The 114,331-nt window shown below is 75.5% G+C and carries 97 protein-coding genes and 1 pseudogene (2 of these 98 only partly in view); 40 read left to right on the forward strand and 58 right to left on the reverse strand.

From position 1 onward, the window contains the following. Positions 1–403, forward strand: partial view of a hypothetical protein gene (locus GWJ10_RS02905; RefSeq protein WP_061267896.1) — the final stretch only. 521 nt of this gene lie to the left of the window's left edge; the window shows 403 of its 924 coding nt (coding positions 522–924); its start codon lies off the left edge, out of view; the stop codon is at positions 401–403. Positions 404–574: 171 nt separating this feature from the next. Then, positions 575–1,219, forward strand: a complete 645-nt coding sequence (locus tag GWJ10_RS02910; RefSeq protein ID WP_205688591.1) for a zinc ribbon domain-containing protein — start codon at positions 575–577, stop codon at positions 1,217–1,219. Positions 1,220–1,233: 14 nt separating this feature from the next. Here the strand turns inward: GWJ10_RS02910 and GWJ10_RS02915 are convergent, their stop codons facing one another. From GWJ10_RS02915 to GWJ10_RS02955, 9 genes are all read right to left on the reverse strand, one after another. Beyond that, entirely contained in the window at positions 1,234–2,196 is a 963-nt protein-coding gene (locus tag GWJ10_RS02915; protein WP_163184992.1) for a hypothetical protein, read from the reverse strand. Positions 2,197–2,235: 39 nt separating this feature from the next. Next, positions 2,236–4,614, reverse strand: coding sequence for a S9 family peptidase (locus tag GWJ10_RS02920; RefSeq protein ID WP_163184995.1), 2,379 nt, complete (start codon positions 4,612–4,614; stop codon positions 2,236–2,238). A gap of 55 nt (positions 4,615–4,669) precedes the next feature. Then, positions 4,670–6,391, reverse strand: coding sequence for a PQQ-binding-like beta-propeller repeat protein (locus GWJ10_RS02925; protein WP_163184998.1), 1,722 nt, complete (start codon positions 6,389–6,391; stop codon positions 4,670–4,672). Between the two features lie 21 nt (positions 6,392–6,412). Then, positions 6,413–8,263 carry a PQQ-binding-like beta-propeller repeat protein gene (locus tag GWJ10_RS02930; RefSeq protein ID WP_163185001.1) on the reverse strand — a complete coding sequence of 617 codons (1,851 nt, stop codon included), beginning with the start codon at positions 8,261–8,263 and terminating at the stop codon, positions 6,413–6,415. Positions 8,264–8,366: 103 nt separating this feature from the next. Further along, a complete protein-coding gene (locus tag GWJ10_RS02935; RefSeq protein WP_074803624.1) occupies positions 8,367–9,086 on the reverse strand; it encodes an ABC transporter ATP-binding protein in 720 nt (239 codons plus the stop codon). Then, entirely contained in the window at positions 9,073–9,948 is an 876-nt protein-coding gene (locus GWJ10_RS02940; protein ID WP_228087591.1) for an ABC transporter ATP-binding protein, read from the reverse strand. The genes GWJ10_RS02935 and GWJ10_RS02940 overlap by 14 nt, the downstream gene beginning before the upstream one ends. A gap of 185 nt (positions 9,949–10,133) precedes the next feature. Then, positions 10,134–11,519, reverse strand: coding sequence for a branched-chain amino acid ABC transporter permease (locus tag GWJ10_RS02945; RefSeq protein WP_206158317.1), 1,386 nt, complete (start codon positions 11,517–11,519; stop codon positions 10,134–10,136). Further along, positions 11,516–12,574, reverse strand: coding sequence for a branched-chain amino acid ABC transporter permease (locus GWJ10_RS02950; RefSeq protein ID WP_043657230.1), 1,059 nt, complete (start codon positions 12,572–12,574; stop codon positions 11,516–11,518). Before GWJ10_RS02950 ends, GWJ10_RS02945 begins: the two co-directional genes overlap by 4 nt. Before the next feature lie 114 nt (positions 12,575–12,688). Continuing rightward, entirely contained in the window at positions 12,689–13,945 is a 1,257-nt protein-coding gene (locus GWJ10_RS02955; protein ID WP_031315662.1) for a branched-chain amino acid ABC transporter substrate-binding protein, read from the reverse strand. A gap of 652 nt (positions 13,946–14,597) precedes the next feature. Here GWJ10_RS02955 and GWJ10_RS02960 point away from each other — a divergent pair. After that, positions 14,598–14,801: a cold-shock protein gene (locus GWJ10_RS02960; protein WP_009861351.1), complete on the forward strand. Its 204-nt coding sequence runs from the start codon at positions 14,598–14,600 to the stop codon at positions 14,799–14,801. 212 nt (positions 14,802–15,013) lie between these two features. Here the strand turns inward: GWJ10_RS02960 and GWJ10_RS02965 are convergent, their stop codons facing one another. Next, a complete protein-coding gene (locus tag GWJ10_RS02965; protein WP_163185007.1) occupies positions 15,014–15,784 on the reverse strand; it encodes a hypothetical protein in 771 nt (256 codons plus the stop codon). A 194-nt stretch (positions 15,785–15,978) separates the two neighbouring features. After that, a complete protein-coding gene (locus GWJ10_RS02970; RefSeq protein ID WP_241005643.1) occupies positions 15,979–19,764 on the reverse strand; it encodes a TM0106 family RecB-like putative nuclease in 3,786 nt (1,261 codons plus the stop codon). Positions 19,765–20,143: 379 nt separating this feature from the next. On the opposite strand from GWJ10_RS02970, the gene GWJ10_RS02975 reads away from it, so the two are divergent. Beyond that, complete coding sequence (locus tag GWJ10_RS02975) at positions 20,144–21,166, forward strand: hypothetical protein (protein ID WP_163185010.1); 1,023 nt, start codon at positions 20,144–20,146, stop codon at positions 21,164–21,166. 82 nt (positions 21,167–21,248) lie between these two features. Beyond that, entirely contained in the window at positions 21,249–21,461 is a 213-nt protein-coding gene (locus GWJ10_RS02980; protein WP_143311064.1) for a hypothetical protein, read from the forward strand. Positions 21,462–21,558: 97 nt separating this feature from the next. On the opposite strand, the gene GWJ10_RS02985 is transcribed toward GWJ10_RS02980, so the two are convergent. The 8 genes from GWJ10_RS02985 to GWJ10_RS03020 all read right to left on the reverse strand — a co-directional run bounded on the left by GWJ10_RS02985 (position 21,559) and on the right by GWJ10_RS03020 (position 29,972). Next, positions 21,559–22,323 (reverse strand): amino acid ABC transporter ATP-binding protein, encoded by a 765-nt coding sequence (locus GWJ10_RS02985; protein WP_076404612.1) that lies wholly within the window; start codon positions 22,321–22,323, stop codon positions 21,559–21,561. Positions 22,324–22,397: 74 nt separating this feature from the next. Next, positions 22,398–23,405 carry an amino acid ABC transporter permease gene (locus GWJ10_RS02990; RefSeq protein WP_061267902.1) on the reverse strand — a complete coding sequence of 336 codons (1,008 nt, stop codon included), beginning with the start codon at positions 23,403–23,405 and terminating at the stop codon, positions 22,398–22,400. A gap of 144 nt (positions 23,406–23,549) precedes the next feature. Further along, complete coding sequence (locus GWJ10_RS02995; RefSeq protein WP_061267903.1) at positions 23,550–24,500, reverse strand: ABC transporter substrate-binding protein; 951 nt, start codon at positions 24,498–24,500, stop codon at positions 23,550–23,552. 236 nt (positions 24,501–24,736) lie between these two features. Further along, positions 24,737–24,904: a methionine/alanine import family NSS transporter small subunit gene (locus GWJ10_RS03000; protein ID WP_076404313.1), complete on the reverse strand. Its 168-nt coding sequence runs from the start codon at positions 24,902–24,904 to the stop codon at positions 24,737–24,739. Further along, a complete protein-coding gene (locus GWJ10_RS03005; protein WP_163185013.1) occupies positions 24,901–26,547 on the reverse strand; it encodes a sodium-dependent transporter in 1,647 nt (548 codons plus the stop codon). The genes GWJ10_RS03000 and GWJ10_RS03005 overlap by 4 nt, the downstream gene beginning before the upstream one ends. A gap of 128 nt (positions 26,548–26,675) precedes the next feature. After that, positions 26,676–27,968 (reverse strand): FAD-binding protein, encoded by a 1,293-nt coding sequence (locus GWJ10_RS03010; protein ID WP_163185016.1) that lies wholly within the window; start codon positions 27,966–27,968, stop codon positions 26,676–26,678. Between the two features lie 126 nt (positions 27,969–28,094). Beyond that, positions 28,095–29,246 (reverse strand): crosslink repair DNA glycosylase YcaQ family protein, encoded by a 1,152-nt coding sequence (locus tag GWJ10_RS03015; protein WP_163185019.1) that lies wholly within the window; start codon positions 29,244–29,246, stop codon positions 28,095–28,097. 36 nt (positions 29,247–29,282) lie between these two features. After that, on the reverse strand, positions 29,283–29,972 hold the full coding sequence (locus GWJ10_RS03020; RefSeq protein ID WP_076404310.1) for a DUF2993 domain-containing protein: 690 nt from the start codon (positions 29,970–29,972) through the stop codon (positions 29,283–29,285). Positions 29,973–30,089: 117 nt separating this feature from the next. Between GWJ10_RS03020 and GWJ10_RS03025 the strand changes: the two genes are divergently transcribed. Next, positions 30,090–30,875, forward strand: coding sequence for an LLM class F420-dependent oxidoreductase (locus tag GWJ10_RS03025; RefSeq protein ID WP_061267908.1), 786 nt, complete (start codon positions 30,090–30,092; stop codon positions 30,873–30,875). A gap of 99 nt (positions 30,876–30,974) precedes the next feature. Here the strand turns inward: GWJ10_RS03025 and GWJ10_RS03030 are convergent, their stop codons facing one another. Together GWJ10_RS03030 and GWJ10_RS03035 are read right to left on the reverse strand one after the other, a co-directional pair. After that, complete coding sequence (locus tag GWJ10_RS03030; RefSeq protein ID WP_157446567.1) at positions 30,975–31,115, reverse strand: hypothetical protein; 141 nt, start codon at positions 31,113–31,115, stop codon at positions 30,975–30,977. 51 nt (positions 31,116–31,166) lie between these two features. Beyond that, positions 31,167–31,940 (reverse strand): DUF1266 domain-containing protein, encoded by a 774-nt coding sequence (locus GWJ10_RS03035; protein WP_076404308.1) that lies wholly within the window; start codon positions 31,938–31,940, stop codon positions 31,167–31,169. 235 nt (positions 31,941–32,175) lie between these two features. On the opposite strand from GWJ10_RS03035, the gene GWJ10_RS19560 reads away from it, so the two are divergent. The 3 genes from GWJ10_RS19560 to GWJ10_RS03055 all read left to right on the forward strand — a co-directional run bounded on the left by GWJ10_RS19560 (position 32,176) and on the right by GWJ10_RS03055 (position 37,195). Beyond that, a complete protein-coding gene (locus tag GWJ10_RS19560) occupies positions 32,176–34,731 on the forward strand; it encodes a tetratricopeptide repeat protein (protein WP_206158318.1) in 2,556 nt (851 codons plus the stop codon). Positions 34,732–34,807: 76 nt separating this feature from the next. Beyond that, on the forward strand, positions 34,808–36,253 hold the full coding sequence (locus GWJ10_RS03050) for a multidrug effflux MFS transporter (protein ID WP_163185022.1): 1,446 nt from the start codon (positions 34,808–34,810) through the stop codon (positions 36,251–36,253). A 126-nt stretch (positions 36,254–36,379) separates the two neighbouring features. Further along, positions 36,380–37,195 carry a uracil-DNA glycosylase gene (locus GWJ10_RS03055; protein ID WP_076404306.1) on the forward strand — a complete coding sequence of 272 codons (816 nt, stop codon included), beginning with the start codon at positions 36,380–36,382 and terminating at the stop codon, positions 37,193–37,195. A gap of 212 nt (positions 37,196–37,407) precedes the next feature. On the opposite strand, the gene GWJ10_RS03060 is transcribed toward GWJ10_RS03055, so the two are convergent. Together GWJ10_RS03060 and GWJ10_RS03065 are read right to left on the reverse strand one after the other, a co-directional pair. After that, positions 37,408–37,572: a hypothetical protein gene (locus tag GWJ10_RS03060; protein ID WP_157446563.1), complete on the reverse strand. Its 165-nt coding sequence runs from the start codon at positions 37,570–37,572 to the stop codon at positions 37,408–37,410. Between the two features lie 268 nt (positions 37,573–37,840). After that, entirely contained in the window at positions 37,841–38,269 is a 429-nt protein-coding gene (locus tag GWJ10_RS03065; protein WP_061267918.1) for a VOC family protein, read from the reverse strand. An 83-nt stretch (positions 38,270–38,352) separates the two neighbouring features. Here GWJ10_RS03065 and GWJ10_RS03070 point away from each other — a divergent pair, with 83 nt between their 5' ends. Beyond that, positions 38,353–39,228, forward strand: coding sequence for a helix-turn-helix domain-containing protein (locus GWJ10_RS03070; RefSeq protein ID WP_163185025.1), 876 nt, complete (start codon positions 38,353–38,355; stop codon positions 39,226–39,228). An 18-nt stretch (positions 39,229–39,246) separates the two neighbouring features. Here GWJ10_RS03070 and GWJ10_RS03075 read toward each other — a convergent pair whose 3' ends face one another. From GWJ10_RS03075 to GWJ10_RS03105, 7 genes are all read right to left on the reverse strand, one after another. Continuing rightward, positions 39,247–42,378 carry an AAA family ATPase gene (locus tag GWJ10_RS03075; protein ID WP_163185028.1) on the reverse strand — a complete coding sequence of 1,044 codons (3,132 nt, stop codon included), beginning with the start codon at positions 42,376–42,378 and terminating at the stop codon, positions 39,247–39,249. Next, positions 42,378–43,664 (reverse strand): exonuclease SbcCD subunit D, encoded by a 1,287-nt coding sequence (locus GWJ10_RS03080; RefSeq protein WP_163185031.1) that lies wholly within the window; start codon positions 43,662–43,664, stop codon positions 42,378–42,380. Before GWJ10_RS03080 ends, GWJ10_RS03075 begins: the two co-directional genes overlap by 1 nt. Before the next feature lie 65 nt (positions 43,665–43,729). Beyond that, entirely contained in the window at positions 43,730–44,104 is a 375-nt protein-coding gene (locus tag GWJ10_RS03085) for an STAS domain-containing protein (RefSeq protein WP_021483854.1), read from the reverse strand. 335 nt (positions 44,105–44,439) lie between these two features. Next, the gene (locus tag GWJ10_RS03090) at positions 44,440–44,973 is read right to left on the reverse strand and encodes a YbaK/EbsC family protein (protein ID WP_061267922.1); all 534 of its coding nucleotides are present in this window, start codon (positions 44,971–44,973) and stop codon (positions 44,440–44,442) included. A gap of 60 nt (positions 44,974–45,033) precedes the next feature. Then, positions 45,034–45,567 carry a DUF2087 domain-containing protein gene (locus tag GWJ10_RS19705; protein WP_076404301.1) on the reverse strand — a complete coding sequence of 178 codons (534 nt, stop codon included), beginning with the start codon at positions 45,565–45,567 and terminating at the stop codon, positions 45,034–45,036. Between the two features lie 128 nt (positions 45,568–45,695). Then, positions 45,696–47,435, reverse strand: coding sequence for an ABC-F family ATP-binding cassette domain-containing protein (locus GWJ10_RS03100; protein WP_163185034.1), 1,740 nt, complete (start codon positions 47,433–47,435; stop codon positions 45,696–45,698). A gap of 220 nt (positions 47,436–47,655) precedes the next feature. Further along, the gene (locus GWJ10_RS03105; protein ID WP_163185037.1) at positions 47,656–49,701 is read right to left on the reverse strand and encodes a D-alanyl-D-alanine carboxypeptidase family protein; all 2,046 of its coding nucleotides are present in this window, start codon (positions 49,699–49,701) and stop codon (positions 47,656–47,658) included. Positions 49,702–49,898: 197 nt separating this feature from the next. On the opposite strand from GWJ10_RS03105, the gene GWJ10_RS03110 reads away from it, so the two are divergent. Then, complete coding sequence (locus GWJ10_RS03110) at positions 49,899–50,417, forward strand: DivIVA domain-containing protein (protein ID WP_163185040.1); 519 nt, start codon at positions 49,899–49,901, stop codon at positions 50,415–50,417. A 199-nt stretch (positions 50,418–50,616) separates the two neighbouring features. Continuing rightward, entirely contained in the window at positions 50,617–51,189 is a 573-nt protein-coding gene (locus GWJ10_RS03115; RefSeq protein WP_021482147.1) for a hypothetical protein, read from the forward strand. Between the two features lie 244 nt (positions 51,190–51,433). Here GWJ10_RS03115 and GWJ10_RS03120 read toward each other — a convergent pair whose 3' ends face one another. Then, positions 51,434–52,243, reverse strand: coding sequence for a tetratricopeptide repeat protein (locus tag GWJ10_RS03120; RefSeq protein ID WP_163185043.1), 810 nt, complete (start codon positions 52,241–52,243; stop codon positions 51,434–51,436). 198 nt (positions 52,244–52,441) lie between these two features. On the opposite strand from GWJ10_RS03120, the gene GWJ10_RS03125 reads away from it, so the two are divergent. Next, positions 52,442–53,617, forward strand: coding sequence for a GAF domain-containing sensor histidine kinase (locus GWJ10_RS03125; RefSeq protein ID WP_232322677.1), 1,176 nt, complete (start codon positions 52,442–52,444; stop codon positions 53,615–53,617). Positions 53,618–53,629: 12 nt separating this feature from the next. Here GWJ10_RS03125 and GWJ10_RS03130 read toward each other — a convergent pair whose 3' ends face one another. The 3 genes from GWJ10_RS03130 to GWJ10_RS03140 all read right to left on the reverse strand — a co-directional run bounded on the left by GWJ10_RS03130 (position 53,630) and on the right by GWJ10_RS03140 (position 55,518). Next, positions 53,630–54,142 (reverse strand): GNAT family N-acetyltransferase, encoded by a 513-nt coding sequence (locus GWJ10_RS03130; protein WP_163185046.1) that lies wholly within the window; start codon positions 54,140–54,142, stop codon positions 53,630–53,632. Positions 54,143–54,170: 28 nt separating this feature from the next. Next, positions 54,171–54,644 (reverse strand): pyridoxamine 5'-phosphate oxidase family protein, encoded by a 474-nt coding sequence (locus tag GWJ10_RS03135; protein WP_081599918.1) that lies wholly within the window; start codon positions 54,642–54,644, stop codon positions 54,171–54,173. Between the two features lie 145 nt (positions 54,645–54,789). Continuing rightward, positions 54,790–55,518: a response regulator transcription factor gene (locus GWJ10_RS03140; RefSeq protein ID WP_081599919.1), complete on the reverse strand. Its 729-nt coding sequence runs from the start codon at positions 55,516–55,518 to the stop codon at positions 54,790–54,792. Between the two features lie 213 nt (positions 55,519–55,731). Here GWJ10_RS03140 and GWJ10_RS03145 point away from each other — a divergent pair, with 213 nt between their 5' ends. Together GWJ10_RS03145 and GWJ10_RS03150 are read left to right on the forward strand one after the other, a co-directional pair. Next, positions 55,732–56,631, forward strand: a complete 900-nt coding sequence (locus GWJ10_RS03145) for a universal stress protein (protein WP_163185049.1) — start codon at positions 55,732–55,734, stop codon at positions 56,629–56,631. Positions 56,632–56,682: 51 nt separating this feature from the next. Beyond that, entirely contained in the window at positions 56,683–57,693 is a 1,011-nt protein-coding gene (locus GWJ10_RS03150; protein WP_163185052.1) for an arginase family protein, read from the forward strand. Positions 57,694–57,793: 100 nt separating this feature from the next. Here the strand turns inward: GWJ10_RS03150 and GWJ10_RS03155 are convergent, their stop codons facing one another. The 6 genes and pseudogenes from GWJ10_RS03155 to GWJ10_RS19710 form a co-directional block, all read right to left on the reverse strand. Continuing rightward, complete coding sequence (locus tag GWJ10_RS03155; protein ID WP_163185055.1) at positions 57,794–59,137, reverse strand: amidohydrolase family protein; 1,344 nt, start codon at positions 59,135–59,137, stop codon at positions 57,794–57,796. Continuing rightward, positions 59,134–60,840: a urocanate hydratase gene (locus tag GWJ10_RS03160; RefSeq protein ID WP_061267934.1), complete on the reverse strand. Its 1,707-nt coding sequence runs from the start codon at positions 60,838–60,840 to the stop codon at positions 59,134–59,136. Before GWJ10_RS03160 ends, GWJ10_RS03155 begins: the two co-directional genes overlap by 4 nt. 31 nt (positions 60,841–60,871) lie before the next feature. Beyond that, positions 60,872–62,485, reverse strand: a complete 1,614-nt coding sequence (hutH, locus tag GWJ10_RS03165) for a histidine ammonia-lyase (protein ID WP_163185058.1) — start codon at positions 62,483–62,485, stop codon at positions 60,872–60,874. A 283-nt stretch (positions 62,486–62,768) separates the two neighbouring features. Then, the gene (locus GWJ10_RS03170) at positions 62,769–65,153 is read right to left on the reverse strand and encodes an excinuclease ABC subunit UvrA (RefSeq protein WP_163185061.1); all 2,385 of its coding nucleotides are present in this window, start codon (positions 65,151–65,153) and stop codon (positions 62,769–62,771) included. Between the two features lie 238 nt (positions 65,154–65,391). Next, on the reverse strand, positions 65,392–65,802 hold the full coding sequence (locus GWJ10_RS03175) for a VOC family protein (RefSeq protein ID WP_031316030.1): 411 nt from the start codon (positions 65,800–65,802) through the stop codon (positions 65,392–65,394). A 214-nt stretch (positions 65,803–66,016) separates the two neighbouring features. Beyond that, positions 66,017–66,367 (reverse strand): annotated as a pseudogene (locus GWJ10_RS19710) (helix-turn-helix transcriptional regulator); the annotation flags it as partial. Between the two features lie 34 nt (positions 66,368–66,401). Between GWJ10_RS19710 and GWJ10_RS03185 the strand changes: the two are divergent. The 8 genes from GWJ10_RS03185 to GWJ10_RS03220 all read left to right on the forward strand — a co-directional run bounded on the left by GWJ10_RS03185 (position 66,402) and on the right by GWJ10_RS03220 (position 74,070). Further along, on the forward strand, positions 66,402–67,184 hold the full coding sequence (locus tag GWJ10_RS03185; RefSeq protein WP_163185067.1) for an IclR family transcriptional regulator: 783 nt from the start codon (positions 66,402–66,404) through the stop codon (positions 67,182–67,184). Positions 67,185–67,346: 162 nt separating this feature from the next. Next, positions 67,347–68,315, forward strand: a complete 969-nt coding sequence (locus tag GWJ10_RS03190; protein ID WP_163185070.1) for a metal ABC transporter substrate-binding protein — start codon at positions 67,347–67,349, stop codon at positions 68,313–68,315. After that, positions 68,312–69,076 carry a metal ABC transporter ATP-binding protein gene (locus tag GWJ10_RS03195; protein WP_021482568.1) on the forward strand — a complete coding sequence of 255 codons (765 nt, stop codon included), beginning with the start codon at positions 68,312–68,314 and terminating at the stop codon, positions 69,074–69,076. Before GWJ10_RS03190 ends, GWJ10_RS03195 begins: the two co-directional genes overlap by 4 nt. Further along, the gene (locus GWJ10_RS03200) at positions 69,073–69,945 is read left to right on the forward strand and encodes a metal ABC transporter permease (protein WP_163185073.1); all 873 of its coding nucleotides are present in this window, start codon (positions 69,073–69,075) and stop codon (positions 69,943–69,945) included. The genes GWJ10_RS03195 and GWJ10_RS03200 overlap by 4 nt, the downstream gene beginning before the upstream one ends. A gap of 134 nt (positions 69,946–70,079) precedes the next feature. Next, the gene (locus GWJ10_RS03205) at positions 70,080–70,580 is read left to right on the forward strand and encodes a hypothetical protein (RefSeq protein WP_043658772.1); all 501 of its coding nucleotides are present in this window, start codon (positions 70,080–70,082) and stop codon (positions 70,578–70,580) included. A 76-nt stretch (positions 70,581–70,656) separates the two neighbouring features. Next, positions 70,657–72,315, forward strand: a complete 1,659-nt coding sequence (locus tag GWJ10_RS03210) for a bifunctional phosphatase PAP2/diacylglycerol kinase family protein (RefSeq protein WP_163185076.1) — start codon at positions 70,657–70,659, stop codon at positions 72,313–72,315. Between the two features lie 170 nt (positions 72,316–72,485). Next, positions 72,486–72,785, forward strand: coding sequence for a hypothetical protein (locus GWJ10_RS19565; RefSeq protein ID WP_206158319.1), 300 nt, complete (start codon positions 72,486–72,488; stop codon positions 72,783–72,785). A 193-nt stretch (positions 72,786–72,978) separates the two neighbouring features. Then, on the forward strand, positions 72,979–74,070 hold the full coding sequence (locus GWJ10_RS03220; RefSeq protein WP_163185079.1) for an LLM class flavin-dependent oxidoreductase: 1,092 nt from the start codon (positions 72,979–72,981) through the stop codon (positions 74,068–74,070). Positions 74,071–74,223: 153 nt separating this feature from the next. Here GWJ10_RS03220 and GWJ10_RS03225 read toward each other — a convergent pair whose 3' ends face one another. The 3 genes from GWJ10_RS03225 to GWJ10_RS03235 form a co-directional block, all read right to left on the reverse strand. Further along, a complete protein-coding gene (locus GWJ10_RS03225) occupies positions 74,224–75,279 on the reverse strand; it encodes an NAD-dependent epimerase/dehydratase family protein (protein WP_163185082.1) in 1,056 nt (351 codons plus the stop codon). An 84-nt stretch (positions 75,280–75,363) separates the two neighbouring features. Further along, entirely contained in the window at positions 75,364–76,227 is an 864-nt protein-coding gene (locus GWJ10_RS03230; RefSeq protein WP_163185085.1) for a siderophore-interacting protein, read from the reverse strand. Between the two features lie 105 nt (positions 76,228–76,332). Then, on the reverse strand, positions 76,333–77,472 hold the full coding sequence (locus GWJ10_RS03235; protein ID WP_163185088.1) for an epoxide hydrolase: 1,140 nt from the start codon (positions 77,470–77,472) through the stop codon (positions 76,333–76,335). Positions 77,473–77,612: 140 nt separating this feature from the next. Here GWJ10_RS03235 and GWJ10_RS03240 point away from each other — a divergent pair, with 140 nt between their 5' ends. Both GWJ10_RS03240 and hrpA read left to right on the forward strand, forming a co-directional pair. Beyond that, positions 77,613–78,563 (forward strand): WYL domain-containing protein, encoded by a 951-nt coding sequence (locus tag GWJ10_RS03240; protein WP_163185091.1) that lies wholly within the window; start codon positions 77,613–77,615, stop codon positions 78,561–78,563. Between the two features lie 378 nt (positions 78,564–78,941). Then, entirely contained in the window at positions 78,942–83,576 is a 4,635-nt protein-coding gene (hrpA, locus tag GWJ10_RS03245; protein ID WP_163185557.1) for an ATP-dependent RNA helicase HrpA, read from the forward strand. Positions 83,577–83,634: 58 nt separating this feature from the next. Here hrpA and GWJ10_RS03250 read toward each other — a convergent pair whose 3' ends face one another. Beyond that, positions 83,635–84,540 (reverse strand): endo alpha-1,4 polygalactosaminidase, encoded by a 906-nt coding sequence (locus GWJ10_RS03250; RefSeq protein ID WP_241005644.1) that lies wholly within the window; start codon positions 84,538–84,540, stop codon positions 83,635–83,637. A 225-nt stretch (positions 84,541–84,765) separates the two neighbouring features. Between GWJ10_RS03250 and GWJ10_RS03255 the strand changes: the two genes are divergently transcribed. From GWJ10_RS03255 to GWJ10_RS03265, 3 genes are all read left to right on the forward strand, one after another. Further along, positions 84,766–85,971, forward strand: coding sequence for a beta-ketoacyl-[acyl-carrier-protein] synthase family protein (locus GWJ10_RS03255; RefSeq protein WP_163185094.1), 1,206 nt, complete (start codon positions 84,766–84,768; stop codon positions 85,969–85,971). Positions 85,972–86,071: 100 nt separating this feature from the next. Next, entirely contained in the window at positions 86,072–86,650 is a 579-nt protein-coding gene (locus GWJ10_RS03260; RefSeq protein WP_163185097.1) for an O-acetyl-ADP-ribose deacetylase, read from the forward strand. Between the two features lie 93 nt (positions 86,651–86,743). After that, positions 86,744–86,962, forward strand: coding sequence for a PspC domain-containing protein (locus GWJ10_RS03265; RefSeq protein ID WP_021482897.1), 219 nt, complete (start codon positions 86,744–86,746; stop codon positions 86,960–86,962). A gap of 74 nt (positions 86,963–87,036) precedes the next feature. Here GWJ10_RS03265 and GWJ10_RS03270 read toward each other — a convergent pair whose 3' ends face one another. Then, a complete protein-coding gene (locus GWJ10_RS03270) occupies positions 87,037–88,017 on the reverse strand; it encodes a hypothetical protein (RefSeq protein ID WP_163185100.1) in 981 nt (326 codons plus the stop codon). A 581-nt stretch (positions 88,018–88,598) separates the two neighbouring features. On the opposite strand from GWJ10_RS03270, the gene GWJ10_RS03275 reads away from it, so the two are divergent. Continuing rightward, the gene (locus GWJ10_RS03275) at positions 88,599–90,623 is read left to right on the forward strand and encodes a hypothetical protein (RefSeq protein WP_163185103.1); all 2,025 of its coding nucleotides are present in this window, start codon (positions 88,599–88,601) and stop codon (positions 90,621–90,623) included. Positions 90,624–90,815: 192 nt separating this feature from the next. Here the strand turns inward: GWJ10_RS03275 and GWJ10_RS03280 are convergent, their stop codons facing one another. After that, entirely contained in the window at positions 90,816–91,412 is a 597-nt protein-coding gene (locus GWJ10_RS03280; protein WP_163185106.1) for a GNAT family N-acetyltransferase, read from the reverse strand. 124 nt (positions 91,413–91,536) lie between these two features. Here GWJ10_RS03280 and GWJ10_RS03285 point away from each other — a divergent pair, with 124 nt between their 5' ends. Then, positions 91,537–92,334 carry a TetR/AcrR family transcriptional regulator gene (locus GWJ10_RS03285; protein ID WP_163185109.1) on the forward strand — a complete coding sequence of 266 codons (798 nt, stop codon included), beginning with the start codon at positions 91,537–91,539 and terminating at the stop codon, positions 92,332–92,334. Positions 92,335–92,352: 18 nt separating this feature from the next. Here GWJ10_RS03285 and GWJ10_RS03290 read toward each other — a convergent pair whose 3' ends face one another. Both GWJ10_RS03290 and GWJ10_RS03295 read right to left on the reverse strand, forming a co-directional pair. Continuing rightward, entirely contained in the window at positions 92,353–94,062 is a 1,710-nt protein-coding gene (locus GWJ10_RS03290) for a tetratricopeptide repeat protein (protein ID WP_163185112.1), read from the reverse strand. A 19-nt stretch (positions 94,063–94,081) separates the two neighbouring features. After that, entirely contained in the window at positions 94,082–95,530 is a 1,449-nt protein-coding gene (locus GWJ10_RS03295; protein ID WP_163185115.1) for an ATP-binding protein, read from the reverse strand. A 160-nt stretch (positions 95,531–95,690) separates the two neighbouring features. Here GWJ10_RS03295 and GWJ10_RS19715 point away from each other — a divergent pair, with 160 nt between their 5' ends. From GWJ10_RS19715 to GWJ10_RS03310, 4 genes are all read left to right on the forward strand, one after another. After that, the gene (locus tag GWJ10_RS19715; RefSeq protein ID WP_241005645.1) at positions 95,691–96,143 is read left to right on the forward strand and encodes a hypothetical protein; all 453 of its coding nucleotides are present in this window, start codon (positions 95,691–95,693) and stop codon (positions 96,141–96,143) included. Further along, a complete protein-coding gene (locus tag GWJ10_RS19720; RefSeq protein ID WP_241005646.1) occupies positions 96,140–96,496 on the forward strand; it encodes a transcriptional regulator in 357 nt (118 codons plus the stop codon). The genes GWJ10_RS19715 and GWJ10_RS19720 overlap by 4 nt, the downstream gene beginning before the upstream one ends. 86 nt (positions 96,497–96,582) lie before the next feature. Further along, positions 96,583–97,221, forward strand: coding sequence for a DNA-3-methyladenine glycosylase I (locus GWJ10_RS03305; protein ID WP_163185118.1), 639 nt, complete (start codon positions 96,583–96,585; stop codon positions 97,219–97,221). Positions 97,222–97,278: 57 nt separating this feature from the next. Continuing rightward, positions 97,279–98,721 (forward strand): L-serine ammonia-lyase, encoded by a 1,443-nt coding sequence (locus GWJ10_RS03310; RefSeq protein WP_163185121.1) that lies wholly within the window; start codon positions 97,279–97,281, stop codon positions 98,719–98,721. 126 nt (positions 98,722–98,847) lie between these two features. On the opposite strand, the gene GWJ10_RS03315 is transcribed toward GWJ10_RS03310, so the two are convergent. After that, on the reverse strand, positions 98,848–99,390 hold the full coding sequence (locus GWJ10_RS03315) for a DapH/DapD/GlmU-related protein (protein WP_163185124.1): 543 nt from the start codon (positions 99,388–99,390) through the stop codon (positions 98,848–98,850). Positions 99,391–99,410: 20 nt separating this feature from the next. Next, on the reverse strand, positions 99,411–100,715 hold the full coding sequence (locus tag GWJ10_RS03320; protein ID WP_163185127.1) for a glycosyltransferase: 1,305 nt from the start codon (positions 100,713–100,715) through the stop codon (positions 99,411–99,413). A gap of 152 nt (positions 100,716–100,867) precedes the next feature. On the opposite strand from GWJ10_RS03320, the gene GWJ10_RS03325 reads away from it, so the two are divergent. Genes GWJ10_RS03325 through GWJ10_RS03335 form a run of 3 tightly spaced genes read left to right on the forward strand, consistent with a single transcriptional unit; the run spans position 100,868 to position 103,010 of the window. Next, positions 100,868–101,518: a helix-turn-helix domain-containing protein gene (locus tag GWJ10_RS03325; RefSeq protein ID WP_241005647.1), complete on the forward strand. Its 651-nt coding sequence runs from the start codon at positions 100,868–100,870 to the stop codon at positions 101,516–101,518. 39 nt (positions 101,519–101,557) lie between these two features. After that, the gene (locus GWJ10_RS03330) at positions 101,558–102,157 is read left to right on the forward strand and encodes a sulfite oxidase-like oxidoreductase (protein WP_163185129.1); all 600 of its coding nucleotides are present in this window, start codon (positions 101,558–101,560) and stop codon (positions 102,155–102,157) included. Next, entirely contained in the window at positions 102,150–103,010 is an 861-nt protein-coding gene (locus GWJ10_RS03335; RefSeq protein WP_163185132.1) for a ferredoxin reductase, read from the forward strand. Before GWJ10_RS03330 ends, GWJ10_RS03335 begins: the two co-directional genes overlap by 8 nt. A 15-nt stretch (positions 103,011–103,025) precedes the next feature. Here the strand turns inward: GWJ10_RS03335 and GWJ10_RS03340 are convergent, their stop codons facing one another. Then, positions 103,026–103,193: a hypothetical protein gene (locus GWJ10_RS03340; protein ID WP_163185135.1), complete on the reverse strand. Its 168-nt coding sequence runs from the start codon at positions 103,191–103,193 to the stop codon at positions 103,026–103,028. Positions 103,194–103,579: 386 nt separating this feature from the next. Here GWJ10_RS03340 and GWJ10_RS03345 point away from each other — a divergent pair, with 386 nt between their 5' ends. After that, positions 103,580–106,963: a discoidin domain-containing protein gene (locus tag GWJ10_RS03345; RefSeq protein WP_163185138.1), complete on the forward strand. Its 3,384-nt coding sequence runs from the start codon at positions 103,580–103,582 to the stop codon at positions 106,961–106,963. Positions 106,964–106,987: 24 nt separating this feature from the next. On the opposite strand, the gene GWJ10_RS03350 is transcribed toward GWJ10_RS03345, so the two are convergent. Together GWJ10_RS03350 and GWJ10_RS03355 are read right to left on the reverse strand one after the other, a co-directional pair. Continuing rightward, a complete protein-coding gene (locus GWJ10_RS03350) occupies positions 106,988–107,587 on the reverse strand; it encodes a pyridoxamine 5'-phosphate oxidase family protein (RefSeq protein ID WP_076404265.1) in 600 nt (199 codons plus the stop codon). A gap of 94 nt (positions 107,588–107,681) precedes the next feature. After that, a complete protein-coding gene (locus tag GWJ10_RS03355) occupies positions 107,682–108,140 on the reverse strand; it encodes a hypothetical protein (RefSeq protein ID WP_163185141.1) in 459 nt (152 codons plus the stop codon). A 158-nt stretch (positions 108,141–108,298) separates the two neighbouring features. On the opposite strand from GWJ10_RS03355, the gene GWJ10_RS03360 reads away from it, so the two are divergent. Next, a complete protein-coding gene (locus tag GWJ10_RS03360; RefSeq protein ID WP_163185144.1) occupies positions 108,299–109,369 on the forward strand; it encodes a phosphatase domain-containing protein in 1,071 nt (356 codons plus the stop codon). An 88-nt stretch (positions 109,370–109,457) separates the two neighbouring features. On the opposite strand, the gene GWJ10_RS03365 is transcribed toward GWJ10_RS03360, so the two are convergent. Next, positions 109,458–110,663 carry a putative sulfate exporter family transporter gene (locus GWJ10_RS03365; protein ID WP_163185146.1) on the reverse strand — a complete coding sequence of 402 codons (1,206 nt, stop codon included), beginning with the start codon at positions 110,661–110,663 and terminating at the stop codon, positions 109,458–109,460. Next, positions 110,663–110,827: a hypothetical protein gene (locus GWJ10_RS03370; RefSeq protein ID WP_163185149.1), complete on the reverse strand. Its 165-nt coding sequence runs from the start codon at positions 110,825–110,827 to the stop codon at positions 110,663–110,665. Before GWJ10_RS03370 ends, GWJ10_RS03365 begins: the two co-directional genes overlap by 1 nt. Positions 110,828–111,120: 293 nt before the next feature. Between GWJ10_RS03370 and GWJ10_RS03375 the strand changes: the two genes are divergently transcribed. After that, entirely contained in the window at positions 111,121–111,978 is an 858-nt protein-coding gene (locus GWJ10_RS03375) for a hypothetical protein (RefSeq protein ID WP_163185152.1), read from the forward strand. Positions 111,979–111,991: 13 nt separating this feature from the next. On the opposite strand, the gene GWJ10_RS03380 is transcribed toward GWJ10_RS03375, so the two are convergent. From GWJ10_RS03380 to GWJ10_RS03390, 3 genes are all read right to left on the reverse strand, one after another. After that, positions 111,992–112,936, reverse strand: coding sequence for an aldo/keto reductase (locus tag GWJ10_RS03380; RefSeq protein WP_206158320.1), 945 nt, complete (start codon positions 112,934–112,936; stop codon positions 111,992–111,994). A 33-nt stretch (positions 112,937–112,969) separates the two neighbouring features. Next, positions 112,970–113,386, reverse strand: coding sequence for a MerR family transcriptional regulator (locus tag GWJ10_RS03385; RefSeq protein WP_163185164.1), 417 nt, complete (start codon positions 113,384–113,386; stop codon positions 112,970–112,972). 78 nt (positions 113,387–113,464) lie between these two features. Beyond that, positions 113,465–114,331, reverse strand: partial view of a hypothetical protein gene (locus tag GWJ10_RS03390; protein WP_206158321.1) — the 3' portion only. It continues 303 nt past the right edge of the window; the window shows 867 of its 1,170 coding nt (coding positions 304–1,170); its start codon lies off the right edge, out of view — the gene reads right to left on this strand; the stop codon is at positions 113,465–113,467.

Here is a 114,331-nt window from a genome sequence, read left to right on the forward strand (position 1 = left end):
CGAGGTGTTCGTCGGTCACCCCAGCCACCAGAGCGCGCGCTACACGCTGCGCTGCGGCGCAGGTGAGGAGCGGCAGTCGTCGTCGGGCGTGCTCGTCGCGACGGGCACGGGCGCGACCGGCTGGTGGGCGTCGCTCGCGCACGACCGCGGCGGACGGCGGGCCCCGGGGCGCACCGAGCACCGGCTCGGCTGGTTCGTCCGCGAGGCGTGGCCCTCGCCCGCGACGGGCGTCTCGCTCACCGAGGGCGTCGTCGAGGAGGGGGCCGACGTCGCGCTCACCGTCGCCTCGGACCGGCTCGTCGTGTTCGGCGACGGCGTGGAGGACGACCGCCTCGTCGCCTCGTGGGGCCAGACGGTGACGGTCCGCACCGCCGACGCCCCGCTCCGCCTCGTCCGGCCCTGATCCCCGGCCGCGGCACGCCCGCCGGTCCGCCCGATTTCACCCGGGTGATCCGCCGGGACGGCGAGGGTCGGTGGGTAGCATCGCAGCGGTCACGGGATCCCCATGACTCCCCCCTCCCGCGGGCCTGGCCTGCGTGGACGCCGACCCCACGAGCCCACCGAGGTCCCCGCCATGAGCACGCCCATCGCCTTCACCGACAACGTCCGCGACCTGTCGAACGCCGGGGGCTACCAGTTCGAGTTCCGGTGCGAGCGCTGCGGCAACGGCTACCGCTCCGCCTACCGGACGGACGTCGTCGCGAAGGGCAGCAGCCTCGTCCAGGCGGCGGGCCGGTTCTTCGGGGGCAAGGTCGCCGACCTCTCCTACGCGGCGGGGTCGTGGGCCGCGGACCGCCAGACCAACTCGTCGGCGAAGGACAAGGCGCTCGACGCCGCCGTCGGCGAGGTGCGCGACGCGTTCCGCCAGTGCCACGGGTGCGGCGACTGGATGTGCCACGAGGTCTGCTGGAACGAGGCGGTGGGGCAGTGCGTGCGTTGCTCGCCCAAGCAGGTGGAGGAGCTCGCCCAGCTCCAGGCCGAGGCCCGCCGGTACCAGGTCCAGGAGCAGCTCCGCACGACCGACCTCGTCGGCGGCGCGGACCTGCGGACGGCCGCCGTCACGCGGTGCCCGTCGTGCGGCGCGAAGGTCGACGGCGGCAAGTTCTGCCCCGAGTGCGGCGAGCGCCTGGCGCAGGTGGCCGCGTGCCGCGAGTGCGGCACGCAGAACGCCGCGGCCGCGCGCTACTGCGCGGAGTGCGGCAGCCCGCAGTCCGTCTGACCCCCCGCCGCCGGTCAGTCTCCCTGTGGGGGGTCGTTCTGGTGCTGCTCGCGCTCGCGGCGGGCGCGGAGCACCGCCTCGCGACGCTCGCCGATGGCGTCGCTCGTCAGGCTCGTGAGGCGGTCCTGCTCGGCGCGGGCCGCGGCGCGCTCCGCCTCCACGCGTGCGCGGTGCTCGGCCGACTGCGGGCGCGACCGGACGACGCGCGGGCCGTCGCGCATCACGTACCCGTCGGCGTGCCGCTCGAGCCACCGCTCGCGCCGCGCCGCGCGCACGCGCTCGCGGTGGAACCGCCAGTCCCACCGGCGCCGCAGGGCGACCACGGACCAGAGCGCGAAGGGGACCGCGGCCACGACGAGCACGACCCGCCAGCCGGGCGGCAGCGCCGTCGACGCCCCCGCGCTCGCGAGCACCCACGCGACGCCGGCCGGGACCGCGGCCCCGGCCTCGCGGCGGTCGGGGTGCCAGCCGCAGACGGCGAAGCGCACGAGGGTGTCCGTGAGCCGCGAGCGCCGCTGCGGCTGGAGGGGCACGGGGAGCGGCCCGGGCACGGGCGGCCCGAGCGTCGTGCCCGGCGCGACCCGGCTCGTGAACGACAGCCGGTCGTCCCGGGACGACGGCCGCAGCGCCCGCCCGGCGTGCACGAACGCCAGCGCGGCGAGCGGCCAGACGGCGCACGACAGGTACCACGCGACCGGGCCGGCGAGCGCCACGGCGACCGGCGCGACGACCGCGAGCCGCCCGAGCTCGGCGCCGGGCGACGCGACGAGCTCGGCCCAGGGCTCCTGGTCCGCCGGCGGCGCGAGCAGCCCGTACGCCGCGGGCGCGAGGTACAGGCCCAGGAGGGCGAGCCCGACGGCCGTCCCCACCAGCCCGACGGCGAGGTACCCGACCGGGCGCAGCAGCAGCACGGCCCTCCCGGGCGGCGTCGCGTCGCGCGCCGTCCGCGGGTCGGGCGTCACGGTCTCGTCGGTCATCGCTCCCCCTCCGTCTGCGGCCTCACGCCCGTGGGCACGTCACCGGTCGGCCAGCCCGAGCACGTCGAGCACCCACGCGTCCTCGTACGCGACCTCGCGCCAGCCCTCGTAGCGGCCCGAGACCCCGCCGTGCCCGGCGTGCATCTCGATCTTCAGCAGCGCGGGCGCCCCCGCGGCGCGCAGGCGCGCGACCCACTTCGCGGGCTCGACGTACAGCACGCGCGTGTCGTGGAACGACGTCACGGCGAGGATCCGCGGGTAGTGCGACGCGTCGTCGGGCACGTTCTCGTACGGGGTGTACGTGCGCATGTACCGGTAGACGTCGGGATCGTGCAGCGGGTCGCCCCACTCGTCCCACTCGACGACGGTGAGCGGGAGGGACGGGTCGAGGATCGAGGTGAGGGCGTCGACGAACGGCACCTGCGCGAGCACGCCCGCGAAGAGCTCGGGAGCGAGGTTCGTCACCGCGCCCATGAGCAGGCCGCCCGCCGAGCCGCCCTGCGCGACGAGCCGCTCCGGGCTCGTCCAGCCGGCGTCGACGAGGTGCCGCGCGACCGCGACGAAGTCCGTGAACGTGGTGCGCTTGGCGAGCGTCTTGCCCTCGTCGTACCAGCGGCGCCCCATCTCGCCCCCACCGCGCACGTGCGCGACGGCGAACACGACCCCGCGGTCGAGCAGCGACAGGCGCGAGATCGAGAACCCCGGGTCGATGCTGATCTCGTACGACCCGTAGCCGTACAGCAGGAGCGGCGCCGGCTCGGCACCCGTGCCTGTCGCGTCCAGCCCGACGGCGTCGCGCCGCCACACGAGCGACACCGGCACCTGCGTGCCGTCCTCGGCCGTGGCCCACTCGCGGCGCTGCACGTAGTCCGCGGCGTCGTAGCCGCCGAGCACGGGCTGCTGCTTGAGGAGCGTGAGCTCGTCGGTCTCGACCCGCAGGTCGTACACGGTCGACGGCGTGACGAAGCTCGTGTAGCTCAGCCGGACGTTCGGCTGGTCCCACTCGGGGTTCGCACCGAGCGCCGCGGTGTACAGCGGCTCGTCGAACGCGACCTCGTGCACGTGCCAGAGGTCGGTCGCGGGCGCCGGTGTGTCTCCTGTGCGGATCGGGGTCGGCAGGCCCGCGGGCCGCGGCGGCTCCGGGCTCGCGAGGTCGATCACGCCGACCCGCGAGAGCGCGTCGCGCCGGTAGGAGACGACGAGGTGCCCGGCGAACGCGTCCACGGCCTCGAGCCGGGTCGCGGGGTCGTGCGGCACGACGACGGTCGCGCCGCCCGGCCCGGCCGAGACGTCGGCGACACCGGTGACGACGAGCTCGAAGTTCTCCGCGCCGTCGTTGTGCAGGACGAGCAGCACGTCCCGCTGATCCACCGCCCCGCCGAGCACGGGGTCGGCGACCGGATTCTCGTCAGGACGGTCGCCGACCGCGTGCTCGGCGGTCGGGAACCACGTGCTCGGCAGGACGGCGTGCTCGACCGTGTACTCGACGCCCTCGCGGCGCGGCCAGACCACGCGCGCCTCGCCCGTCGGGTCGTCGGCGTCGATCAGCCACGTCTCGGACGTGATCTTCGAGCCCAGGTCGATCTGCACGAACCGCTGCGAGCGCGAGACGCCCACCCCGACCCAGAACCGCTCGTCGGGCTCCTCGAAGACGACGACGTCCTGCGTCGCGGGCGTGCCCACCTCGTGGCGCCACACGCGCCAGGGCCGCCACGCGTCGTCGACCGTCGGGTAGAACACGTACCGCCCGTCCGGGGAGAAGACGGCGCCCGGGAACGTCCCCGGGACCTCGTCCACGAGGTCGGTGCCGGACTCCAGGTCGCGGACCCGCAGCGTGTAGCGCTCGTCGCCCACGACGTCGACCGCGTATGCGAGCCGCGTCCCGTCGGCCGAGACGTCGAACGACCCGAGCGAGAAGAACTCGTGGCCCTCGGCCTCGACGTTGTCGTCGAGGAGCACCTGCTCGCCCGGCACGGGCACGCCCGGCTCCAGCACGGGCGGCACCCAGGCCGACGGCGCGTCGCTGCCGAGGCTCGCGTCGATCGGGGCGCGGGCCCGGATCGGGTACTGCGACCCCTCGACCGTGCGCGCGTAGTACCAGTGCGCGCCCTGGCGCACCGGGACGGACAGGTCCGTCTCGAGCGTGCGGGCCTTGATCTCCTCGAAGATCCGCTCGCGCTGCGGCTCGAGGTGCGCGAGGCGCGCCTCGGTGTACGCGTTCTCGGCCTCGAGGTGCGCGACGACCTCGGGCGACTCCTTGTCCCGCAGCCACTCGTAGTCGTCGTCGACCGTCTCGCCGTGGTGCGTGCGCGGCGCGGGACGACGGAGGGCGACGGGCGCCTGCGGAGTCTCGGGCGCCTCGGCCACCTCGGGCTCGGGAGAAGACGGCGTGGCGGGCTGCGTGAGGTCGTCGGGCATCTCGCCAGGGTAGTGCCGGGGCCCGACGACATCAGCGCGTGAGCGTCCGTGCACCTCAGCCCAGGAGGGCGACCGTCTGCCCGTCCCAGCGCAGGAGCCGGCCCTGTACCGCGAGGAGCCCGCCCCAGCCGCCGTCGAGGTCCTCCGACCAGACGACCGACCCCGACGACAGCTCGAGCGCCACGACGCGCGAGCTCGCCCCCGTCGCGGGGTCGACGAGCACGAGGAAGGCGCAGCGCCCGTCGGTGAACGCCTGCGTCACCACGGCGCCGTGGCCGCGCTCGCCCGCGAGGTCGTCGACGAACCGCGACCACGTCTGCTCGCCCGACAGCGCGTCCAGCCCCAGGACCGTGCTCGCCGTCCCGACGACGGCCGTGCCCTCCGCGACGACGTACACGGCCTCGGGCACGCGGGCGCCGTCGAACGTCCACAGGCGCGCGCCCTGCTCGTCGTAGGCACGCAGAGCGATGCCGTCGCGCACGAGGAGCACGCCCGGAGCGGGGTCGTCGGTCGCCTGCGGGTCCAGGACCTCGCCCGGCACGTCGAGGAGCGGCGTCCCGTCCGGGTCGAGCACGCGGTCGGCGCGCAGCGCGCCGTCTGACCCCTGCCGGTCCGCGTCGAGGAGGAACCGCCCGCCCGCGAGCGGGACCGCGCCGTCGGTCGGGACGTCCGGGTCGTCGAGGCGCTCGCCGTCCGGCAGGAACGACGCCGCGACGCCGCACCCGCCCACGTCGACCAGGGTCTCCGTCGCGACGAGCAGCAGCCGCTCCGGGTCGACCTCCTCCCCGCCGGTCTCGGCGTGCCACGACGTGCACGACCACGGGACGTCCTGGAACGGCAGCTCGCGCCGCCAGCGCACCGCGCCCGTGGCGGCGTCCTCGAGCGTCACGACGACGTCCCGCCCCGCGACGCCGTCGACGGACTCGCCCGCGCCGGGGTCGACGGCGACGGGGGCACCGCTCGGCGCGCCCGGCTCGCCCACGCGCTCGGCCCGCACGAGGCCGCCGTTCGGGCCGGGGACGAGCAGCGCCCCCGCGGTCTCCGCCTGCCGCTGCCCGACGACCCGCCCGCGGGCGTCGAGCACCGTCACGGTCGCCGTGCCCTCCCCCGGCCGGGACGGCGGGCTGACGTCGTACCAGGACGGCGCGACCCCCGACCCGGCGACGCACACCACCGTGCGCGACGGCACGGCCGACCGCTCCCACGGGCTCCACGACCCGCACACGGCCTCGTCGCCGCCGGCCGGCACGCGCCACGCCTCGGCCCCCGTGTCGAGGTCGAGCGCCACCGCCTCGTCGCCGTCCACGGTGACGAGCAGGCCCGGGAGGAAGGCCGTCCCGCGGTCCGCCGCGGCGGGGGCGCGCCACTGCTCCGTCGGGGCGGTGTCGAGCGCGCGGACCGCGCCGCGCGCCGTCTCCAGCCGCTCCTGCGCGTCCCGGCTCGTCGCGGCGTCGACGACGAGCATCCCGCCGACGACGAGCACGACCACCCCGGTCGCGACCGCGGCGGCCACGGCCCGACGGCGGCCGGGACCAGGCGGCGTCTTCGGCACCTCAGGGGGTGCCCCGGCCGACCGTGGTCCAGGACCGGGCGCACCAGGCGCACCGGGCGCTCCGGGAGGCAGTGGAAAGGTCGTGCCGCGCGGCACGGCGTGCGGTCCGCCGAGCAGCACCGGGTGCGGCGCGTCGAGGAGGTCGAGGTCGTCGTCGACCCCGGCCGTGTCGACGAGCTCGAACGTCCGGCGGCCGTCGCCGCCGTCTCCCCGTCGGAGCGGCACCCCCTCAGCGTAGGCCGGTCGTCAACCGAGCCGGGCGATCTCCGACTGCCCGATCCGCAGGAGCCGTCCCTGGAGGGGAACGGGCCAGGAGCCCTCCTCCGGCCCGACACCACCGGACCACGCGACGTGACCGTCGGCGAGGTCGATCGCGAGAAGGTCCGTCCGCCCGTCGTCCTGGTAGGCGAGCAGGATCGCGCGCCGCCCGTCCGTGTAGGCGGTGTCCATCCAGCTGACGCTCCCGCCGGCCGCGGCCTCGCCCGTCTCGCGGTCGAGGGACCAGCGCACCGTCCCCGTGGTCGCGTCGAGCCCGGTCATCCAGCCCGTGCTGGAACCCCCGGACACGACGACCGTGTCGTGCGTGGCGACGAGCACCGCCTCGGGCGCCACCACCTCCGACGAGCGCCACAGCTCGCTGCCGTCACCGTCGAACGCGACGAGCTCCCCCTCGGACCGGGCGAGGAGCGGCGCGTCCGAGCCGTCGCTCGAGCGCGGCACGAGGATCGGGCCGGGCGGCTCCCAGCGCACGGCGCCGTCCGCCGCAAGGACGGCGCGCGCCGCGTCGCGCGGTGCGGTCGCCGCCGAGCCCCAGGTGGAGGCATACCCCGACGGGTCGCGGTAGTACGTGCCGTCCGCGAGCGCGACGACTCCGTCCAGCGGGTTCTCCTGGTCGTCGAGGCGCTCGCCGCCCGGCGTGAACCACGCCGTGACGCCGCAGCCCTCGACACGAACGAGGTGCGTCTCGGTCGCCGCCCACAGGTTCTCGAGCTCCGCCCGGATCGTCTCCGTCCCGTCCGCCTCGGTCCAGCCGACGCACTGTCCTGACCCTTCGACGAACGGCACGTCGGCCTCCCAGCGCGTGTCGCCCGTGAGCGCGTCCTCGACGCGGACGACGGCGGGGCGCCCCAGGGGGAGGTCGGCGACCTCCCCGGTGGCCACGTCCTGCTCGACGACGGCGCCGTCGCCCGCGGGGACCTCGCCGACGCGCTGGGCCCGGAGGAGCGTGCCGTCGGTCCCGGGGATCGGCGCGCCGCCGGCGGACGTCGTGTCGCGGCGCCCGAGCACCTCGCCGTCCGCGGCGAGCACCGTGACCGCCCAGTCCGACGCGAGGACGCGGCCGGTCTCGGGGTCGAGCTGCAGGTCGGTCACGCCCCCGAGTCCGACGGCGTCCGACGACGGCGCCACGCACACGAGCGTCGAGGCGGGCTCACCGAAGGGCAGCGACCACAGCAGCTGGCCGCCGCACGACGCGTGGGCGCCGACGTCGACGCGCCAGCGCTCCGCCCCGTCGTCGAGCGAGCGGGCGACGGCGGTCCCGTCCTCGACCGTCACGACCGCCCCGGGCAGGAGCGCGAGCCCGCCCGAGACCTCGACGTCAGCCGTCCAGCGCTCGACGGGCGCGTCGGGCAGCGGCTCCAGGCCGCCGGGCGCGGCCCGCAGCCGCTCCACGTCGGCCCGGCCCTGCCACGCGTCGACCGTGAGCATGCCGCCCAGCACGAGCGCGACCCCCGCCGCGACCCCCGCGACGACCGCCGCAGGCCGTCCCCGCCGGGGCGGTCCGCCTTCGGCCGGGTCGCTCTCCGCCGGGTCGCTCTCTGCCGGGTCGTCCTCGGCCGGGTCGTCGTCGACCGACGCACGCCTGGGCGGGCCGTCGGGTCCCGCGGGACCGTCCGTCGCCCCGAGGGCGGCACGGACGCCCGCCGTCACGCCCGGCGTCCAGGTCGTGCCCCCCGTCGCGCCGGACGGCACGCCGCGCGGCCCGCCCGGCGAGACCGGGCCCGGACCGCCGAGGGCGTCGTCGTCCGCGTCGACGTCCTCGGACTCGACCAGCTCGAAGGTCAGTCGGTCCCGGGCGTCACGTCGTCGGAGCGGCACGCGGCCAGCCTAGGCCAGCGCGCCCGACGGCGGACCGCCCCCGGCCATGCCCGACCCGGCCGGACGCGCCCGGCGGCGCGTCCGGCCGAGGACGGCGTGCCCGTCACGCGACGCCGAGGTACGCCTCCTTGATGCTCGAGTCCGCGAGCAGCTCGCGCCCGCCGCCGCTGCGCACGACCTCGCCCGTCTCGAGCACGTACGCGCGGTGCGAGCGCGACAGCGCCTGCTGCGCGTTCTGCTCGACGAGCAGCACCGTCGTCCCCTGCGCGTTGATCTCCGACACGATGCGGAAGATCTGCTGGATGACCATGGGCGCGAGCCCCATCGACGGCTCGTCGAGGAGCAGCAGCCGCGGCCGGGCCATGAGCGCGCGCCCGATCGCGAGCATCTGCTGCTCGCCGCCCGACATGGTGCCGCCCACCTGCTCCTTGCGCTCCGCGAGCCGCGGGAACAGGTCGAAGACGCGCTCGACCGTCTCGTCGTGCTCGGCCTTCGACGCGAACGTGCGCGCGTAGGCGCCCATCTCCAGGTTCTCGACGACCGTCATGCCGGGGAAGATGCCGCGGCCCTCGGGCGCCTGCACGATGCCCTCGAGCACGCGCAGGTGCGCCTTCATCTTCGTGATGTCCTTGCCGTCGAACAGCACCTTGCCCCGCGCTACCGGGCGGATGCCCGAGATGGCGCGCATCGTCGTGGTCTTCCCGGCGCCGTTGGCCCCGATGAGGGTGACGAGCTCGCCCTCATCGACGGTGATCGAGATGCCGCGCACGGCCTCGATGCGCCCGTAGGCGACCGTCATGTCCTGCAGCTCAAGCAGGGGCATGGCCGCTGCCTCCTTCGGTGGTGGGGGCCGCGGGCCCGACGCCGTCCGGGCCGTCCAGCTCCTCGTCGGGCACGCCGAGGTAGGCCGCGACGACCTTGGGGTCGTTCGTGACCTCGTCGGGCGTGCCGTCCGCGATGACGCGCCCGAACTCGAGCACGACGATCCGGTCGGTCACCCCGCGCACGAGGCGCATGTCGTGCTCGATGAGCAGCACGGTGTAGCCGTCGTCGCGGATGTGGCGGATGAGGTCCATGAGGGACTCCTTCTCCGCCGGGTTGAAGCCCGCCGCCGGCTCGTCGAGGCACAGCAGCTTCGGCTCGGTCGCCAGGGCCCGCGCGATCTCGAGCCGGCGCTGGTCGCCGTACGAGAGGTTGCGCGCCTTCTCCGTCGCCCGCCCGCCGACGCCCACGAACTCGAGCAGCGCGAGCGCCCGGTCGATCGCGTCCCGCTCCTCGCGCCGGTGCCGCGGCGTGCGCAGCAGCGCCCCGGGGACCGACGTGCGGTGCCGCGCGTCCGACCCGACGACGACGTTCTCCAGCGCCGTCATCTCGTTGAACAGGCGGATGTTCTGGAACGTGCGGGCGATGCCGCGCTGCGTGATCCGGTAGCGCTTGAGCTTGCCCACCGGGGAGCCGTCGAAGACGACCTGCCCCTGGGTGGGCCGGTAGACGCCCGTCATCGCGTTGAACGCGGTCGTCTTGCCCGCACCGTTCGGGCCGATGAGCCCGAGGATCTCGCCGCGCCGGATGTCGAACGTCACGTCGTCGAGCGCGACGAGGCCGCCGAACTGGACCGTGACGTTCTGCATCTGGAGCAGCGGCTCGCCGACGCGCGCGTGGACCGTGCGGTCCGGTGCGACCATCGCGTCGACGAGCTCGGGGTTCGCGAGCTCGGGGCGCACGTCCGCGACGTCGACGACCGCCGGCTCCTCGAGGACGGCTCCGGGCATGTACAGGTCGGCATGCGAGGAGTCGGCGCGGCCCGACGACGCGAGGTGCTCGTCGCCGTGCTCGCCGCCCGCGCCGATGCCGCCGGGGTCGTGGGTGCTCATCGGGTCTCCTCCCCGGTCGTGGTGCCGTCTGCGCCGGTCCCGGTCGTCGTGCCCGTCGCGCGGGAGCCGCCCGACGCCGTGGCGACCGCCGGGGAGCCCGGGCGGGCGCCGTCGTCGGACCCGCCCCGCGTGACGGCCTGCGCCGCGCGGCGCGCGGCGACGTAGAGCTCGCGCCCGTAGGCGAGGAGCTTCTGCCGGACGGGGAGGAGCCCTTGCGGACGGAAGATCATGAGCACGACCAGCGCGATCCCGAAGAACAGGTACCGGTAGCTCGCGATCTCGTTGCCGTTGATCGGGATGCCGAACAGCTCCGTGCGGCCGAGGAAGAAGTTCGGCAGGTACACGATGATGAACGCACCGAGGATCACCCCGAGCTTGTTCCCCTGGCCGCCGAGCACGACGGCGCACAGGAAGAGCACGGAGTTGATGACGTTGAAGTTCGTCGGGATGACGAACTGGACCTGCCCGGCGTAGAGCGCGCCCGCGACACCACCGATCGACGCCCCGATGACGAACGCCCACAGCTTGAAGCGGAACGTGGGGACGCCCATGATCTCGGCCGCGTCCTCGTCCTCGCGGATCGCGACCCAGGCGCGCCCGACGCGCGAGCGCTCCAGGTTCCCCACGAGCAGCAGTGAGATGACGATGAACACGAGGCTCAGCCAGTACCACCACACGCCCGAGTTGAGCGTGCCCGCGGCGTTCCCCGCGGAGAAGACGCCGTTGGGCAGCTCCTCCGTGACGCCCACCCGGGGGTAGGCGACGCCGCGCAGGCCCTGGCCGCCGCCCGTCAGCTCGTCGAGGTTGTCCGCGAGGAGGCGGACGATCTCACCGAAGCCGAGCGTGACGATGGCGAGGTAGTCGCCGCGCAGGCGCAGCGTCGGCGAGCCGAGGATCAGCCCGGACAACGACGTGATCGCGACCGCGATCGGGAGCGCCGCGAGCCACGCCCAGTCCTTCGACAGCCACTCGTCGGTCTGGTTCCACGGGCTGTCGGGGCTCGTGAGGATCGCGACCGTGTACGCACCGATGGCGTAGAAGCCGACGTAGCCGAGATCGAGCAGGCCGGCCTGGCCCACCACGACGTTGAGGCCGATGGCGATGAGCGCGATCATGCCGAACTGCGCCATCACCCCGCCGAAGTTGGTGCCCACCGTGGTGAGCACCGGGATGTTGAGGATCGGCACGAGCGCCAGGAAGAGGAGGAACGGCACGCCGATCGCCCACTGCGTGGGCCGGGCCTGGGCGTCCCACCACAGGCGCAGCCGGTCGCCGACGCCGCTGTGCGGCCGGTCCTTCGTCGCGACGCGGCCGGCGGGCGGCATCGCGGTGGGGCGACCGCCGTCGGGCGCGGGGGCGGGTGCAGGTGTCGAGGTGCTCATGCGCGGGCCCTCCCCAGCGACTCCCCGAGGATGCCCGTCGGGCGGAACATCAGGACGATGATGAGGAGCGCGAACGCGACCACGTCGCGCCACTCCGTGCCGAACACGACCTGGCCGTAGTTCTCCATGACGCCGAGCAGCAGGCCACCGAGCAGCGCACCGCGCAGGTTGCCGATGCCGCCGAGCACCGCGGCGCAGAACGCCTTGATGCCGAGGATGAAGCCGCCGGAGTAGATGATCCCGTTGGGCACGCGCAGCGTGTAGAGCAGCGCGGCCGCACCGGCGAGGATGCCGCCGATGAGGAACGTCAGCATGATGACGCGCTCGCGCGAGACGCCCATGAGGGTCGCGGTCACCGGGTCCTGCGCGACGGCGCGGATGCCGCGGCCGAACTTCGTCCGGTTGATGAACATGTCGGTCGCGAGCGCGAGGACCAGCGCCGACAGGATGATGACGAGCGTGATGTTCGTGACCGGCGCGCCGCCGATCGTGAACTGCACCTCGGGCTGGACGAGCCGGATCGGCTGCTGCGCGTTGACGCCGCCGAGGGTGCCGCCCGTGAGCTTCGGCAGCACGAAGTGCACGAACTCCTGGATGATGAACGACATCCCGATCGCGGTGATGAGGAAGACGAGCGCCGGTGCGCCGCGCCGTCGCAGCGGCCGGTACGCCACGCGCTCCAGCCCGACGGCGGCACCGCCCGCGACGAGCATCCCGCCGAGCATCGCGATGCCGAGGTAGAGCACCGTCAGCGCGATGCCCTTGTCGTACGCGTTCCCGCTCGGGTAGAAGCCGAGCAGCATGAGCGTCGCGTACTGCCCGAACATGCCGAGCATGAAGACCTCGGAGTGGGCGAAGTTGATGAGCCGCAGCACGCCGTAGACGAGCGTGTAGCCGACGGCGACGAGCGCGTAGATCGCGCCGTAGGTGAGGCCTTCGATGGTGAGGCCCCAGAAGTTCCGGGCGAGGCCCGCGATGTTGAAGTCGATGAGGGACTGGTGGACGAGGGGGCCGGCGGTCGCGCTGTGCATCAGCGCGTCAGCAAGAGCGGGCATGACGCTCCCTGGTTCGTTCTCTGGGGTACGAGGTCGTGGTCCACGACGGGCGCCCCGCCGACCGGTCCCCGCGCGGGGCGGGGACGTCGGGGCGGGGCGCCCGTCGTCGTCGGACTACTGGACCTCGTAGATCCAGATGAGCGCGGAGGCGAGCTCGCCCGTGTCGTCCCACTCGTAGGCGCGGGCCAGGCCCTCGCCGGAGTAGTTCGCCACGTAGTCGATCAGGCCCGCACGGTCGGTCACGCCCGAGGCGATGCCCGTGAGCATGATCGTCGCGAGGTCGTAGCCCTCGACCGAGTACACGCCCGGCGCCTGGCCGTTCGTCTCCTCGTAGGTGGCCGCGAAGTCCTCCGGGGCCGGGCCGCACGGGCAGGAGAGGATCGCGCCCTTCGACGCGGCGCCCGCCTGCGAGACGAACTGCGGGTCGTTCGTGCCGTCCGCCGAGACGAACGGGATGTCGACGCCGCCGTCGCGCAGGCCCTGCACGAACGGCGCGGCCTCCGCGTAGTAGCCGGCGTAGAAGACGGCGTCCGCGTCGGCGCCGGAGATGATCTGGACGGCGGCCGAGAAGTCCTTGTCGCCGGTCTTCACCTCGGCGGCGCAGTCCTCGTTCGCGGCGTCGCCCAGGCCCTCGGTGATCTGCTGGGCGAGGCCGATGCCGTAGTCCGAGTTGTCGGAGACGACGCAGACGCTGCCGAAGTCCTTCGTGTTGACGAGGTACTTCGCGACCGACGGGCCCTGGACGGCGTCGTTGGCGAGACCGCGGAAGAAGTTCGTCCAGCCGTTCTTCGTGAGGTCGGGGTTGGTCGCCGACGCCGTGAGCGACAGCAGGCCCGCCTGGTTGAACACGTCGCCCGTGGCGGCCGTCTCGCCCGAGAACGCGGGGCCGAGCAGACCGAGCACGCTCGCGTCGCCGACGATCTGCGGCGCGACCTGGGTCGCCTTCTGCGGGTCGCCCTCGGTGTCGAACGGCTTGAGCGTGACCTGGCAGCCCGGGTTCGCCTCGTTGAACGCGTCCACCGCGACCTGGGCGCCGTACTGGATGTTGAGGCCGAGCGCGGCGTTCGGGCCCGTGAGAGCTCCGGCGACCGCGATCGAGGTGCCCTCGGCGCACTCGGCGCTGCCGTCACCGGCGGGGTCGACCGGGTTGCCGGCCGCGGTCGCCTCGACCTCGGCGCCGTCGATGTCGATCTGGACCGACGGGACGATGCTCAGGTCGGCCGAGCCGCCGCCGTCGTCGGTCTCGGTCGACGTCCCGGTCGTCTCGTCGTCGCCGCCGCCCTGGGACTGGGGACCGCAGGCGGTGAGGACGAGGGTGGCCGCGAGGAGCAGGGCGGCACCCCCGCTCGCCCGTCGTGCTGTGCGATGCATGCCAACCTCCGTGGTCCTGATCCCCGCGGAGGCAGCCAAGCCGCCTCTCTCCGCGGTCGATCGCTGAATTCAACACTGAATTGCGTGCTGAATAGTGACACAGGTCACCCGGGGACGAAACCTCCCCGCGGTCGCGCCGTCCGGAGCCCTCTGCGGCATCTCGGAGGGCTCCGGACCCACGAATCCGCGGGAGGGGGCGCCTCCGCGTTCCTGGGTGACGCGAACGTAGGCGGATCGGGTTTCGTGGGACGCAGGGAGTTGTTACCGACTCGTAACGCAAGGGTCTCGTTTCGTTCCGTGAACGGTACGAACGTCCCGTTCTGAGCCCCCGACGCGCTCCCCGGCGACGCTCTCCGGGCACCTCACGGGGAGTGCCCGGGGACCTCCCGGGCGCCTCCACGCGCGCTCCCTGCACCTGCCACCGCGGATGCCGCGGGGGTCGGCACAACAGCTCGCGGCAACCCATGGCCAAGAGGGGGCCTACCATGTACGGTTGTCTCCGAGATTGCAGTGCCTCGCTTGTCCTCGCGTCGACGTGACCGCCACCCGGCGGGTGCCCGGCGGACCTTGTTACCCAAGAGTTGACGACGAACACCGTGATGTACTCCCCTGCGCCCGCGGGGGGTGTTTCCACACTCTTGAAGGAGTAACAATGGCTACCGGAACCGTGAAGTGGTTCAACAGCGAGAAGGGCTACGGCTTCATCGCCCCCGAGGACGGCTCGGCCGACGTGTTCGCGCACTACTCCGCGATCCAGTCGCAGGGCTTCCGCACGCTGGAGGAGAACCAGCGCGTCGAGTTCGACGTGACGCAGGGCCCGAAGGGCCCGCAGGCGGAGAACATCCGCCCCGTCTGACCCGATCTCCTCGGTAGCGGCTCGCCGCACCGATCGATCGTTCCTCGAGTGCCCCCGACCCTCCGGTCGGGGGCACTCGTGCGTTCCGGGCGACGCGACGCGACGGGCCAGACGCTGAGTGCATGAAACAGTCGCGCCCGAACCGATTCGAGGGCGACTGTTTCATGCACTCAACGCGGGGCGAGGTCGGGCGACGCCGAGGGCGGGCAGCCTCAGAACTCGCCGAAGCCGCCGAAGTCGTCGAAGCCGCCGCCGTCGAAACCGCCGCCGAAGCCGCCGCCGTCGAAGCCGCCGTCGGCACCGCCCGCGGGGTCCCCGCCCGACGCCTCGACGGCGCCGCCGTCAGCGCCGCCCTCGGCGGCACCCGGGTCCTCGCCCGCGCCCGGGTCCTCGGCGGCCGCGTCCTCGGCCACGGGCTGGCTCGGGTCGGCGAACGCGGGCCCGAACAGCGCGTTCGCGACCGCGGACCCGATGACGACGCCCGCGATCGTGCCCAGCAGGCTCGACCCGACCATCGCGCCGAACCCGGGGCCCGCCTGGCCCCGGCCCGCGAAGGTGCGCTCCAGCGTCCCGGGCTGCCGCATCTCGGCCCGCGTCGCCAGGCGTGCGAGGTCCTGCGGGGCGTCCGACGTCGCCCGCTCGCCCGCCGGGACCTGCTCGCCGAGCTCGGCGAGCACCTGCCGGCGCTGCTCCGGCGTGAGCCGCGCGAAGGCCTCGGCGTGCGCCTGCTCGACGGCGTCCGGCGGGGCGGTGCGCAGCAGGTAGCGGTAGCGGTCGATCGCCACCTGGTCGGGCGTGCGCTGCCCGGCCGCGGGCCGGGCGTCCTGCGGGGCGCTGCCGTACGCGGGCTGCTGGGCCGGGTACTGCGTCGGGTAGGGGTTCGCGGGCTGCGTCGGGGGCTGGGCGCCGTAGGGGCCCGTGTGCTGCGGCGCGCCGCCGTGGTCTCGCGGCTCGCGGCCGAGGAGCCGGTCCAGGAATCCCATGGGTCGTCCTCCGGGGGTGGGGGCGCCGAGCGGTGCGCTCGCGCCAGGGTCGTGGCCGGGTACGGCTCACTCCCCGACCAACGACGCGCACCGGCGCGCGGTTCCGGCGGGTGCGTCCGGTCGGAGGTTCCGCCGAGCGGTTCAGGTGGCTCCCGCGGCCGGGCGTCGCCCGTCAGGCGGCCGGGCGTCGCCCATCAAGACGTGAGGGCGAGGAACGCGCCGAGCTCCTCCAGACCGCGGGCCGAGCGGGGAAGCGTGTCGGTGAGACCGGGCGAGCGCACGACGACCGCGCTCCACTGCGCGCGCGACACCGCGACGTTGAGGCGGTTCCGGGAGAGCAGGAACCCGAGCCCGCGCGACGCCTCGTGCCCGGACGACGCCGCGAGCGTGAGGATGACGACCGGAGCCTCCTTGCCCTGGAACCGGTCGACCGTCCCGACCTCGACGTCCGGGTAGCCCGCGTCGCGCAGGGCACCACGCACCGCCCACACCTGCGCGTTGTACGGGGCGACGACGAGCACGTCGCCCTGCCCGAGCGGACGCTCGTGCGCGACGCCGTCGACCGTCGTCGTCCAGGACCGGCCGAGGACGTCCGCGACCTGGCGCACGACCTCGGCCGCCTCCTCCGTCGAGCGCACGGTGCTGCCCGCGTGCTCCACGAGCACCTGCCGCACGCCGGGCGCGACGCCGTCGAGGCGGTGGGCCGCGGCGAGCGGGTGCGCCCGCAGCCGGTCCTCGTACGAGAGCGTCGAGACCGCCGCGGCGAGGTCCGGGTGCAGGCGCCACGTGGTGGCGAGGAAGTACCCGCGCTCGGGGGGCAGCACCCCGTGGCCGTCGGCGAGCCAGGCGAGCGCCGAGCGGTCGACGGGCTCCGGGTGACGGCCCTGGCTGACCTGTGGGAGCTGCTGCGGGTCGCCGAGCAGGAGCAGGCGGCGGGCCGCCCGTGCGACCGCGACCGTGCTCGCGAGCGAGAACTGCCCCGCCTCGTCGACGACGAGCAGGTCGAGCGTGCCCGCGGGCAGCCGTTCGGCGGCGAAGTCCCACGCGGTGCCGCCGACGACCCGCGGGCCTGGCTCGGTCGCGAACGCGGCGAGGTGGGCGCCGTCGAGCTCGGCGTACACGGCGCGCGGCGACGGCCCGTCCGCCGCGAGCTTCTTCGCGACGAGCTCGCGCGGCACGCCCGCGCCGAGCACGACCGCACGCAGCAGGTTCTCGACCACGGCGTGGGACTGCGCGACGACGCCGACGCGCCACCCCTGCGCGACGAGCCGCGCCACGACCCGCGCGCCGACGTACGTCTTGCCCGTCCCGGGAGGGCCCTGCACGGCGAGGTACGAGTCGTCGAGCCGCTCGACGGCCGCCGTGACCGCGTCGACGACATCGTCCGCGACGGGCGGCAGCACGCCGCCCGTCACGTTGCCCGCGCCGTCGGCTGCGGCGGCTCCGTCCGGAGCGACGTGGGGTGCGGCCGGACCGGCGGGCACGAGGCGCGGCGACCGGCGCAGCAGCAGGTCGGTCGCGGCGTCCCGCGGGAGCGAGCCCGTGGCCCGCCACGTGGCGAGGGCGCGGCGCGCGGCCTCCTCGGTGGCGGCCTCGAGCGGCTTCGTGCCCGGCCCGGGCGACGGGGTGAGCGCGACCGGGGTCGCGTCGAACGGTTCCGCGCTCGTCGGGAGCTGCTCGCGCACGACGAGCACGTCGCGCTCGCCCGCCGGCGTCGTGCGGCGCCCGGCGTCGAGGATCGCCCCGCCGGTGAGCCAGCCCCGCACGCCGTCGACGGCCGTGCGAGCGCACGGCGGCAGGGGCGGGTCGTAGAGCACGAACGGGGCGACGCCCACGCGCAGGTCGCTGCCCTCGGGCAGCCGTCCGACGAGCTCGAGGCGCCGGGACCACGTGCGCCGTCCCGGCTCGACCTCCCACCCCGAGACGACCTCGGCCTGCTCGACGAGGAACGCGTTCCGCCGCCCCAGCCACTCGTCGGGCGGGAGCGCGAGGCGGGAGTAGTGCTCGTGCCAGAACGGCTTGGCCTCGCGCCGGTGGTACCCGGCCGCCGCCCCGTACATCGCGAGCGCCTGCTCGTCCGCGGTGCGCCGTGCGCGGTCCTCACCGACGGCCTGCCGGATCTCCTCCTCCAGCAGCACCGCGGAGGACCGCTCGCGCTCCCCGGCCCCGGTCTCGTCGACCCCACCGGTCGTGGCAGCCGCGACGGTGGTGGCGCCGACGCTCGTGGCGGCCGTGCCGGTGGCCGTAGCCGTGGCCGCGGTATCCCCGGTGACGTCACGGTCCGCGACCCCCGCGGCCGCCTCGCGCAGCCACGCGGCGAGGCGCAGCGTCGACACGCAGTCGTACCGGTTGTAGTCCGCGATCCCCTGCAGGAGCTCGGCCGCCTCCTCGCTGCGGCCCGCGTCGCGCAGGGCGGTGTACTCGGCGTACGCGACGACGGACGCGGCGCCCGTGGTCACGTCGCCGGTGCGCAGCTCGTCGCCCATGTAGAGCGGCTCGAGCTTCTTGATGGACCGCGAGCGGTCGGACACGTGCAGCGCCTGCCGCACGACGGCGTACAGGTCGACGAGGACGCCGTCGCGCAGGAGGTCGTCGACCTCCTCCTCGTAGACGCCGTGCCGCGCGGCGATCGCGAGCAGGTGCGCGCGCTCGTAGTCGGCGTAGTGGTAGACGTGCAGGTCGGGGTGGACACGGCGGCGCGCGTTGACGTGGTCGACGAACGCGACGAGCGCGTCCCGCTCCGCCGCGAGGTCGTGCGCCCACAGGGCGTGGAACGGTGGCCGGCCCTCGGGCGTCGCCGGGCGCTCGACCCACCCGAACAGGTAGTCGATCCCCCAGCTCGTGCCGCCGGCGTCCGTCCACAGCGGGTCGCCCTCGAAGTCGAAGAAGAGGTCGCCCGGCCTGGGCTCCGGCAGGGCGAGCACGGGCGCCGGGTCGTCGATGCGCCACGACAGCTCGTGCGGCCCGGACGCGTCGGCCCACACGACCGTGCCGTCGGACGGGCCGGTGCCGAGCTGGAGCGCGGCCTGGCGTCGCACGCGCGCGAAGGTCGACCGGCTCATCCCGGCCGGGACCGGCGTCTCGTCGGTCGCGGCGGCGAGCTCGTCGATCGTCCGGATCCCCGCCGCGTGCAGGGCCGCGCGCTGCGACTCGTACACGCCACCGACGAGGAGCACGTCCCGGCGCGCCTCCACCTGGGCGCGGCAGTCGGCGCAGCGCCCGCACGCGCGGACCGCCGGGTCGTCCCACGGGGCGCGCCCCTCCCGCGCGACGTGCTCGGCCGTCAGGCGCACGAGCCGCTCGCGCCGGTCCCGGTAGACGGGCAGCAGGTCGGCCAGGCGGTGCGACGTGCGCTCACGCGTGCCGAGGACGAGCGAGACGTCCGGGTCCACGGGGACGCCCGCGGCGACGAGCTGGTCGCCGTAGGCCGCGAGCTGGAGCAGGGCGGGGACCTTGGCGCGGCGCGCGAGCTTGGCGTCCACGACGGCGTAGCGCGCCGCGCCCGCGTCGTCCGTGCCGGTGCGCACGAGGAAGTCGGCCCGGCCGTGGAACGCGCCGTCGAAGAAGGCGGCCTGGTGCACGACGTCCGCCCCCGCCTCGACCGCGGCGAGCGTGCGCGCCTGTGCGGCGACGAGCTCGTCCCACGAGGTGCCGCGCGGCGGCTCGACGTGCACGACGCCGCGGCCGGTCGCCGGGTCGAACGGCCCGTGCTCGGCCTCGTAGCCCGCGAGCACCGCGCGCTCGTGCCGGGCGCCGAGCTCGGCCGTGCGGGCCAGCATCGCGTCGTCGCCCTCGTCGCGGCGGGGCGCCCGCCCGAGCTGCTCGTCGAGCCGGCACAGGAGCCGGTACTCGCAGTCTGCGGCGACGACGAGGTCGCTCGCCGACAGCACGAGCGCCTGCTCGCGGGGTGGCGCCGCGCCGGCACCGGCCCGGTCGGCCACGGTCGCGGCCCGCAGCACCGGCTCGTCGACGAGGAACACGCACACCTCCGGTTCGGGACGGCCGCCGACGGCCGTCGCCGCCGACCGTCCGTCGGTCTGCGTCCGTTCTACCAGCGGCCACCCACGCGTCGGCGCCACCCACCCGCACCGGCCCCTCCGCCCGCCGCGCCCACCGACCACCCGCTGAGCACCCAGGACCGCCCGCCGTCCTCCGCGTCCCCATCACGCATCCCCGACCGACCCGTGCCCGGGATGAGGCGATTCGTGCCGACGGCCAGGGCTCCCCTACTGTTCCCGTCGGACGTCCCGCCCGGACGTCGTCGTCGGACGTCGCCGCGGCACGTCCGCGCCGGACCGGGAGCCCCGCGGCTCCCGGCGCCCCCGCCCCCGCGCGGCGGGCGCCACCGAAGGAGGACCCATGGCCGTGCGCTTCGTACCGCCGCCGGGGTGGCCCGTGCCCGCGGGCTTCACCCCGACGACCGAGTGGCACCCGGACCCGTCCTGGCCGCCGCCCCCGCCCGGGTGGGTGTTCTGGGCCGACGACGCCGCCCCCGCGCCCGGGCCCGTGCCGCCCCCAGAGGCGCCCGTCCTGCACAGCACCGAGCCGCTGCCCGTCGGGTCCGGCGCGCCGACCCGACGGTCGTTGCGCGCCCGCTCGTCGGGCGCGACCCCGGCGGTCGGCCCCGAGGCCGACCCGACGCGCGTCGCGGCCGCCGTCCCGGCCGCCCCGCCGACCCGGGGCGCCGTGGAGGACCACCCCGTGGCGAGCTCGACGATGATCCTCCCCGCGCTCGGCGGGATGCTCGACGACCCGGCCGCGCGCCCGTCGCCCGTCCCCGTCCCGGCCGCCCGCCCGGCGACGCCTGTCCCCACCGCCCGCCCGACGCCGTCCGCCACCCCGGGTGCAGCCCCGGCGGTCCCGGCCCGGGCCGGGCGCTCCGGCGTCGTCCCGGTGGGGCCGCTCGCCCTGCCCGCGGCCGACGACGACGGCGACCACGCGCCGGAGCGGGGGCGGCGCTGGCTCGTCCCGACGGCGGTCGGCCTCGCGGGCGTCGCGGCCGGCCTGCTCGTCGGCATCGGCCTCACGCTCTCGGCGCAGGGCGAGGCGCAGCGCGAGCGGGCCGAGGCGCAGCGCGTGCAGAGCGAGGTCACGGCGGAGCGCGAGCAGCTCGAGTCCGAGCGGGCCGACCTCGACGCCCAGCGTGCCGAGCTCGACGCCGCGACGGCCCAGCTCACGGAGCGCGAGGAGGCCGTCGCGCAGGCCGAGGAGGACGCGGCGAAGCGCTCGCAGGAGCTCGACGACCGCCAGAAGGAGCAGGACGACCGCGAGCAGGAGGAGCGTCCGGGGAACGGGCCCGGGAACGGCGGCGGGAACGGGAACGACGGCGGCGAGGGGGACGGCGGCGGGGGCGGCTGGGACTGGGGCGACTGGGGCTGGTGACCCGGCGGTCTCCACGAACGCCTCACGGACACGTCACCGCTTCCGGTCGCGGAACACACGTCCCTCACCGACAGTGGGAGGCGTGCTGACGCGATCTTCCTCTCCCACCCCCGACAGCGAGACCCCGATCTACGACGCCCTCGTGGTCGAGCACGAGAACATGCTGCCGCTCGTGCACCTCGGCAGGGCGCTCAGCGGGGAGATGGTCACGGTCGCCCGCCCTACGGGGCTCTCGCCTCGCCTCGCGCCCACGCACGGGGCGCCCGCGCTCCCGCGCCGCCGCCGCGCCGGCTGAGCGCGAGACCGACCCGCCTGCCCGCGGTCGACCCGTCGAGGGTCCGCCCAGGCGCCGGGCCGGTCTCGCGAGGCTCCCTCGCCGTGCCGAACGCCGTCTACAGCACGTGGGCGAGGAACGACCGCGTGCGCTCGTGCTGCGGGTCCTCGAGCACCTGCTCCGGGCTGCCCTGCTCGACGATGACGCCGTCGTCCATGAAGACCACGGTGTCGGCGACCTCGCGCGCGAACCCGATCTCGTGCGTCACGACCATCATCGTCATGCCGGACCGCGCGAGGTCGCGCATGACGGCCAGCACCTCGCCCACGAGCTCGGGGTCGAGGGCCGACGTCGGCTCGTCGAACAGCATGAGCTCGGGATCCATGGCGAGCGCCCGCGCGATGGCCACGCGCTGCTGCTGGCCGCCGGAGAGCTGCGCCGGGTAGTGGTCGGCGCGGTCCGCGAGGCCCACGCGGTCCAGGAGCTCGGACGCGCGCGCCCGCGCCTGCGCCTTGCTCAGCCCGCGCACCTGGACGGGCGCCTCCGCGACGTTCTCGAGCGCCGTCATGTGCGGGAACAGGTTGAAGCGCTGGAACACCATGCCGATGCGCGAGCGCTGCCGCGCCACGACCTTGGGGTGCAGGCGGTGCAGGCGAGTGCGGCCGTCCTTGGTGACCTCGCGGTAGCCCATGAGCTCGCCGTCGACCCGGACGCGGCCGCCCGTGATCTCCTCGAGCTCGTTGACGCAGCGCAGCAGCGTCGACTTGCCCGAGCCCGACGGGCCGAGCACGACGCACACCGAGCCGCGCGCGACCTCGAGGTCCACGCCCTTGAGCACGTGCAGGTCGCCGAACATCTTGTGCAGGCCCTCGACCTGCACCATCGGGGTGGCGTCGGTGGAGCGGCCCGCCTCCGGGGAGGTCCGGGGCGCCGCGGATGCCGTGTCGTGCGTCCCGCTCACGGGGTCACCTCCAGGAAGGGGTCGTCCTTCGTCGTGCCGGACGCGGCGATGAGGTCCTGCCGGTTCGGCTTGCGGCCGCGCCCGCCCGGGCCGCGCCCGCGGCGCCGCGTCGGCGCCTGCGTGCCGAACCCGCGGCCGTAGTACCGCTCCACGTAGTGCTGGCCGACCATGAGGACGCTCGTGATGAGCAGGTACCAGATGGCGGCGACCATGAGCAGCGGGATCGGCAGGAAGAGGCGGTTGCCGATCGCGTTCGTCGAGTACTGCAGGTCGAGCGTGAACGGCACCGCGAGGACGAGCGACGTCGTCTTGAGCATGGAGATGGTCTCGTTGCCCGTGGGCGGCACGATCACGCGCATGGCCTGGGGCAGCACGATGCGCGTGAGGATCTTGCCGTCCTTCATGCCGAGCGCCTTCGCGGCCTCGGTCTGGCCCGGGTCGACCGACCCGAGGCCCGCGCGCACGATCTCCGCGAGGTACGCCGCCTCGTTGAGCGAGAGCCCGATGAGCGCGCACACGAACGCGGTGAACAGGTCCGCCGTGCGGAACTCGAAGAACTCCGGCCCGAACGGGATGCCGAGGCTCAGGCGCGGGTACAGCACCGAGATGAGGCCCCAGAACACGAGCTGCGTGTAGATCGGGGTGCCGCGGAAGAACCAGATGTATCCCCAGCTCACCGACCGCATGACGGGGTTGTCCGAGCGCCGCATGATCGCGAGGAGCACGGCGAGGACGATCGCGATGAGCATCGAGCCGAACGTCAGCACGAGCGTCCAGCCCACGCCGCGCACGACCGTCACGTCGCGGAAGTACAGCCAGACGACGTCCCACCGGAACTTCTCGTTCGTCAGCAGGGCGTTGGCCGCCATCGCGGCGAGCACGAGCAGCAGGGCGGCGGAGATCCACCGCCCGGGCCGCGGGACGGGGACGGCGTGGATGCGGTCGGGGACCGGGTCGTCGGCCGGTCCGGCGGCGGCGCCGCGGGGGGAGCTACCGGTCGTCATGGTGCACCTCGGGGGGTCGGGGCTCGGGGGACGAGCCGGGCCGCGCGGTCGTCGTCGTCCGCGCGGTCGTCCCGGCCGCCGGCCGCGGGCGCCGGGTGGGCGCCCGCGGGACGGCGGGACGGACGGGGGCTGGCGAGGGGGTCGTCAGCCGACGGACGGGTTGAGCTCGGCCGTCTCCAGGGCGGCGTCGCCGCTGCCCCAGGCCCCGAGGATCTCCTCGAGCTGGCCGCTGTCCATGAGCGACTGCAGGGCTGCCTGGATCGCGGCGGCGAGCTCCGTGTCGTCCTTCGCGACGACGACGCCCTGCGGCGCGCTGTCGAACACGTCGCCGAGCTGCTCGAGCTGGCCGCCCGTCTGCTCGACGGCGTAGCCGATCACCGGCGAGTCGGCGTAGAGGACCTGCGCCTTGCCGCCCGCGACGTTCGTCGTGGCGTCGGACTGCGAGTCGTACTGGAGGATGTCGATCTTCTCCTCGCCGGCGTCGGTGCACGCCTGGCTCTGCACGGCGATGTCCTCGTCCTGGACCGTGCCCGTCTGCACGGCGACGGTCACGCCGCACAGGCTCTCGGGGTCGATGTCGTCCGGGTTGCCCGACGCGACCGCGTAGGCGGAGCCCGCGTTGAGGAAGGCGATCATGTTCGCCTCCTGCATGCGCTCCTCCGTGATGGTGAACGAGGAGATCCCGGCGTCGTACTTGGTGCCGAGCGCGGGGATGATCGCCGGGAAGTCGGCCGACTGGACCTCGACGTCGAGCCCGAGCGTCGCGCCGACGGCCTTGATGACGTCGATGTCGAACCCGATGGGCGTCTTGCCGTCCGCGTCGATGAACTCGGCGGGCGCGTACTCGGTGTTCGAGCCGACGACGAGCGTCCCCGCGGAGGCGACGTCCTCGGGCAGGAGCGCGGCGGCCGCGTCGTCGACCTCGATGGTCGACGGGTCGAACGACGGCGCCGCCGACGTCTCGTCACCGGAGCCCGACGTGCTGCCGTCCGTCCCGGTCTGGGACGCGTCGGTGCACGCGGCGAGCAGGAGGGTGCTCGTCGCGGCGAGCGCGACGAGACCGGTGAGGGGGAGCTTGCGCGGGGTCGTACGCATGGTGTCTCCGATCGGTGGGGGCCGGGCAGGGGCAGCGTAGACACCGATCGTCTCCGTCGTGTTACGTCAGCACCCGGCCCGTGAGGGCAGAGGAACGTACGGGGAACAGAGGACCCGGCGGTGCGCGGCACCTGCGCACGAGTGTGGGGCCGTTCGGCCCCGCTCACCAAACCGGCGGGGACATCGAGGCCTAACCGTGACGAACCGCACCCGCCCTCGGCGCGGACCGGCGCGGGCTACGTGTCGCGTGCGGCGGGCGCCTCGTCCTCGCGGTGGTCGTCCTCGTCCCCGGGCGGGTAGTCCGCCCGCTCGGGCTGGGCGCGCAGCCGCAGGATCGCGACGAGCAGCCCGCCCCACACGACGACGATGGCGAGCACGAGCAGGATCACGGCCGAGGTGGTCATCGGGTCTCCTCCCCGTCGGCACCGGTCGGGGCAGTCGTGCGGCCGGCCGTCCCACCGCCCGACGGCGCACGGCGCGGCCCCGCAGAGGCGTCACCCGGCGGGTACGGCGGCCAGGGGACGAAGTCGTCGGGGCTGCGGCGCCAGCGCATCGCGGTGAGCACCAGGGCGGCGAGCACCATGAACGCGATCGCGCCCCAGCCGACGAGCGCGAGGTACCAGGCGGGGTACCCCTCGTAGCCGTCGACGACGAGCGTGACGATCCTGGACACGAGCATGTAGCCGAGCACGAGCGGGGCCAGCACGGCGACGAGCACCTGCCACCAGGGGCCGAGGCGGAACGTCGAGACGGCGTTGAGGTGGTAGCGCAGCTCCGGCCCGCGCCGCAGCACCCACAGCACGAGGACCGACATGAGCACGGCGGACCCCACGATGCCGACGTTGTTGGCCCACTGGTCGGCGGTGTCGAGGGCGACGAGGCCGGTGGTGGTGGAGAACAGCAGGACGGAGATGACCGCGCTCACGACGCCGAGGCGCACGGACGCCTGTCGCGGGGTCCAGCCGAACTTCTCCTGGAACCCCGCGGACACGACCTGGAGGATGGACAGCAGCGACGTGAACCCCGCCATGGCGAGGGACCCGAAGAACAGCGCACCGAAGATCGGGCCGCCCGGCATCTGCGACACGATCGCGGGGAACGTGACGAACGAGAGGATGGGCCCGCTGATGCCCTCGAGCTCCCCCACGCCGACCCCCTGCTCGTGCGCGAGGAAGCCCAGCGTCGCGAAGACGCCGATGCCGGCGAGGATCTCGAACGAGGAGTTGGAGAACGCGACGACGAGCCCCGGCGTCGTGAGGTTGGACCGGCGCCGGCGGTAGGACGCGTACGTGACCATGATCCCGAACGCGATCGACAGCGAGAAGAAGATCTGGCTGTAGGCGGCGATCCACACGTTGGCGTCGCCGAGCGCCGACCAGTCCGGCGTGAACAGCGCGTTCAGCCCGTCCGCCGCGCCTTCGAGGAACAGCGAGCGCACCACGAGCACCGCGAACGCCACGACGAGCAGCGGCAGGAACACGGTGTTCGCGCGCTGCACGCCCTTCGCCACGCCGAGCGCGAGGACGACGATCGTCACGACCCAGACCGCGACGAGCGGCACGAGCACCGCCGGCACGAACTCGAGGCTCACGCCCGGGTCGGCGAGCCGGAGGTAGTCGCCCGTGAAGAACGCGGCCGGGTCGTCGCCCCAGCGCAGGTCGAACGAGAAGACGAAGAAGCTCACGGCCCACGCGATGACCGCGGTGTAGTAGAGCGCGATGACGAAGCAGATCATCACCTGGAACCAGCCCAGGCCCTCGAGCCACCGCGCGATCCGCCGGAACGCCGTCGGGGCGGACCCGCGGAAGCGGTGCCCGATCGCGTAGTCGAGGAACAGGATGGGGATGCCCGCGGTGAGCAGCGCGACGAGGTACGGCACGAGGAACGCCCCGCCCCCGTTCTCGTACGCCACGCCGGGGAACCGCCAGATGTTCCCCAGCCCGACCGCCGAGCCGATGGCCGCGATGATGAAGCCGACCTGCCCGGTCCACTCCTCGCGCGGCTGCTGCGTCGCGGGCTCCCCGCCCGCCGTGCCGGTCGCTGCCACAGTTCTCCTCGGTACCTCTGTCGTGCCGTGCCCGCGCGGGCGCCGCGCGGGTCGGCGCGGCGGCGAGCCTCTCGGTGCTCGGACGACCGTAACGACCGGTCGGGCACCGTGCGAGCCGACGGCGGTGCTCAGCCCGCGAGCAGACGCTCGACGTACCCGCCGAGGAAGCGGCTCTGCGGGTCGTAGCGCTGCGCGAGCGCGCCGAAGTCGTCGACGCGCGGGTAGAGCGCCGCGACGGTGCCCGGGTCGTGGACGAGCGCGTGCGATAGCTTGCCCCAGTGCGGGCGCGCGCCCAGCGGGAGCAGCGCGGCCTCGACGTCGGGCAGGACGCGCGCGACGTCGTCGGGCAGGGGCTTCCACGTGAGGTGCACGCCGACGGTCGGGCCGTCGAACGGGCTGAGCCACAGCGGCTCGGGGTCGGGTGCGACGGTGCGGATCTCCCCCACCTGGAGCAGCGGGGCGACGCGCGGGCCGAGGTCGCGCATCGCGGCGAACGTCTCCTGGGCCCGGGCGCGCGGCACGAGGTACTCCGACTGCAGCTCGGCGCCGTTGCTCGGCGTGAAGTCGAGCCGGAAGTGCGGCAGCCGCTCGTTCCACGGGCCGGGCGCGCCGAGCTGGGGCGTGCAGTGCACGGGGTCGATGCCGGGCAGGGGGTGCAGCATCGTCGTGGCGGGTGTCGCACCGAAGAGGTCCGCCCGCGCCGCGCCGGCCTCCCCCGGCGCGAGGCGGGACTTGCGCCAGACCTGCTGGACGCCGTCGGGCCCCCAGTCCGTGAAGAGGCTCACCGAGTACGCCGACGCGGTGATCTCGTCGTAGTGCGCCGTCACCGCGTCCCACGGCAGCCCGACGTGCACGTCCTGGCGCACGTCGAACGTCGGGACCGTCTCCAGCTCGACGCGCGTCACGACGCCCAGCGCCCCGAGCGCCACGACCGCGCCGGGGAGGTCCGCGTCGCCGCGCCGCAGCGTCCGGCGCTCGCCGTCGCCGGTGACGAGCTCCATCCCGACGACGGCGCTCGCCAGCGAGCCCACCACGTCGCCCGAGCCGTGGGTCGCCGTCGCGACCGACCCCGCGACCGAGATGTGCGGGAGCGACGCGAGGTTCGCGAGCGCCCGGCCCGCCGCCTGGACGTGCCGCGTCACGTCGCCGTACCGCAGGCCTGCCGCGACCGACACCACGCCCGAGGCCGGGTCGACCTCGACGGGCGCGCGGCCGTCGTCGTACCGGTCGAGGACGACGTGCGTGCCCGTCGTGTCCGCGACGTCCCCGAACGAGTGCCGCGACCCCAGGGCCTTGACGCGCGCCGACCGCCGCACGACGTCGGCCAGCTCCTCCGGGTTCGCGGGGTGCGCCACCCCGGAGGACCCGTAGGTGAGGTTCCCGGCCCAGTTAGCGAGACGCGGAGCGCCAAAGTCCGTCACGCCCTCCACCCTGCCACTCCCCCTCCCAGACCACCCATCCCCCGCCCCCGGTCTCACCACCCCGAGCACGGGGTCGGCGACCGTCTCGGGGCCGATCCGGTCGCGGATCCCGTGCTCGGCGGCTCGTCACGCGAGGAGCGTGCCCCAGTGGGTGCGGACCGCGTCCACCTGGGCGGCGAACGCCTCCTCCTCCGCGAGCGACGGCGCGCGGCGCCACTGCGGCTCGACGACGACGTCGCGCGTCCCGACGACCCAGCGCCACCGCCCGACGACGACGCCGTCGACCGCGACGGCATGGATGAAGGACCCGAGCCGGTCGCCGAGGTCGACGCCGTCGGCCACGACGACCCTGCGCGACTCGCCGAAGGACTGGAAGAGCTCGTCGTAGCTCTGCAGCAGGTCGACGACCGGCCGGGCGGGGTCGCCGTCGGGCGCGAGCGCACCGACGAACGGTGCGGGGTCGAGCACCCGGTCGCCGGGGTCCGCGAGCCGCCAGAGCGTCAGCCCGTCGAGCGCACCCGCCCCGGGCACCGCCACGACCTGGTCGTCGAGCAGGTCGAGCGCGCGCCGCACGTCCGTCAGCGTGAAACCCGACCACTGGGCGACGTCCTTGACCGTCGCGTACGCGCGGCTCGCGAGGTAGCGGCGCAGCAGCTCGACGAGCGCGGCGTCCCGGTCGAACCGCTCGCCGAGCGGCCCGTAGCCGGGCGGGACGCGGTCGTCGAACGGGGCGTACGTCTGCTGCCGGCCGTCGAGCGGCCCGCTGACCAGCAGCCGGTCGAGCTCGGCGCGCATGAGCACGTAGCCGAGCGCGATGCCCTCGAGCGGGCGGCCGTGCGCGGCGAGCAGTCCCGCGAGCTCGCGGCGCGTGCGGGGCCGCTCCTGCACGGCCTCGACGACGAGGTCGGTCTCCGCCCCGTGCCCGGCGGTCCCCACCTGCCGGTACAGCGTCCCGTTCGCCTGGTGGACGCGGGGCGCGCTGAGCTCGAGGAGCCAGCGCGCGTCGTCGGGCCGGACGAGGTGCCACGTGGGCCGCAGCACGTGCGTGCGCAGCACCTCCCCGCGGTCGCACGCGGCGACCGCGCCCGCCGCACCCGGCCGCGCGTCCGCGCGCAGCCGCCGCGTGAGGCCCCACAGGGCGGGGTGGAACTCCTGGCCCTGCACCGCGACGTGGTGCCCGACGGCGGTCGGCACGTCAGGCAGGTCGGGCGAGCGGAGCCGCTGCGCGGCGAGGCGCGCCGCGAGGACGCGGCGCCCGTCGACCGCCCCGGTGCTCACGACCCCGCCCCGGTCACGACGGCCACGCCGCCCGGGTCACGAGGCCACCAGGTCCGCGGCGACGACGTCGGTCCCCGTCACCGCGACGCGCACGCCGCCCTCGACGGCGGACACGGAGTCGAGCGCGACGCCGTCGGGCAGGTCGAGCGGGACGCGCAGGTCGGACAGCGCGCCCGAGAGCCCGGACGGCAGGTCGTCGACAGAGACCGTGCCGAGGCCGGTGCGGACGGCGACGACGTCGACGGCGAGCTCGGCCGGTCCGGACACGCGCGGCGTCACGTCGACGGTGATCGTGGTGCCCAGCAGCTCGAAGCCCAGGGACAGCACGCCGCCGGTCGCGGTGACGTCGACGTCGAGACCGCTCTGCTCGGCGACGACCTGCTGCAGCGACTCCGCCGCGATGACGCCCGACGCCGTGCCGGACGCGATCCGGTACGGCTCCGACGTGCTCACGCCGTCGGCCTCGACCTGGAGGTCGGAGATCGCGTAGCCGCCGAACGACGCGGAGTCCGCGGAGCCCGTGACGTGCGTCAGCGAGCCGCGCACGAGCTGCGTGAGGAACGGGAAGCCGGTGATGTCGATCTGGGCGCCGGACACGTCGTCGGCCTGCTGCTCGAACGCCGTGACCGCGCCGCGCTCGGTGGCGCGCACCGCCACCCGGTCGGCCACGACGGCGACCGCCACGAGCACCACGAGCGTCACGAGCAGGCCCACCAGTCGCTTCATGCGCCCACCCTAGGTCCGCCGACCACGACCTTGCCGTCGTTCTGACGCTCGTGGCGCCGACGAGGTCGTGCTCGACGCGGGGTGTCGTCGTTCTCGGCCCGGACGTAGATTCCGAGCATGACCTCTCCTCGGCACCCCTTCCGCATCGGCGTTCAGCTCCAGCCGCAGCACGCCGACTACGCCCAGATCCGCGACGCCGTGCTGCGCGCGGAGGACCTGGGCGTCGACGTCATCTTCAACTGGGACCACTTCTTCCCGCTCACGGGCGACCCCGACGGCAAGCACTTCGAGTGCTGGACCATGCTCGGGGCGTGGGCCGAGCAGACCGAGCGCGTCCAGATCGGCGCCCTCGTCACGTGCAACAGCTACCGCAACCCGGACCTCCTCGCCGACATGGCGCGGACGGTCGACCACATCAGCGGCGGTCGTCTGATCCTCGGGATCGGGGCGGGCTGGTTCGAGAAGGACTACGACCGGTTCGGGTACGAGTTCGGCACCGCGGGCGGCCGCATCGCCGACCTCGCCGCGGCGCTCCCGCGCATCAAGGCCCGCTGGGCGGCGTCGAACCCGACGCCGACGCGCGACATCCCGGTGCTCGTCGGCGGAGGTGGGGAGCGCAAGACGCTGCGCGTCGTCGCGGAGCACGCGGACGTCTGGCACTCGTTCGGCGACGCGGAGACGCTCGCGCGCAAGAGCGCGATCCTCGACGAGCACGGCGCGGCCGTGGGCCGCGACACCGCCGCGCTCGTCGAGCGCTCGGTCGCCGTGTCCCGGCCGCCGGCGGAGTCCGCGGACGCGCTCGTCGCCGCGGGCGCGACCCTGTTCACCGTCGGCACGAGCGGGCCCGACTACGACCTGTCCCTCGTGCGCGAGTGGGTCACCTGGCGCGACGCCCAGGGCTGACCCCGGCGCTGCTGGCGCCGCCCACGGTGCCGAGCACGAGGTTGCTGTCGCTCTGAGGCCCAGGACGACAGCAACCCCGTGCTCGGCGGGACGGTCTGGTCAGAACAGCGCCCGCGCCAGGTTCGACAGGGCCGCGTGGACCTCCGAGCGCAGGCCGTCGTCGGCCGCGACCACCGCCACGCCGACACCGACCACGACGAGCAGGAGCCCTGCGCGCCACCACCACGCCGATCGGTGCACCGTCCGCCCTCCCGTCCTGTCGCTCTCGTCCCGTCGCTCTCGTCCCCGCCGTCAGTACGACAGTGTGCGCCAGGGCGACGACTCGGTGTCGAGCAGCCGCCGGACCGCGCGCTTGAAGTCGGGCAGGTCCTGGTCGACCGGGGTGCGGTTGCCCGCGGACCAGAACGCCCGCCCCGCGAGAAACCCGTCGCCGAACTGCTCCCACGACGCGTAGGCGGGGCGCGACATCGCGACGGCCTCCTCGATCGCGGCCCACGCCCGCTCCGGGGTGACGAACCCGGCGTCGACCGCGAGCCGGCTCACGTGCACGACCCGCGCGGCGTCCCACGCCGCGATCGACGGCGGCAGCGGGTCGGCCAGCTCGCCGTGCCCGCCCATCTGGGCCGACGCGCTCCACCCCTGGTAGAACGCGACGGCGCGCTCGGGGTCGAGGCCCCGCGCCGTCGCCTCCTGCCTCGCCTGGGCGACGTGCTGGTCCGCCGCGCCCTTCGCGTCGCGACGGCTCAGGCGGCCCGAGTAGAGCTCCTCGACCTTCGGCATCGCGATCGCGTAGTAGCCCCGGTGACCCTGGGTGAGCAGGAACTCATAGGTGCGCTCGACGTCGTCGGCGCCCCGCACGTCCCACCCCGCCGCGAGCGGCTTCGCGGCCGTGCGCGCGTCGGCCTCCACGGTGAGCGCATTGATCGGCAGCACGCCCTCGACGGCGTAGACCGCACCGAGCGCGAGCCCGCGCTGCTGCGCCGGCGTGAGCGCGGGGGCGTCCTCCTTCGCGTAGAGGTCCGCCGTCGTCGAGAACATCTCCTTGAGCTTGTCGAACAGCCCCACCGGTCGCTCCTTCGTCCCGCCGCGCCCCGCGCGGACCCGTCGTGCCGCGGTCGTCGCGGCCTGCGGAGAGCCTGACGACGCCGCGCGCCCGCGGCACGCATCCCGAACGATCCCGAACGGGCCGGGCGTGCGCGTCACCCGGACCAGGGTCACCGCCGACCCGCCCGCACCCCGCCGCCACGTCACCGGGCGAGCACGCCGCGCAGCGGCGGGCGGCCGTCGCTAGCCTGACGCCGTGCCCCCCGACCCGCCGCCGTCCCCCGTGGGCGCGGGGTCGGTGGACGAGCTCGCCGCCCGGCTGCGGGCGCTGCGGGCGTGGGCAGGAGAGCCCTCGTACACCGAGATCGCGCGCCGCGTCGGCGCGCTCCGCACGGCTCGGGGCGTCCCCGCCGCGGAGGCGCGCCCCGGCCGCGTCACCGTCTACGACGTCTTCCGGGCGGGCCGCTCGCGGCTCGACGTCGATCTGCTCGCCGACGTCGCGCACGTCCTCGGCGACCGGCAGCCTGCGGCGTGGCGCGCCGCGTACCGGACGGCGACCGTCCCCGCGGCCGTTCCGGAGCTCGCTCTCCCGCCGACCGTCCGGCTGAGACCGTTCGCGCCCGACGGGCCGCTCGTCGGTCGGGCCGACGACGTCGCGCGGCTCGCGGCGGCGCTCACCGGCCCGCCTCCTGCACCCTCGCAGGAACAGCCGCGCGTCGTGACGGTCACGGGCCTGCCCGGGTCGGGAACGACGAGCGTCGCGCTCGCCGCGGCCCGCGAGGTCCCGGCGGACGTCGTCGCGCTCGTCGACCTGCACGGGGAGGCGGACGGCCCGCGCCCGGCCGCCGTCGTGCTCGACGCGCTGCTCCAGGCGCTCGGCGCACCCCCGCCCGACGCGCGGGCGCGCGACCTCCCCGCCCTCGCCGCCGCGCTCGCGACCGCGCTCGACGGGCGGCGCGCGACGATCGTCCTCGACGGCGTGACCGACGGCGCCCAGGCCGCCGACGCCGTCGCGCACCTGCCCGGCACCGCGCGCGTGGTCGTCGCGGCGCACCAGGTCGTCGGGCTCCCCGGCGAGACCGCCACGACCCTCGCACCGCTCGGCGAGGACGACGCCCGTGCGCTGCTCGCGGCGCGCGTCGGCCAGGACCGCACCGCCGCGGAGCCGGAGGCCGCCGCGCGGCTGGTGCGCGTGTCCGGAGGGCTCCCCGCGGCGCTGGCGCAGATCGCCGACGACGTCCGCGCGCGGCCCGGCTGGTCGCTCGCCGACCACGTCCGCCGGGTCGAGGACCTCCCCGGACCGGCCCTCCACCCCGCGCTCGCCGCCGTGCACCGCCGTCTGCCCGCCGACCACGCCCGCGCCCTGCGCCTGCTCGCCCTCGTCCCGGTGCCGCTCGACTCGATCGAGGTCCCCGTGCTCCTCGGCGTCTCGACGAGCGAGAGCCGCGACGCGCTCGCCGCCCTGAGCCGCGCGCACCTCGTCGCGGCCGGGCCTCGCGGCGAGGTCGTCGTGCCCGACGCCGTGCGCGCCCTCGCCGCCGACCTCGCCCGCACGGACGACCCGTTCTCGGCGCGGGCCGCCGCCGTCGGGCGGCTCGCCGCGCGGCTGCTCGACGACGCCCGGCCCGCCGTGCGTGCGACGTCGCCCCACCACGACGCGGCCGCGCCGGGCGTCGGGGCGGGCGTCGGAGCGCGTGGCGCAGCGGGCGAGGCGCCTCCCGGTCGTACGGCCGACGCCGCGGTCGCGTGGCTCGACGCGCACCGCGACCTGCTCGTCGCGACGTCGGCGCTCGCCGCGGAGCACGAGCTGGCCGACGCCGTGACCGACCTCTCCGCGCTCCTCGCCCCGTACCTGGACTCGGCGGGGCACGGGGACGACGCGGTCGCGGTGCACACGGCCGCCGTCGAGCACGGGCGGCCGTCGGGCCGGTCCCAGGCGGGGCGCGACCTCGGCCGGGCGCTCGAACGGCTCGGCCGGTACGACGAGGCGCTCGCGCAGCTCGTCCGCTCGCTCGAGCGCGGCGACGACCCCCGGCCCGGCCAGACGCTCAACCGCGTCGGCAACGTGTACAAGCGCCTCGGCCGGTTCGACGAGGCCGAGGCCGCGTACCGCGACGCCGCCGCCGGGGCGCGGACCGCGGGCGACCCGGTGAGCGAGGGCCGCGCCGTCGGGAACCTCGCGGACGTGCACCGCATCCTGGGCCGGCACGACGACGCGCGTGCCGGCTACGACCGCGCGCTGGCGCTGTCGCGCCGGGTCGGGGACGCCCTCAACGTCGCCATCGTGTCGAGCAACGCCGCGATCCTCTCGGAGGCGGAGGGCGGGCTCGACCGCGCGCTCGCGCTCCACCGGGACGCGCGCGCGAGCGCGACGTCGCTCCGGGACGCCGGCCTCGGGACGCGCAGCCGGGTGCACGTGGGGCGGCTCCTCGCCCGCACGGGCGAGGCCGCCGCGGGCGTCGCGGAGCTGCGGGCCGCCGTCGCGGCGGCCGTCGACCTCGGCGACCCCGACGCCGAGGCCGAGGCCCGCAGCGCGCTCGGCACCGCGCTGCTCGCCGCGGGCGAGGTCACGGCCGCGGTCGCCGCGGGCGAGGAGGCGCTCGCGCTGGCCCGGCGGGTCCGGGCCCGGCTCGTCGAGGCCGAGGCGCTCAACGCGCTCGGGGAGGCGGTCCGCGCGGCCGGTGACGCCGAGCGCGCCGCACACCTGCACGACGCCGCGCTCACCCTCGCCGACGAGCTCGACGACCGGCTGGAGCACGCGCGGGCCCTGCGCGGGCTGGCCGCCGCCCGGGCCGACGTCGGCCGCGCCTGACCCTCCGCACGTCTCAGCATCCGATCACGTACGCCGTGCGGGAACACGCGGCGCACCACCGGTGGTTGCCGCTGTCATGGCCTCCACCCCACCCGCGACCCCGGCGCCGACCGCGCCCGTCGCCGCCCGCCCGGGCACCGCACCCTCCCCGAGCCCCGCGGCCCGCACCGGGCGCATCAGCGCCGGTCTCGTCCTGCTGCTCTCCGCGCTCACCGCCGTCGGGCCGCTGACGATCGACCTCTACCTCTCCGCGTTCCCGCGCATCGTGGACGAGCTCGGTACGACCGAGTCCCGCGTCCAGCTCACCCTCACCGCGACCCTCGCGGGCCTCGCCCTCGGCCAGCTCCTCATCGGGTCGGTCTCGGACGCGGTCGGCCGCCGCGCTCCCCTGCTGGTGTCCCTCGCGGTGTACGTGGCGGCGTCCGTCGGGATCGTCTTCGCCGGCTCGGTCGCCGCGCTCACGGGCCTGCGGTTCGTCCAGGGCCTCTCCGCGGCCGCCGGGATGGTGCTGTCCATGGCGATCGTGCGCGACTCGTTCGAGGGCTACCAGATCGGCAAGGTCATCGCGCGGCTCATGCTCGTCGTGGGCGTCGCGCCCATCCTCGCGCCGACCATCGGCGCGCAGTTCCTGCGCCTCGGGTCGTGGCGCGGCATGTTCGTCGCGCTCGCCGTCGTGGGGGCCGTGCTCTTCGTGCTCGTGCTCCTGCGGCTGCGCGAGACGCTGCCCGTCGAACGCCGCCGCAGCGGCGGGACGGTCGCGGCCCTGCGCTCGTACGGCTCGCTCCTCGGGGACTGGTCGTTCATCGGCCTCGCGCTCATCGCCGGCTTCTACATGGCCGCGATGTTCACCTACATCTCCGCGTCGACGTTCGTGTTCCAGGACTTCTACGGGATGTCTGCCCAGCAGTACGCGATCGTCTTCGGCGTGGGCGCGGTATCCGTGACCGCGGGCAGCCAGATCAACGGCGCGCTCGTCGGGCGCGTCACGCCCGAGCGCATCCTCCAAGCCGCGGTCGCGGCCGGGTTCGTGCTGTCGGGCGGGCTCCTCGTCGCCGCGCTCGCGGGTGGCGGGCTCGCGTGGCTCGTCCCGCTCATCGTGCTCACGCTCGGCACCGCGGGCTTCGTCATGCCGTCCGTGCCGGCCATCGCGCTCGAGCGCAACGCGCACCGCGCCGGCAGCGCCGCGGCCCTCATCGGCGCGTTCCAGTTCGGCGTCGGGGCGGTCGTCGCGCCGGTGACCGGCCTGCTCGGCGGGTCACCGCCGGTGACCATGGCCGCGGTGATGTTCGGCGTCGTCGTGGTCGCGGGCGCCGTGCTGCTCGGCCTGCGGCACACGTTCGGCGCACCGCTCCCGGCCGACGCCGCGGACTCCCTCGGCGCGCCCGACCCCGCCGTCGGCGTCCCCGCCACGGCCACGGTCCTCCCGGACGCGGCCGTCGAGGCCACCCTCCCGTCCGCCGACGCGCCCTACGACGCTGCGGCGCTCGCCGGCGCGACGGCGCCGACGAACCGGCAGGCCTGACGGCCGACCACGGCCCTGCCGCCCGCTGAACACGGGATCGGCGACCGGATCTCGCCGATTGTGGTCGCCGACCCCGTGCTCGGCGGATGGGGCGCGGGCGGGTGGGGGTCCGGGCACGATGGGCGGGTGACGCCCGACGACCCCGACTACCCGCTCGCGGCCCGGACGGCGCCGACGCTCGCGGCGCTGGACGCCCACCTCGTCGAGTGCCGGGCGTGCCCGCGACTCGTGGCCTGGCGCGAGCACGTCGCCGACGTCAAGCGGGCGTCGTTCCGCGACGACGACTACTGGGCCCGCCCCGTCCCCGGTTTCGGTGACGAGCGGGCGGGGATCGTCGTCGTCGGGCTCGCGCCCGCCGCGCACGGGGCCAACCGCACGGGCCGCATGTTCACGGGCGACCGCAGCGGCGACTTCCTCTTCGCCGCCATGCACCGCACGGGCCTGGCCAACCAGGCGACGTCGGTCTCCGCCGACGACGGCCTCCGCCTCACCGGGATCCGCGTCACCGCGCCGGTGCGGTGCGCGCCCCCGGACAACAAGCCGACTCCGGAGGAACGCCGCCGCTGCGGCCCGTACCTCGCGCGCGAGGTCGAGCTGCTGGGCGCGACGGTGCGGGTCGCCGTCGTCCTCGGCGGCTTCGGGTGGCAGGCGCTGCTCTCGACGCTCGCCGAGCAGGGCTGGGCCGTGCCGCGTCCGCGGCCCCGGTTCGCGCACGGTGCGGAGGTGACGCTGCGCCGGGCCACCCCTCGCCCCGCCCCGGGAGCGTCGCTCCCCGGCGTCGTGCCCGACGGCGGCCCCCCGCCCCCGGAGCAGACCCTCACCCTGCTGGGGTGCTTCCACGTGAGCCAGCAGAACACGTTCACCGGCCGGCTCACCCCGCAGATGCTCGACGACGTGCTGCTCCGGGCGCGCGAGCTCGCGGGCCTCGGCGCACCGGTCTGACATGCGCGCGCTCCCGACCGCGCACGGTGGTGAGCCGGCGGACGTTTCCGGGCTGCGGCCGCCCGACCCACGGTGAACGGTGGCGAGCCGCCGGACCGTACCGGGGCGCGGTGGCCGCGCCCACGGCTCACGGCTCACGGCTCACGGCTCACGGCTCACGGCTCACGGTGGCGAGCCGCCGGACGCTACGGGGGCGCGATTCCCGACCGACGTTAGCGGGCGGCGGTGGCCGGGGACTGGCGGCGCGGTGCGTCGGCCCAGCGGCGGCGCTCCGCCACGCGCGGCGCGACGCGGCCGACGAGACGGAGCTGCTCCCGGCGCGCGATGACCTCCATGCGCCGCAGCTCGCGCTCGAGCGGGGACGATGCTGCTGACATTGCTGCTCTCCTTCGACGGCTCCCGGACGACGCCGCCGGTCGCGGCCGTTCCCGGGAGAGCACGCGACGACCGGCGGGACGTCGCTCGGCTCCTCGAAGAGGGACGGACACGGGGCCGGTTCGTGACATCCCGCCCCGTCCGGCCGAGCCGTGAGCGGCAATCCCACGTCCCGCGCCTGGCGTCCTGCGCTCCCGCCCCGAATCGTGAGCCCGAGCCCCGAGCCCCGAGCCCCGAGCCCCGAGCGACCCCCGGGGACGCGCGCGCCGGTTACGCCGTCGGGCGGGCGGACTCCTCATACTGCTCGACGAACTCCCCCGTCGGCGGGATGGGCGTGATGACGTCCACGAGCACCCCGTTCGGGTCGGCCGTGATGAAGTGCCGCTGCCCGAACGCCTCGTCGCGCAGCGAGCGCAGGATCGGCAGTCCCGCGGCGACGAGGCGCGCGTGCACAGCGTCGACGTCCTCGACCTCGAGGTTGAGCAGGAGCCCGCCCGCGCGACCCCGGCCGCTCGTCGGGATCGTCTCGTGGTCGCCGTCGAGCACGGCGAGGTTCACCGACGCGTCGTGCACGGACTGGAGGTGGACGTACCAGTCGCTCGTGAAGAGCGGCCGGAAGTCCAGGTGGTCGCGGTAGAACGCGACGGTCCCTGCGACGTCCCCGGTCATGAGCACGGGGTACCAGCTCGTGATGCGCACAGTCTTCTCCTCGTCGTCGGCGACCGGACGGTCGCAAAAACAAACAGGCTGTATGTATCGAGAATGGCCTACAGTCTGTCGGTATGCAAGAGCGCCGCCGGACCAACGCCGAACGCACCCGCGCGACCCGCGTGGCCCTCGTCGCAGCCGCGCGCGACCTCTTCGTCCGCGCCGGGTACTCCGCGACGTCGACGCCCCAGATCGCCGCCGCCGCGAACGTCACGCGCGGCGCGCTGTACCACCACTACGCCGACAAGCAGGACCTGTTCCGCGCCGTCGCCGAGGCCGAGGCCGAGGCGGTCGCCCGGGAGATCGAGGAGCGCACCGCCGGGGATCCCGGCACGGCAGCCGCGGAACGACCGGACGCCCCAGACAACCCAGACGGCCCGGACGCCCCGGACGCCCCGGACGCCCCGGACGCCCCGGACGCCCGCGCGATGCTCGTGGAGGGTGCGCGCGCCTACCTCGACGCGATGGGTGAACCCGGCCGCACGCGGCTGCTCCTCGTCGATGCACCCGCCGTGCTCGGCCCCGCAGAGGCCGACGCGCTCGACGCCCGCCACGCGCGCCGAACGCTCCGCGAGGGGCTCGGCGCGGCGCTCGGTATCCGGTCGAGCGGGGTCAGCACGAGCCGCGGCGCGGGCGACGACGACGTGCCCGGCCCAGGCGACGGGTCCGCCGTCCGCCCGGGCGAAGGGTCCGCCGTCCGCCCGGGCGAAGGGTCCGCCGTCCACCCGGGCGAGAGGTCCGCCGTCGACCAGGGAGAGCCCAGCGACGTCGCACGAGACCTCGCGGACGAGGAACGCCTCGACGCGCTGACGCTCCTGCTGTCCGCGGCGTTCGACCGTGCCGCCCTCGCGCTCGACGCGGGCGCGCCGCCGGGACCCGTGCGGGCGGCCGTGACCGAGCTCGTCGACCGCGTGTGCGCGCCGACACCGGGACCGCGTCCTCGGGCCTGACGGACGGCGCAGCCCCGGTCAGGCCCGCACGCTGAGCGTGCTGCCGCCGCCGGAGAGGCGGCGGACCTCGACGCGCTCCGCGACGGCCTGCTTGAGCGCCTCGACGTGGGAGACGACGCCCACGACGCGCCCGCCCGCGCGGAGCCGGCCGAGCGCCGCGAGGACGGCCTCCAGCGTCTCGGGGTCGAGGCTGCCGAAGCCCTCGTCGACGAACAGCGTCCCGAGCTCGATGCCGCCCGCCTCGGCCGTGACGACGTCCGCGAGCCCGAGGGCGAGGCACAGCGACACGTAGAACGTCTCCCCGCCGGACAGCGTGCGCGGGTCACGCTCGCGCTCGGTCACGTGGTCGAGCACCTTCATCGCGAGGCCGCGCTTGTGCGCCCGCACGTCCTCGCGCGTCGCGCTGCGCACGAGCTCGTACCGCCCCGACGACATCTCGGCGAGGCGCTCGTTCGCCGCAGCGACCACGTCCTCGAACCGCTGCACGAGCACGAACGTCGCGAGCGAGAGGTCGTGCGCGTTGTCGCCCGTGCCCGACGCGAGCGCCGCCATGCGCACGACCGGTCCCGCCGCGTCCCGCGCCGCGGTCCAGCCGTCGACCGCCGCCCCGACGGCTTCGGCCGCCGCCCGGGCCTCCTCGGCCCGCCGCGCGACGAGCTCGTGCTGCCGCGCCGCGGCTCCGGCCACGGCCTCTGCCTCGGCGACGGCGGCGCGCGCGGCCGGGACGTCGGCCCGCGCGTCCTCGGGCAGGTCGGCGAGCGCCGGGTCCGCGAGGCCGGTCGCCGTCGCGGTGCGCGCGGCGTCGTGCTCCGCGACGCGCTGAGCGAGCGCGTGTCGCTCGGCGTCGTCGAGCACCGCGGCGAGCGCCTCGGCCGCGTCCGCGAACCCCGACCGCGCGACGAGCGCGGCGACGTCGGCCGCACGCTCCTCGCACGCCCGCTGCGCGGCGGCGACGGCGCTGCCCGCGTCCGCGAGCGCGTCGATCGTGCGCACCCGTCCCTCCAGCGCGGCCGCGAGGACGGCGACGGGGTTGCGCGCGCCGCCCTCGTCGGCGAGCGGGTCGGGCAGGTCCACGAGCTCCACGAGCGGGCCCGCCGCGTCGAGCTCGGCGCGGATCTCCGCGCGGTCGCGCGCGAGGGCCGCCTCGGTCTCCTCGAGCCGCGCGGTCGTGCCCGCGACCGCTTCGGCGAGCCCGGCCGCCCGGGCCTCCAGCGCACGCGTCTCCGCGTCCAGCTCCTCGAGCTCGCGCTCGGCCTCGGCGCGCTCGCGCTCCGCGGTGCGTGCGGCGGCCACCAGCTCCTCCGCGTCCGCGACCCGCTGCCCGGCCTCCTGCGGGGTCAGGCCGTCGGCGTCCCGACGACGGGCCTCGCACCGCTCGGCGAGCACCTGCGCCCGGGCCGAGACGTCGTGCAGCAGGCGCTCGGCGTCCGCGCGCTGCCGCTCGGCGCGCTCGACGTCCTCGACCGCCGGGTGGTCCTCGGCGAGCGGCGCCGGGTGCGGGTGCTCGGCCCCGCCGCACACCGGGCACGGCTCGCCGACGGCGAGGCCCGCGGCCAGCTCCCCGGCCAGACCCGCGATGCGCGCGGCCCGCAGCCGGGCCTCGTGCTCCACCGCCTCGTGCGCCCGGACCGCGGCCCGTGCCCGCTCGGCGTGCGCCTCGGCCGCCTCGGTCGCGAGCGCCGCCGTCTGGCGCGCCGCCTCCTCGACCGCCCGGGCGCGATCCGCGCGCTCGCGGAGCACCCCGAGCGCGCCCGCGGCCTCCGCGAGGGACGCGACCCGCGTGCGCAGGGCGTCGCGGCGCGCCGGGCGTGCGTCGAGCTCGGCCAGCACGCGACCCCGCTCCTCCGTCGCCTGCGCCACCTCCTTGCGCCCGTCGGCGAGCTCGCGGTCGCGCCCGGGCAGCGACGCCCCCACCGGGACGAGCCTCGCCACCCGCACGGCCGCCGTCGCGACGTCGGCGCGCAGGGCCTCGAGCGTCGTCGGGTCGGCGTCGGCGAGGGCGGCGGGCGCCCCGGTGCGCGCGAGCGCGAGCCGGTCGTGCGCGGCGCGCAGGGTCTGCTCGGCGCGCGCGAGGCCCTGGGCGGCCGGGGCGACGACCGCGGCACGTGCCGCCGCGTCCGCCCGACGGCGACACTCGGCCACCGCCACCTCCTCCTCGTCGAGGCGCGCCGCGTCGGCCCGCAGCCGGGCTCGCCGCTCCAGCGCGTCGTGCCGAGCGCGCTCGTGCTCGAACCGCTCACGCGCCGCGGCGAGCGTCGCGTCGGCCCCCGCCGCGCGCTCGGCCAGCGACGTGGCCTCGGCGTCGAGGCGCGCGACGTGCGCGACGGCGAGCGCGTGCACGCCCGGCGTCGCCTCCGCAGCGGCCGGGGCGCCGCCATCGTCGGCCCGCCGCAGCCGGTCGTCGTCGTGCGCGGCCTCGCGCAGCCGCCGCGCGTCGTCGGGCTCGAGCCCGGCGGCCCCCGCGAACCGCTCCGCCGCGCCCACGACGCCCTGCCGCGCGGCGTCCGTGCGCGACCGCGCCGCGCGCGCGAGCTCCGCCAGGCGCGCGGCTGCGCGGTGGTAGAGCTCCGTGCCGAAGACCTTCTGGAGCAGCACGGCCCGGTCCTCGGGCTTCGCGCGCAGGAACGTCGCGAACTCGCCCTGCGGCAGCACGACCGTCTGCACGAGCTGGCGCCGGTCGAGGCCCACGAGCCGGCGGATCTCGTCGCCCGCCTCGTCGAGCCGTACGGACAGCAGCTCGCCCGCGGCGTCCTCCACCGCGTCCGGCGCGTCGGTGGGTGGCACCTCGGCGAGCCGCCAGAGCCGCACCGAGGCCTGCTGGGTCGTGGTGCCGGTGCCGCGCTTCTTGGGGCGTCGGTACTCGGGCGTGCGCCGGATGCGGAAGACCCCCGCCGGGACCTCCAGCACGAGGTCGACGTACGACTCGACGTCCGGTCCCGCGAACGCCGAGCGGAGACGGTCGTCGCTCGCGGCGTCGGAGGCGACCTTGCCGTAGAGCGCGAACACGATCGCGTCGATGATCGTGGACTTGCCGGCGCCCGTCGGCCCCTCGAGGAGGTAGATCCCGGACGCGCCGAGCGCCGCGAGGTCGACGTGGTGGCGGCCCGCGAACGGGCCGATCGCCTGGAAGGTCAGGGAGTGCAGGTGCATCAGGCGCTGCGCTCCTCGGCGAGCGCGAGCTCGAACGCCTCCCGCAGCACGACGACCTCCGCCTCGCTGGGGGCGTGGCCGGAGACGTGCTCGACGAAGTCGCGCGCGACGTCCAGCGGGTCGCGCCCCGGCCCGACGGCGGTCACGACCTCCCGCTGGGCGACGCGCGGGGGGCGGTGCGTCACCTGGAGCGCGTGCGGGAACCGGGACCGGACGCGGGCGTACAGCTCGGCGGGCCGGACCGGGTCCGTCACGACGACGCGCAGCCAGTCGTCGACGTGCGGCTCGCCCGCCTCCCCGAGCAGCTCGTCGAGCGAGCCGGTCACCTCCGCGAGGCGGCGCGGCACGGGAGCGGGGACCAGATCGACCGCCGCGTCCGCGTCCGTGCGGACCCGGTCGACGTCGACGAGCGCGGTGGACTTGCGCTGGTGCAGCTCCGAGAAGGAGAACGCGAGGGGCGAGCCCGAGTAGCGGGCGACGGTCGCCACGCCGCCGTCGGCCTCTCCGCCGCCGACCTCCGGGACGGTGACGCGCTGCGGCCCGTGCAGGTGGCCGAGCGCCACGTAGTCCACCCCGCGGCCCGCGAACGCAGCGGCCGGGACGGCGTCCACGCCGCCCACGCGGATGTCGCGCTCGGAGTCCGACGCCAGACCACCCACGACGAACGCGTGCCCGACGACGACCGCCCGCACCCCCGGGTCCGCGGCGCGGCGCCGCGCGAGGTCGGCGCCCACCCGGCGCAGGGCCGCCCCCATGACGGCCTCGTGGGACCGCGCGAGCGGCCGCTGCCTCACCGAGTCGCCGCCCACCCCCTCGGCGTCGGGAGCGTCGGCGTCCGGCGCGTCCGCGAGGACGTGCCGGGCCGTGTCCGGGTCGAGGTACGGGACCGCGTAGACGAGCAGCGGCGAGGCGTCGCCGCTCGTCGCACCGGGGCGCGGGCCCAGGACGACGGGCGCACCGACGTCGGCCAGGCGTGCCCGCACGTGGACGCCCGGGCGCAGGAGGCGGTCGCCGAACCCGAGCCGGACGGCGGAGTCGTGGTTGCCCGGCGTGACGACGACGTGCGCGTGCTCGGCGAGCCGCGTCACCGCGTCCGAGAGGAGGGAGACGGCGTCGACCGGCGGGATCGCGCGGTCGTAGACGTCGCCCGCGACGACGACCGCGTCGACCGCCTCGGAGCGGGTCAGCTCGACGAGGTGGTCGAGGTGCGCGGCCTGGTGCTCCAGCAGGTCGACCCCGTGCAAGGTGCGCCCGAGGTGCCAGTCGGAGGTGTGCAGGATGCGCATGCCCGCACCGTACCGGCCGGTTCCCACAGCCCCGGGGACCCGGGGCGGCGGCGGGCGCGCGGGTGTCAGACGGCGCCGACGACCTCGATCGGGCCCGTCGAGGCGCCGCTGCGCTCGACGGGGATCCGCCCGCCCATGCCGATCATGTCGAGCAGCTCGACGATGCTCGGCGACGGGTCCCGGAGCACGACCTCACGGCCGTCCTCCTCGCCGAGCATGTAGAGCTGGATGATGAACGCGATGCCCGAGGAGTCGATGAAGGTGACGTCGGCGACGTCCACCACGACGCGCCCGCGGGTGTCGAGCACGTAGGACATCGCCTCGCTCGCGCGGTCGCGCAGCGCCGCGTCCACCTCTCCCCACATCGTCACGACCACGCCGCCGTCCGCCGGGGCGTAGACGATCCCGCTCGTCCGGTCGATCGCGCTGCCTGTGTCCACGGTTCCCGCTTCTCTCGAGTCGTCCTGCCTGCTGTCGGCCGCCCCTCCGGACAACGTCCGGCGGTGGTGGCCTGTTCCCTGCGCCTGCCTCACGGCTCCGTCCGGACGCCGGCCGTGACCGTCGGGCGGCGGGTCGGACCAGGCGACCGTGACCGGAGCACCCCAGAGTCTGCACCCGGCGCGGGGCGCACACCAGCCCGCGCGGCGGTCGACCGCGACCTTCCTCCGAACCCTCACAACCCGGACCGCGTCGGTGCCTCCGCGCGTCCCGGAGCCCCGGGAGCGCCACGAGGAGGCGCAGCCCGGGCGGCGTCGCGGTCTCGTTCCCTTACCCGCTACAGGGGCTCGGTGACGTCGGCGACCTGGGCCCCGAGGGCGGCCACGAGGGCCTGCCCGTCGACCGTCGCGGCCACGCCGTGCTCGCCCGCGCCGATGGAGACGAGGTGGTCGCCGTCACCCGGGGCTTCCGGGGTCGCCGGGTCGCCCGCGACGTCCACCTCGTCCTCGCCGCGCACGGCGACCACGCGCACGTCCGCCACGACGGGCCACGCGTGCGTGGCGCCGAACGGCGTGATGGTGCCGCGCTCGTACCCGGTGACGTCGCGCGCGACCTCCTTGTCCGGCATGGACAGGCGCGACACGCCGAGCAGCGCGCGCAGCTTGGGCCACGAGATCTGCCGGTCGCCCGGGACGAGCACGAACAGGTAGTCGTCCTCCGCGCGCCGCACGACGATCGTCTTGAGGACGCGCGCCGGGTGCACGCCGCGCGCGGCGGCCGCCTCCTCCAGCGACCCCACCCGGCCGTGCCGGGTGAGGGTGAAGTCGATGCCCGACGCCTCCAGCGCCGCCACGGCGCGCTCGCTGCTCATGAGAACCGACCCTAGCCCTCGCTCCCGACGCACGGGCTGCCGTAGCGGGGCCGCCGCCCGTCAGACGTCGTCGAACTCCGTCACGACGGTGCGCCAGTACTCGGCGCCGTCGCGCGTGCGGTGCACGAGGCCCGCGTCGACCATCGCGCGCCGCAGCGACACCGGGTCCGCGGCGCGCGCCGCGAGCCGCTTGGTCAACGTGAGCTCGGTGACGGGCTCCTCCAGCGGGAGCACCTGCGCCGCGAGGTACTGCACGACGAGCTCGCGGTCACGCAGCCGCTTCGGCATGCGCAGCAGGCGTCCGTCCGTGAGGAAGCGGTCGGGGCCCGTGGGGCGCGGCGTGGGCGCGGACGCGAGCAGGGCCGCGAACCGCTCGGGCGCCGCCCGCAGGAAGCCCGTCTCCTCGCGCACCACGACGCCCGCGGCGAGGAGCGGCGCGAGCCGACGGCGCTCGTCGGCCGACAGCACCGCCTCCGCGGGCCCCTCGGTCACGACGCGCGCGAGCACCTCGAGCCGTCCCGCGTCGGCGAGCGACGCGACCACCTGCTTCCACGCGTTGTCGGGCACCGGGGCGCCCGTCCGGTCGTCGTCCACCGCCCGACCCTACGCACGCCGCGCGGCACACGGCCACCGCGTTCCAGGACCCTGCACCCCGCGCTCCACCTCCCCGCGCCCGACCCGCGCTCCGCCCGGCGGCCGGGCGGACGGGCGCGGCGGGGCCGTCAGGCGAGGTGCACGGCGTCGCCCTGCCAGCGGCGCCGCAGCCACCGGTCGTGCGACGCCACGACCACGGCGCCCGGCCACTCCTCCACGGCCTCCATGAGCTCGCCCGCGAGCGTGAGCGACACGTGGTTCGTCGGCTCGTCCAGGAGCAGCACGTCGGGCGCCTGCGTGACGAGCATCGCGAGCACCACGCGCCGACGCTGCCCCACGGAGAGCTCCGCGAGCCGTCGCCCCAGGTCGCGCGGCGCGAGGAGGCCGTGCGCGTCCACGGCCGCGTCGCGCGCGTCCGTCGGGTCCACGCCCTGCGCGAGGGCGAGCAGCTCGCGCGGGGTGCGGTCGTCGTCGTGCAGGTGCACGTCCTGCTCGAGCAGCCCCACCCGGACCCCGCGCGCCCGGCCCACGGTGCCGGCGTCGGGCACGAGGTCGCCCGCGAGCACGTGCAGCAGCGTGGACTTCCCGGCACCGTTGGCCCCGGTGACGAGCAGCCGGCTCCCCCGCGCGACCTCGATCGACGGGACGCCCGACGCTGCCATGTCGAGCCGGTCCGGCCGCTCGCCCGGGGCCGCCCCGGGCCCTCCACGCCCGGGCCGGTGCACGACGACGCCGCGCGCCCACGCGACCACGTCGCCACCGCCCGGCGCGAGGCGGGTCCCCCCGCTCGGCGGTGCGAAGCGCAGGGGCGGGGGCGGCTTGCGCACCTGGTCGCGCTCGAGCGCGTCGAGCCGCTGCTGCGCGTTGCGCACGCGCCGCGCGATCTGGCCCTGCACGCGCTCGCCCTTGAAGTCGTAGAGGATCTTCGCCTGGTTGCCCCGCTCACGGTTCTTCGCGACGTCCCGGGCCGTCACCGCGACCCCGCGCCGCAGCTCCGCGAGCTCGGCCTGCTCCGCCTCGAAGCGCTGCTCCCAGCGCTCGCGCTCGACGCGCTTGGCCTCGAGGTAGTCGCCGTACGTGCCGCCGTAGAGGGTCCCCGCTCCCCCGCCGCGCGCCGCGTCCCCGCCGCCCGCGCCGCGGAGCGGCTCCGCGACCGGGTCGAGGTCGAGGATCTCGGTGCACACCTCGTCGAGGAACACGCGGTCGTGGCTCGCGAGCACCACGGCGCCCGGGAGCGCGCGCAGCGCCGCGGCGAGGAACTCCGCCGCGTCGTCGTCGAGGTGGTTCGTCGGCTCGTCGAGCAGCATCGCGCCGGGCTGGCGCACGAGCAGCGCGGCGAGGCCGAGCCGCGTGCGCTGGCCCCCGGACAGCGACCCGACCTCGCGGCCGGCGACCCCCTCCACGTCGAGCCCGAGACCCGCGAGCGTGCGCGCGGCCCGCGCGTCGGCGTCCCAGACGTCGGCGAGCTCGGCGCGCGCGAGGGCGCGCGCGTACGCCTCCTCGGCACCGGGGACGGGTTCGCCGCCCGGGTCGCCGGCGAGGGCGAGCGCCGCCTCCTCGAGCTCGCGCTCGATCCCGCGGACGCGCGCGAGCGCGTCGTCGACGACCGCGCGGACCGACGTCGTCGGCGGGTACAGGAACTCCTGGTGCAGGAACCCGAGGTCGGCGGGCCGGCTCACCGTGCCGTCGTCTGGGGCGAGCGTGCCCGCGAGCACCCGCAGGAGCGTGGACTTGCCGACACCGTTCTCGCCGACGAGACCCGTGCGATGGCCGGGGTCGACGGCGAGGTCGACGCCGCGCAGGACCGTGCGGCCCGCGAAGGACACGCGGACGTCGGACGCGCGCAGGACAGGGGTGGGACGTGCCATGGGTGATCACCTACCAGGTGCCCGGGTGGCGCGCGCACGCCGCGGAGGGCGGCGGGGGCCACGGCGACGGGCTCGACGGGACGGAGCGGCCGGGGCGGGTGAGGATCACATCGCGCCCGACGCTACGCCGTCGGCACGGGAGACGCACGGCATTTTCCCGGCGGCGCCCTCGCGCCGGGCGCGGCCACGGTTCCGCCCGGGCCCGACGACGCCCCTCCGCTCAGGGGGTGGTCGGCTCCGTCCCGGGGGCCGTCGGGGCCTGGGTCGGCGCGACCGTGGGCTCGGGTGCCGGGTCCGTCGGCTCGGGTGACGGCTCGGGCTCGGGCTCGGGCGGCGGCCCGGACGAGACGACGATCGCGACCGTGCTTCCCGGCGCGACCTGGGTGCCGGAGCCCGGCGTGACGGACAGCACGGTCCCGGGCGCGGCCTCGTCGACCTTCGTCGTGACGCTGACCTTCAGCCCGGCGCCCTGCAGCGCTGCCTCCACGGTGGCCTGCTGCTTGCCGACGAGGTTCGCCGGGACGGCGACGGTCGTGGGCGGCGGCGGGTCCGTGGGCTTCGTCGGCGGGGGTTCCGTGGGCGTGGGCGTGGGCGTCGGTGCCGGGGGCTGCGGCGCGGGCGGGGTCGTCGGCTTCGGCGCGGGGGCGCTCGGCGTCGCCGGCTTCTGCGGCGTGGACGGCGCGCTGCCCTCGGCAGGCGTGTACCGCGTCGGCATCTTCCCCGCCGCGAAGAACTCGAAGTGCCACGGCTCCGGCTTGGACCCGTTGGGCCGCGCCCACGCGGGGTTGTCCCAGCCGTAGTCCGGGCCGTGCGTGCGGAGCCAGACGTACTCGAGCGACGTCCCCGACGGCACGTTCCCGCCGACGTCGATGGCAAGCCCCCATCCGTGCTGCGACGTGCCGGGCACGGCCGCGAGGTAGGGCTTGACCGCCTTGAGGCGCACCTGCTCGTCGTAGGGGCGGTACGCGTCGGTGATCTTCAGCGCGTACCCGAACTCCTTCTCGAACTCGGCGGCGAGGGCCTCGAGCTGCTCCGCGGCGTCGCAGCGCAGGGTCTTGCCCGGCGCGAAGTCGAGCGCGCACAGCGCCTCCGGCGGGATGCGGCCGTTCTGGTACTGCGCCGTCGAGCCCGCGTACCGCTCGACGACCTCGGCGAGCCGCTCCGCGAGGGTCGTGCCCGCGAGCGCCGTCGCCCCGGCTGCCGGGACGACCCCGACCGGCACGAGGTCGGTGCCGAGCAGCTCGGCGAGCGTCGTCGCGGAGGCGAGGACGTCCTCCAGCGTCACGTCGCCGTGCGCGTGGTCGTCGCCCTCGGCGTGGCCGCCGTCACCGCTGTCAGCCGATCCGTCGGCCGGGTCCTGGGAGCCGTCGAGCTCACCGGGGGCCACCCCGTCGGGCGCGGGCACCTCGTCCTCGGGCAGCGTCCGGTCGCCCGGGGACCCCGCGTCTCCCGCGGATCCCGTGCCGCCGGGGGCGGTCGGGTCCAGGGGCGTGCTCGTGCCGGGCGCCGGGCTCGGCGTGCCGCCGGGGCTCGGGGGGTCGCTCGGCGAGGGGTCGGTGGACGCGCTGGGGGACGGGCTGCTCGTCGGGCTGGGCGACGGCGCGGTGGGCGTCGCCGCGGTGCGGACCGCGTCGGTCGCTACGTCGCCGGCGGCGTCGACCGTCGCGGGCTGCTGCGCCGGGCGGTCGGTCGCGGGGTCGTCGGTCTCGCCGTCCGTGCCCGTCGTGGTGTCGTCGGTGCCATCGCCTGCGCCCGGGCCGAGCGGCTCCGGCAGCTCGGGGACCTGCGCGCCGTCGAGCGACTCGTCCAGGTCGAGGTCGCCGTCGGGCACGAGGGGCGCGGGGACGCGGCGGGCCGCGTCCTGCTGCGCGAGGTAGGTGGCCAGGAGCATGCCGAGCTCGGCGCGGGCCTGCTCGACGGGCGGGGAGACGTGGCCGTCGTCGAGCGCGTTGGCCGTCGCGAGGACCTCGATGGCGCCGTCGAGCTGCTGGCCCTCGTCGAGGCCGGCGCCGAGCGTGCTCGAGAGCGCCGCGACCTGGGTCGCCGTGGCCGTCTCCTGCGCGAAGAACGACGCGCCGGGGCGCGGCTGGGCGCTGCCGGCGAGGGCCGCGGCGAGCGTGATGGCGAGCGCCGAGGAGATGAGGACGTGCGACACGGCCCGCGCGCGCCGTCCGAACGACTCCGGGCCCACCGCGGCGGCGGCGGGCGCGGGCTCGGGCGTCACGGGCGCGTCGTCCGCGCCCTCGTGCTCCGCCGTGGTGCTCACCGCTCACTCCCGTGCTTCGTGCCCTGCCACGGGCCTGCGGTCCCGCACGCCGGATGTGCGCGTCGTCGCGCCCGACGTCACGGCTGCGCGCGCACACGATCGGTGTGCTGCACGCCACAGTGCCCTCGTCCGCCTACCGTACACCGCCTCCACGAGGCTCTCACCCCCGTCTCATGTTCGCGGTGGACAATCGCTCCATGAGTTCACCGACACGTCACCGCAGGTCAACGTCCCGCGCGCTCGCGCTCGGGGCAGCCGTCGCCGCGACCGTCGCGCTGGGCGGGTGCGCCGAGGACGGCTCGGTGAGCGTGCCGGAATTCACCCTGACGGGCGACGGGGTACAGCAGTTCCTCGACGACGCGCGCTCCCAGGTCGAGACGATCGGCGAGGACGTCCGGTCGCTCACCGACGACCTGGGCACCCTCCCGGACGACACGCGCGCCCGCGCGGAGGAGGCCGTCGCGTCCGCGCAGGAGGCCGCCGACGAGGCCCGCGCCGCGGCGGACGAGGCGGCGTCCGCCACGGACGAGACGCGCGCCCAGGCCGAGCAGCGCCTGGCCGACGCCGAGGCCGCGCTCGAGGACGCGTCCACCGAGCTGGGCGACGTCGCGGGCACCCTCTCCGGCGCCGACGCCGCGGTGCGCGACGCGATCGAGAGCCTGCGCACCCGGGTCGACGAGCTCCGCGCGGACCTCGAGGACGCGTCCGGCTCCTGACCGCACGGGCCGTCCGGCTCCTGACCGCACGGGCCGCGCGCGAGCAGCCCGTGCCCGGTATCGCCGGACCCTCGTCGGCACCGGGGACCTAGGTCCCCGGGCCCGGCGACTTTTGCCTGACGTCCACCCTTCCTTCACAGGGGTTTGCTTGGTCTCAGGAGCCCGACCGCACCGGACGGGTCGATGAGAGGGGACAGTGATGAAGGGGACGATCGAGCGGAACGCCAACGCGCCGCTCCCCACGGTCGAAGGCACCGAGCCGGAGACCCTCAGCCTCGCGGAGCGCGCCACGCGACCCACCCAGGTGGTGCTCGGCGTCCTGCGGATCACGATCGGGTTCTACTTCCTCTGGGCCTTCCTCGACAAGACGTTCGGGCTCGGGTTCGCCACCCCCGCCGAGCGGTCGTGGATCAACGGGAACAGCCCGACCACCGGCTTCCTGTCGAACCTCGAGGGCACGTTCTCGGGCTTCTTCAGCGGCCTCGCGGGGAACGCGTTCATCGACGTGCTCTTCATGGTCGGCCTGCTCGGCATCGGGCTCGCCCTGATCCTGGGCATCGGGATGCGCATCGCCGCGGTGAGCGGCACGCTCCTGCTCCTGCTCATGTACCTGGCCGAGCTCCCGCTCGTGACCAACCCGATCATCGACGACCACATCACGATGTCGCTCACGATCATCGCTCTCACGCTCCTCGGGGCGGGCAGCGTGCTCGGGCTCGGCAAGACGTGGAAGAGGATCCCGTTCGTCCAGCGCAACGCCTGGCTGGTCTGACGGTTCGACCGCCCGCCGTGTGCGGCGGGCCACGGGGCGACCGATACCGCGCGACGATCTGAGGCCGTCGCTGCAGGGAGTCGCTCCCGGGGGAAGAGGGGCGTGCGGGCGGTGGGGAGACCACCCGCACGTCCCGCCCTCCGCGCCCGGCAGGGCGACCGACAGCTCGACGGAGCCGGTCGCCCGCCGGGCGCCTTTCTGCGTGCCCGGCCCGCGGCCGCCCGGTCCGGTGCACCGCCCGGCGTCAGCCGAAGCGGGCCAGCAGCTCCGCCGCCTGGGGATCGCCCTGGGCGGCCGCTTCGTGCCACAGGGCCATCGCCTCGGCGACGCGTCCCGCCCGGAGGCGGAGCACCCCGAGGCTCGTGCGCGCCGTCGGCTCGCCGGCGAGCGCCGCCTGCTCGAGCAGGTCCTCGGCGTCCGGCCCGCGGCCCGCGCGCACGTAGAGGTCCGCGAGGGCCGCCGCGACGCGCGCCTCGCCCGTCCCGGCCCACCCCTCGAGCAGCGCGACGGCGGCGTCCGGGGCCAGCGCGCCGCTGCGCACGAGCTCGACCGCCGCCTCCCAGCTCTCGCCCGACGTCGCCGCGAGGACGTCGTCGGCCGCGTCGCGCTCCCCCAGCTCGGCGAGCACCTGCGCGAGCCGCACGGCCGCGCCCTCGACACCCTGCGCGAGCTCGTACCAGCGGCGGGCCGCGTGCAGGTCGCCGCGCTCCGCCGCGACCTGCGCGGCCATGAACGCCCCCAGCGCGTCGCCCGCCAGACCAGCGAGCTCGAAGCAGCGGAACGCCTCCACGGCGTCGCCCGCCTCGTGGTGCGCGACGCCCAGCCGGTACACGGCCCCCGGCACGCCCTGCTCGACGGCCGCCTCGTAGAACGGGACCGCGGCGGCCGGGCTGCCGAGCGCGCGCAGGTCGTCGGCGATCGCGACGAGCTCGGCCGGGTCGTCGGGGTGCAGGTGCCCGACGGCGGACCGCAGGTCCGCGAGGGCGCTCGCCGCGGCCTCGGCGGGCGCTCCGGAGCGCGGGGCGACGTCCGCGCCCTGGTCGGTGGTCGGCATGCGGCACCGCGTCCCTTCGGCCCCCTGCGTCGACGGCCCGGTGGTCCGGGACCTGCGCGACGGCGACGTGCGGCCGGCGGCAGGACGGCGTCGGACGTCCCGAGATGTGGACGCACGATAGCGCGGCGGTGTCGCCCACGTCACACCCCGGGCGAGACGGGTGCCGCCCGGCCGCCGGGGTCTGGGAGACTGCATCGGGTGAGCGGAACGACCGACCTGCCGGCCAGCGCCGGGCAACGCGTGCTGGACGCCGTCGTGGCGGTGACGAGCGACCTCGACCTGCCGCAGGTGCTGCGGCGCATCGTCGACGCGGCGATGGAGCTCACGGGCGCCCGGTACGGCGCGCTCGGGGTGCTCGACGCCTCGGGGCGCGAGCGCCTCGCGCAGTTCATCCCCCTGGGCCTCTCGGACGACGAGGTCGCCGAGATCGACCACTGGCCGCACGGCGAGGGTCTGCTGGGCGAGCTCATCGACCACCCGGCGCCCATCCGCGTGCCGGAGATCGCCGACGACGTGCGCTCGGCCGGCTTCCCCGAGGGCCACCCGCCCATGCACACGTTCCTCGGCGTGCCGGTGCGGGTGCGCGACACGGTGTTCGGCAACCTCTACCTCACCGACAAGCAGGTCCCCGGGGGCGGGTGCGAGGAGTTCACCGCGGAGGACGAGGCGGCCGTGGTCGCGCTCGCCGCCGCCGCGGGCGTCGCCATCGAGAACGCGCGGCTCTACGGCCGGGCGAAGCAGGTGGGTGTGCTGGAGGACCGCGACCGGATCGCGCGCGACCTGCACGACGTCGTCATCCAGCGCCTCTTCGCGTCGGCCATGACGCTCATGAGCGTGCAGCCGCTCGTCAGCGACCCGAACGCGCGCACGCGCATCGAGGAGACCGTCTCCGACCTCGACGAGACGATCCGGCAGATCCGGTCCACGATCTTCGCGCTGCACACGGCCACGGACCCGGACGCGCCCTCGATCGAGGACCGGTTCCGCGCGCAGGCCGAGGCCGCGACGACCGTGCTCGGGTTCGCGCCCGAGGTCGACGTCGAGGTCGCGGCCGAGGGGTCGGGCGCGGGCGTGACCGACGGCGGCCCCAGCCTGCCGGCCGAGGTCGCGGACCAGCTCGTCGTCGTGCTCGGCGAGGCCCTGACCAACGTCGCCCGGCACGCGCAGGCGAGCCGCGTCGTCGTGCACCTGGCCGTGACCGCGCACGAGGCGCGCCTCACCGTCACGGACGACGGCGTGGGCATCCAGCCCGGCGGCCGGCGCTCCGGCCTGCGGAACATGCAGGCGCGCGCCGCCGCGCTCGGCGGGTCGAGCACCGCGACCGCCCGGCCCGACGGCGGCACCCGCCTCGAGTGGTGGGTGCCGCTCGGCTGACGCGCCGGGTGCTCAGAGCGTCCGGTGCATGACGTGCAGGCCGACGAGCCCGTGCACCGGGTGGTCGAACGCCTCGGGGACGGTCGCGAGGATCGTGAACCCCAGCGACTCCCAGAGCCGGACCGCGCGCTCGTTCGTCTCCACGACCGCGTTGAACTGCATCGCCCGGTAGCCGTCGGCGCGCGCACCGTCGAGCACGGCGCGAGCGAGCGTCCTGCCGACGCCACGCCCGGCGCCGTCGGGCCCGACGACGAAGCTCGCGTTCGCGACGTGCGCCCCGGCACCGGGGTGGTTGGGCAGGTACTTCGCCGTGCCGAGCACGGTGCCGCGGGCGCCGTCCTCCGCCGGGACCGCGACGAGGACACGCGCGCCCGGGGCGTCGAGCCACGCGGCCCGGGCGTCGGCCTCGGTGATGTCGCGCGGGTACGTGTACGTCTCGCCCGCGCGGAAGACGGGCTCGAGCGCCCGCCAGATTCCGGGCCAGTCCGCGGGCGTCCCGGCACGTACCTCGATCGTCGCAGTCACCGGGCGAGCGTAGTGCGCGGGCCGGGGGTCAGCGCAGGATCCTCCGGCCGGTCACGATGCGCGGCACGACCTTGATGACGCGGTCGCGCACGCCGGGCACGAACGTCACGAGCGGGAGCGCGAGCAGCCGCGCGCGCTCCACCGGCTCGGTGACCTCGAACGTGCGGCCGACGAGCACGACGGACCACCCGGAGCGGGCGTCGGCGTCGAACGAGTCGACCTCGAACGCCACGACGGCGCGGCTGGCGGCCACCGCGAGCTTCGAGCCCTCCGCGGTCCGGAACACGACGTCCGGGCCGTCGAGCACGAAGTTCACCGGCTGGATCGCCGGCAGCGCGTGGTCGGTGTAGACGATCCTGCCCACGGGGACGGTCGCGAGGAGCGCGTAGCTCTCCTCCGGCGTGAGCTCCGCGAGCCCTGCCGAGGCGCGCGGGCGCTCGGCGGTCGCGAGCCCCCCGCTCCCCACCGGTGCCCCTGTCCCGGTCCGCTCGACTGTGTCCATCTCCACATCGTCGCGCCGCGGTGTCAGATCCGGGAGTGCCGAAGGTCCCGACGCCGCGCGGTCGCCCGGTCCGTGGGCGTCGGCCCCCGGTCCGTGCGCGGGCGAGCCCTCGGGCCCCGTCCCGCCCTGCGGGTCGGGCCCGCCGTCAGGGACGCTGCGCCGGGCCACCGTGCTGCCGGTCCCCGGTGGGACCGCCCGCGCCCGGGGCGCCCTGGCGGGACGCCTCCTCCTGGCGCATCTCGGTCGCGAGGACCGCGACCTGGGTGCGGCGCTGCAGGCCGAGCGTCGCGAGGACGTGGGAGACGTAGTTCTTGACCGTCTTCTCCGCGAGGTAGAGGCGCTTGCCGATCTCGCGGTTCGTCAGGCCCTCGCCGATGAGCGCGACGATCTGGCGCTCCTGCTGGGACAGGCCCTCGAGGCGGTCCGGCGTCTCGTCCGCGGCGTGGCGCAGGCGCTCCAGCACGCGCGCGGTGCTCGCCGGGTCGAGCAGCGACCCGCCCGCCGCGACCGTGCGGACCGCGCCGACGAGGTCGGACCCGTGGATCTGCTTGAGCACGTACCCCGACGCCCCGGCGAGGACGGCCTGGAACAGCGCCTCGTCGTCGGCGAAGGACGTGAGCATGAGGCAGCCGACCTCGGGCAGCTCGGAGCGCACCTCGCGGCACACCTCGACGCCCGAGCCGTCGGGCAGGCGCACGTCGAGGATCGCGACGTCGGGGCGCGTCGCCTTGATGCGGGCGAGCGCGGAGGCGGCGGTGCCGGCCTCGCCGACGACGGTGATGTCACCGGCGGCCTCGAGCAGTGCGGCGACGCCGCGGCGGACCACCTCGTGGTCGTCGAGCAGGAACACGCGGATCGGGTGGGGAGAGCCCATGCCCTCAACGTAGCCGGTCGGAGGGGGATTCTCGCGCGCGCCCGCCCGTGGCGCCGCGGGTGCGGGACCTTCGTCCCGGTGGGTCGTGCCGAGCGTCCCGCGCGTCGGGGGCGGTCGCCGGGTGCGGCGGACCGCCCGCGCGCGGTATCCAGGAGGTGTGGCAGGTGGCGGGACGACCGCCACGAAGGGGACGACAGGACCGAGGTGGTCATGGTGAGCGGATCGACGCAGCAGGTCGTGCTGGTCGGTGTGGACGGCAGCACGACGAGCGGCAAGGCCCTGGACTGGGCGGTGCACGAGGCGGCGCGTCGGGGCGCGGAGCTGCGCGTGCTGCACGTCGCGTACGTGCCCGTCGTCGCGACGCCGTTCGTCGGCGGCGCGTACTACCCGAGCGTCGAGGAGCTCGGCGAGATCGCCGGCCCCATCCTCTCGGCCGCCGCCGAGCGCGCCGCGCGCGTGGACGCGTCGGTGCCCGTGCGGACGCTGCTGCGCTCCGGCCCGCCCTCGGAGGCGCTGCTCGACGAGGCCAAGGACGCCGACCTCGTCGTCGTGGGTTCCCGCGGGCTCGGGTCCGTCGGGTCGATGTTCTTCGGGTCCGTGGGGACCCGGCTGGCCGCCCGCGCGCCCGTGCCGGTCGTCGTCGTGCCGCCGTCCGTCGAGCGCGTGGAGCGCACCACCGACGTCGTGGTCGGCGTCGACGGGTCCGTGCACGGCGACGCCGCGCTCCGGTTCGCCCTCGACGAGGCCGCGCGCACCCGCTCCCGCGTCGTCGCGGTGTGCGCGTGGCGGATGCCCACCGGACCGCTGTGGGAGGAGAACCCCGCGTTCTACACCGCCGCCGAGCGCGACGCGCGCGCCGAGGCGTCGCGCACCGTCGAGGCCGCGCTCGGGCGCGTGCGCACCGCGGAGCACGACGACGTCCTCGTCGAGACGTTCGTCGTCGACCGCGAGCCGTCCGTCGCACTCCGGGAGGCCGCGGCGGGGGCCGCGCTGACCGTCGTCGGCTCGCGCGGCCGCGGCGACCTGCGCGGCATGCTCCTCGGCTCGGTGAGCCAGGAGGTGCTGCACCACGCGACGCACCCCGTCGCCGTCGTGCACGCGGCGCGCGACTAGGGTGCCGTCCGCGCGGGGCGGGGACGCCGTCGGGCCGCTAGCGTCGAGACCGTGAGCGACGACGCGCAGGCCCTCCCGCACGACCCGTCGTGGCCCCGGGCGGGCGACTGGCCCGGGCCGGCGGGTGACGCCGTCGACCTCGCGCTGCTCGGCGTCCCGGCCTGGCGCACGTCGCTCTCGCCGACCGGCGCGCACGCGACGCCCGCCGCGGTGCGCGCCGCGCTGCGGAGGTTCAGCCCCGCGCTCGTACCCGACCGCCCGCTGCCCGACGGCGGCCCCTCCGCCCGCGTGCGACCCGTCGCCTCGGGCGGTCCCGCGGAGCGGACCGGCCCCGTCGACCTCGCCGAGCTCACGTTCGCCGACCTCGGCGACGTCGACGAGCCCGACGGCGCGGAGGGCGAGGCCCGGACGCGCGCGGCGGTCCAGTCCGCGCTGGAGCGCGCTCGGCTGCTCGTCGCGCTGGGCGGCGACAACTCCGTGACCGTCGCGACCGCGCTCGGCGCGTGGGGCGACGACCTCGCCACCGCGGGCCTCGTCACGCTCGACGCTCACCACGACCTGCGCGACGGCGTGTCCAACGGGTCGCCGGTGCGACGGCTCATCGAGGCGGGGCTCGACCCGCGGCGGGTCGTGCAGGTCGGCATCGCGGACTTCGCGAACTCCGCCGAGTACGCGCGCCGCGCCGTCGAGCTGGGGATCACCGTCGTGCACGTCCACGAGCTGCGCCGGCGCGGGCCCGAGGAGGTGATGCGCGCGGCCATGGAGGTCGCGGGCGCCGCGGGAGGGCCGGTGCACCTCGACGTGGACGTCGACGTGTGCGACCGCTCCGTCGCCCCGGGCTGCCCGGCGAGCGTCCCGGGCGGGATCGCGGCGTGGGAGCTGCGCGCCCTCGTCCGGGCCGCGGCGCGCGACGACCGGCTCCGCTCTGCCGACGTCGTCGAGGTCGACGCGACGGCCGACGCCCCCGACGGCCGCACGGTCCGCCTCGCCGCCCTCTGCGTCCTGGAGCTCGCGGCCGGCCTCACCCTCCACCCGCCGACCCCGGAGCCGCTGCGGACGTAGGCGCCTCCGCCGAACAGGCGGTGCCGGCCGGCCCACCAGGTGGTCCTGGCACGACACGCGCCCTGGACGCACCAGGACCACCTGTTCGACGCCGGGTGAGTCAGGGGTGGGGATGGGGGTGGGGGTCTGGGGGGCCCGACCTCCACGTCTTCGCGACCAGGGGGACGCCGGGGCGGTAGGCGAGGTGGGTGCGGCTCGGGGCGTCGAGCAGCACGACGTCGGCCCGGGCGCCGGGGGCGAGGTGGCCGACGTCGTCCCGCCGCAGCGCGAGCGCCCCGCCCGCGGTCGCGGACCACACGGCCTCGGCGACGGTCATCCGCATCTCGCGGACCGCGAGCGCCACGCACAGCGGCATCGACGACGTGTAGCTCGACCCGGGGTTGCAGTCGCTCGCGAGCGCGACGACGGCCCCCGCGTCGAGGAGTCGTCGCGCGTCGGGGTAGGGCTGGCGCGTCGAGAACTCGACGCCGGGGAGAAGGGTCGCGACGGTCCCGGCGCCCGCTCCCGACGTCGCGACGGTCCCGGCGACGGCTCGCGACGTCCCGTTCGGCCGCGTCCCGCTGTCGGTCCACGAGCCCGCGAGCGCCGCGACGTCGTCGTCGGTGAGGTACGTGCAGTGGTCCACCGCGGCGGCGCCCAGGCCGACGGCGAGGCGCACCCCCTCCCCCGGCCCGAGCTGGTTCGCGTGCACGCGCACGCCGAGCCCGGCGGCGGCCCCGGCCTCGAGCACGCGGCGGGACTGCTCGGGCGTGAACGCGCCGGTCTCGCAGAACACGTCGACCCACCGGGCGTGCGGCGCGCACGCGGCGAGCATCTCCCCGCACACGAGGTCGACGTACGCGTCGGCCCGGCCCGCGTACTCCACCGGCACGACGTGCGCCCCGAGGAACGTCACCTCGGGCGTCACCTCGCGCGCGAGCCGCACGGACCGCTCCTCGTCCGCGACGGTGAGGCCGTAGCCGCTCTTCACCTCGACCGTGGTCGTGCCCTGGCGGGCCGCCTCGTCGAGGTGCCGGGCCAGCCCGGCGCGGAGCACGTCGTCGGACGCGGCGCGCGTCGCGGCGACGGTCGACCGGATGCCGCCCGCCTCGTACGGGCGCCCGGCCATGCGCGCCTCGAACTCGGCGGCGCGGTCGCCCGCGAACACGAGGTGGGTGTGCGAGTCGACGAACCCCGGGAGCACCGCGCGCCCGCCCGCGTCGACCGTCACGTCCGGCTCCCGTCCGTCCAGCGCGTGCCCGACGGCGTCCCGCGCCTCCCGGGCCGGGCCCGCCCAGGCGACCCGGCCGCCGTCGAGCAGCAGGACGGCGTCCGTCACCAGGCCGGTCGGGTCGCCGTCGCGCGTGCCGGGGCCGCCCGGGGCGTTGGTCGTCAGCTCGCCGATGCCGGTGACGAGCGTCGACCCGGGCCCCGCGGACGTGCCCGCCGCGCGTCGTCCCGTCACGGCGTCTCCCGCGCGGGGACGCGGAGCCCGCCGCGCTCGGCGGCGGCGACCGCGTCGTCGTACCCGGCGTCGACGTGGCGCAGCACCCCGAGGCCCGGGTCGTTCGACAGCACGCGCGCGAGCTTGGCCGCGGCGAGCGGCGTGCCGTCGGCGACGGACACCTGGCCCGCGTGGATCGAGCGGCCCATGCCGACGCCGCCGCCCTGGTGGATCGAGACCCACGTCGCGCCCGACGACGCGGCCGTGAGCGCGTTGAGCAGCGGCCAGTCGGCGATCGCGTCGGAGCCGTCGGCCATGGCCTCCGTCTCGCGGTACGGGGACGCGACCGACCCGGCGTCGAGGTGGTCGCGGCCGATGACGACCGGGGCGCGCACCGCGCCCGACGCGACGAGGTCGTTGAACGCCAGTCCGGCGCGGTCGCGCTCGCCGTGCCCGAGCCAGCAGATGCGCGCGGGCAGGCCCTGGAACGCGACGCGCTCCTGGGCGGCGCGGATCCAGCGGTGGAGGTGGTCGTCGTCGAACAGGTCGAGCACGGCGGCGTCGGTCGCGGCGATGTCGCGCGGGTCGCCCGAGAGCGCGGCCCACCGGAACGGGCCCTTGCCCTGCGCGAACAGCGGCCGGATGTACGCGGGCACGAACCCCGGGAAGTCGAACGCCCTGTCGTACCCGCCGCGGCGCGCCTCGTCGCGGATCGAGTTGCCGTAGTCGAACACCTCGGCGCCCGCGTCGAGGAACCCGACCATGCCCTCGACGTGCCGGGCCATGGACTCGCGCGCGCGGTCGGTGAGCTCGTCGGGCTTCGCGGCGGCGTAGTCCGCCCAGTCCGCGAGGTCCACCCCGACCGGCAGGTACGACAACGGGTCGTGCGCCGACGTCTGGTCCGTGACGACGTCGACCTCGACCCCGCGTCGCAGCAGCTCCGGCACGACCGTCGCGCTGTTCCCCTCGACCCCCACCGACAGCGCCCGGCGCTCGCGCCGCGCGTCCTCGACGAGCCGGACCGCGGCGTCGAGGTCGTCGGCGACGACGTCGAGGTACCGCTCGCGCACGCGCCGGTCGAGGCGCGACCGGTCGACGTCGACCACGAGGCACGCGCCGCCGTTGAGCGTCACCGCGAGCGGCTGCGCGCCGCCCATCCCGCCGCACCCGCCGGTGAGCGTGAGCGTCCCGGCGAGGGTCCCGCCACTGAGCCCCTGCCCGCCCTGGCGGGCGGCGAGCTTCGCGGCGACCGCGGCGAGCGTCTCGTACGTGCCCTGGAGGATGCCCTGCGCGCCGATGTAGATCCACGACCCTGCCGTCATCTGCCCGTACATCGTCAGGCCCGTCGCCTCGAGCCGCCGGAACTCGGGCCACGTCGCCCAGTCCCCCACGAGGTTCGAGTTCGCGAGCAGCACGCGCGGCGCCCACTCGTGCGTCCGCAGCACCCCGACCGGCTTGCCCGACTGCACGAGGAGCGTCTCGTCGTCCGCGAGCGTCGTGAGCGTGCGGACGATCGCGTGGTAGCTCGGCCAGTCGCGCGCCGCGCGGCCGGTGCCGCCGTAGACGACGAGGTCGTCGGGTCGCTCCGCGACCTCGGGGTCGAGGTTGTTCATGAGCATCCGCAGCGGCGCCTCGGTCTGCCACGACCGCGCGGTGAGGGTCGTGCCGCGCGGCGCGCGGACGGGGACGGGCGTGCCGAGGCGGTGGGTCGGCTCGTGGACCATGGTCGTCTCGCTCCTTCGGGTCGGGTGGGTCTCAGGCCAGGTGCCCGACGGCGGCGCTCGCCGCCGCGGTCACGGCACCCGTCGCGACGAGACGGGTCACGGCCTCGATCTCGGGCGCGAGGTAGCGGTCCGGTCCGGGTCCCGCGGCGGCCGTGCGCACGAGGTCGCGCACAGCGCCGGTCCCCCGCGCGGGGTGCAGGGACCCGGCGTCGCAGCGGAGGTCGAGGGCGCGCGTCGCGGTGAGGAGCTCGATCGCGAGGACGCGGCCCAGCCCGTCGACCGCGCGGCGGAGCTTGCGTGCCCCGGCCCAGCCCATGGACACGTGGTCCTCCTGCATGGCCGACGACGGGATCGAGTCGACGCTCGACGGCACCGCGAGCCGCTTGAGCTCCGAGACGATCCCCGCCGCCGTGTACTGCGCGATCATCAGCCCGGAGTCGACGCCCGGGTCGTCGGCGAGGAACGGCGGCAGGCCCTCGTTGCGGGCCTTGTCGAGGAACCGGTCCGTGCGGCGCTCGCTCATGCTCGCGACGTCGGCCGCGGCGATCGCGAGGAAGTCGAGCACGTACGCGACCGGGGCGCCGTGGAAGTTGCCGTTCGACTCGACGCGCCCGTCCACGGTGACGACCGGGTTGTCGATCGCCGCCGCGAGCTCCCGGCGCGCGACGGCGGTCGCGTGGTCGAGCGTGTCGCGCGCGGCGCCGTGCACCTGGGGCGCGCACCGCAGCGAGTACGCGTCCTGCACCCGCGTGCACTCGGGCCGGCCGTCGGCGTCGATCGTGCGGTGGCTCGCCACGACGGGCGAGCCGTCGAGCAGCGCGCGCAGGTTCGCGGCCGACGCCGCCTGGCCGGGGTGCGGCCGCATCGCCACGAGGTCGGCCGCGAACGGCGCGTCCGAGCCGAGCAGCGCCTCGACGCTCGCCGCGGCCGCGACGTCGGCCGTCGTGAGCAGGGACCGCAGGTCGTGCAGCGCGAGCGCGAGCATCCCGAGCATGCCGTCCGTGCCGTTGATGAGCGCGAGGCCCTCCTTCTCGCGCAGCGCGAGCGGCGCGATCCCGGCCGCGGCGAGCGCGTCGGCAGCGGGCACGACGGCTCCCGTCGCGTCCCGGACCTCGCCCTCGCCGAGCGCCGCGAGCGCCACGTGGGCCAGCGGCGCGAGGTCGCCCGAGCACCCGAGCGAGCCGAACTCCCGCACCACCGGGGTGATCCCGGCGTCGAGCATCGCGGCGTACGTCTGCGCGACGACGGGGCGCGCCCCGGTGCGCCCGGTCGCCAGGGTCGCGAGCCGCAGGAACTGGAGCGCCCGCACGACCTCGCGCTCGACCTCCGGCCCCGACCCCGCCGCGTGCGACCGGACGAGGCTGAGCTGGAGCTGCGCGCGCCGCTCGACCGGGATGTGGCGCCGCGCGAGCGCCCCGAACCCGGTCGAGACGCCGTAGTGCGGGCGGTCGTCGTCCGCGAGCCCTTCGACGACGGCGCGGCTCGCCGCCATCGCCTCGACCGCCGCGTCCGCGAGCCGGACGCGCGCGCCGTGCCGCGCGACGTCGACCACGTCGCCGATCGTCAGCGGACCGTCGCCCACGACGACGACGCGCGCGGCGCGGGCCGGGTCGGAGACGGCCGGGGAGTGCGTCGTCGCTGCCATGCCCCCAGGACACACCGCGCCTCGACGCGCCGGGAGCCCGCTGCGACAGGTTCGGTCTGGGATGCCAGACAGGCCCCCTGTTCCCTCCCCGACCGCAGCAGCCAGCCCTCTACCGCAGCTACCGACGCCGCCGCCGACGCCGCCGCTGACCAGGTCATCCCGGCGAGCCGAGCAGGCGGTCGTGGCGCGTCAGCTGCCCGGGACGCGCCACGATCACCTGTTCGGCACCGGGTGGGGGCTGGAAGGGGGCGGGAGGGTCGGGCGGCGGCGGGGTGGCAGCGGGTCAGGCGTTCACGTAGGCCGCGAGGTGCTCGCCCGTCAGGGTGGAGCGGGCCGCCACGAGGTCGGCCGGGGTGCCCTCGAAGACGACGCGACCGCCGTCGTGCCCGGCGCCGGGGCCGAGGTCGATGATCCAGTCCGCGTGCGCCATGACCGCCTGGTGGTGCTCGATGACGATGACGGACTTGCCCGCGTCGACGATCCGGTCGAGGAGCCCGAGGAGGTTCTGCACGTCGGCGAGGTGGAGGCCGGTCGTCGGCTCGTCGAGCACGATCACGCCGCCCTTGTCGCCGAGGTGGGTCGCGAGCTTGAGGCGCTGGCGCTCGCCGCCGGACAGCGTCGTGAGGGGCTGGCCGAGGCTCACGTACCCGAGGCCGACGTCGTCGAGGCGTTCGAGGATCGCCGCGGCGGCCGGCACCTTGCCCTCGCCGGACGAGAAGAACGCGCGCGCCTTCGCGACCGGGAGGTCGAGCACGTCGGCGATGTTCAGCCCGCCGAGCGTGTAGTCGAGCACCGCGGCCTGGAACCGGCGGCCCCCGCAGTCCTCGCACGGGGTCGAGACGGTCTCCATGAAGCCGAGCTCGGTGTAGATGACGCCCGCGCCCTTGCACTCGGGGCACGCGCCCTCGGAGTTCGCGCTGAACAGGGCGGGCTTGACGCCGTTGGCCTTGGCGAACGCCTTGCGGATCGGCTCCAGCAGGCCCGTGTAGGTCGCGGGGTTGCTGCGGCGCGACCCCCGCACCGCGCTCTGGTCGATCGTCACGACGCCCTCGCGCCGCGACACCGACCCCTCGACGAGCGAGCTCTTGCCCGACCCGGCCACCCCGGTCAGCACGACGAGCACCCCGAGCGGGATGTCGACGTCCACGTCCTGCAGGTTGTGCGCGTCCGCGCCGCGGATCTCCAGCGCGCCCGACGGCGAGCGCACCTCCGCCTTGAGCGTCGCGCGGTCGTCGAGGTGGCGGCCGGTGACGGTGTCGCTCGCCCGCAGCCCCTCGACCGTGCCCTCGAACGTCACCCGGCCGCCCGCCGTGCCCGCACCCGGGCCGAGGTCGACGACGTGGTCCGCGACGACGATCGTCTCCGGCTTGTGCTCGACGACGAGGACCGTGTTGCCCTTGTCGCGCAGCTGGAGCAGGAGGCCGTTCATGCGGTCGATGTCGTGCGGGTGCAGGCCGATGGTCGGCTCGTCGAAGACGTAGGTGACGTCGGTGAGCGACGACCCGAGGTGGCGCAGCATCTTGATGCGCTGCGACTCGCCGCCCGACAGCGTGCCCGACGGCCGGTCGAGGCTGAGGTAGCCCAACCCGAGCTCGACGAACGACGCGAGGTTCTCCCCGAGCGCGTTCACGACCGGCGCCATGTGCGGGTCGTCAAGATCCCGGATCCACGCGGCGAGGTCGGTGATCTGCATCGCGCACAGGTCGGCGATGTTCACGCCGCGGATCTTCGACGAGCGCGCCGACTCGGACAGGCGCGTGCCACCGCAGTCGGGGCACGGCGCGAACGTCGCGGCGCGTTCGACGAACGCGCGGACGTGCGGCTGGAGCGAGTCGACGTCCTTGGAGAACATCGACTTCTGGATCTTGGGGATCAGGCCCTCGTAGGTGACGTTGATCCCCATCGCCTTGATCTTGGTGGGCTCCTTGTAGAGGAAGTCCTGCATCTGCTGGTCGGTGAACTCGCGGATGGGCCGGTCGCCCGGGAAGAACCCCGACTCGGCGAACCCGCGCACCATCCACCCGTCGGCGGTGTACCCCGGGACCTTGATCGCGCCGTCGCGCAGCGACTTGGAGTCGTCGAAGATCTCCGTGAGGTCGAGGTCCGAGACCGCGCCGCGCCCCTCGCACCGCGGGCACATGCCGCCGTGGTAGATCGCGTTGCGGACGATCGTCTTCTCGCCGGTGGCCGACGTCATGATGCCGCTCGCCTTGCGCGCGGGGATGTTGAAGGAGAACGCCGTGGGCGGGCCGACCTGCGGCTCGCCGAACCGGCTGAACAGCACCCGCAGGATCGCGTTCGCGTCGGTCACCGTGCCCACCGTGGAGCGCGGGTTGGCGCCCAGCCGCTCCTGGTCCACGACGATCGCCGTCGTGAGCCCTTCGAGCACGTCGACGTCGGGGCGGTCCAGCGTGGGCATGAAGCCCTGGAGGAACGCCGGGTAGGTCTCGTTGATGAGGCGCTGCGACTCGGCGGCGACGGTGTCGAACACGAGCGAGCTCTTGCCCGACCCGGAGACGCCCGTGAACACCGTGAGACGCCGCTTCGGGATCTCGACGCTCACGTCCTGCAGGTTGTTCGCCCGCGCCCCCTGGACCCGGATGACGTCGTGCGCGTCGGGGTCCTGGCGCTCCGAGGTCGGGGTTCCCGTCGTCGTGGCCGTGCTCATGCGTGTCTCCTCGTCGTCGAGCCTCGTCGCACGGTCGGAGGACCGGTCGACGGCGCCGACCGCCCGCTCCCGGCAGCCCGGGAAGAGTCTGCCGGAGAGCCGGACGGTCGGCGCGTGGATGGGTGCGGTGCGTGGACGTCCCGGGGGTGAGGACCGGCCGGGCGGTCGGGACTCATCGCGCCGTGCGCGACGGCGGCGCGGGACCGGGCGGTCAGGCGGGACCGCGGCGGGGCGGAGGTCAGGAGCGCTGCTGGATGCGGATCTCGTTGCCCGCCGGGTCGCGGAACGCGCAGTCGCGCACGCCGTAGGGCTGGTCGATCGGCTCCTGCACGACCTCCGCCCCCGCGGCCTCGATCCGGGCGAACGTCTCGTCGACGTCGGGCGTCGCGAGGTTGACGCCGAAGTACGCGCCCTTGGCAACGATCTCCAGGAGGGCGCGCTTGTCGTCGTCGTTGAGGCCCGGGGTCGCGGCCGGCGGGTGCAGCACGATCGCGGTGTCCGGCTGGTCGGCGGGACCCACGGTGATCCACCGCATCCCCTCGTAGCCGACGTCGTTGCGGACCTCGAAGCCGAGCACGTCGCGGTAGAACGCGAGCGACGCGTCGGGGTCGGTCTGGGGCAGGAAGCTGGAGTTGATGGTGAGGTTCATGAGAACGACGCTAGGACCGCCGTCCGGCCTGCGCTTCTCGATTCCTGACCGGTCGCGTGACGCGCCGCGCGACGCACGCCGGCAGCCCGTCCAGCCGCTCCGCGCCGGGGACGGCGCCCGACGCGGTGCCCGGTGCAGCACCGTGCGCGGTGCCCGGTGCCGCCGCCACGGCCGTCCGCGACTCCGCGGGAGCCGGGGACCCGGCGTCGGACTCGGCCGCGCGCCGTCGGTACACGCTCGGCGGCACGCCGACGAGCTCGGTGAAGCGCGTGCTGAACGTCCCCAGGGACGAGCACCCCACCGCGAAGCACACGTCCGTGACGCTCAGGTCGCCGCGACGCAGCAGCGCCTTCGCGCGCTCGATCCGCCGCGTCATGAGGTACGCGTACACCGACTCCCCGTACGCCGCCTTGAACTCGCGGCTGAGGTGCCCGGCCGACACGTGCACGCCGGCCGCGAGCGCCGTGACGTCGAGCGGCTGCGCGTACTCGCGGTCGATCCGGTCGCGCACGCGTCGCAGGCGCGCGAGGTCGCGCAGGCGCTGGTCGTCGGGCGTCGTCGTCACGCGTCGATCGTGCCACGGGCCTACCGTGGCCTCCATGCCGAGCGACGTCCCCGCCGCGCGCCAGGCCGTGCGCGTGCTCACGTTCCTCGCCGCGCAGGCGGGCCCGTCGCCCGCGGCCGCCGTCGCGCAGGGCCTCGGGCTGCCCCGCTCGACCGTCTACCACCTGCTGTCCGTCCTCGTCGACGAGGGGTTCGTGACCCACCTGCCCGAGGAGCACCGTTACGGGCTCGGGACGGCGTCGCTCGCGCTCGGGTCGGCGTACGCGCGGCAGGCGCCCCTCGCGCGGCTCGCGCGGCCCGTCGTCGCGCGCCTCGTCGAGTCGACGGGCGAGAGCGCGCACCTCGCCGTGCTCAACGGGCGCGAGGTCCTCTACCTCGTCGAGCAGCGCGCGCCGCGCCGCCCCACGCTCGTGACCGACGTCGACGTGCGCCTCCCCGCGCACCTCACCGCGAGCGGGCGCGCCGTCCTCGCCGGCCTCCCCGCGGCCCAGGTCCGCGCCCTCTTCCCCGGCGCCGCGGCGTTCGCCGACCGCACCGGCGTCGGGCCGCAGACCCTCGGCGCCCTGCGCGAGGTGCTGCGCGGCGTCCGACGGCGCGGCTGGGCCGAGGAGGACGGCGAGGTCACCCCGGGCCTCGCGTCCGTCGCGCACGCGGCCGTCGACCACACCGGGCTCCCCGTCGCCGGCATCGCCCTCACCTTCTGGTCCGACGACGCCCCACCCGCCCGCCGCGCGGAGCTCGCCGCCGCCGTCGGGCGCGCCGCCGCCGAGGTGAGCCGCCGCATCGGCGCCCGCACCACTCCGACCACCCCGAGGTAGAGCCCAGGTACGCCGAGGTAGAGCCCTGGTCTTCCTTCTCGCTGAACCAGGCCTCTACCTCGCGGGACCGGGGCTCTACCTCGCGGCACCTGGGCTCTACCTCGGCGGACCGGGGTGGAAACGGCGTTGCGTGCGGCCGACGTGCCGACTAGATTTTTCGGTATGCCGAACTTTTTGGCGCGGAGGTCCGCATCCCGCGCTGCCGCAGCCGTCGCGCTCCTCGCCGCGGCGACGCTGGGCGGCTGCTCGAGCGCCACGGACGCGGGGGCGACCCCGCCCGACGACGGCCGGCCCGTCGTGCTCACGACGTTCACCGTGCTCGCCGACATGGCGGAGAACGTGGCGGGCGACCACCTGCGCGTCGAGTCGATCACGAAGGTCGGGGCGGAGATCCACGGCTACGAGCCGACGCCCGGCGACGTCCGCAGGGCGGCGGACGCCGACCTCATCCTCGACAACGGCATGGGGCTCGAGGCGTGGTTCGGGCGGTTCGTCGACGGGCTCGACGTGCCGCACGTCGTCGTGAGCGAGGGCGTCGAGCCCATCGCGCTCGGCGACGACACCGCCGAGGAGTACCAGGGCAAGGAGAACCCGCACGCCTGGATGTCGCCCGTGAACGCGCAGGTCTACGTGCAGAACATGGCCGACGCCTTCGCGGAGCTCGACCCGGCCCACGCCGACGACTATGCGGCGAACGCCGCCGCCTATTCCGCCGAGCTCGCCGCCGTGCACGACGAGCTCACGACGGCGCTCGACGCGCTGCCCGAGGGCCACCGCGCGCTGGTCACGTGCGAGGGCGCGTTCCCGTACCTCGCGCGCGACGCCGGGCTCGCCGAGAAGTACCTGTGGGCGGTCAACGCCGAGCAGCAGGCGACGCCGCAGTCGGTCGTCGGCGCGATCGAGTTCGTCGAGCAGCACGACGTCCCCGCCGTGTTCTGCGAGTCCACCGTCTCCGACGACGCGATGCAGCAGGTCGCGCGCGAGTCCGGCGCGGCGTTCGGCGGGACGCTCTACGTCGACTCCCTCTCGGCGCCCGACGGCCCCGTGCCGACCTACCTCGACCTCCTGCGCCACGACACCGAGACCATCGTCGCGGGCCTCACCGGCACCACCGCGGGCGGTGACGCGTGAGCGCGGGCGGGCGGGCGCCGTCGGGCACGCCCGCGATCGACGTGCGCGACCTCACCGTCCACTACGGCGACGTCCTCGCGCTCGACGGCGCGACCCTCGCCCTGGGGTCCTCGCACGGGCCGGGGACGGTGTGCGGGCTCGTCGGCATGAACGGCTCGGGCAAGTCGACGCTGTTCAAGGCGGTCATGGGCATGGTCCGGCCGGACCGCGGCACCGTCCTGGTCGACGGCGCACCCCCCGCGCGCGCCCGGCGCGCCCAGGCGGTGGGGTACGTGCCGCAGAGCGAGGACGTCGACTGGGCCTTCCCGCTGAGCGTGCGCGACGTCGTCATGACGGGCCGCTACGGCTACCAGGGCTTCACGCGGCGCACGCGGCCCGCGGACCGGGAGGCGGTCGAGCACGCGCTCGCGCGCGTCGAGCTCACCGACCTCGCCGACCGGCAGATCGGCGCGCTCTCGGGCGGGCAGCGCAAGCGCGCGTTCGTCGCCCGGGGGCTCGCGCAGGGCGCGACCATCCTCCTGCTCGACGAGCCGTTCGCCGGCGTGGACAAGCGCACGGAGGCGACGATCACCACGCTGCTGCGCGAGCTCGCGGCCGGCGGGGCGACCGTCCTCGTCTCGACCCACGACCTGCACGCGCTGCCCGAGCTCGCCGACGAGGCGGTGCTCCTCCACCGCCGCGTGCTGCTGCACTCGACGCCCGCGGAGGTCCTGCGGCCCGAGAACCTCGCGCTCGCGTTCGGCGTGGAGGTGGCCCCGTGACCGACCTCCTCGCCACCCTCCTGGAGCCCCTGTCGTTCGAGTTCCTGCGCACCGCGCTCGCCGTCACGGTGACCGCCGGGATCGTGTGCGGCGTCCTGTCGTGCTGGCTCGTGCTCGTGGGCTGGTCCCTCATGGGCGACGCCGTCTCGCACGCCGTGCTGCCCGGCGTCGTGCTCGCGTACGTGGTGGGGGCGCCGTTCGCGCTCGGCGCGCTCGTCTTCGGGCTGCTCGCGGTGCTGCTCATCGGCGCGGTGCGCGACACGTCCCGCGTCAAGGAGGACGCCGCGATCGGGGTCGTGTTCACGACGCTCTTCGCGCTCGGCCTCGTCCTCATCTCCGTGACGCCGAGCCAGACGGACCTCAACCACATCCTCTTCGGCAATCTGCTCGGGGTCTCGCGCGCGGACCTGCTCCAGGTGCTCGCGCTCGGCGCGGTGACGCTCGCGGTCGTCGTGCTCAAGCGCCGCGACCTCACGCTCTATGCGTTCGACCCGACGCACGCGCACGCGATCGGCCTCTCGCCCCGACGGCTCGGCGCGCTGCTGCTCGGCCTGCTCGCGCTGACGGTCGTCGTCGCGCTCCAGGCGGTCGGCGTGGTCCTCGTCGTCGCGCTGCTCATCACGCCCGGCGCGACGGCGTACCTCCTCACCGACCGCTTCTCGCGGATGCTGTGGATCTCGCCGCTCGTCGCGGCGGTGTGCGGGGTCATGGGCATCTACGTCAGCTACTACCTCGACACCGCGTCGGGCGGGACGGTCGTCGTCGCGCTGGGCGTGGCGTTCGCGCTCGCGTACCTGTTCAGCCCGCGGCACGGGCTCGTCGGGACGCGGGTCGCGGCGGCCCGACGCCGTCGGCTCGCGCGCGTCTGACCGTCCGCTCCGGCGGCCCGCAACCCGGTCCGGGCCGCCGGACGACGCCTCCTGCGTGCGCTGTGTGCGAAATCTCCATGAATTCGCCCTCGATTCCCTGGTGCTTCTCAGGTTCGCCCGGGAGACTTGTCGCCATGTCAGCGAGGACGAGCGAGCCCACGACGCCGCAGCGCACGCGCACGTCTGCCCGGTTCGCCGCGGCGAGCCTGCTCGCGCTGTCCATGATGCTGCCGATGTGCTCGACGGCGAGCGCCGCCGAGGTCCAGCAGCTCATCGCCGACGCGCAGGTCCAGACGGAGACCATCGGGAACGACCTCGACCGCGTGCACGCCCAGCTCCCCGCCCTGCACCCCGTGCTCCGCAACGACGTGCTCGACGCCGTCGAGTCGGTCGAGGCCGCGACGGACGAGGCCCGCTCCGCGCTCGAGCGCGCGACCGACGACGACGAGGCGGCCGACGGTCGCGCCGCCGTCGCGCTCGCCGACGCCCAGGTCGCGCTCGACGCGGCGTCCGCCCAGCTCCGCTACGTGACCGACCTCGCGCACGACGCGGGCGAGGGCGTGGCCGTCGCGCTCGAGCGCCTGCAGGCGCACATCGACACGCTCCGCGGCGAGACGAGCCGCGCGGGGGCCTGAGCCCGACCACCTGGCTCACGCGGGCCCGGAGCGCCGTCGCCGCGCGGTGCTCGACCGCCCTTCCTACGATGGCGAGATGCCTCGTGTCACCGGGATCGTCAAGCCGCACGAGGCGCTCCCCGGCGTCGCCCGCCTCGACCGCGCGGTGAACCGCTGGACGAACCGCCGCGCGCTGGGGGCCGCGGCCGACACCGCGCTCTCCCGGCTCTCGACGTGGGCCGACCACAGCGTGCTGTGGGCCGGGGCCGCCGTCGGGATCGCCGCCACCGGGCGGCGCGGGCGCGACGCCGCCCTGCGCGGCTACGGCTCGCTGCTCGTGTCGAGCGTCCTCGCGAACGTCGTCGGCAAGACCGTGTTCGGGGGCGTGCGCCCGTCGCTCGACGGCCTCCCGCTGTGGCGGCGCGTGGCGGACCCCCCGACGTCGCCCTCGTTCCCGTCGGGCCACTCGGCGTCGGCCGCCGCGTTCGTCACGGGCGTCGCGATCGAGTGGCCGACGGTCGGGCTGGCGCTCACGCCGCTCGCCGGGGCCGTCCTGTACTCGCGTCTGCACACGGGCTCGCACTGGTTCTCGGACGTCGCCGCGGGGGCGGCGCTGGGCGTCGGGGTCGCGCTCGCGGGTCGCGTGCTCGTCCCCGGCCGCGCCGAGCAGCGCCCCGACGTCCCGGCGGGGCCGCCCGCGGACGTCCCCGCGCTCGACGACGGCGCGGGCCTCTTCGTCGTCGTCAACCCGGCGGCGGGCTCGGGCCGGCTGCTCAAGGAGGACCCGCTCGCGGCGGTCCGCGACGGGCTCCCCCGCGCCGACGTCCACGTGCTCGCCGAGGGCGACGACCTGCGCCGTCTGTACGACGACGCCGTCGCGCGGGGCGCCCGCGCGCTCGGCATCAGCGGTGGCGACGGCACGGTGTCGACCGCGGCCGCGGCGGCGCGCGCGCACGACCTCCCGCTCGCCGTGCTCCCCGGCGGCACCCTCAACCACTTCGCGCGCGCGGCCGACCTCACGTCGATGCGCGCGACGATCGAGGCGGTGCGGACCGGCTCGGGCGTGACGATCGACGTCGCGGACCTCGAGGTCGACGGGGTCGACGGGCCGCCCCGCACCGTGCTCAACACCTTCTCGGCCGGCGTCTACCCGGAGCTCGTCACCGAGCGCGAGAAGCACGAGCACCGGCTGGGCAAGTGGCCGGCCGCCGTCCTCGCGGCCGCGCGCGTGCTGCGGCGCGCGCACCGGGTGCGCATGGCGGTGGACGGGCACGAGGGCGAGTACTGGTCGCTGTTCGCGGGCGTCAACCGCTACTACCCGCAGAGCCTCGCGCCGGTCGAGCGGCACCGCCTCGACGACGGCGTGCTCGACGTCCGCACGGCCCGGGCCGAGCGCCGCGCGAGCCGGCTGCGCACGTTCCTCGAGGTCGCGGCGGGTGACGCGGGGACGCGCGTCGCGCGGCGCGTGCCCGGGGTGCGGGGGCACCTCGTGGTCGACGCGACGTCCGTCCCGGCCCTCGAGCTCCGCTTCCCTGCGCGCGGCGCGGTCGTCGGGCCCGACGGCGAGGCCGTCACGACGGACCGCTCCCCCGACGCCGAGCACGGGCACCCCGGGTCGCCGCCCGTGGTGCTCGCGCACGACGGCGAGACGCTCTCGCTCGACGACGTCGCCCCCACCGGGCCGGTCACCGTCCGTCTCACCATGCGGCGCGGAGCGCTGCGTCTCTACGCCCCGAGCGACCCGACGGCGGGCTGATCCGCCCGGCCTGTCCGGTATGTCCCAAGTTCACGGCACCCGGGGAGAACTCCCCCTGTTCACGCACAGGCGTCATGCCCCACAATGAGCCCCGCAGTCGCGCGGACGGCACCCCGTCCGCGCCCCGTCCGGACTCGACCACGTCGGCCCCACCAGAAAGCAGAAGAACCATGGCCCAGCAGTACCCCGCCGCCCCGCAGGCCCACGTCGGCTACTCGGCCCCGATCGAGGACCCGGGCAAGACCCTCGGCATCGTCGGCTTCGTCCTCGCGTTCGTCTTCGCGGTCGCGGGCATCGTCGTCAGCGCGATCGCGCGCAAGAAGAGCAAGGAGGCGGGCTTCGACAACCAGCTCGCCAAGTGGGGTCTCATCCTCAGCATCATCTTCACCGTGCTCGGCGCCATCGGCTTCGTCATCTACATCGTCGCCATCGCAGCGCTCGTCGCGAACGGCGACGTCTCGACGTACTGACGTCCCCGCCGGTCCGCCGGCGCGGCACCGACGGCCGTCGTCCCACCCGGGGCGGCGGCCGTCGTCGTCCCTGCCGGCCGCCCGCGGACGGGTCGCGGAAGATCCGCGGACCGGGCACGGTTGAGACGCGCACGACCGCGCCACCGGTGAGAGCACCGGTCCCCCGACGGTCGCCCGACCGCAGGAGCAGATCATGACCGACGAGACGACCTCCCCGATCCCCACCGAGAGCGCGACGGCCGCACCGGACCCCGCGACGGTCGAGCTCGGGCTCGACACCTTCGGCGACGTGACCGCCGGGCCGGACGGCGCGCTGCTCAGCGGCGCGCGCACGATCCGCGACGTCGTCGAGGAGGCGGAGCTCGCGGACCAGGTCGGCGTCGACTTCTTCGGCGTCGGGGAGCACCACCGCGCGGACTTCGCCATCAGCGCGCCCGAGGTGGTGCTCGCCGGGATCGCGACGCGGACGTCGCGCATCCGCCTCGGCTCCGCGGTGACCGTGCTCAGCTCCGACGACCCGGTGCGCGTCTTCGAGCGGTTCTCGACGCTCGACGCGCTGTCCGGCGGGCGCGCGGAGGTCATCCTGGGGCGCGGGTCGTTCATCGAGTCGTTCCCGCTGTTCGGCTACGACCTCGCCGACTACGAGGTGCTGTTCGAGGAGAAGCTCGACCTGTTCGTCCACCTGCTCGACGAGGGCCCGGTCACGTGGTCGGGCACGACGCGCGGCGGGCTCGCCGACCAGGAGGTCTGGCCCAAGACCGAGAGCGGGCGCCTGCGCACGTGGGTCGGGGTCGGCGGCTCGCCCGAGTCGGTCGTGCGGACCGCGCGGCACGGGCTGGGCCTCATGCTCGCGATCATCGGCGGCGAGCCCGAGCGCTTCCGCCCCTACGTGGACCTCTACCACCGCGCGGTCGAGGAGCTCGGCACGCCCGTGCTGCCGATCGGCGTGCACTCGCCCGGCCACGTCGCCGAGACCGACGAGCAGGCGCAGGAAGAGGTCTACGAGCACTTCGCGGCGATGAACAACCGGATCGGGCGCGAGCGCGGCTGGCCCGCGTACCACCGCGGGCGGTTCGCCCACGACGTGCGCGACGGCTCCCTCTACGTCGGCTCGCCCGAGACCGTCGCCCGCAAGATCGCCCGCACCGTCCGCCTCCTCGGCGCAGGCCGGTTCGACCTCAAGTACTCGACCGGCACGCTCCCCCACTCGACGATGCTGCGCAGCATCGAGCTCTACGGCACCCAGGTCATCCCCCGCGTCCGCGAGCTCCTCGCGGAGCACTGACCCCCACTGATCGCTGCGCAGCCAACCCCCTCGTCGAGCACGACGTTGCTGTCGCCCTCGGGGCGAGAACGACAGCAACGTCGTGCTCGACGGCGGGCAGGGTCGTGCTCGACGGCGGCTGGTCGGCGGGCCGGGGGTCAGCGCGTCGGCGGGTCAGCCGCGGCCGGCGGCGCGCAGCGCGGCGGCCTCGAGGTCCGGCGGGAGCCCGACGGCGGGGCGGTCCGCGCGCTGCGGCGTCGTCTCTCCCGTGGCGTCGAGGGCGCGGAGCCACGCCCACGTGTCGCGCACCGTCTCGCGCACGTCGCGCGTGCGCAGGCCGAGCGTCGCCGCGCGCGACGTGTCGGATCCGTGGAGCGCGTCGTGCAGCTCGCCCGGCGGCAGCCAGACCGGGAGCTGGGTCCACGGCTCGATCCCGGCCGCGAGGACGGCCTCCGGCTCGACCCACACGAGCTCGGCGGGCGGGTTGCCCACTGCTGCCGCGTCGGCGGCGGTCGCCTCGACGCACGCGGCGAGCAGCTCGCCCATGGTCGTGTGCCCGGACGCGCTGACGACGTCGACCGGCCCGGAGGCGCCCGCGAGCGCCACGTCGAGCGCGAACGCCGCGAGGTCGCGTGCGTCGACGTACTGCAGCGGCAGGTCGGCGGGCCCGGGGGCGAGCACCGGGCCGCCGCGCGCGACGCGCCGCAGCCACCACGGCAGGCGGCCGACGTTCTCCCGCGGCCCGAGGATGAGGCCCGCGCGCAGCAGGATCGCCCGGTCGCCGAGCGCGTCGGTCACGGCGATCTCCGCGCCGCGCTTGGCGCGGGCGTAGTCGTCGGAGGTCGTGTCGTCCGGGTCGCCGTCGACGAGCTCCGACGTCTCGTCGGCCCCGCGCGGCCGCGGGAACGGGTACACCGAGCGCGACGACACGTAGACGTACCGGTCGTCGCCCGGCACCCGGCCGGCGAGGAGCCGGGCGGCGTCGCGCGCCGCCGCGGGCGCCCAGGACCACGTGTCGACGACGACGTCCCACTTCTGCGGGACGTCGTCCGCGCGCAGCGCGTCCAGGCCGTCCGGCCGGGTGCGGTCGCCCACGAGCTGCCGGACGCCGTCGGGCACGGGCGTGGTGCCCCGGTTGAGGACGGTGACGTCCCAGCCGCGGGCGAGGGCGTCGTCGACGACGGCGCGCCCCACGAAGTCGGAACCGCCGAGCACGAGGAGTCGGGTCATGGGCCCACTGTGGCGCGCCGTCGGTCCGCTTGCAGCCCGTTGCGCCGCCCGCAGACGCCCGCCGAAGACCCGAGGGGTGAGCAGTCAGTCCGGGTCGGTCGGGTCCAGGGGAGCCTCGGGGTCGAGGTTGACGACGCCGCGACGCCAGTAGCCGCGGACGGCGAGCTGGTCGGGCCGCGCACCGGAGCCGCGCAGCGCCCGGCGGACCGCGACGAGGTCGGTCGCCTCGCCCGCGGCGAACACGTACTCGTCGGCGTCGAGCGGGCCGAGCGCGCGGACGGCCTCGACAAGCTGCCCCGGCCCGTCGGTGCGGTAGAGGAGCTCGGTCGTCGCGCGCCCGAGCTCGTCCTCGACGAACGCCTCGTCGACGTCGTCGCCGATCTCCACGATCGCGGTCACGGGCACGTCGGCCCCGACCGCCTCCACCCAGCGCGCGAGCGCCGGCAGGCCCGTCTCGTCCCCGACGAGCAGGAGCCGCCCGACGCCGTCCGGCACGGCGCGGCTCGTCGTCGGGCCGGCGAGCACGACCTCGTCGCCCACCGCCGCCCGTGCGGCCCACGCCGAGGCCGGGCCACCCTCGCCCGTGGGCGGCGCACCCGGGTCGGTGCCGCCGTGGAGCACCCAGTCGACGTCGACCTCGGGAACCCCGTCGACGGTCCGCGTCGCCCGGACGGTCAGCTCGCGCGAGATCGACACAACGCCTGCCGGGCGCTGGAGGGCGCCGTCGTCGGTGAGCGTCGGGGCGTGCAGGACGCCGGTGGCCGGGTCCGGGAGGAACACCTTGACGTGGTCGTCGGGGCCGGGCGCGCGCAGCGTCGCGAGCGAGGCGTCGCCCGGGGCGGCGTCGCGGAAGGTGAGGCGGCGCAGCGCGCCGGACGTCTCCCGGACGGCGTGCACGCGGACGCGGCGCGGGACGAGGTCGAGGCGGGTCACGGGTCGGGAGAACACCGCCCCATTCTGCGCCGAGCACGACGTCGCCGTCGTCATCGGTCGGATGACGACGGCGACGTCGTGGTCGAGCGCGCGGTACCCCGTTCTCGACGGTCGCGGGCGTCAGGCGAAGAAGACCCGGAGGTCGGCGACGACGTCGAGCGGGACCTCGAGCGCCGCGTAGTGACCGCCGCGCGGGTGCTCGGACCAGTGCTCGATCCGGGCGTTGTCGCGCTCGGCGAACGCGCGGATCGTCTGGAAGTCGTCGGCGAAGACGGCCACGCCGATCCGGCCCCGGCTCACGACCGGCTCGGCGCCCGAGCGCTGCTCCGCGTAGTGGTAGCGCGCGGCGGTCGCGTAGGAGTTGGTCAGCCAGTAGAGCGTCGCCTGGGCGAGCACCTGGTCGGCGCTCACGAGGCTCGTCCCGTTGCCGAAGCTCTCGAACAGCTCGTGGTAGGCGAGGACGGCGACGGGCGAGTCGGCGAGGCCCGCGGCCATCGTCTGCGGCCTCGACGCGTTCATCGAGTTGTAGGCACCCACCGACTGGAACCACTGGAGGTGCCCGAGCGCGGCGAACTCCTTCTCGCCGAAGCCGTCCATCTCGCCGGGAGCGCCCGACGGGAAGGAGAAGAGCTGGAGCACGTGGGCGCCGAGGAAGCCCTCGGGGTCGAGGACCGCGAGCTCGCGGCCGACCATCGCGCCGCCGTCGCTGCCGTGGATCCCGTAGGAGTCGTACCCGAGGTCGCGCATGAGGACGTCGTAGGCGCGGGCGACGCGCGCCATCGTCCAGTCCGTGTCCCCGACGACGGGCGTCGAGAATCCGAAGCCCGGCATGGAGGGGATGACGAGGTGGAACGCGTCCTCGGGCCGGCCGCCGTGGGCGACGGGGTCGACGAGCGGGTCGATCATGTCGAGGAAGTCGAGGAACGAGCCCGGGTAGGTGTGCGCGAGCAGCAGCGGCGTCGCGTCGTCGTGCCGGGAGCGCACGTGGAGGTAGTGGATCGGCTGGCCGTCGATCTCGGTGCGGAAGCCCGGGTACGCGTTGACCCGGTCCTCGACGGCCCTCCAGTCGAAGTTCGTCCAGCGCCCGACCATGTCGCGCAGGTAGGACTCGGGCGTGCCGTAGTCCCAGGAGTCCCCGGGGGCGGCGGGCGCGAACCGGGTCCGTCCGAGGCGCGACCGGAGGTCGTCGAGGTCGGCCTGCGGGACGGCGACGGAGAACGGGCGGTGCTCGAGGGACGGGGAGAGGTGCGACGCGGTCATGGTGGTCTCCTCGGTCGGGCGGGGCCTCGTGCCCTGCTCTGCTCCCGACTCTAGGAAGGGTTCAGGAACGCTTCCTTCCGTTATTCTGGCTGTGCTCCGAGAAGTTCTCCCGCGTCGTCCGTCGACCCCAGGAGGGACCCGTGGCCTCCACCTCGGCCCGCATGCTCGCGCTGCTCGGCCTGCTCCAGTCGCGCCCCGACTGGTCGGGCGCCGAGCTCGCCGAGCGCCTCAACGTCAGCGACCGCACGGTCCGCAACGACGTCGCCCGCCTGCGCGAGCTCGGCTACCCCGTCGACGCGGTGCGCGGCCCGGGCGGCCGGTACCGGCTCGGCGCCGGGGCGCGGCTGCCCCCGCTCCTGCTCGACGACGCCGAGGCCGTCGCGGTCGCCGTCGGGCTGCGGGCCGCGACCGGCACGGCGGGCTTCGAGGAGTCCGGGGCGTCCGCGCTCGCCAAGCTGGAGCAGGTCATGCCGGACCGCCTGCGCCGTCGTCTCGCCGCGCTCCGGTCCGCGAGCGCCGCCGGCCCCGCGAACACGGACTCGAACGTCGAGGACCCGGTCGTCGACCCGGACACGCTCACCGCCCTGGCCGACGCCGTGCGCGACCACCAGGGCCTGCGCTGCTTCTACCGCGACGAGCCGCTCGAGCTCGAGCCCTACCGCCTCGTCGCGTGGCAGCGCCGCTGGTTCCTCGTGGCCCGCGACCCGGCGACGGGCGCGTGGGCCCCCTACCGCGTCGACTGGCTCGTGCTGCGCGTGCCGGGTGGGCGGCGGTTCGCGCCGGTGGACTTCCCCGGCGACCTGACCGACTTCGTCGTGCGCGAGGTCGCGCGCGCCGGCTGGGCCGTGCACGCCCGGATCGTCGTCGACGCGCCCGCCGACGAGGTGCTGCGGCGCATCAACCCGACGGTCGGCACGGTCGAGCCGCTCGCCGACGACCGCTGCGTCCTCGTCACCGGCGGCGACAGCGTCGAGGTCGTCGCGGTGTGGGTCGGGATGCTGGGCCTCGACTTCCACGTGACGGAACCGCAGGCCCTCGTCGACCACGTGCGCACCCTGGCCACCCGCTACGCCCGCGCAACCCCGCCGTGACCCACCCCACCCCCGCTCCCCTCCCCCCTCCCCCCGACCGGCATCGAACACGGGGTTGGAGACCTGTTCTCGACGAGAACGGTCGCTGATCCCGTGCTCGGCGCCAGTGGGCACCGTTCGGTCAGCACCCCGGAGCAATGAAGTTGCGAGAGGTTGAGAGAATGGACCGTCGTGAGTACCGAGCCCGCAGCGAACCAGCCTGACGCGCGCCCTCCCCAGCGGGACGGCGCCGCCGAGGGCACCCCGCGCGAGGGCCGCCGACGCCGCGGGAACCGCCGCGGGCGCGGTCGGGGCGAGCGGGCGGCGTCGGGCACCTCGACGACCACGGAGCCGACGCGTCGCGGGCGGGGCGCGCGGACGACGTCGGGCCCGCGGCAGGTGAGCCGCGCGCAGCTCGACCGGGCCGCGCAGGCACGCGAGAACGTGACGGTCCCGCCCATCACGTACCCCGAGCAGCTTCCCGTCAGCGCCCGACGCGCGGACATCGCCGCCGCGATCCGCGACCACCAGGTCGTCATCGTGGCGGGCGAGACGGGCTCCGGGAAGACGACGCAGCTCCCCAAGATCGCGCTCGAGCTCGGCCGAGGCCGCTCGGGTCAGGTCGGGCACACGCAGCCCCGCCGCATCGCCGCGCGCACGGTCGCCGAGCGCATCGCGGAGGAGCTCGGCACGGAGCTGGGCGGCGTGGTCGGGTACCAGGTGCGGTTCACCGACACCTCCAGCGAGGACACGCTCGTCAAGGTCATGACGGACGGCATCCTGCTCGCGCAGATCCAGCGCGACCCGGAGCTGCTCGCCTACGACACGATCATCGTCGACGAGGCGCACGAGCGGTCCCTCAACATCGACTTCCTGCTCGGCTACCTCGCGCGGCTCCTGCCGCGCCGCCCCGACCTCAAGCTGATCATCACGTCGGCGACGATCGACTCCGAGCGCTTCGCGCAGCACTTCTCCCCCGCGCACCTCGCGCAGCTCGGCGGCGCGCCGGAGTACGTGGTCGACGCGCTGCCCGACGCCGCGCCCGTCGTCGAGGTGTCCGGCCGCACCTACCCGGTCGAGATCCGGTACCGGCCGCTGTCCCCCGACGTCGACCCCGGCGCCTCCACCGGCAGCGGCACGAAGGCGAAGGGACGCGCGGGCGCCGAGGAGAAGGACCTCGTGACCGGCATCGTCGACGCGTGCGACGAGCTCATGCGCGAGGGACCGGGCGACATCCTCGTGTTCCTCTCCGGCGAGCGCGAGATCCACGACGCCGCCGACGCGCTCACCGGCCACCTCAAGGACCGCGTCACCGACCCGAAGCACCCGCAGCGCGTCGAGATCCTGCCGCTGTACGCGCGGCTGTCGTCGGCCGAGCAGCACCGCGTGTTCCAGGCGCACTCCTCGCGGCGCATCGTGCTCGCGACGAACGTCGCCGAGACGTCGCTCACCGTGCCCGGGATCCACTACGTCGTCGACCCCGGCACGGCCCGCATCTCGCGCTACTCCAAGGCGACCAAGGTCCAGCGCCTGCCCATCGAGCCCGTCTCGCAGGCGAGCGCGAACCAGCGCTCCGGCCGCTCCGGGCGCGTCGCCGACGGCATCGCGGTGCGCCTCTACTCCGAGGACGACTTCCTCTCCCGGCCCGAGTTCACCGAGCCGGAGATCCTGCGCACCTCCCTCGCGTCGGTGCTGCTCCAGATGATCTCCGTCGGCGTCGTCGAGACCCCCGACGAGGTCGCGCGCTTCCCGTTCGTCGAGCCCCCGGACACGCGCGCCGTGCGCGACGGCGTCCAGCTCCTCACCGAGCTCGGCGCCCTCGCCACGTCCGACGGCGTCACGCGCCTCACCGAGGTCGGGCGCGTCCTCGCGCAGCTCCCCATGGACCCGCGCCTCGCCCGCATGATCTGGGAGGGCTCGAGGCTCGGCGTCGCGCGCGAGGTCGCGATCATCGCCGCCGTCATGTCGATCCAGGACCCGCGCGAGCGCCCCGCCGAGGTCCGCGCCCAGGCCGACCAGGCGCACGCGCGCTTCACCGACCCGCACTCCGACTTCCTCACCTACCTGAACGTCTGGGAGTACGTCCGCGAGCAGCAGCACGAGCTCTCGTCGTCGGCCTTCCGCCGCCTGTGCAAGGCCGAGTACCTCAACTTCCTGCGCATCCGCGAGTGGCAGGACGTCGTCGCCCAGCTCCGCGAGATGTCCAAGCCCCTGGGCATCGACATGTCGTACCGCCCCCGCGCGCGTCACGGGTCGGGCGCCGCGGGGGACGCGGCGTCGACGCCCGGGCGCCGAGCAGGACGAGCGGTGGGGGCGGCGTCGGATGCGAGAGAGCGTCAAGCCGCGCTCGTGAACTTCCGGCCGGACGACCAGGGCGACGGCGCGGCAGCTCCGAGCACCGACGCCGCCCCCACCGCGGACGCCACCCCCGACACCCAGCCCTACAAGCGCGCCTGGGACGGCGACACGATCCACAAGGCGCTCCTGTCCGGCCTGCTGTCGCAGATCGGGATGCAGGACACGGGCGAGGTGAAGGCGTCGTCGGTCGCGCACCTCAAGGGCGAGGCTCGCGCCAAGGCGCTGCGGCGCGCGCAGAAGCAGGCCCGCAACGAGTACACCGGCGCGCGCGGCGCGCGGTTCGCGATCTTCCCCGGCTCGCCGCTGAGCAAGAAGCCGCCGGCCTGGATCATGGCGGGCGAGCTCGTCGAGACGTCGCGGCTGTGGGCGCGCGACGTCGCCCGGATTCAGCCCGAGTGGGCCGAGGACCTCGCGGGCGACCTCGCGCGGCGCACGTACTCCGAGCCGCACTGGTCGACCAAGCGCGGCGCGGCGATCGCGACCGAGAAGGTGCTGCTGTACGGCGTGCCGATCGTCGCGGACCGCAAGGTCCTCTACGCGAAGGTCGACCCCGAGGCCGCGCGCGAGATGTTCGTGCGGCACGCGCTCGTGCAGGGCGAGTGGACGACGCACCACCGGTTCTTCCACGACAACCGCAAGCTCCTCGCCGAGGCGGAGGAGCTCGAGGCGCGCTCGCGCCAGCGCGGGCTCGTCGTCGACGACGACGTGCTGTTCGACTTCTACGACGAGCGCGTGCCCGACGACGTCGTGTCCGCCGCGCACTTCGACCGCTGGTGGAAGACGGCGCAGCGCCGCGACCCCGACCTGCTCACCTTCACGCTGGAACAGCTCGTGCCCGACGCCGAGCAGGTCGACACGTCGCAGTTCCCGGAGACCTGGCCGCAGGGCGAGCTGACGCTCCCGCTCACCTACCAGTTCCAGCCCGGGACCGAGGCCGACGGCGTGACCGTGCACGTCCCGATCTCCGTGCTCAACCGCGTCGTCCCCGACGGGTTCGACTGGATGGTGCCGGGCCTGCTCGACGAGCTCGCCACGGCGACGATCCGCTCGCTGCCCAAACCGGTCCGCGTCCAGCTCGTGCCGGCACCGGACGTCGCGCGCGACGTCGTCGCCTGGCTCCGCGAGCACACGCCCGCCTGGGAGGACATGGCTCGCGCGGGCGACATGGCCGAGCCGTTCCACGTCGCGTTCACGCGCGCCGTCCGGGCGCTGCGCGACGTCGTCATCCCCGACGACGCGTGGGGCCCCGAGCAGGAGGCGCGCCTGCCCGCGCACCTGCGCATGACGTTCCGGGTCGAGGACACCCGCGGGCGCGTCGGCTCCGTCGTGCTCGACGAGTCGAAGGACCTCGTCGCGCTCCAGCGCCGTCTCGCGGCACAGAACCAGGCGGCGGTGCGGGCAGCGGTCAAGGGCGCGGTGGGTGCTGCTCTGCGCGAGGCGGCGTCGGGTTCCGTCGGCGCGGGGTCGGGTGCGGCGGCGGAGGGGGCGTCGGTGCTCGGGCTACCATCCGCGCCGCTCGTTCCTCACGGCGCTCCCGCCAGGCCCGCCACGCCCTTCGCATCCGACGCCCCCTCCCCCGCCTCTGCGTCCGGCTCACCCGGGACAGGTGCAGGACGATCGGGCGGCGCGTCGTCGGGTGCGACGGGCGTCCAGGCCGCGCGCGGCCACGGACGGCCGACCGCACCAGGTGACGGCGCGACCGGCCCGAGCACCGACGGCACACCGCCCGCGGGCTCGACCACGAGCCTGGTGAGCGAACGCACCGACCTGACCACCTGGCCCGACGACCTCACCGACGGGCGGCTGCCCGCGACGGTGTCGACCGACCTCGGGGGTGGGGTCGTGGTGCGCGGGTATCCGGCGGTCGTCGAGGAGCAGGACGCGAAGGGGAAGCCGGTCGTCGCGCTGCGCGTGCTGGCCGACGCGACCGCGCAGGCGCGGGAGCACGCGCGGGGTGTGCGGCGTCTGCTGCTGACCGAGACGGCGCTCCAGACCGGGCGCATCACGAGCCGGTGGAACGGCACGCAGTCGCTCACGTTGGCGGCTAGCCCGTACCGGAACACGGACGCGCTCGTCGCGGACCTGCAGCTCGCCGCGGTGATCGCGCTGACGAGCGGGGGCAGCGGGCAGCCGGACGCGGCGACGGTCCGCGACGCCGAGGCCTACGCGGCCGCGCGCACGTTCGTCCGCGCGCACCTGGAGGAGCACGTGCACCAGGTGGTCGGGCACGTGGTCGCCGCGCTCACCGCGTCGCGCACCCTCGACGCGGAGATCCGCGCGTCGAACAGCCTCGCGCTGCTCAACACGCTCACCGACCTGCGCGACCAGGCCGCGGGTCTGATCCACGACGGCTTCGTCTCGCAGACCCCGCCCCGACGCCTGCCGCACCTGACGCGCTACCTGCGGGCGGCGTCGTACCGGTTGGAGAAGGCGCAGTCGAACCCGAACCGCGACGCCGAGCTCGCGTGGCGCGTGCACGACGTCGAGGACGCCTACCAGCGCGCCCGTGCCGCGTACGCCCAGGGCCCGGCCGACCCGGTCCGCGCCGCCGACCTGGCCGAGGTGCGGTGGCTGATCGAGGAGCTACGCGTGTCGCTGTTCGCGCAGCAGCTCGGCACCGACGGCCCGGTGAGCGAGAAGCGCATCCGCAAGCTCCTCACGCCCGACGGCTGGTGACGCGCGGCGCGGGAACCCACGGTCACGCTCGTGAAGAACGGGCGCTCGTGCCGCGCCGTCAGCAGACGTCGTAGGCGTAGCCCGGCTCGTCCGGGCCGACGAGGTCGCGGTCGCGCAGGACGGTGAGCGGGGCGCGGTCGTCGCGGGCGCAGACGTCGTCGAAGGTCAGGCCGGCGTCGGCGAGCGCGTCGGGGTACTCGACCTCGAGCACGTGGTCGCCGTAGACGTCGGTGTACGCGGCGCACTCGTCGAAGATCGCGCACTCCTCGGTGACGGCGAGGTCGAAGCCGAGGTCGTCGTGCGCGACGGTCGCGATCTCCGCCGCGTTCTTCTGCGCGACGGCGAGCCCGGCGTCGTGCGCGAGGTCGACGTACGCGCGGGCGAGGGCGTGGGCGCCGTCCTCGTCGATGGCGTCGAACCGCGTCCAGGTGTCGAGGTTGTCGAGCTCGACGGCGTCGAAGCCCTCGTCGGCGCAGCCCGTGACGACGGGCCCGAGGATCGCGAGGATGCCGTCGCGCTGCTCGGGCGTGGAGGGGTCGAGGACGTGCTCGTCCGGCCAGTCGGGGTCGACGACGAGCGTCCCGTCGGCGTCGTGCAGGAGCAGGTCCTCGTGACCGTCGAGCCACTGGTCGGCCTCTCCCGGCTGGGTCTGGAAGCCGTTGACGTAGCAGACCGAGTACGCGCCCGGCAGCGGTGCGGCGGTCGCGTCCCGCACGACGACGTCCGGCCGCACGGGCCCGTCCCCCGCGTCGACCTCGTCGTACGCGGCGCCGAGCTGGTAGTCGAGCACACCGTCGGTGGGCGGCAGGGCGGGCGTCTTCGCCCGGGCAGAGGCCGCGGGCGCCGGCGGCGCGGGGGCGGCGCACGACCCGGTCCCGAGCACGACGACGCCCGCCGCGACCGCCACCACGGCGCGGTGCGCGCGCCGTCGGGCAGCAGGCCCTCGCGCTCTCGCTCGTCGCACCGCGACTCCCCCGCCCTCGTCCCGCGGCCTCCCCGACGGCGGCCGCTGTGCCGACCGTACGCGGCCGGCGGGCGCTCGCGGCAGTCGTCCGCCACTCCCGCCGGGATGTGGGCGTGCGCACCGTCACACCTGCGAGGGCGACAAAGACCGCTGCGATGACTTGGAATAAGACCCATCGACCACACCCGTCGCCGTTCTCGGCGGCTCGGCTGCAAGGGGCACACCATGACACGAGTCGTCGTCAGCGGGTACGGGGCGGTGACCCCGGTCGGGCGCACCGCCCCCGACACGTGGGAGGCGCTGCTGCGCGGGGAGCCGGGCGTGCGGGCGATCGACGACGACTGGGCGGCCGAGCTGCCCGTGCGCATCGCCGCGCGCGTCGACGACGCCTTCGCCGAGGCGCTGTCCGTCCGGGAGCGGCGCCGCACCGACCGGGCGGAGCAGCTCACGCTCGTCGCGGGCCGGGAGGCGTGGGCGTCCGCCGGGTCGCCCGACGTCGACCCGACGCGTCTCGCCGTCGTCGTCGGCTCCGCGAACGGCGGGATCGCGACGACGCTCGACCAGTCGCGCGTCCTGCACGAGCAGGGCCACCGGCGCGTCTCCCCGCACACCGTGACCATGCTCATGGCCAACGGCCCGGCAGCGTGGCTGTCGATCGACCTCGGCGCCAAGGCCGGCGCGCGCGCCCCGATCAGCGCGTGCGCGGCGGGCTCGGAGGCGATCACGATGGGCCGCGAGATGATCCTCGCCGGCTCGGCGGACCTCGTCGTGTGCGGGGGCGTCGAGGCGGGCGTCCAGCCGTTCTCGCTCGCGGCCTTCGCCGCGGCCCGTGCGATGTCGACCCGCAACGACGAGCCGGAGCGCGCGTCCCGGCCGTTCGACGTGGACCGGGACGGGTTCGTCATGGGCGAGGGCTCGACGCTCCTCGTGCTCGAGCGCGAGGACCACGCCCGGGCCCGCGGGGCGGTCGTGCACGGCGTCGTCTCGGGTGCGGCCCTGACGTCGGACGCGTTCGACATCGTCGGCGGCGACCCCGAGAACCAGGCCCGCACCATCACGATGGCGCTGCGCTCGGCGGGCCTCGCCCCCGAGGACGTCGGGCTCGTGCACGCGCACGCGACGGCGACCCCCGTCGGGGACGTCAACGAGGCGGACGCGCTGCGCGCGGCCCTCGGGATGCCGCCGCCCGTCACGAGCACGAAGGGCGCGACGGGCCACCTCCTCGGCGCGTCGGGCGCGCTGGGCGTCCTCGTCGCGCTCCTCGCCCTGCGCGACGGCCGCGTGCCGCCCACGCTCAACGTCGACACGCTCGACCCCGCGATCGACCTCGACGTCGTCCGGGAGGCGGCCACGACGTCGGCCCGGCACGCGCTCGTCGACGCGTTCGGGTTCGGCGGGCACAGCTCGAGCGTCGTGGTCTCGCGCGACTGACCGGGTCGCCGAGCACGAGGTCGCCGTCGGGAAGGCGGCCAGAACGCCACGGAACCCGTGGTCGACGGCGAGCAACCCCGTCCCCGGGCACGATGGAGCGATGGACCTCGACGCACGCCTCGCCGACATCACGACGCTCGACGTCGACGCGATCGTCAACGCCGCGAACTCGTCCCTGCTGGGCGGCGGCGGGGTGGACGGCGCGATCCACGCCGCGGCCGGGCCGCGGCTCCTGGAGGAGTGCCGTCGGCTCCGGCGCACGACCCTCCCCGACGGCCTGCCCGTGGGCGACGCCGTCGCCACCGACGCCTACGACCTCCCTGCCCGCTGGGTCGTGCACACCGTCGGGCCGAACCGCTACCGCGGCGAGACGGACCCCGCGCTCCTCGCGTCGTGCTTCGCCCGCTCGCTCGACGTCGCGGACGACCTCGGCGCCACGACCGTCGCCTTCCCCGCGATCAGCGCGGGCGCGTACGGCTGGGACGTCGAGGAGGTCGCCCGCGTGGCGGTGGACGCCGTCCGCGGCTGGTCCGCACCCGACCTCTTCGACGAGCCCGCCGGCCCGACGGCGGCCCGGGACCGGGACGGGTCGCGCCCCGGGCCAGGCGTCGCGGCCGTGACGTTCGCCCTCGCGACGCCGCGGGCGCTCGCGGCGTTCCAGGCCGCCCTCGCCCGCTGAGCCCCGACCCGCGGTGTCGCCGCCCCGAGGATCAGGGTCGGGTCGGGGGACCTCCGGATACCGGGGCGCCCGGGACGCTCGTACCGTCGAGGCATGAGCACCTCAGACGCCTCCACCGCCGCGTACCGCCCGACGCTGTCCCGCCCGCGCCACGGCCGGATGATCGCCGGCGTGTGCGCCGGGATCGCCCGCCGGTTCGGCTGGGACCCGACCGTCGTCCGCATCGTCGCCGCGGTCTCGATCCTGCTCCCCGGCCCCCAGGTCATCGCGTACCTGGTCCTGTGGGCCCTCATGCCGAACGACCGCGACTGACCACGGTCCACACGCCGGTCGGGCAAAGCCCCTGACGGTCGTTCGACCGACTCGTCCCGGCGGGCCGGGACGCCTCAGTCGAGCTCGACGACGACGGCGCCGGACGGGTCACGCAGCACGGTGCCCTCAACCCTCACGGTGACTTCCAGCGGGCCCTGCGGCCATCGAGCACTCACCGTGTACGGGGCGGACGCGCGCACCTCCTCCCCGGCCACGAGGGAGAGCGGCTCCGCCTGGGCCCAGACGGCGGACGCCACGTCCACCCCTGCGTACCCGCGGAAGATGCCGTCCGCGACGCTCTGCGGGCAGTCGTCGCCCGTGAGCCCGGCGGCGGTGCACGAGGCGAGCAGCTCGTCGATGCGCGCCTCGGCCTCGGTGGCCACCTCGGAGCGCAGGACCGGGTCGACGTGCAGCATCTGCGAGCGCAGCTCCGCTCCCGGAGGAGGCTGGATCGCGTCCGGGTCCACGGGGAACTCCACCGTGAACGGCTCGCTGTCGCCGCCGTCGGGATCGATCGTCGTGAGGTCCTGCGGCCCGGCGAGCTCGAGGTCGTAGATCCCGGGAAGCAACCGCAGGGGCCCCGACGTCGCGAGGTCGAACGCGCCCGACCCCTCGACCACGATCTCCACCGGGACGCCCGGATGGACGACCGGGAGCCCGTGGTCGGACCAGAGCGCGACCCTCGGCTCCCCTCCGACGGTCTCCGTGCTGATCACGAGGGTGCGCGTCTCCTCCTCGCCGTCGAGCCGGTACTCGACGTCCACCGAGGACTCCGGGCCCGACCCGGTCACGGAGGTGACACGGGCCTCGACGGGGCGCACCGCCTCGGCGTAGACCGCGTCGTCGAGCGCGACCGGGCTGACCACCGACGGATCGCTCAGCAGCTCGCCCGCGCCCGTGGCGTCGCCGTCGACGAGGCGGTCGAAGAAGGTCGTGACCACCTGCTCCGCGGCCCTCTCCTCGGAGCTCTGGAACGAGCACCCCGCCACCGTCAGCGGGACGACCACGGTCGTGAGGCCGGCGGCCCACCGTGCCGCGCGTGACGACGCCCTCACCGGATCTCCGCCCCTGCTCGCGGACGGGCTCCGGAGCCGTCGACGGTGGTCCCGGGCTCGGCGTCGGTCTTCCACGCCCTGCCCCGGAAGGACGACACGCCGGTCGGCGCACTGCACTCCATGCTGTTCCTCTTCCCCTTCTGCCCGGTCCTCGCTCCGCCCCGGTCCCGGCAGCCGTCCGGAGCGTCACCGTCGAGCCCCGCTGGTCGGGCGCGTCGTCGAGCACCGCCCTACCTTCGCCGATGAGCGCCGAGATCGCCTCATGAGCGGCGCGCCTTCGCCTCGTTTCCGGCGCCCCGGACGGGCGGCCGTTGCTCCGAGCGACGGACTCGCGCACGGAGTACCTGATACTTCGGGCCCGTGACCGAATCGTGACGGCGAAAGTACCTAGTACTCGCTGTCCGTGGTGTCCGGGGCGTTGCTAGCGTCGCTGGGGATCTACCTGCTACTCCACGTCCCGCCAACGGTGGCGGACGCACCGGCGCACTCCCGCGCCGAGCAGACCGGTACCCGTCTCTCCCGCAGCTCTCCCCTCGTGCCGACCGCCCCGCGACGACGCCGGGCGTGAGGAAGGACGACAGATGACGCAGCACGCTCTCCGACCGTCACGCACGCACACGGTCCTCACCTCCGTCGCGCTCGCCGTGCTGGCCCTCGCGGTCGCCGGCCTGGTCGCGTTCCTCCTCGTGTACAACGGCAAGGTCGCCGACGGCGCGACCCGCCTCGACGACGGCGCGGCCGAGCTCGACGCGGGCGCCGCGACCCTCGCCGACGGCACGACCGAGGCCCAGGCCGGCGCCCGCCGCCTCGCCGACGGCGCGGACGACCTCGAGGCCGGCGCGGGCGACCTCTCCGCGGGGGCGCGGAAGGCGTCCGACGGCGCCACTCAGCTCGCGACGGGCGGCGCCACCGCGCTGGACGGCGCGACCGAGCTCGCCGCCGGGGCGGACGAGCTCAACGCCGGGGCGGCACGCCTCGCCGCCGGGGCGGGCGACGCCGCGAGCGGCGCTGCCCGGCTCGCCGCGGGCAGCAAGGACCTCGACTCCGGGGCGGCACGCCTCGCCGCGGGGAACGCCCGTGCCGCCGACGGCGCGTCCCAGATCGCGGCGGGCGCGGGTGACCTCGACGCGGGCGCCGGCGACCTGAGCGCGGGAGCCGTCCGCGCCGCGAACGGCTCCGCCGATCTCGCATCGGGCGCGGGTCGGCTCGCGACGGGAGCCGACACGCTCGCCGCCGGGACCACCGCGCTCCGGTCCGGCGTGCGAGACAGCCTCGGCGGCGGCGTCCAGTCGCTCGACCAGGGTCAGGCCCAGCTCTCCGCCGGTGCGGCGCGTCTGGCCGACGGGGTGGCCGCAGCCGGGGCGGGGGTCGACGCGCTCCAGGCAGGGGTCGACGAGATCCGGGGAGGAGCGACCCAGGTCCGCGGTGGCGTGGTCGCCCTCGGTGGAGGTGCCGACCAGCTGCGGGTCTCTGCCGACGAGCTCCAGCGCTCGGCCACGACCGTCGGGACCAACCTGGACGGCCTCGCGGCACAGCTGGACATGATCGCGCGCGGAGAGGTCGCGGCGTCGCCGGAGACTCTGGGGACGATCGCCGCGAACCTCCGCGCGCTGGGCAACGGCACCGAGTCGGCACCCGGCGCCTCCGCGCAGATCGCGGGCGGCGCCGGGAGGCTCGCGGCGGGCGCAGGCCAGCTCTCCCTGCGGGCGGGCGACGTCACCGTGGGTGTCGATCGGGTCTCGGCCGGCCTCGGGGCGGGCACTCCGCAGCAGCCCGGGGTCTCCACGGGGCTCGCGCAGCTTCGCGCGGGCCTCGGCGAGGGCACCCCCGCACAGCCGGGCCTCGCCGCCGGGGTGCAGCAGCTCCGCACGGGCATCGACGTCCAGCTCGCGGGCGGCATCGACGCGCTGGCCGCCGGCGCTACGACGCTCGACGGCAAGATCGGTGAGCTCGAGGCGGGCGCCACGACGCTCCACGGGAAGGTCGGCGAGCTCAGCGCCGGGGCGACACGGATCGCTGAGGGCAGTGCCGACCTCGCGGCGGGCGCCGCTCGCGTGAGCGGCGGCACCGCGCTCCTGGCGACGAAGACCTCCGAGCTGGCGACGGGCGCGTCGGAGCTCGCGTCCGGCGCCGCCGACCTCAAGGCCGGGACGGCGAGGGCCACCACCGGCGCGAGCGACCTCTCCGCCGGCACGGTGCGGCTGCACACGGGCGCGGGCGACCTGTTCGGCGGGACCACGCGGCTGGAGGACGGGACGCTGCGCCTGCAGAACGGGCTCACGACCCTCTCGACGGGCGCGACGACCCTCGCGGCGGGCAACGCGGCGCTGGCCGAGGGCTCCGCGACGCTGCACGCCGGCACGACGACCCTCGCCGACGGCGCGTCCGACCTGCACGACGGCAGCACCCGCATCGCCGACGGCGCGGCCACGCTCGCGGACGGCACGGGCACCCTCTCCGACGGCACGACGGAGCTCAAGGACAGCGTCGAGAACAGCCCCGTCGGACGGGTGTCGCTCGGCATGTCGGCGCTGGTCGGCGGGTCCGTGCTCGCGGGCGTCGCGGGCGTCGGGCTCGGGCTGCGCCGTCGGCTCGCGGCGGTCTGACGGACCGGCGCGCACGGCCGGGCGGCGTCCTCGCCGCCCGGCCCCCGGCTCGGGGGCGGCCTCACGTCGACGGTGCCGCCCTCGCGGGCGGCGGTCCCGGTGGACAGGACTCCGGGCCCGCCGCCATTCTTCGTGGCTCCGGCGCCGCCGCTCGCCGGGCGGGTCGACCGGCACGCACCGCGCCGGCAGCGGTCACGACACGACGTCCCGGGCGCGGCTCATGGTGACGTACGCCGAGAACCCCGCGCGTCGGGCGAACCGCACGGGGCGGCGCCCCGTCTCAGTGAACCCGAGCTTGCGATAGAGCCCCAGCGCGGGAGCGTTGGTGTCCTTGATGTCGCGCAGCACGAGCTCGTCGTACGGCAGCTCCAGGAGTCGGCGCACGAGCGCGGTGCCCACGCCCTGGCCCTGGTGCTCCGGCGCGGTCGTGACGAACCCGATCTCGGCGAGGCCGTCCCGCGCGCCGTCGTACCCGCCGAGAAACTGGCTCCGGACGATCCGGTAGCTGATCGCGCCGTGGACACGACCCAGCGCGTCCTGGAAGGGGCGCTTCTCGGGGGCGAAGCACTCCTGCGCAGCCTCGGTGACCGAGGCGACGGCGGAGGGCTCGCCGTCGACGACCGCGACGTAGAACCGTTCGAGGACGAGCATGTGCGCGAACGCGTCCGCCAGCATCCGCGGGTCCTTCGAGAAGTACGCGAAGTCGTCCGCGAAGCCGCGCACGAGCACCTCGGTGATCCGCCGTCGGCTGCTCTCGCCGAGCTCGTCGGCGCGCCTGATCTCGATCATCCGATCCCTGCCTCCTGGGTGCGGCCGTCACCGCTTCTACGAGAAACTGTTTACGGCATCTACTATTCTCCTGACGGTAGACACCGTCGCGCGGGCGGTCAAGGCTCGCTGGGAGGATGAGGAGATGACCGGGACCGAGGCCGACGACCGACCCCGCGCCGACCGTCGGGGCGCCGAGACGGGGCTCCCGCCCGTCCTCGCGCGGCTCTGGGGCCGTGACCCCGCCCCGCGACGCGGCCCCAAGCCCGCGCTGACCGTCGAGCGGGTGGTGCGCGCCGCCGTCGACCTCGCCGACGCCGAAGGCCTGGCCGCGGTGTCCATGGCGCGCGTCGCCGAGTCGCTCGGGTACTCGTCGATGGCGCTCTACCGCTACGTCGAGAGCAAGGACGAGCTCCTCGTCCTCATGGCCGACGCCGCCGCGGGCTCGCTCAAGGTACCCCCGGACGACGAGGGCGACTGGCGCGCCGGGCTCACGGCCTGGACGCGCGCGCAGATCGAGGGCGTCCTCGCGCGGCCCTGGTTCCTCGACCTGCCGCTGACGACCGCGCAGGTCGGCCCGAACCGCCTGCGCTGGATCGACCGCGCCTTCGCGATCCTCGCCCCGCTCGACCTGACGACGGACGAGAAGCTCCGGATCGTGGGGCTCCTCGCGCAGCACGTGCTCGGCGAGGGACGCGTGCAGGTCGAGACCCGGCGCGCCGCCGCCGACCCGTACGCCGACTACGAGCTCGTGCTCACCCGGCTCGCCGACCCCGAGACGTACCCCGCGCTGACCAGTGCGCTCGCCGCGTGGACGCCGCCCGAGGCTCGGCCCGACACCGGGCAGAGCGACCTCGGCTCCGGGCTCGACATCCTCCTCGACGGGATCGAGGCGTTCGTCGCCCGGCGCGCCTCCGCCCGCGGGGACGCCGACCACGACTGACCGCCGCGCGGGGCCGGGTCAGGGGGTCGGCTGGACCGGCGCGTCGGGGACCTGAATGTCCGGGAGGTCCGGCACGTCGAACGTGGGGACGTCGATCGTCGGGACGTCCAGCTCTCCCATCCGCTCCTGGAGCTCCTCCTGGCGGACCCGGTTGTTCTCCTGGAGGCACGCGAGGCGCGCGGCGGGGCGCCCGGTGCACTCCTGCACGGCCGAGCCCGGGTCGCGCGGCGCGCGCTCCTCCTGGACGTAGCGGCCGTCGGCGTCGTGCTCGTCGGGGGCGACGGGCAGCGCGGCGAGCGCGGCCGCCTCGGCGAGCAGCAGCAGGACCGTGGCGAGGACGAGGACGGCGCCGCCCAGCCCCGCGCGGACCGCGGCGGCCGTGCTCACGGGCGGGCGCTCGTCGGACACCGCGCGCTGCCGGGCCGCGACGCGCCACGCGGCCCACATCCCGACGACGAGCGGCAGCACGTACGCCACCGCGGCGAGGGCCGCCACGGGCCGGGCGTCCTCGCGCGCGACCGCGCCCGGGCCGATGCTCCCGACGACGACCGCGACGATCCCGAGGACGACGGCACGGCGCACGACGGCGCCCCGCAGGCTCGCGCGCAGGGCCGCGATCCGCACGGCTCCCGCCGTCCCGGCCGGCAGGTACCCGAGCTCGCGCGCCTGCGTGAACATCGCCGCGTGCAGCACGGCCGAGGTCACGGTCGTCAGGGCGAGCACGACCCCGAGCCCGACGAGGAACCAGCGGACGGCGACGGCGTCGCGCACGAGGTAGAGCAGGGCGAGGCCCGCGAGGACGCCCGCCCACCCGACGGCGATCGCCACGACGGTGCCGCCGCGGAACGGCGTGCGGCGCAGGGTGCGGCGCAGCAGCCCGCGCGGGACCTGGAGGAGCACGGGCAGGACGCGCAGCGCGGTCACGCCCGTCCACAGCAGCACGACGACCCCCCAGACCGGCACGCTGCCCACGTGGGCGTCGCTCATCGCGAAGGCGACGACGAGCGCGACCGCCCCGACGAGCAGGACCGGCATCTCGACGAGCCGCAGCACCTGCTGCCACACGCTGAGGTGCAGCAGGTACCCGGCCTCGGCGTGCTCGGGGTTCATGGCGAGGACGCCGCTGTACCCCTGGGCGCTGCGGCTCGCGTCGAGCGCGAGGGCCGCGTCGAGGTAGAGGAGGTCCTCGTGCTCCGGCGCGACGGCGAGCCCCTGCCGCACCAGGGCGCGCGCCCGGTCGTCGTCCCCGAGGCGCGACCAGAGCCGGGCCGCCTGCGCGAGCCGGTCCGGGGCCTCGGGGGCGAGCTCGAGCGCCGAGGCGATGCGCTCGCGCGCGAGGCGTCGGTCGGCGCCGCGCACGCGCCCCGAGAGGAGGGCGTCGGCGAGCTGGAGGTGGTAGCGCGCGTCGTCGGGGTCGAGCTCGAGCGCGCGGCGTGCGGCGTCGCGCGCGCCGGGGACGTCACCGGTGTTCTGGCGCGCGACCGACAGCAGGTAGAGCGCGCCGTCGGCCGCGGGCTGGGCGGCGACCACCTGCTCCAGGAGGGGCAGCGCGTCGGCGGAGCGCTGGAGGTGCAGCCGCACCCACGCGGCGGCGAGGAGGAGCCGCGGGTCGTCGGGGACGGCCGCGAGCGCCTCGTCGACCTCGTCGAGCGCGCGCTCGGGCCGCCCCATCTGGACGAGCATCTCGACGCGCGCGCCGACGGTGCGCGGGTCGACGGTCGTGGTCACCGTGGGCTGCCTCGCCGTCTCAGAGCATGCGTCGCGCGCGCAGGTACGCGGCGAGCTCGTCGTAGCGGCCGTCGTTGTTCGCGAACGTCACGACGTTGCGCGCGGACTGGAGCCACGCCGTCGTGGACGGCCGCACGTCCGCGAGCGCCGACTCCATGTCGGCCATGGTGACGGGTCGCACCTGGCCGGACGCGATGGAGTCCATCATCGCCTTCTCGGCCGCCGTGGCCGCCAGGTGCTCCAGGTCAGCGCCGGAGAACCCCTCGGTGCGCTGCACGACGGCGCCCAGGTCGATCCCGGCGACGGGCCGCCCCGCGAGGTGGTGGCGCAGGATGGCCTCGCGCGCGGGCTCGTCGGGCGGCAGGACGAGCACGACGCGGTCGAACCGGCCCGGTCGCAGGAGCGCGGTGTCGACGTCCCACGGGTGGTTGGTCGCGCCGAGCACGAACAGGCCGTCGTTGTCGGAGCCGATGCCGTCCATCTCCTGGAGGAGCTGGTTGACGACCGTCCGCATGCCCGACGAGCCGGAGTACTGCGCGCGCCTGCCGCCGATCGCGTCGACCTCGTCGAGGAACAGGACGGCCGGCGCGAGCTGCCGCGCCCGCTGGAACAGGGCGTGGAGGTTCTGCTCGCTCTCCCCGATGTACTTGTCGAGGATGTCCGCGAGCGTCACCGTGAGGAACCGCGCGCCGAGCTCGCCCGCGACCGCGCGCGCCATGTACGTCTTGCCGGTGCCGGGCGGCCCGTAGAGCAGCAGGCCGCCGCGCAGCGACTTGCCGAACGCCTGCGCGATGGCCTGGTGGCGCATCGGCTCCAGGAACGCCTCGCGGATGCGCTTCTTCACCGGCTCCAGGCCGCCGACGTCGGCGAGCGTCACCGTCTCGCGCGAGACCTCGAGCAGGCCCGACCCGTCGTCGGGGGCGTCGTCGCGCGCGGGCACGAGGAACGGCTGCCCGCCCCCGGGCGCCGGGTCCGCGTGGCCCTGCTCGGGTGCCGGGCTCGGGTCGGCGGGGGCGGGGCCCGTGGCGCCGACCACAGGCTCCTCGACGAAGGGCGGAGGGACGCGCACGTCGAGCTCGTCCTCCAGCCGGTCCCAGTCGATGCCCGACGCCGGGCTCCCCGGCCCGGCGGGAGCGCCCTGCCCGGGGTGGTCGGACGGCGCGGGCTCGCCGGACAGCGCGGAGTCGCCGGACGGCGTGAGGTCGCCGGACGGCGCGGGGTCACCCGGCGCCTGCTCGGGCGCGGCGTCTCCCGGCCGCGACGCCGCCGCGGCGGACGCGGCCGCCTCCTGCACGAGCCGCAGCGCCTCGCCGTCGGCGGGGTCGATCCGGAGCCCGGCGCTGGCCTGCTCGAGCGCCTCGACGGGACGCCCCGCGGCGAGCAGGAGGCTCGCGTAGTGCACGCGCAGCGGCGCGCTCGCGGGCGCTGCCGCGACGGCGGCGGCGAGCGCGGCCAGGGCGTCGGACATGGGTGCTCCTCGGGGACGGAGGTCGGGACGACGGCGTCGTGCGGCCCGGGGCGGGGCACGGCCGGGACCAGTGTGCACGGGACCGGTGACGCGCACGATAGGGAGAGGTCCCCATGGAAACCACTTGCCATGATGGAAAGTAGATGCTTCGATGGCATCCATGAGCACCGACGACACGACCTCCTTGGCGCCCCTCGACGCGGCAGCCGCTCTCGACCGTGCCGACCGCCTCGCCGGCGCCACCCGGGCGCGCGGGTGGCGGTGGGTCCGGCTCTACCTGACGGGGTGGGCCGTCGCGAGCGTCGGGCTGGTGCTCGCGATCGGGCTCGGCGGCCGCGTCGGCTTCGTCGTCGGCATGGCGGCCTGGGTCGCGATCGTCACCGTCGGCGCCACGTGGGCGGGGCGGCAGGGCGCCCTGGCCGTCGGCACGCGACGCCGGATCGCCGTCGGCGCCGTGTCCTGGGCCGTGGTCTACGGGGCCGTGCTCGTCGCCGGGCTGGTGGTGTGGCCCGACTCCGTCGCGTACTGGGTGCCCGCGGCGCTCGTGAGCGCCGTCCCGCTGCTCGTCGCGGCGTGGCGGCCCGCCCCGCGGGACGCGGCGGTGACGGCGTGACGACGCACCGTCCCACCACGGGCGACGGCTCCGCCGTCGACCACCACCCGCGCCACACGCTCGACGAGGTGATCCACTCCCCCGTGCGCCTCTCCGTCGTCGCCGCGCTCTCGGGCGTCGAGAAGGCGGACTTCCGGACCCTGCGCGACACCATCGAGCTGTCCGACTCGACGCTGTCGAAGCAGCTCACGGTGCTCGAGGACGCCGGGTACGTCGAGATCAGCAAGGAGCGTGCCGGACGACGCACGCGCACCTGGGCGCGCCTCACACCCGCCGGCGCCGCCGCCCTGCGCGCGCACCTCGACGCGCTGCGCGCGATCGCGGAGGTCGCGCTGCCCCCGGCCGACGCCTGACCACAGGCGCCTCGGCGCACGCGCCCGGACGCACGCCGTCCACAGGGACCTCGTGGGTGTCGGCGGGAGGCGGCAGAGTGGGGCGCATGACGACCGAGACCGACGCGTCCACCCCGCTCGCCGTGCCCGACGACGCGCCGCCCGCGCCGCGCCCCGGCGCCCGCTGCTTCGGCGACGGCGACCCGCTCTACGAGGAGTACCACGACACCGAGTGGGGGGTGCCGGTGCACGGGGACACCGCGCTGTTCGAGCGTCTGGTCCTCGAGGGCTTCCAGTCCGGGCTGTCCTGGATCACGGTGCTGCGGAAGCGACCGGCCTTCCGCGAGGTGTTCGTGGGGTTCGACCCCGAGGCGGTCGCGGCGTTCGACGAGCCCGACGTCGAGCGGCTCCTGACGGACGCCCGCATCATCCGCAACCGCCAGAAGATCACGGCGACGATCGACAACGCGCGGGCGCTCCTCGCGCTGCAGGCCGGCGGCGGCTCGCTCGACGAGCTGGTGTGGTCGTTCGCGCCGCCCGCGCGCTCCGGCCGGCCCGCCACGTGGGGCGACGTCCCGAGCACGAGCCCGGAGTCGGTCGCCCTGTCGAAGTCGCTCAAGAAGCACGGCTTCCGGTTCGTCGGGCCCACGACGGCGTACGCGGCCATGCAGGCGTGCGGCCTGGTGGACGACCACCTCGCGACCTGCCCGGTCGCCATGAGCCGTCCCGCGCCCACGCGCTCGTGACCGATTCGCTATAGCAAAATCCGCCCGCATCGTGGACGAGGTGCGACCATGGTGGGCATGAGCGCCTACGTCTCGGTCCTCGACCTGTTCTCCGTCGGCGTCGGCCCGTCGAGCTCGCACACCGTCGGGCCGATGCGCGCGGCGAAGGCGTTCGTCACGACCCTGGCCGCGGACTACACGCTCGGCAGTGTCGCCGGCCTGCGGGTCGTGCTGTGCGGCTCGCTCGGCGCGACGGGCGTCGGCCACGGGACGCCGGACGCCGTCGTCGCGGGCCTGCTCGGCCTCGACCCCGAGACGTGCGACCCGGCGCGCGTGCCCGGGTCGTGGGAGAAGCTCGGCGACGGCGCGCCCGTCACGCTCCTGGGCCGCCACCGCATCACCATGACGAGCGACGACGTGCGCCTCGCGCCGCTGACGCGCATGCCCGGTCACCCCAACGGGATGCGCTTCACCGCGCTCGACGCCGACGGCGCGACGGTCGCCGAGGAGGCGTACTACTCCGTCGGCGGCGGGTTCGTCCTCACCGCGGCCGAGCTCGAGGCAGCCGCCGCGAACGAGGCCGCCCAGGTCGGGGCCGAGCTCGCGGGCGAGGCGATCGACCCGCGGACCGAGCCGGCCGGTGTGCCGTTCCCGTTCGCCAACGCGGCCGAGCTCCTCGCGGTGTGCGAGCGCGAGCGGACGTCCATCGCCGCGGTCGCCTGGGCCAACGAGACCGCGCTGCGCCCGGTGGCCGACGTCGAGGCGGGCGTCGACCGCATCTGGGACACGATGAGCGCGTGCGTCGACGCCGGGCTGGAGCGCGACGGTGTCCTGCCCGGGCGGCTCAAGGTCCGGCGTCGGGCCCGCGCGCAGCGCGAGCGCCTCGAGCTGGCCGACGAGCGTGGCGCCGACACGACGATCGAGTGGCTCCAGGCCTTCGCGATGGCCGTCAACGAGGAGAACGCCGACGGGCGGCGCGTCGTGACCGCCCCGACGAACGGCGCGGCCGGGATCATCCCCGCCGTCGGGCGGCACTTCCTGCGCACGCACCCGGACGTCGCCGCCGACCCGGCCCGCCGTCGTCGGGCGATGCGCACGTACCTGCTCACCGCCGCCGCCATCGGCGCGCTGTACAAGCGCAACGCGTCCATCTCCGGCGCGGAGGCCGGGTGCCAGGGCGAGGTCGGGTCGGCCTGCTCCATGGCCGCCGGTGCCGTCTGCGCGGTGCTCGGCGGCACGCCCGCCCAGGTCGAGAACGCGGCCGAGATCGCGATGGAGCACAACCTCGGCCTCACGTGCGACCCGGTCGGGGGGCTCGTCCAGGTCCCGTGCATCGAGCGCAACGCCATCGCCGCGTGCACCGCCGTCTCCGCCGCGCGCCTCGCGCTCCAGGGCGACGGCTCGCACGTCGTCTCGCTGGACACCGTCATCGAGACCATGCGCCAGACCGGCGTCGACATGTCGACCAAGTACAAGGAGACCTCGACGGGTGGCCTTGCGGTCAACGTCGTCGAGTGCTGAGCCGGAGCGCAGCGGAGCAAGCACAGGCTCCAGCACGACCGAGGGCACGAGTGCTGAGCCGGAGCGCAGCGGAGCAAGCGCAGGCTCCAGCACGACCGAAGGAACACGTGCTGGGCCGGCGGTCGCTCACCAGGTGCGGCGGACGTCCGCCCGCGGCCCGGTCACGAGGCTTCGCGGCGGGACGTCGTCGGTGACGACGGCGCCCGCGGCGACGACGGCGTCGCGACCGATGGTCACGCCGGGCAGGATGGTCGCGCCCGCGCCGATCCACACGTTCTCGTGGACGTCGATCGGGCCGCCGGTGAGCCAGACCTTGCGGTCGTCGGTGTCGACGGGGTGCCCGACGGTGATGAACGTGACCCGCGGTGCGACCAGCACGCGGTCGGCGAGCCGGATGCCGGCGTAGTCGAGGAACGTGCAGTTCTGGTTGACGAAGACCCGCTCACCGAGGTCGAGGTGCAGTCCGTGGTCGGTGAAGAACGGCGGGTAGATCGTCGTGCGCGGCGGCAGCGGTCGCCCGAGGATCTGCTCGAGGAGCCGGGCCTTGCCCTCCTCGTCGTCGAACGGGAGCACGTTGAGCCGCGAGGTGAGCGCGGTCGCCTCCAGCACGCGCTCGGACATGGCGCGGAACTCGGGGCCGTGGATGCGCATGAGCAGGTCGCTGGGCATCCCCCGATCCTCCTCCCCCGTCAGCGTGCGGCACGGGGCGCGGCGCGCCGGGCGACGACCTCCTCCACGACCGCGACGACGCCGTCCTCCCCCGGCGCGGCGGCGATGCGCTCGCCGAGGCGCGCGGCGGCCCGGGTGTACGCGGGGTCGTCGAGCAGGCGGCGCACCGCGCGTCGTACCTGGGCGGGTCGCGGCGTGCTGGTCCGCAGCCGCACGCCCGTCCCGGTCCACGCGACGCGGGCCGCGACCTCCGCCTTGTCCTCCGTCTTCCCGGCGACGACGACGGGCACGCCGTGCCGCAGCGCGTGGTGCACGCCCCCGTAGCCGCCGTTCGTCACGAGGACCGACGTGCGCGGGAGCAGCGCGTCGTACGGGAGGTACTCGGCGGCGCGCGCGTTCGCGGGCAGCGCGCCGAGCGTCTCGACGGGCCGCCCGCCGGTGGCGGCGACGACGAGCACGTCCTCGTCCGCGAGCGCGCGCAGGGTCGGGACGAGGAGCTGGCGCGGGTCCTCGTTCGCGACGGTGCCCTGCGTGACGTGGACGACGGGGCGGCGCGTGCCGAGGTCGTCCCACCAGGCAGGGAGGTCGCCGTGCGCGGCGACGGGTCGCGGCGGGCCGACGAACCGGACGGGCGTGACGACGTCGGGCCGCCGGTACTCGAGCTCGGGGACGGTGAGCTGCACGACGGCGTCCGCGTCGGCGGGCCAGCCCAGGAAGAACGTGTCGCTCGGGGTGGCGCCGGTCGCGCGCACCATGTCCTGCGCGGCGCGCTGCGGCGCGGCGAACGCGACGCCCTCGACGAACCGGTGCAGCGCCCGGTTGCGCAGCACCCCGAGCGGCCCGCGCGCGGGAAGCACGCCGAGGCCGAACGGTGCGGTGAGGTCGCTCTTCAGCCCGAGCGGGAAGATGCCCAGCGCGAGCACGGGTGGGCGTCGGTCGGCCGGGGTGGCGACGAGCGCCATCGCACCGAGGAACAGGGGCTCGACGAGCACGACGTCGGCCGGGCGCACGGCGAGGGCGTCGAGGACGGCGCGGTGCTGCGCGGCGCCCGGCCGGACGAAGATCTCGAGCATGTCGTGCCGGATCGCGTCGAGACCGGTGCGGCCCGCACGGCCCGGGAAGGCGGCCGCGAGGTCGCGGTCGTCGAAGTCGGCGGCGGCGGGCAGCGGCACGTGCTCGGCGCCGACTGCCTCCACGGCCGCGGCGAAGCGCGCCCCGGTGAGGAACCGGACCTCGTGGCCGTGGGCGACGAGCGCGCGCGTGACCGCGAGCAGCGGGGTGACATGAGCGTGCACGGGGGTGGAGCAGAGCAGGACGGTGGCCATCGGTGTGCCTCTCTCGGGCGGCGCGGGACGCGCCGGTCGGACGGGAAGGCGCGGGACCGGGCCGTCCGCGCGAGGACGCCGAGGGGGGAGGCGGCGTGTGAGAAGATCGGTAACCGTCAGGAGTATTCATCACCCTAGAGGGGTAGTCAATAGTGGTCCCCCGCGCCTACACGTCCGACCTCCGCGCCGAGCAGGCCGCGCGCACCCGCGAGCGCGTCGTGCGCGCGGCGGCCGAGGAGCTCGCCGAGCGCGGCTACGAGCGCACGACCCTCGCGCGCGTCGCCGAGCGGGCGGGCGTGTCCCTCGAGACCGTCAAGGCGCACGGGCCCAAGCGCGCCCTGCTCCTCGCGGCCTTCGAGGTGACGTTCGCAGGCTCCGAGGGCCAGGAGTCGCTCGCCGCCCGGCCCGAGGGCCGCGCCGTCGCCGGGACCACCGACCCCGAGGCCTTCCTCGACGGGCTCGTCGCGCTCGTGGCGCCGGCGAACGAACGCGTCGCGGCCCTGTGGTCGGCGTTCACGTCGGCGGCCCGCTCCGACGAGGCCGTCGCCGCCGAGCTCGCGGCGCTCCTCGACCGCCGTCGCGCGGACCTGCGCGCGAGCGTGGACGTGCTCGCGGACCACGGGTTCCGGCTGCGCGCGCCGCGGGACGAGGCCGCCGAGACCCTGTCGTACCTCCTCGCGCCGGAGGGCTGGACGCACTTCGCGGCCGGTGCGGGCTGGTCGCGCGAGCGGTACCGCGCGTGGCTGCGCGACGCCGTCGTGCGCCTCGTCGCCGCACCGCCCCGGGGTGACGCGGACGCCTGACCCCTGGCGCGGCCTGGCGCGCCGCGCCTACCGTGGGCCATGAGCACCCTCACCCCCGGCTTCCAGGGCCGGCCCCGCCCGCAGGGCGTGGCGCTCCCGCCGGGCCAGTACGTCGAGACCGGGTTCCCCGTGCTCTCGGCAGGGCCCACACCGCGCGTCGACACCGCGACCTGGCGCTTCGACGTCACCACCGAGACCGGCGCGACCCGATCCTGGTCGTGGGCCGAGCTCCTGGCGCTCCCCCAGGACGAGCCGACCGTCGACATCCACTGCGTCACCCGCTGGTCGAAGTTCGGCACGTCCTGGCGCGGCGTCTCGCTCGACACGCTCCTCGGCGAGGTCGAGTCCACGGCCGACTTCGCGATGATCGGCTGCTACGGCGGCTACACGACGAACCTCCCGGTCGCCGAGCTGCTCGGCGGCAAGGCGTGGGTCGTGCACACGTTCGACGGCGCTCCGCTGCACCCCGTGCACGGCGGCCCCGCGCGGCTCCTCGTGCCGCACCTGTACTTCTGGAAGTCGGCGAAGTGGGTCAACAGCATCACCCTCATGCCCATGGACCGGCAGGGCTTCTGGGAGCGGCTCGGCTACCACGACCTCGGCGACCCGTGGCGCGAGCAGAGGTACCAGGGTGACTGAGGCGCCCGTCCGCCTCGGCGCGCGGTACGCGACGCCGTCGCGCTGGCAGGTCGCGACGCTCGTCGACGCGTGGGCGGAGAGCCCGTCCGCGCGGACCCTCGTCCTCGAGGTCCCCGCGTGGCCCGGCCACCTCGCCGGCCAGCACGTCGACCTGCGCCTCACCGCGCCCGACGGCTACACCGCCGAGCGCAGCTACTCGATCGGCAGCGCCGCGACGCGCACCCCTCTGCCCGACGACGACCCCTCCCCGGGCGGTCCGCCCGCCGTCCCGCAGGACGGCACGGTGCCCGACGGCGGCGCGCCCGCGCGCATCGAGGTCACCGTCCAGCGGGTCCCCGGTGGCGAGGTCTCGACGTACCTCACCGACGTGTTCGCGGTGGGCGACGCGATCGAGCTGCGCGGGCCGGTCGGCGGGTGGTTCGTCTGGTCGCCGGAGCGCGACGCCGGGACGCCCGTGCTGCTCGCGGCCGGTGGGTCGGGCCTCGTCCCACTCATGGCGATGCTCCGCACCCGGCGCGACGCCGGCGACCGCACGCCGTTCCGGCTCGTGTACTCGGTGCGCCGTCCTGAAGACATGCTGTACGTGGACGACCTGGACCGCCTCGCCGCCGCGCACGACGGGCTCGACGTCCACGTGGTCCACACCCGTTCGACCCCGCTCGGCTCGACGCGCGGGCCGGGCCGCGTCGAGCGGCGCGAGCTCGCCGCGTGGGGCTGGCCGCCCGAGATCGAGCCCGCGTGCTTCGTGTGCGGGCCGACGGGCTTCGTCGAGGCCGTCGCGCGGCAGCTCGTGGCGCTCGGCCACGACCCGGCGCGGATCAAGACCGAGCGCTTCGGGCCAGCGGTCGACTGACCGCGACGGAGCACGTCAGAGCGGCGGCGGCCCGCCCGCGGGTCCGCGCGCGGCGCGCTCCGCGAGCACGCTGCGGAGCAGCATGATCGTCAGCACCAGCGCCCAGATGACCAGCACCGCGATCGTCACGAGCACGAGGACGTAGAGCAGGCTGAGGAACCCCAGGCCTGTGGACAGCATCATGCGCGGACCCTACCGGTGCGCAAGGGTCGCACACCGCCGACACAGGTCGGAGAGAAGGCGGCGAGGCCGAGGTCCACGAGCCCTGCCTCGAGTCGCTCGCGGCCGGGTACGTGCGACGAACCGGGCGCATCGGGGTGCTTGCGACATCTCTTGACGCTTTCTTCACCCGGCAGTAGCGTTCTTGCGTGTTGACGCAAGAAATCAACACTCCGTTGTGCGGTGCGGCACAGCGGGTCCGCAATTCTCGAAGGTACTGACCCGAGCCATCCGGCCACGGCCGGACGTGCGCCGTGGCCCGTCCTCCGACCCGGCCGTCCGGTCCGGTGCGGGGTCGCGCTCGGCGCGGCCTGACGCCCGTCGACGACGACGGGAGATCGAGGACACCGATGAGACATCGACCCAGCACGTCGAACCGCACACCTGTCCGCGCACCGCAGCGCCGGCCCCGGCTCCGGCTCGTCGCCGCGACGGCGGCGGCGACCGCCCTGCTCGTCCCGCTCGGCCTGACGACCACCGCGACGGCGGCGCCCACGGTGCTGTCCACGGGGAAGGCGACGGCCGCGAGCAGCAACACCTCGCCGTACCTGTCCGGCAACCTCACCGACGGTAACCAGAGCACGTACTGGGAGTCGACAAACAACACGTTCCCGCAGTGGGCGCAGGTCGACCTCGGCGCGACCGCCACGGTCGAGGACCTCGTGCTCAAGCTGCCCACGGGCTGGGGGGCGCGCAGCCAGACCCTCAGCGTGCAGTCGAGCACGGACGGCTCGAGCTTCACGACCCTCACGGCGAGCCAGGCGTACACGTTCGCCCCGGGGTCCGGGAACACCGTGACGATCGACGTGCCGGACACGCCTGCCCGCTACGTGCGCGTGCAGATCACGGCGAACACCGGCTGGCCTGCCGGGCAGCTCTCGGAGCTCGAGGTGCGCGGCACCGCCGGCGGCACGGACCCGGGGCCCGGGAACCCCCAGCCGCCCGCCGGCACCAACCTCGCCCTGAACAAGCCGATCGAGGCGTCGTCGACGGAGTGGCAGTTCGTGGCGAAGAACGCGAACGACGACAGCACGTCGACCTACTGGGAAGGCGCGGGCGGCCAGTACCCGAGCACGCTCAGCGTGTCCCTCGACTCCGCGACACAGCTCACGAACGTCGTCGTCAAGCTGCCGCCGGCGTCCGCCTGGGGCCCGCGCACCCAGACCTTCGAGGTCCAGGGTCGCGCGACCGCGACCGGCGCGTGGCAGACGCTCAAGCCGTCGGCGGGCTACGCGTTCTCCCCCACGTCGGGGAACACGGTGACGGTGCCCGTCACCGGCACGGCCAAGGACGTGCGCCTCCGGTTCACCGGGAACACCGGCTCCGGCAACGGCCAGGTCGCCGAGCTGCAGGTGTTCGGCACCCCCGCGCCCAACCCCGACCTCGTCGTCACGAGCGTCACCGCGACCCCCGCGTCACCGCTCGAGTCGCAGGCGATCACGCTGTCGGCCGTCGTCAAGAACATCGGCACCCAGGCATCCGCCGCGACCGACGTCGCGTTCACGCTCAACGGCCAGACGGTCGCCACGAAGCCGGTCGGCGGCCTCGCCGCCGGCGCCCAGGCGACCGTCACCGCCGACGTCGGCGCGCGCCCCGCAGGCAGCTACACGATCGGCGCGGTCGCCGACGCGGGCGGCACGGTCCCGGAGCAGGACGAGAGCAACAACGCCTACGCGAACCCCACCCCGCTCGTCGTCACGGCCGTCCCGAGCTCTGACCTCGTCCCGACGCTCACGTGGGCGCCGACCAACCCGTCGGCGGGCAGCACGGTGACGTTCTCCGCGACGATCGCCAACCAGGGCAACGTCGCGACCTCCGCGGCGGCGCACGGCCTCACCGTGACCGTGACGAACAAGGCCACGGGCGCCGTCGTGCGCACCCTCACCGGCTCCGTGAGCGGCGCGATCGCCGCGGGCGCGAGCAGCGCCAGCGTCGACCTCGGCACGTGGACCGCCGCGAACGGCAGCTACGACGTCAAGGTCGTCGCCGCGCCGGACTCCACCGAGGTCGCCGCGAAGCAGGCCAACAACACCGCGACCCGCGCGCTGTTCGTGGGACGCGGCGCCAACCTCCCGTTCGACACGTACGAGGCCGAGGACGGCGTCGCGGGTGGCGGCGCGAGCGTGCTCGCTCCCAACCGCGTCGTCGGCGACCTCGCAGGCGAGGCGTCCGGCCGTCGCGCGGTGACGCTCAACCAGACCGGCGCCTACGTCGAGTGGACCACCAAGGCTCCGACGAACACGCTCCTCACCCGCTTCTCCATCCCGGACTCGGCGGGCGGCGGCGGCACGAACGCGACGCTGGCGATCTACGTGGACGGCCAGTTCCTCAAGAACATCGACCTGACGTCGCGCTACGCGTGGCTCTACGGCAACGAGACCAACCTGGGCAACCAGCCGAGCCAGGGCGCGCCGCGCCACATCTACGACGAGGCGAGCACGCTGCTCGGCACCACGGTCCCCGCGGGCTCGAAGATCCGCCTGCAGAAGACCGCGCAGAACACGTCGCAGTACGCGATCGACTTCGTCGACCTCGAGCTCGCGACGCCGCGAGCCAACCCGAACCCCGCGCAGTACACGCAGCCCGCGGGCTTCACGCACCAGGACGTCCAGGCCGCGCTCGACAAGGTCCGCATGGACACGACGGGCACGCTCAAGGGCGTCTACCTGCCCGCGGGCGACTACCAGACGGCGAGCAAGTTCCAGGTGTACGGCAAGGGGGTCGACGTCGTCGGCGCCGGGCCGTGGTTCACGCGGTTCTTCGCGCCGCAGGGCCAGGAGAACACGGACGTCGGCTTCCGTGCCGAGGCGAGCGCCAACGGCTCGTCTTTCCGCGACTTCGCCTACTTCGGCAACTACACGTCGCGCATCGACGGGCCGGGCAAGGTGTTCGACTTCGCCAACGTGAAGAACATGACGATCGACAACATCTGGGTCGAGCACATGATCTGCATGTTCTGGGCCTCGAACATGGACGACTCGGAGGTCAAGAACTCCCGCATCCGGAACACGTTCGCCGACGCGATCAACATGACCAACGGCAGCGCGAACAACCACGTGCACAACAACCAGGCGCGCGGCACGGGCGACGACTCGTTCGCGCTCTTCGCGGCCACCGACAACGGCGGCAGCGGGCAGCGCGGCAACGTGTTCGAGAACCTCACCTCGACCAACACGTGGCGCGCCGCCGGGCTCGCGGTCTACGGCGGCCAGGACAACACGTTCCGCAACATCTACATCGCGGACACCCTGGTCTACTCGGGCGTCACGATCAGCTCGCTCGACTTCGGGTACCCGATGGAGGGCTTCGGCCCGGCGCCCACCGTGTTCGACGGGATCACCGTCGTCCGCTCCGGCGGGCACTTCTGGGGCAACCAGGTGTTCGGGGCCGTCTGGATGTTCTCGGCGTCCAAGGCGTTCGGGAACATCCAGGTGAACAACCTCGACGTCGTCGACCCGACGTACTCCGGGATCATGTTCCAGACGAACTACGTCGGCGGGCAGCCGCAGAACACCTTCCAGAACCCGACGTTCACCAACGTCACGATCACCGGGGCGAAGAAGAGCGGCGACGCCTACGACGCCAAGTCCGGCTACGGCATCTGGGCCAACCCGATGCCGGAGGCGGGCCAGGGGCCGGCCGTCGGCACCGCGACGTTCACCAACCTCACGTTCTCGGGCAACTACCGGGACATCGAGAACACGACGTCGACCTTCACCATCACGCGCAACTGACCCCGCCCGACGCCGCAGCCCGCCTCACGGGGCGGGCTGCGGCGCGCGCGGCGACCCCGGGCCCGGCTCCGGACCGTCCTGGCCGAACCGCCACCGCATCGCCGCGTGCTCGGACGTGCGCTCGTACGCGAACACGACCTCGGGCCGCACGGCGAAGACGAGCGCCGGGTCGCCGTCGTGGAGGAACACGCCGTCCCCGACGTCGAACGTCCAGTCGTCGCCGTACTTGCAGCGCCACCGCTCGGCGAGGCGGCGCAGCGCCGCGTCGTCGGTGACGCGCGCGGCGGTGCCCTCGACGACGACGTCGAGCGCGTCCTCGTAGGCGTTCGTCCCGGTCGTGAGGACGACGCGCGCGTTCTCGGCCAGGTTGCGGGCCTTGCGCTCGTCGGGCCCGGTGGTCACGTGGAGGCTGCCGTCGGCGACGACCGTCATGAGCGGCGTGACGTGCGGGCGCCCGTCAGGGCGCACGGTCGAGATCCACGAGATCTCGGCCCGTTCGAGCGCGCCGCGAACCGTCTCCCACGGGACGGGGCGCGCGCCGGGAGAGCTGAAACCGGGGACGAGCGTGCCCTCGGGTGCGTCGGGGGCGTCGGGTCGCGCGGCCGGCTGGTCGGTGGTGGTCATGGCGGTCCTCTCGTCGGTCCTGCCCCTGGGACCGACGAGCGCGCCCGGACTCATCGGTCGCGCGGACCGCGGTCCTGCGCCGACCGGCGGGACGTCACCGCACGTCGTCGGGGCCGGCCTCGTGGCCGGGACGGCCCGCCGTGCGCCGGTCCTGCTTCATCCGGGCCTCGAACAGGTGCCGCGCGCCGCCCGCGAGCTCGTCGCGCGCGGCGCGCTCGTGCTCGCGGAACGCCGACCAGTAGCCGTCGTCGTACTCCTCGACGAGCTGGAACGTCCAGCGGCCGGGGACGACGTTGCGGCCCACGAGGTCCGTCTCGATGCGGTCCGCGACCTCGGTGTGCCCCGCGGCGCGCAGCTTCTCGACCGCGTCGCCGAGGGCGAGGTCCGCCTCACCGGTGAGCTGGTGGAACGTGTAGAGGTGCCCGCGCGCGCGTTCCGTCGTCTCGAGCGCCTCGCTCAGGGCACCGAGCGCCTCGACGGTCGCGTCGCTCACGCCGTCGGGCACGGGACGGCCGGGCAGGTCGGCAGGGTTCCGGGAGGTCTCGTCGCTCACGCGGCCACGCTAGGCACGGCCCGCCGGGCCCGCACGCGCTCGTCGGCGACCGCCGCCGTCCCGAGCGACGACCGCCGCCCCGAGCAACACCCCGCGCTCGTGGGCAGGCTGTGACAGGGTTGACCCGCCACCCCCGACCGAGGACAGCGCCGCGAGCCATGCCACAGACCGCACCCGTACCGACCGTCCCGAGCGAGCCCACCCCGAGCCAGCGCCCCCACCGGGCCGCGCGGCTCGAGGACCGGTGGCGCGCCGTCGTCTCCCGCTTCCAGAAGGCCCGCGGGTGGCGCCCGCGCGTCGAGCCGTTCGCCGGCTACGGGAGCCCGCGCCGCGTGCGCGTGCTGGGCCGGGTGCTGCTCGCGAGCCCGGCGTTCGACCCGGCGATGCACGAGCGCGAGTCCGCGGACCGCCGCGGCTGGCGCTACTTCTTCACCGCCCCGGCCCCGCGCGAGGAGGTCCGCGTGCGGGTGGGCAGCACGACGGTCGACCTCGTGTCCGACCGCGGCGGCTACCTCGACCGGGTGATCGACGTCGACCTCGCGCCGGGCTGGCACGACGTCTCGTTCCGGACGTCGGCGGGCGCGACGGCGACCGGCCGGGTGTTCGTCGTGGCCGACGGGCGCCGGCTCGGCGTCGTCTCGGACATCGACGACACCGCGATGGTGACCGCCGTCCCGCGCCCGTTCATCGCGGCGTGGAACACGTTCGTGCGGCACTCGAGCGCCCGCGTGCCGGTGCCCGGCATGGCGGCGCTGTACCGCGGGATCGCGACGTCGCGGCCCGGCACCCCGTTCGTCTACGTGTCGACGGGCGCGTGGAACACCGCCGCCAACCTGCGGCGCTTCCTCCAGCGCCACGGCTTCCCGCCCGGCCCGCTGCTGCTCACCGACTGGGGCCCCACCAACACGGGCTGGTTCCGCAGCGGCCCGGAGCACAAGGACACGTCGCTCGACCGGCTGTTCCGCGAGCTGCCCGACGTCGACTGGCTGCTGATCGGCGACGACGGCCAGCACGACCCCGACATCTACGCGCGCGCCGCGCGGCGCCACCCGGGCCACGTCGCGGCCGTCGCGATCCGCGAGCTGACGCCCGCGCAGCAGGTCCTCGCGCACGGCTCGCCGCTGCCCGCGCCCGGCAGCCTGCCGGGCGACGTCGGGGGCGTCCCGACGGCGCACGGGCCCGACGGGGACGCGCTCACCCGCTCGCTCGCCCGGGTCCTGCGCCGCTGACCGTCCGGCGCCGCTCGGGGCCCCGCACCACGAGGTAGAGGCGCGGTCCGAGGACCACGCCTCTACCTCGCGCGTCAGGGCTGGCGCCTCAGACCTCCAGGTTCGCGAACAGCACGCTCGCGAGAGCGAGCCCGACCACGAGGTTGAACACCGTCGCGGACCCGAACACGACGAGCGGCTTCCAGCCCGCCTCGCGCACGACCGTGACCTTGAACTCCAGGCCGATCGAGACGAACGCGACGATGAAGAACACGGTGCTCAGCGACTTGAGGACCGCGATCTGGTCCGCCGACGCGTCGGCGCCCACGGCGCCGACGTACACCGTGGCGGCGACGGACGCGGCGAGGAAGCCGAGCACGAACTTCGGGAACCGCGTCCACAGCTCGCGCACGCGCGGGGCCGAGGCTCCCGGCGTCCGCTCGACCTTGAACGCGAAGTACGCGGTGAGGGCGACGGCGACCACGCCGATGAGCGCGTTCTGGGTCGCCTTGACGATGGCCGCGACCTGGAGCGCCTCGTCCCCCGCGAGGGCGCCCGCCGCGGTGACGGCCGCCGTCGTGTCGATGTTGCCCCCGATCCAGGCGCCCGCGACGGCGGGGCTGAGGCCGAGCGACTCGGCCAGCGCCGGGAGGACGAAGATCGACGGGAGCGCGAAGAGGATGACGACGCTCGCCGTGTACGCGAGCTGCTCCTTCTTCGCCTGCACCGCACCGGCCGCGCTGATCGCGGCGCTCACCCCGCAGATCGACACCGCGGACGCGAGCAGCGCCCGGAGCCTGTCCTCGATGCCGAGCCGCCCGCCGAGCCACCACGTGAACCCGAACACGAGCGTGATGAGCAGGAACGCCTGGGCGATCGCCGGGCCCGCCGCGGACACGATGAGCGCCAGGTTCACCGTCGCGCCGAGCAGGACGAGCCCGGTCTTGATGAAGAGCTCGGTGCGGAACGCGGCGGCGAGCCGGTCGCGGAGCCCGAGCGCGGTGAGCACGAGGTTGCCGAGCAGGCCGAGCGCGATCGCGTACACCGGGTACTCGACCGCCTTGGCGATGCCCGCCAGCGGCGTGCCCGCGAGCCAGTCGGGCACGTGCTGCTCCAGGGAGCGGACCGACCACGCGAGGCCGAGGAGGACGACGACCCCGGCGACGACGTAGCCCGCCCCGGGGTTGCGCCCGTCCTGGACGACGGACTCCTCCAGGCTCGTGCCCGACGTCGGGCCGCGCCCCTCGGGGTCCGTCGCCGGCTCGGTGGTCGGCGTGGTGCTCGTCGCCGCGGGCGGCGGGGTGGGGGCGCTCATCAGGGCACCAGCCCTTCGGGGATCAGCCCGAGGAGGCCGAGTGCCACGATCAGGAGGCCGACGCCGGTCGCGAGCCAGTCCTCGGAGAGGTGGACGCGGCGGACGGTCTCGACGGTGACGGGTGGTTCGACGCGCGCGGCGCCGGGGGTCTCGTGCTCGTTCATGGTGGTCCTGTCGCAGAGAGTCGGGAGGTCGGCGGTCCGGGCAGGGGCGACGGACGGCCGCGCGACGACCGCGAGAGCGCGGCCTACCTCGCGACGTGTCGGGGTCCGTCGCCCCGTCGACACAGCACGCCGGGGCACGGGGCGCGCTCGGCGGGAGGTCGGGTGCCGGTCATGGCGACATGGTCCTCGGGCCGGGCGGTCGACCGGAAGCGGGTTCTCGCATCTCGGGCGGACGTGACGCAACGTGACGCGTCCGGGGTGCCGTCCCCCGCGCGTGGTGGTTGCCTGGGGACATGACCACGCCTCACGACCCGTTCCCCATGCCCGACCCCGAGCCCGCGCCGACGCGCCGCACGTGGCCGTGGATCGTCGTCACGGTCGTGGCGGTGCTGGTGATCGCGCTCGTCGTGTGGCTGGTCAACCGCCCGACGGACGACGCGCCCGCCGTCGAGACGCCCGCGCCGTCGACCAGCGCTCCCGCGAGCCCGTCCCCCACCGACGCGGCGTCGCCCACCGACGGCGCCTCGACCCCCGCCGCCGAGGGGTGCCCCGCCACCGGCGACGGCGTCCCCGCCGGCGCGGGCACGCACGAGATCGTCGACGTCGACGGCGACGGCCGCCCGGACACCGCGTGGCTGACCGGCGGCGCGGACCGCACGTTCGGCATCACGACGGCGTCGGGCGCCACGTTCTCCGCACCCGTCGAGTCGGCGAGCCCGCAGCCGGCGAGCGCGATCGTCCAGCTCGTCGCGGCGGGCGACGGGACCGCGCCGATCGCGCTCGTCGACACCGGGCGCGAGGTCCTTCTGCTCTCGGCCGCCGACTGCGCCCTGACGCCGACGCAGAACGCGCAGGACGCGCCCTACACGTTCGACAAGGGCTTCACGGGCTTCGGCACGGGCGTCGGCTGCACCGACGTCGACGGCACGCTGCGCCTCGCGGGCCTCAATGCCGTGCCCGACGACGGCTCCACCTTCACGGTGTCGCGCACCTTCGTCGACCTCGACACGGGCGCGAAGGTCGCGACGAACGGCGAGGAGGAGACGGTCGCGCAGGGCGCCGCCGCCGACGACCCGGTCGTCACGACAGCCCAGGAGACGAGCTGCGGCGACCTCGTGGCCGGCCCGGACGGCCCGGTCGAGCCGCAGTAACCCCGCCGAGGGGTCAGCGGGCGTCGGCGAAGCGGTCGAGCTGGCTCGGCGACAGCGTGACGTCGCGCGCGGCCATCGCCTCGTCGACCTGCTCGATCCTGCTCGCCCCGACGATGGGTGAGATCCCCTGGCTCATCAGCCAGGCCAGGACGACCTGGTTCGGCGTCGCACCGGTCTCCCGGGCGACCTCGTCGAGCACGCGGAGCACGCGCTCGGTCCCGGGGTGGGCGTAGCCCGCGGAGAACGGACGGTCCGCGCGGGTGTACCCGCCCATCATCAGGGGCGTGTAGCACCACAGGTCGAGCCCTTCCGTGCGGGCGTGGTCGAGGTCGTCCGGGGCCAGGAGCTTGTGGCCCGCCTCCGGGACCGTGGTGCCCGGGCGGGGCTGCACGAGGGAGTGTCGGAGCTGCAGCGCCGACCACGCGGCCACGCCCTGCCGACGCGCGAGGTCACGCGCCTGCTGCACCCGCCACGACGCGTGGTTGGCCGCGCCGATCCGGGTGGCACGCCCCTCGGCCACCGCCTCCCCGAACGCGGCGACGGTCTCGCCGAGGTCGACCGTCCGGTCCTCCGCGTGCGCCCACAGCAGGTCGACGTGGTCGACGCCGAGGCGCTCGAGGCTCCCGTCGAGCCCGGCCCGGACGGCGGACGCGGAGAGCCCCTCCGCGCTCTCGGGCCACGCGTGCGCGACGAGCGGGTCCTGACGGACCTTGGTCGCGAGCCCGACGGCCGAGCGCGCCCCCGGGTTCGCCCGCAGCCACGCGGCGAGCACGCGCTCGCTGGCGCCGCCCAGCCCGCTCGGGTCGGTCCAGAAGGCGTAGCAGTTGGCGGTGTCGAGCCAGTGGCCGCCGGCCTCGACGAAGCGGTCGAGCAGCCGGAACGCGGTGGTCTGCTCCACGCGCGTGCCGTGGTCCATGGTCCCGAGGACGATCTGGGGGGCGTTCTGCTGTGCGGTCATGCCCCGATGCTCGATGCTGGAGCGCGCTCCAGGTCAAGCGGTGCTCGACGGCGGACCCGGCTCCCCCTCGACGCCCGGGCCCGGGGCCTCTCCCGCCTGCTCGCGGTAGTACGCGATCTTGTCGTCGAGCACGCCGAGCGCGAGGTCGATCCGCGCCCTGCGCTCGCGCAGCTCCCGCCGATGGCCCTGGAGGAACGCGACGCGGTCGGCGGGGCTCCCCTCGCGGCGCAGGAGCGACGTGAACTCGCGCAGCTCGGAGATGCCCAGCCCGGCGTCCCGGAGGCACGTCACCAGCCCGATCCAGAACAGGTCGTCCCCGTCGTAGGCCCGGTGCCCGCCCGCCGTGCGGGCGATCGGCCCGATGAGCCCCTCCCGCTCGTAGTAGCGGAGCGTGTCGAGGCTGACGCCTGCTCGGGCGGCGGCGGCCTGCGGCGTGAGCGTGTCGGACATGCGGAGCCTCTCTCTGCGCGATCGGTACCCGCTCCTGATTCTGGGTCCTTGCGCGCTCCAGGCCAACGCCGCCCGGGCTCACCCGCGTCCGCACACCCGGCACGGGCCACGGCGTCGGAGCCAGTAGGCGTAGGTCGCGGCGCCGAGCGCGAGCGACCACACCGGCCACAGGAGCGTCGGCCCGACGGCGCCCCACGAGTCCGCCGTCAGGGCCAGCCGGCTCTCGCCGAACCCGAGGACGATGAGCGAGAGCCCCGCGGGGAGCACCGCGACCGCGACGACCGTCGCGGGGACCACCGCGAGCCCCACCGGCACGCGGCGTCCCGCGAGCCCGACCGCCCAGCGCGGGAAGACCTCGCCCCAGCGCTGGAACAGGCCGAGCGTGAGCACCGCGCCGACGAGCGCGAAGCCGCCCAGCCCGAGCGCCGCGACCCAGCCGTCGTCCCCGGCGAGCTGCGCGACGTCGTCGGGCGAGAAGCCGAGCGGGATGCCGAGCACCCAGGCGATGCGCGTGACCGCGTAGAAGGTGGGGATCGCGGCGGCGACGAGCGCGGCGGTCCGGCCCCAGCGCGCCGCGGCGGCGGGCGTGGTCCACGCCGGGTCGTGGCCGTCGTGGCGGCGCCCGCAGGACGCGCACGCCCCGGCCCCGCGGCGCACGAACCGCCACGTCGAGGCGACGAGCAGGGCACCGCCGCCGAGGAGCGCGAGCTGCGTGAGCGGGCCGGCGCCGAGGAAGTCCTCGAACGCGGCGCGGATCAGGGGGTCGAACGGCGCCATGACGAGCGTGACCGGCAGGTACCCGAGCCGGGCGAGGATCGACGCGTCGGTGAGGGCGAGCACCCCGACCGAGACGACCGCGGTCGCCGCGACGGTCAGCGCGCGGTCGGCCCGGGCGACGGGACCGCGCCGGGCCCCGAGCCACGCGCGCAGCGCGGTGGCCGCGCC

The organism is Cellulosimicrobium sp. SL-1 (genome assembly GCF_011033075.1).
GTDB lineage: Bacteria > Actinomycetota > Actinomycetes > Actinomycetales > Cellulomonadaceae > Cellulosimicrobium > Cellulosimicrobium funkei.

Excerpts from the sequence above, each read along its gene's own strand:
- GWJ10_RS03190 (WP_163185070.1), top strand. The coding sequence starts at position 67,347 with ATGCCGAACTTTTTGGCGCGGAGGTCCGCATCCCGCGCTGCCGCAGCC.
- GWJ10_RS03265 (WP_021482897.1), top strand. The coding sequence starts at position 86,744 with ATGAGCACCTCAGACGCCTCCACCGCCGCGTACCGCCCGACGCTGTCC.
- GWJ10_RS03380 (WP_206158320.1), bottom strand. The coding sequence starts at position 112,936 with ATGACCGCACAGCAGAACGCCCCCCAGATCGTCCTCGGGACCATGGAC.
- GWJ10_RS03330 (WP_163185129.1), top strand. The coding sequence starts at position 101,558 with ATGAGCACCCTCACCCCCGGCTTCCAGGGCCGGCCCCGCCCGCAGGGC.
- GWJ10_RS03185 (WP_163185067.1), top strand. The coding sequence starts at position 66,402 with ATGCCGAGCGACGTCCCCGCCGCGCGCCAGGCCGTGCGCGTGCTCACG.
- GWJ10_RS03310 (WP_163185121.1), top strand. The coding sequence starts at position 97,279 with ATGAGCGCCTACGTCTCGGTCCTCGACCTGTTCTCCGTCGGCGTCGGC.
- GWJ10_RS03135 (WP_081599918.1), bottom strand. The coding sequence starts at position 54,644 with ATGGACACAGTCGAGCGGACCGGGACAGGGGCACCGGTGGGGAGCGGG.
- GWJ10_RS03275 (WP_163185103.1), top strand. The coding sequence starts at position 88,599 with ATGACGCAGCACGCTCTCCGACCGTCACGCACGCACACGGTCCTCACC.
- GWJ10_RS03070 (WP_163185025.1), top strand. The coding sequence starts at position 38,353 with ATGCAAGAGCGCCGCCGGACCAACGCCGAACGCACCCGCGCGACCCGC.
- GWJ10_RS02920 (WP_163184995.1), bottom strand. The coding sequence starts at position 4,614 with ATGCCCGACGACCTCACGCAGCCCGCCACGCCGTCTTCTCCCGAGCCC.
- GWJ10_RS03090 (WP_061267922.1), bottom strand. The coding sequence starts at position 44,973 with ATGAGCAGCGAGCGCGCCGTGGCGGCGCTGGAGGCGTCGGGCATCGAC.
- GWJ10_RS03260 (WP_163185097.1), top strand. The coding sequence starts at position 86,072 with ATGGACCTCGACGCACGCCTCGCCGACATCACGACGCTCGACGTCGAC.
- GWJ10_RS03285 (WP_163185109.1), top strand. The coding sequence starts at position 91,537 with ATGACCGGGACCGAGGCCGACGACCGACCCCGCGCCGACCGTCGGGGC.
- GWJ10_RS03170 (WP_163185061.1), bottom strand. The coding sequence starts at position 65,153 with ATGAGCACGGCCACGACGACGGGAACCCCGACCTCGGAGCGCCAGGAC.
- GWJ10_RS03115 (WP_021482147.1), top strand. The coding sequence starts at position 50,617 with ATGAAGGGGACGATCGAGCGGAACGCCAACGCGCCGCTCCCCACGGTC.
- GWJ10_RS03340 (WP_163185135.1), bottom strand. The coding sequence starts at position 103,193 with ATGATGCTGTCCACAGGCCTGGGGTTCCTCAGCCTGCTCTACGTCCTC.
- GWJ10_RS02955 (WP_031315662.1), bottom strand. The coding sequence starts at position 13,945 with ATGCATCGCACAGCACGACGGGCGAGCGGGGGTGCCGCCCTGCTCCTC.
- GWJ10_RS03110 (WP_163185040.1), top strand. The coding sequence starts at position 49,899 with ATGAGTTCACCGACACGTCACCGCAGGTCAACGTCCCGCGCGCTCGCG.
- GWJ10_RS02965 (WP_163185007.1), bottom strand. The coding sequence starts at position 15,784 with ATGGGATTCCTGGACCGGCTCCTCGGCCGCGAGCCGCGAGACCACGGC.
- GWJ10_RS03075 (WP_163185028.1), bottom strand. The coding sequence starts at position 42,378 with ATGCACCTGCACTCCCTGACCTTCCAGGCGATCGGCCCGTTCGCGGGC.
- GWJ10_RS03315 (WP_163185124.1), bottom strand. The coding sequence starts at position 99,390 with ATGCCCAGCGACCTGCTCATGCGCATCCACGGCCCCGAGTTCCGCGCC.
- hutH (WP_163185058.1), bottom strand. The coding sequence starts at position 62,485 with ATGGCAGCGACGACGCACTCCCCGGCCGTCTCCGACCCGGCCCGCGCC.
- GWJ10_RS03375 (WP_163185152.1), top strand. The coding sequence starts at position 111,121 with ATGACCACGCCTCACGACCCGTTCCCCATGCCCGACCCCGAGCCCGCG.
- GWJ10_RS02940 (WP_228087591.1), bottom strand. The coding sequence starts at position 9,948 with ATGGTCGCACCGGACCGCACGGTCCACGCGCGCGTCGGCGAGCCGCTG.
- GWJ10_RS03255 (WP_163185094.1), top strand. The coding sequence starts at position 84,766 with ATGACACGAGTCGTCGTCAGCGGGTACGGGGCGGTGACCCCGGTCGGG.
- GWJ10_RS02975 (WP_163185010.1), top strand. The coding sequence starts at position 20,144 with ATGGCCGTGCGCTTCGTACCGCCGCCGGGGTGGCCCGTGCCCGCGGGC.
- GWJ10_RS03210 (WP_163185076.1), top strand. The coding sequence starts at position 70,657 with ATGCCTCGTGTCACCGGGATCGTCAAGCCGCACGAGGCGCTCCCCGGC.
- GWJ10_RS03080 (WP_163185031.1), bottom strand. The coding sequence starts at position 43,664 with ATGCGCATCCTGCACACCTCCGACTGGCACCTCGGGCGCACCTTGCAC.
- GWJ10_RS03175 (WP_031316030.1), bottom strand. The coding sequence starts at position 65,802 with ATGAACCTCACCATCAACTCCAGCTTCCTGCCCCAGACCGACCCCGAC.
- GWJ10_RS19565 (WP_206158319.1), top strand. The coding sequence starts at position 72,486 with ATGGCCCAGCAGTACCCCGCCGCCCCGCAGGCCCACGTCGGCTACTCG.
- GWJ10_RS02910 (WP_205688591.1), top strand. The coding sequence starts at position 575 with ATGAGCACGCCCATCGCCTTCACCGACAACGTCCGCGACCTGTCGAAC.
- GWJ10_RS03120 (WP_163185043.1), bottom strand. The coding sequence starts at position 52,243 with ATGCCGACCACCGACCAGGGCGCGGACGTCGCCCCGCGCTCCGGAGCG.
- GWJ10_RS03360 (WP_163185144.1), top strand. The coding sequence starts at position 108,299 with ATGCCACAGACCGCACCCGTACCGACCGTCCCGAGCGAGCCCACCCCG.
- GWJ10_RS03345 (WP_163185138.1), top strand. The coding sequence starts at position 103,580 with ATGAGACATCGACCCAGCACGTCGAACCGCACACCTGTCCGCGCACCG.
- GWJ10_RS02915 (WP_163184992.1), bottom strand. The coding sequence starts at position 2,196 with ATGACCGACGAGACCGTGACGCCCGACCCGCGGACGGCGCGCGACGCG.
- GWJ10_RS02960 (WP_009861351.1), top strand. The coding sequence starts at position 14,598 with ATGGCTACCGGAACCGTGAAGTGGTTCAACAGCGAGAAGGGCTACGGC.
- GWJ10_RS03385 (WP_163185164.1), bottom strand. The coding sequence starts at position 113,386 with ATGTCCGACACGCTCACGCCGCAGGCCGCCGCCGCCCGAGCAGGCGTC.
- GWJ10_RS03320 (WP_163185127.1), bottom strand. The coding sequence starts at position 100,715 with ATGGCCACCGTCCTGCTCTGCTCCACCCCCGTGCACGCTCATGTCACC.
- GWJ10_RS02995 (WP_061267903.1), bottom strand. The coding sequence starts at position 24,500 with ATGCGTACGACCCCGCGCAAGCTCCCCCTCACCGGTCTCGTCGCGCTC.
- GWJ10_RS03235 (WP_163185088.1), bottom strand. The coding sequence starts at position 77,472 with ATGACCGCGTCGCACCTCTCCCCGTCCCTCGAGCACCGCCCGTTCTCC.
- GWJ10_RS03160 (WP_061267934.1), bottom strand. The coding sequence starts at position 60,840 with ATGGTCCACGAGCCGACCCACCGCCTCGGCACGCCCGTCCCCGTCCGC.
- GWJ10_RS03060 (WP_157446563.1), bottom strand. The coding sequence starts at position 37,572 with ATGTCAGCAGCATCGTCCCCGCTCGAGCGCGAGCTGCGGCGCATGGAG.
- GWJ10_RS03365 (WP_163185146.1), bottom strand. The coding sequence starts at position 110,663 with ATGAGCGCCCCCACCCCGCCGCCCGCGGCGACGAGCACCACGCCGACC.
- GWJ10_RS03205 (WP_043658772.1), top strand. The coding sequence starts at position 70,080 with ATGTCAGCGAGGACGAGCGAGCCCACGACGCCGCAGCGCACGCGCACG.
- GWJ10_RS03225 (WP_163185082.1), bottom strand. The coding sequence starts at position 75,279 with ATGACCCGACTCCTCGTGCTCGGCGGTTCCGACTTCGTGGGGCGCGCC.
- GWJ10_RS03140 (WP_081599919.1), bottom strand. The coding sequence starts at position 55,518 with ATGGGCTCTCCCCACCCGATCCGCGTGTTCCTGCTCGACGACCACGAG.
- GWJ10_RS03370 (WP_163185149.1), bottom strand. The coding sequence starts at position 110,827 with ATGAACGAGCACGAGACCCCCGGCGCCGCGCGCGTCGAACCACCCGTC.
- GWJ10_RS03305 (WP_163185118.1), top strand. The coding sequence starts at position 96,583 with ATGACGACCGAGACCGACGCGTCCACCCCGCTCGCCGTGCCCGACGAC.
- GWJ10_RS02950 (WP_043657230.1), bottom strand. The coding sequence starts at position 12,574 with ATGCCCGCTCTTGCTGACGCGCTGATGCACAGCGCGACCGCCGGCCCC.
- GWJ10_RS03000 (WP_076404313.1), bottom strand. The coding sequence starts at position 24,904 with ATGACCACCTCGGCCGTGATCCTGCTCGTGCTCGCCATCGTCGTCGTG.
- GWJ10_RS19715 (WP_241005645.1), top strand. The coding sequence starts at position 95,691 with ATGAGCACCGACGACACGACCTCCTTGGCGCCCCTCGACGCGGCAGCC.
- GWJ10_RS03295 (WP_163185115.1), bottom strand. The coding sequence starts at position 95,530 with ATGTCCGACGCCCTGGCCGCGCTCGCCGCCGCCGTCGCGGCAGCGCCC.
- GWJ10_RS03100 (WP_163185034.1), bottom strand. The coding sequence starts at position 47,435 with ATGGCACGTCCCACCCCTGTCCTGCGCGCGTCCGACGTCCGCGTGTCC.
- GWJ10_RS03350 (WP_076404265.1), bottom strand. The coding sequence starts at position 107,587 with ATGACCACCACCGACCAGCCGGCCGCGCGACCCGACGCCCCCGACGCA.
- GWJ10_RS02945 (WP_206158317.1), bottom strand. The coding sequence starts at position 11,519 with ATGAGCACCTCGACACCTGCACCCGCCCCCGCGCCCGACGGCGGTCGC.
- GWJ10_RS02935 (WP_074803624.1), bottom strand. The coding sequence starts at position 9,086 with ATGCCCCTGCTTGAGCTGCAGGACATGACGGTCGCCTACGGGCGCATC.
- GWJ10_RS03220 (WP_163185079.1), top strand. The coding sequence starts at position 72,979 with ATGACCGACGAGACGACCTCCCCGATCCCCACCGAGAGCGCGACGGCC.
- GWJ10_RS03050 (WP_163185022.1), top strand. The coding sequence starts at position 34,808 with ATGGCCTCCACCCCACCCGCGACCCCGGCGCCGACCGCGCCCGTCGCC.
- GWJ10_RS03020 (WP_076404310.1), bottom strand. The coding sequence starts at position 29,972 with ATGAAGCGACTGGTGGGCCTGCTCGTGACGCTCGTGGTGCTCGTGGCG.
- GWJ10_RS03280 (WP_163185106.1), bottom strand. The coding sequence starts at position 91,412 with ATGATCGAGATCAGGCGCGCCGACGAGCTCGGCGAGAGCAGCCGACGG.
- GWJ10_RS02990 (WP_061267902.1), bottom strand. The coding sequence starts at position 23,405 with ATGACGACCGGTAGCTCCCCCCGCGGCGCCGCCGCCGGACCGGCCGAC.
- GWJ10_RS03025 (WP_061267908.1), top strand. The coding sequence starts at position 30,090 with ATGACCTCTCCTCGGCACCCCTTCCGCATCGGCGTTCAGCTCCAGCCG.
- GWJ10_RS02985 (WP_076404612.1), bottom strand. The coding sequence starts at position 22,323 with ATGGTGCAGGTCGAGGGCCTGCACAAGATGTTCGGCGACCTGCACGTG.